The sequence below is a fragment of the Prevotella sp. MA2016 genome (assembly GCF_000619825.1).
Lineage (GTDB): Bacteria > Bacteroidota > Bacteroidia > Bacteroidales > Bacteroidaceae > Prevotella.
The window spans coordinates 115,343-230,685 of sequence record NZ_JHUW01000009.1 but is presented as its reverse complement, the minus strand read 5'-3'; the positions used below and the strand labels follow the sequence as shown (position 1 = coordinate 230,685).

At 47.2% G+C, this 115,343-nt stretch carries 97 protein-coding genes, 10 tRNA genes, 1 pseudogene and 1 riboswitch (2 of these 109 running past the window's edge); of the genes and pseudogenes, 39 read left to right on the top strand and 69 right to left on the bottom strand.

The annotated features are described in order from the left end of the window. Window positions 1–283, top strand: partial view of a DMT family transporter gene (locus T360_RS0107040; protein WP_028912152.1) — the end only. It extends 641 nt beyond the left edge of the window; the window shows 283 of its 924 coding nt (coding positions 642–924); the start codon falls outside the window, past its left edge; its stop codon occupies window positions 281–283. Here T360_RS0107040 and T360_RS0107035 read toward each other — a convergent pair. From T360_RS0107035 to T360_RS0106995, 9 genes are all read right to left on the bottom strand, one after another. Beyond that, window positions 280–909, bottom strand: a complete 630-nt coding sequence (locus tag T360_RS0107035; protein WP_028912151.1) for a ribonuclease HII — start codon at window positions 907–909, stop codon at window positions 280–282. The genes T360_RS0107040 and T360_RS0107035 overlap by 4 nt on opposite strands. A gap of 5 nt (window positions 910–914) precedes the next feature. Further along, on the bottom strand, window positions 915–2,135 hold the full coding sequence (locus tag T360_RS0107030) for an aminotransferase class V-fold PLP-dependent enzyme (RefSeq protein ID WP_028912150.1): 1,221 nt from the start codon (window positions 2,133–2,135) through the stop codon (window positions 915–917). A gap of 31 nt (window positions 2,136–2,166) precedes the next feature. Continuing rightward, entirely contained in the window at window positions 2,167–3,528 is a 1,362-nt protein-coding gene (gene sufD / locus T360_RS0107025) for a Fe-S cluster assembly protein SufD (protein ID WP_028912149.1), read from the bottom strand. A gap of 41 nt (window positions 3,529–3,569) precedes the next feature. Further along, window positions 3,570–4,325: a Fe-S cluster assembly ATPase SufC gene (gene sufC, locus T360_RS0107020; RefSeq protein WP_028912148.1), complete on the bottom strand. Its 756-nt coding sequence runs from the start codon at window positions 4,323–4,325 to the stop codon at window positions 3,570–3,572. A 6-nt stretch (window positions 4,326–4,331) separates the two neighbouring features. After that, window positions 4,332–5,780 (bottom strand): Fe-S cluster assembly protein SufB, encoded by a 1,449-nt coding sequence (gene sufB / locus T360_RS0107015; protein WP_028912147.1) that lies wholly within the window; start codon window positions 5,778–5,780, stop codon window positions 4,332–4,334. 2 nt (window positions 5,781–5,782) lie between these two features. Then, window positions 5,783–8,638, bottom strand: a complete 2,856-nt coding sequence (gene infB, locus T360_RS0107010) for a translation initiation factor IF-2 (RefSeq protein WP_028912146.1) — start codon at window positions 8,636–8,638, stop codon at window positions 5,783–5,785. Window positions 8,639–8,676: 38 nt separating this feature from the next. Then, window positions 8,677–9,936, bottom strand: a complete 1,260-nt coding sequence (gene nusA, locus T360_RS0107005; protein ID WP_028912145.1) for a transcription termination factor NusA — start codon at window positions 9,934–9,936, stop codon at window positions 8,677–8,679. Window positions 9,937–10,019: 83 nt separating this feature from the next. After that, window positions 10,020–10,487 carry a ribosome assembly cofactor RimP gene (gene rimP / locus T360_RS0107000; RefSeq protein ID WP_028912144.1) on the bottom strand — a complete coding sequence of 156 codons (468 nt, stop codon included), beginning with the start codon at window positions 10,485–10,487 and terminating at the stop codon, window positions 10,020–10,022. A 110-nt stretch (window positions 10,488–10,597) separates the two neighbouring features. Beyond that, on the bottom strand, window positions 10,598–12,358 hold the full coding sequence (locus T360_RS0106995; protein WP_036929067.1) for a S41 family peptidase: 1,761 nt from the start codon (window positions 12,356–12,358) through the stop codon (window positions 10,598–10,600). A gap of 178 nt (window positions 12,359–12,536) precedes the next feature. Between T360_RS0106995 and T360_RS0106990 the strand changes: the two genes are divergently transcribed. From T360_RS0106990 to T360_RS0106955, 8 genes are all read left to right on the top strand, one after another. Continuing rightward, window positions 12,537–12,610: transfer RNA gene (locus T360_RS0106990), tRNA-Asn, on the top strand. A gap of 311 nt (window positions 12,611–12,921) precedes the next feature. Continuing rightward, window positions 12,922–13,006: transfer RNA gene (locus T360_RS0106985), tRNA-Ser, on the top strand. A gap of 8 nt (window positions 13,007–13,014) precedes the next feature. Beyond that, window positions 13,015–13,102, top strand: a tRNA-Ser gene (locus T360_RS0106980). A 5-nt stretch (window positions 13,103–13,107) separates the two neighbouring features. Next, window positions 13,108–13,180, top strand: a tRNA-Phe gene (locus T360_RS0106975). 11 nt (window positions 13,181–13,191) lie between these two features. Next, window positions 13,192–13,273: transfer RNA gene (locus T360_RS0106970), tRNA-Tyr, on the top strand. Between the two features lie 4 nt (window positions 13,274–13,277). Continuing rightward, a tRNA-Trp gene (locus T360_RS0106965) sits at window positions 13,278–13,350 on the top strand. An 11-nt stretch (window positions 13,351–13,361) separates the two neighbouring features. After that, a tRNA-His gene (locus T360_RS0106960) sits at window positions 13,362–13,434 on the top strand. A gap of 7 nt (window positions 13,435–13,441) precedes the next feature. Then, window positions 13,442–13,515: transfer RNA gene (locus tag T360_RS0106955), tRNA-Cys, on the top strand. A 50-nt stretch (window positions 13,516–13,565) separates the two neighbouring features. On the opposite strand, the gene T360_RS16510 is transcribed toward T360_RS0106955, so the two are convergent. The 6 genes from T360_RS16510 to T360_RS14825 all read right to left on the bottom strand — a co-directional run bounded on the left by T360_RS16510 (window position 13,566) and on the right by T360_RS14825 (window position 17,645). Beyond that, complete coding sequence (locus T360_RS16510) at window positions 13,566–13,805, bottom strand: hypothetical protein (protein ID WP_231488123.1); 240 nt, start codon at window positions 13,803–13,805, stop codon at window positions 13,566–13,568. A 207-nt stretch (window positions 13,806–14,012) separates the two neighbouring features. Next, window positions 14,013–14,303, bottom strand: coding sequence for a helix-turn-helix domain-containing protein (locus tag T360_RS0106945; protein WP_028912141.1), 291 nt, complete (start codon window positions 14,301–14,303; stop codon window positions 14,013–14,015). Then, the gene (locus T360_RS0106940; RefSeq protein ID WP_028902989.1) at window positions 14,300–15,070 is read right to left on the bottom strand and encodes a metallophosphoesterase; all 771 of its coding nucleotides are present in this window, start codon (window positions 15,068–15,070) and stop codon (window positions 14,300–14,302) included. The genes T360_RS0106945 and T360_RS0106940 overlap by 4 nt, the downstream gene beginning before the upstream one ends. A 51-nt stretch (window positions 15,071–15,121) precedes the next feature. Continuing rightward, window positions 15,122–15,823, bottom strand: a complete 702-nt coding sequence (locus T360_RS0106935; protein WP_028912140.1) for a hypothetical protein — start codon at window positions 15,821–15,823, stop codon at window positions 15,122–15,124. 34 nt (window positions 15,824–15,857) lie between these two features. Then, window positions 15,858–16,487 (bottom strand): metallophosphoesterase, encoded by a 630-nt coding sequence (locus tag T360_RS15735; RefSeq protein WP_051523452.1) that lies wholly within the window; start codon window positions 16,485–16,487, stop codon window positions 15,858–15,860. Between the two features lie 120 nt (window positions 16,488–16,607). After that, on the bottom strand, window positions 16,608–17,645 hold the full coding sequence (locus T360_RS14825; RefSeq protein WP_036929064.1) for an RNA ligase, Rnl2 family: 1,038 nt from the start codon (window positions 17,643–17,645) through the stop codon (window positions 16,608–16,610). Window positions 17,646–18,158: 513 nt separating this feature from the next. Further along, a riboswitch (SAM-I-IV-variant riboswitch) is annotated at window positions 18,159–18,273 on the top strand. On the opposite strand from T360_RS14825, the gene T360_RS0106920 reads away from it, so the two are divergent. After that, window positions 18,273–18,530, top strand: a complete 258-nt coding sequence (locus tag T360_RS0106920; protein WP_028912139.1) for a hypothetical protein — start codon at window positions 18,273–18,275, stop codon at window positions 18,528–18,530. (Overlaps the previous riboswitch by 1 nt.) A 298-nt stretch (window positions 18,531–18,828) precedes the next feature. Here T360_RS0106920 and T360_RS0106915 read toward each other — a convergent pair. From T360_RS0106915 to T360_RS0106900, 4 genes and pseudogenes are all read right to left on the bottom strand, one after another. Further along, window positions 18,829–19,083, bottom strand: a pseudogene (locus T360_RS0106915) (hypothetical protein); the annotation flags it as partial. After that, a complete protein-coding gene (locus T360_RS14820; RefSeq protein ID WP_051523451.1) occupies window positions 19,080–19,349 on the bottom strand; it encodes a helix-turn-helix transcriptional regulator in 270 nt (89 codons plus the stop codon). The gene T360_RS14820 and the pseudogene T360_RS0106915, both read right to left, overlap by 4 nt. A gap of 28 nt (window positions 19,350–19,377) precedes the next feature. Beyond that, window positions 19,378–20,034 (bottom strand): hypothetical protein, encoded by a 657-nt coding sequence (locus T360_RS0106905; protein WP_028912137.1) that lies wholly within the window; start codon window positions 20,032–20,034, stop codon window positions 19,378–19,380. Window positions 20,035–20,094: 60 nt separating this feature from the next. Further along, complete coding sequence (locus T360_RS0106900; RefSeq protein ID WP_028912136.1) at window positions 20,095–21,411, bottom strand: ATP-binding protein; 1,317 nt, start codon at window positions 21,409–21,411, stop codon at window positions 20,095–20,097. A gap of 521 nt (window positions 21,412–21,932) precedes the next feature. Here T360_RS0106900 and T360_RS0106890 point away from each other — a divergent pair. From T360_RS0106890 to T360_RS0106850, 9 genes are all read left to right on the top strand, one after another. Then, window positions 21,933–22,226 (top strand): hypothetical protein, encoded by a 294-nt coding sequence (locus T360_RS0106890; RefSeq protein ID WP_028912135.1) that lies wholly within the window; start codon window positions 21,933–21,935, stop codon window positions 22,224–22,226. A gap of 124 nt (window positions 22,227–22,350) precedes the next feature. Then, a complete protein-coding gene (locus T360_RS0106885; protein ID WP_155949410.1) occupies window positions 22,351–22,551 on the top strand; it encodes a hypothetical protein in 201 nt (66 codons plus the stop codon). Window positions 22,552–22,648: 97 nt separating this feature from the next. Then, window positions 22,649–23,983 (top strand): anaerobic C4-dicarboxylate transporter family protein, encoded by a 1,335-nt coding sequence (locus tag T360_RS0106880; RefSeq protein ID WP_028912133.1) that lies wholly within the window; start codon window positions 22,649–22,651, stop codon window positions 23,981–23,983. 246 nt (window positions 23,984–24,229) lie between these two features. Then, window positions 24,230–25,627, top strand: coding sequence for a fibronectin type III domain-containing protein (locus tag T360_RS0106875; protein ID WP_028912132.1), 1,398 nt, complete (start codon window positions 24,230–24,232; stop codon window positions 25,625–25,627). A 536-nt stretch (window positions 25,628–26,163) separates the two neighbouring features. After that, on the top strand, window positions 26,164–29,331 hold the full coding sequence (locus T360_RS0106870; RefSeq protein WP_197019281.1) for a CUB domain-containing protein: 3,168 nt from the start codon (window positions 26,164–26,166) through the stop codon (window positions 29,329–29,331). 38 nt (window positions 29,332–29,369) lie between these two features. Next, window positions 29,370–29,516, top strand: a complete 147-nt coding sequence (locus T360_RS16155) for a hypothetical protein (protein ID WP_155949406.1) — start codon at window positions 29,370–29,372, stop codon at window positions 29,514–29,516. A 194-nt stretch (window positions 29,517–29,710) separates the two neighbouring features. Then, the gene (gpmI, locus tag T360_RS0106860; protein ID WP_028912130.1) at window positions 29,711–31,237 is read left to right on the top strand and encodes a 2,3-bisphosphoglycerate-independent phosphoglycerate mutase; all 1,527 of its coding nucleotides are present in this window, start codon (window positions 29,711–29,713) and stop codon (window positions 31,235–31,237) included. Continuing rightward, on the top strand, window positions 31,237–31,902 hold the full coding sequence (locus tag T360_RS0106855) for a uracil-DNA glycosylase (RefSeq protein ID WP_028912129.1): 666 nt from the start codon (window positions 31,237–31,239) through the stop codon (window positions 31,900–31,902). The genes gpmI and T360_RS0106855 overlap by 1 nt, the downstream gene beginning before the upstream one ends. A 45-nt stretch (window positions 31,903–31,947) precedes the next feature. Further along, window positions 31,948–32,580 (top strand): DUF3109 family protein, encoded by a 633-nt coding sequence (locus T360_RS0106850; RefSeq protein WP_028912128.1) that lies wholly within the window; start codon window positions 31,948–31,950, stop codon window positions 32,578–32,580. Here the strand turns inward: T360_RS0106850 and T360_RS0106845 are convergent. Both T360_RS0106845 and T360_RS0106840 read right to left on the bottom strand, forming a co-directional pair. Next, entirely contained in the window at window positions 32,575–33,459 is an 885-nt protein-coding gene (locus tag T360_RS0106845) for a helix-turn-helix domain-containing protein (RefSeq protein ID WP_028912127.1), read from the bottom strand. The two genes, T360_RS0106850 and T360_RS0106845, sit on opposite strands and share 6 nt — an antisense overlap. Beyond that, window positions 33,453–35,843, bottom strand: coding sequence for a glycoside hydrolase N-terminal domain-containing protein (locus T360_RS0106840; RefSeq protein ID WP_028912126.1), 2,391 nt, complete (start codon window positions 35,841–35,843; stop codon window positions 33,453–33,455). The genes T360_RS0106845 and T360_RS0106840 overlap by 7 nt, the downstream gene beginning before the upstream one ends. 84 nt (window positions 35,844–35,927) lie before the next feature. Between T360_RS0106840 and T360_RS0106835 the strand changes: the two genes are divergently transcribed. The 7 genes from T360_RS0106835 to T360_RS0106805 all read left to right on the top strand — a co-directional run bounded on the left by T360_RS0106835 (window position 35,928) and on the right by T360_RS0106805 (window position 45,095). Beyond that, on the top strand, window positions 35,928–36,764 hold the full coding sequence (locus T360_RS0106835) for a phosphate acyltransferase (protein ID WP_028912125.1): 837 nt from the start codon (window positions 35,928–35,930) through the stop codon (window positions 36,762–36,764). Then, window positions 36,764–37,834, top strand: coding sequence for a butyrate kinase (gene buk / locus T360_RS0106830; RefSeq protein ID WP_036929059.1), 1,071 nt, complete (start codon window positions 36,764–36,766; stop codon window positions 37,832–37,834). Before T360_RS0106835 ends, buk begins: the two co-directional genes overlap by 1 nt. Before the next feature lie 13 nt (window positions 37,835–37,847). Further along, window positions 37,848–39,200 (top strand): cache domain-containing protein, encoded by a 1,353-nt coding sequence (locus T360_RS0106825; protein WP_197019280.1) that lies wholly within the window; start codon window positions 37,848–37,850, stop codon window positions 39,198–39,200. Continuing rightward, window positions 39,193–41,103: an ATP-binding protein gene (locus T360_RS0106820; RefSeq protein ID WP_028912122.1), complete on the top strand. Its 1,911-nt coding sequence runs from the start codon at window positions 39,193–39,195 to the stop codon at window positions 41,101–41,103. The genes T360_RS0106825 and T360_RS0106820 overlap by 8 nt, the downstream gene beginning before the upstream one ends. A gap of 6 nt (window positions 41,104–41,109) precedes the next feature. Then, window positions 41,110–42,702 (top strand): hypothetical protein, encoded by a 1,593-nt coding sequence (locus T360_RS0106815; RefSeq protein WP_155949404.1) that lies wholly within the window; start codon window positions 41,110–41,112, stop codon window positions 42,700–42,702. A 93-nt stretch (window positions 42,703–42,795) separates the two neighbouring features. After that, window positions 42,796–44,109, top strand: coding sequence for a TlpA disulfide reductase family protein (locus T360_RS0106810; protein WP_028912120.1), 1,314 nt, complete (start codon window positions 42,796–42,798; stop codon window positions 44,107–44,109). Next, complete coding sequence (locus T360_RS0106805) at window positions 44,106–45,095, top strand: lipopolysaccharide assembly protein LapB (protein WP_028912119.1); 990 nt, start codon at window positions 44,106–44,108, stop codon at window positions 45,093–45,095. Before T360_RS0106810 ends, T360_RS0106805 begins: the two co-directional genes overlap by 4 nt. A gap of 145 nt (window positions 45,096–45,240) precedes the next feature. On the opposite strand, the gene gyrB is transcribed toward T360_RS0106805, so the two are convergent. The 3 genes from gyrB to T360_RS16150 all read right to left on the bottom strand — a co-directional run bounded on the left by gyrB (window position 45,241) and on the right by T360_RS16150 (window position 47,894). Continuing rightward, window positions 45,241–47,247, bottom strand: coding sequence for a DNA topoisomerase (ATP-hydrolyzing) subunit B (gyrB, locus tag T360_RS0106800; protein WP_051523450.1), 2,007 nt, complete (start codon window positions 47,245–47,247; stop codon window positions 45,241–45,243). A gap of 137 nt (window positions 47,248–47,384) precedes the next feature. Further along, window positions 47,385–47,639 carry a 30S ribosomal protein S20 gene (gene rpsT / locus T360_RS0106795; RefSeq protein ID WP_028912117.1) on the bottom strand — a complete coding sequence of 85 codons (255 nt, stop codon included), beginning with the start codon at window positions 47,637–47,639 and terminating at the stop codon, window positions 47,385–47,387. Window positions 47,640–47,822: 183 nt separating this feature from the next. Further along, window positions 47,823–47,894: transfer RNA gene (locus tag T360_RS16150), tRNA-Glu, on the bottom strand. Between the two features lie 104 nt (window positions 47,895–47,998). On the opposite strand from T360_RS16150, the gene recO reads away from it, so the two are divergent. Then, window positions 47,999–48,724: a DNA repair protein RecO gene (recO, locus tag T360_RS0106790; protein WP_028912116.1), complete on the top strand. Its 726-nt coding sequence runs from the start codon at window positions 47,999–48,001 to the stop codon at window positions 48,722–48,724. A 7-nt stretch (window positions 48,725–48,731) separates the two neighbouring features. Here recO and ftsZ read toward each other — a convergent pair whose 3' ends face one another. From ftsZ to mraZ, 13 genes are read right to left on the bottom strand one after another with little or no spacing between them, the layout of a single operon-like run. Beyond that, window positions 48,732–50,060, bottom strand: a complete 1,329-nt coding sequence (gene ftsZ, locus T360_RS0106785; RefSeq protein ID WP_369793497.1) for a cell division protein FtsZ — start codon at window positions 50,058–50,060, stop codon at window positions 48,732–48,734. Window positions 50,061–50,085: 25 nt separating this feature from the next. Continuing rightward, a complete protein-coding gene (gene ftsA, locus T360_RS0106780) occupies window positions 50,086–51,540 on the bottom strand; it encodes a cell division protein FtsA (RefSeq protein WP_028912114.1) in 1,455 nt (484 codons plus the stop codon). A 15-nt stretch (window positions 51,541–51,555) separates the two neighbouring features. Next, window positions 51,556–52,308 (bottom strand): cell division protein FtsQ/DivIB, encoded by a 753-nt coding sequence (locus T360_RS0106775; RefSeq protein WP_028912113.1) that lies wholly within the window; start codon window positions 52,306–52,308, stop codon window positions 51,556–51,558. A gap of 9 nt (window positions 52,309–52,317) precedes the next feature. Further along, window positions 52,318–53,694 (bottom strand): UDP-N-acetylmuramate--L-alanine ligase, encoded by a 1,377-nt coding sequence (gene murC / locus T360_RS0106770; RefSeq protein WP_028912112.1) that lies wholly within the window; start codon window positions 53,692–53,694, stop codon window positions 52,318–52,320. Window positions 53,695–53,701: 7 nt separating this feature from the next. Beyond that, a complete protein-coding gene (murG, locus tag T360_RS0106765) occupies window positions 53,702–54,808 on the bottom strand; it encodes an undecaprenyldiphospho-muramoylpentapeptide beta-N-acetylglucosaminyltransferase (RefSeq protein WP_028912111.1) in 1,107 nt (368 codons plus the stop codon). A gap of 41 nt (window positions 54,809–54,849) precedes the next feature. Next, window positions 54,850–56,088, bottom strand: coding sequence for an FtsW/RodA/SpoVE family cell cycle protein (locus T360_RS0106760; RefSeq protein WP_028912110.1), 1,239 nt, complete (start codon window positions 56,086–56,088; stop codon window positions 54,850–54,852). Between the two features lie 31 nt (window positions 56,089–56,119). Continuing rightward, the gene (murD, locus tag T360_RS0106755) at window positions 56,120–57,451 is read right to left on the bottom strand and encodes a UDP-N-acetylmuramoyl-L-alanine--D-glutamate ligase (RefSeq protein ID WP_028912109.1); all 1,332 of its coding nucleotides are present in this window, start codon (window positions 57,449–57,451) and stop codon (window positions 56,120–56,122) included. An 8-nt stretch (window positions 57,452–57,459) separates the two neighbouring features. Beyond that, window positions 57,460–58,731 carry a phospho-N-acetylmuramoyl-pentapeptide-transferase gene (locus tag T360_RS0106750; protein ID WP_028912108.1) on the bottom strand — a complete coding sequence of 424 codons (1,272 nt, stop codon included), beginning with the start codon at window positions 58,729–58,731 and terminating at the stop codon, window positions 57,460–57,462. Window positions 58,732–58,742: 11 nt separating this feature from the next. Next, window positions 58,743–60,194 carry a UDP-N-acetylmuramoyl-L-alanyl-D-glutamate--2,6-diaminopimelate ligase gene (locus T360_RS0106745; protein ID WP_028912107.1) on the bottom strand — a complete coding sequence of 484 codons (1,452 nt, stop codon included), beginning with the start codon at window positions 60,192–60,194 and terminating at the stop codon, window positions 58,743–58,745. Between the two features lie 23 nt (window positions 60,195–60,217). Next, on the bottom strand, window positions 60,218–62,341 hold the full coding sequence (locus T360_RS0106740) for a penicillin-binding protein (protein ID WP_028912106.1): 2,124 nt from the start codon (window positions 62,339–62,341) through the stop codon (window positions 60,218–60,220). A gap of 8 nt (window positions 62,342–62,349) precedes the next feature. Then, window positions 62,350–62,793, bottom strand: a complete 444-nt coding sequence (locus T360_RS0106735) for an FtsL-like putative cell division protein (protein WP_231488121.1) — start codon at window positions 62,791–62,793, stop codon at window positions 62,350–62,352. Window positions 62,794–62,800: 7 nt separating this feature from the next. Further along, window positions 62,801–63,715, bottom strand: coding sequence for a 16S rRNA (cytosine(1402)-N(4))-methyltransferase RsmH (gene rsmH / locus T360_RS0106730; RefSeq protein WP_028912104.1), 915 nt, complete (start codon window positions 63,713–63,715; stop codon window positions 62,801–62,803). Next, on the bottom strand, window positions 63,712–64,167 hold the full coding sequence (mraZ, locus tag T360_RS0106725; protein ID WP_028912103.1) for a division/cell wall cluster transcriptional repressor MraZ: 456 nt from the start codon (window positions 64,165–64,167) through the stop codon (window positions 63,712–63,714). The genes rsmH and mraZ overlap by 4 nt, the downstream gene beginning before the upstream one ends. A 213-nt stretch (window positions 64,168–64,380) precedes the next feature. On the opposite strand from mraZ, the gene T360_RS0106720 reads away from it, so the two are divergent. The 3 genes from T360_RS0106720 (at window position 64,381) to T360_RS0106710 (ending at window position 67,118) form a co-directional block, all read left to right on the top strand. Then, window positions 64,381–65,205, top strand: a complete 825-nt coding sequence (locus T360_RS0106720) for a glycerol acyltransferase (protein WP_028912102.1) — start codon at window positions 64,381–64,383, stop codon at window positions 65,203–65,205. 21 nt (window positions 65,206–65,226) lie between these two features. Beyond that, complete coding sequence (locus T360_RS0106715; protein ID WP_028912101.1) at window positions 65,227–66,216, top strand: GNAT family N-acetyltransferase; 990 nt, start codon at window positions 65,227–65,229, stop codon at window positions 66,214–66,216. Between the two features lie 95 nt (window positions 66,217–66,311). After that, the gene (locus T360_RS0106710; protein WP_028912100.1) at window positions 66,312–67,118 is read left to right on the top strand and encodes a hypothetical protein; all 807 of its coding nucleotides are present in this window, start codon (window positions 66,312–66,314) and stop codon (window positions 67,116–67,118) included. On the opposite strand, the gene T360_RS0106705 is transcribed toward T360_RS0106710, so the two are convergent. The 6 genes from T360_RS0106705 to T360_RS0106680 all read right to left on the bottom strand — a co-directional run bounded on the left by T360_RS0106705 (window position 67,115) and on the right by T360_RS0106680 (window position 75,316). Beyond that, on the bottom strand, window positions 67,115–67,816 hold the full coding sequence (locus T360_RS0106705; protein WP_028912099.1) for a response regulator transcription factor: 702 nt from the start codon (window positions 67,814–67,816) through the stop codon (window positions 67,115–67,117). The genes T360_RS0106710 and T360_RS0106705 overlap by 4 nt on opposite strands. After that, the gene (locus T360_RS0106700) at window positions 67,813–69,108 is read right to left on the bottom strand and encodes a sensor histidine kinase KdpD (RefSeq protein ID WP_028912098.1); all 1,296 of its coding nucleotides are present in this window, start codon (window positions 69,106–69,108) and stop codon (window positions 67,813–67,815) included. Before T360_RS0106700 ends, T360_RS0106705 begins: the two co-directional genes overlap by 4 nt. A 42-nt stretch (window positions 69,109–69,150) precedes the next feature. After that, window positions 69,151–70,398: a hypothetical protein gene (locus T360_RS0106695; protein WP_028912097.1), complete on the bottom strand. Its 1,248-nt coding sequence runs from the start codon at window positions 70,396–70,398 to the stop codon at window positions 69,151–69,153. Between the two features lie 19 nt (window positions 70,399–70,417). Continuing rightward, complete coding sequence (locus tag T360_RS0106690) at window positions 70,418–71,632, bottom strand: DUF4249 domain-containing protein (protein WP_081772726.1); 1,215 nt, start codon at window positions 71,630–71,632, stop codon at window positions 70,418–70,420. Between the two features lies 1 nt (window position 71,633). Then, window positions 71,634–74,561, bottom strand: coding sequence for a TonB-dependent siderophore receptor (locus T360_RS14815; protein ID WP_051523447.1), 2,928 nt, complete (start codon window positions 74,559–74,561; stop codon window positions 71,634–71,636). Window positions 74,562–74,746: 185 nt separating this feature from the next. Then, window positions 74,747–75,316, bottom strand: a complete 570-nt coding sequence (locus T360_RS0106680) for a hypothetical protein (RefSeq protein WP_036929053.1) — start codon at window positions 75,314–75,316, stop codon at window positions 74,747–74,749. A 172-nt stretch (window positions 75,317–75,488) separates the two neighbouring features. On the opposite strand from T360_RS0106680, the gene T360_RS0106675 reads away from it, so the two are divergent. From T360_RS0106675 to T360_RS0106650, 6 genes are all read left to right on the top strand, one after another. Beyond that, window positions 75,489–77,426, top strand: coding sequence for a glycoside hydrolase family 97 protein (locus tag T360_RS0106675; protein ID WP_028912094.1), 1,938 nt, complete (start codon window positions 75,489–75,491; stop codon window positions 77,424–77,426). 8 nt (window positions 77,427–77,434) lie between these two features. Continuing rightward, on the top strand, window positions 77,435–79,249 hold the full coding sequence (locus tag T360_RS0106670; RefSeq protein WP_028912093.1) for a glycoside hydrolase family 2 protein: 1,815 nt from the start codon (window positions 77,435–77,437) through the stop codon (window positions 79,247–79,249). A gap of 21 nt (window positions 79,250–79,270) precedes the next feature. Beyond that, entirely contained in the window at window positions 79,271–81,610 is a 2,340-nt protein-coding gene (locus tag T360_RS0106665) for a glycoside hydrolase family 3 C-terminal domain-containing protein (RefSeq protein WP_028912092.1), read from the top strand. Window positions 81,611–81,705: 95 nt separating this feature from the next. Further along, a complete protein-coding gene (locus T360_RS0106660; RefSeq protein ID WP_028912091.1) occupies window positions 81,706–82,191 on the top strand; it encodes a DUF3836 domain-containing protein in 486 nt (161 codons plus the stop codon). A gap of 116 nt (window positions 82,192–82,307) precedes the next feature. Beyond that, complete coding sequence (locus T360_RS0106655) at window positions 82,308–83,153, top strand: DUF3737 family protein (RefSeq protein WP_028912090.1); 846 nt, start codon at window positions 82,308–82,310, stop codon at window positions 83,151–83,153. Beyond that, the gene (locus tag T360_RS0106650; protein WP_028912089.1) at window positions 83,150–84,349 is read left to right on the top strand and encodes a MalY/PatB family protein; all 1,200 of its coding nucleotides are present in this window, start codon (window positions 83,150–83,152) and stop codon (window positions 84,347–84,349) included. The genes T360_RS0106655 and T360_RS0106650 overlap by 4 nt, the downstream gene beginning before the upstream one ends. 84 nt (window positions 84,350–84,433) lie before the next feature. Here T360_RS0106650 and T360_RS0106645 read toward each other — a convergent pair whose 3' ends face one another. Then, complete coding sequence (locus T360_RS0106645) at window positions 84,434–86,467, bottom strand: hypothetical protein (protein ID WP_028912088.1); 2,034 nt, start codon at window positions 86,465–86,467, stop codon at window positions 84,434–84,436. Between the two features lie 102 nt (window positions 86,468–86,569). On the opposite strand from T360_RS0106645, the gene T360_RS15965 reads away from it, so the two are divergent. Continuing rightward, a complete protein-coding gene (locus tag T360_RS15965; protein WP_081772725.1) occupies window positions 86,570–89,380 on the top strand; it encodes a family 43 glycosylhydrolase in 2,811 nt (936 codons plus the stop codon). A gap of 180 nt (window positions 89,381–89,560) precedes the next feature. Here T360_RS15965 and secDF read toward each other — a convergent pair whose 3' ends face one another. The 3 genes from secDF to T360_RS0106625 all read right to left on the bottom strand — a co-directional run bounded on the left by secDF (window position 89,561) and on the right by T360_RS0106625 (window position 94,740). Next, on the bottom strand, window positions 89,561–92,590 hold the full coding sequence (secDF, locus tag T360_RS0106635) for a protein translocase subunit SecDF (protein ID WP_028912087.1): 3,030 nt from the start codon (window positions 92,588–92,590) through the stop codon (window positions 89,561–89,563). Window positions 92,591–92,698: 108 nt separating this feature from the next. Continuing rightward, window positions 92,699–93,799 carry an endonuclease/exonuclease/phosphatase family protein gene (locus T360_RS0106630; protein WP_028912086.1) on the bottom strand — a complete coding sequence of 367 codons (1,101 nt, stop codon included), beginning with the start codon at window positions 93,797–93,799 and terminating at the stop codon, window positions 92,699–92,701. After that, window positions 93,796–94,740, bottom strand: coding sequence for a rhomboid family intramembrane serine protease (locus T360_RS0106625; RefSeq protein ID WP_028912085.1), 945 nt, complete (start codon window positions 94,738–94,740; stop codon window positions 93,796–93,798). The genes T360_RS0106630 and T360_RS0106625 overlap by 4 nt, the downstream gene beginning before the upstream one ends. 250 nt (window positions 94,741–94,990) lie before the next feature. Here T360_RS0106625 and T360_RS0106620 point away from each other — a divergent pair, with 250 nt between their 5' ends. Beyond that, window positions 94,991–95,263: an HU family DNA-binding protein gene (locus tag T360_RS0106620; RefSeq protein WP_028912084.1), complete on the top strand. Its 273-nt coding sequence runs from the start codon at window positions 94,991–94,993 to the stop codon at window positions 95,261–95,263. Between the two features lie 71 nt (window positions 95,264–95,334). Here the strand turns inward: T360_RS0106620 and T360_RS0106615 are convergent, their stop codons facing one another. The 13 genes from T360_RS0106615 to aroQ all read right to left on the bottom strand — a co-directional run bounded on the left by T360_RS0106615 (window position 95,335) and on the right by aroQ (window position 106,897). Next, window positions 95,335–96,138: a gluconate 5-dehydrogenase gene (locus tag T360_RS0106615; RefSeq protein WP_028912083.1), complete on the bottom strand. Its 804-nt coding sequence runs from the start codon at window positions 96,136–96,138 to the stop codon at window positions 95,335–95,337. A gap of 33 nt (window positions 96,139–96,171) precedes the next feature. Next, window positions 96,172–96,242 (bottom strand) — tRNA-Gln (locus T360_RS0106610). A gap of 62 nt (window positions 96,243–96,304) precedes the next feature. Continuing rightward, complete coding sequence (tyrS, locus tag T360_RS0106605; RefSeq protein ID WP_028912082.1) at window positions 96,305–97,600, bottom strand: tyrosine--tRNA ligase; 1,296 nt, start codon at window positions 97,598–97,600, stop codon at window positions 96,305–96,307. Between the two features lie 103 nt (window positions 97,601–97,703). Then, a complete protein-coding gene (gene yidD, locus T360_RS15960) occupies window positions 97,704–97,934 on the bottom strand; it encodes a membrane protein insertion efficiency factor YidD (RefSeq protein WP_081772724.1) in 231 nt (76 codons plus the stop codon). Continuing rightward, a complete protein-coding gene (locus tag T360_RS0106600) occupies window positions 97,931–98,323 on the bottom strand; it encodes a ribonuclease P protein component (RefSeq protein WP_028912081.1) in 393 nt (130 codons plus the stop codon). Before T360_RS0106600 ends, yidD begins: the two co-directional genes overlap by 4 nt. 6 nt (window positions 98,324–98,329) lie before the next feature. Continuing rightward, window positions 98,330–99,079 (bottom strand): uroporphyrinogen-III synthase, encoded by a 750-nt coding sequence (locus T360_RS0106595; protein WP_028912080.1) that lies wholly within the window; start codon window positions 99,077–99,079, stop codon window positions 98,330–98,332. Between the two features lie 7 nt (window positions 99,080–99,086). Continuing rightward, window positions 99,087–100,106 (bottom strand): DUF4271 domain-containing protein, encoded by a 1,020-nt coding sequence (locus T360_RS0106590; protein WP_028912079.1) that lies wholly within the window; start codon window positions 100,104–100,106, stop codon window positions 99,087–99,089. Between the two features lie 6 nt (window positions 100,107–100,112). After that, on the bottom strand, window positions 100,113–101,369 hold the full coding sequence (gene metK / locus T360_RS0106585; RefSeq protein ID WP_028912078.1) for a methionine adenosyltransferase: 1,257 nt from the start codon (window positions 101,367–101,369) through the stop codon (window positions 100,113–100,115). A 26-nt stretch (window positions 101,370–101,395) separates the two neighbouring features. Next, window positions 101,396–104,224 (bottom strand): pitrilysin family protein, encoded by a 2,829-nt coding sequence (locus T360_RS0106580; RefSeq protein ID WP_028912077.1) that lies wholly within the window; start codon window positions 104,222–104,224, stop codon window positions 101,396–101,398. Window positions 104,225–104,257: 33 nt separating this feature from the next. Beyond that, a complete protein-coding gene (locus T360_RS0106575) occupies window positions 104,258–105,487 on the bottom strand; it encodes an FtsX-like permease family protein (protein WP_028912076.1) in 1,230 nt (409 codons plus the stop codon). Window positions 105,488–105,492: 5 nt separating this feature from the next. After that, a complete protein-coding gene (gene rbfA / locus T360_RS0106570) occupies window positions 105,493–105,828 on the bottom strand; it encodes a 30S ribosome-binding factor RbfA (protein WP_028912075.1) in 336 nt (111 codons plus the stop codon). Window positions 105,829–105,851: 23 nt separating this feature from the next. Continuing rightward, a complete protein-coding gene (locus T360_RS0106565) occupies window positions 105,852–106,484 on the bottom strand; it encodes an O-methyltransferase (RefSeq protein WP_028912074.1) in 633 nt (210 codons plus the stop codon). Then, entirely contained in the window at window positions 106,481–106,897 is a 417-nt protein-coding gene (aroQ, locus tag T360_RS0106560; RefSeq protein WP_028912073.1) for a type II 3-dehydroquinate dehydratase, read from the bottom strand. Before aroQ ends, T360_RS0106565 begins: the two co-directional genes overlap by 4 nt. A 95-nt stretch (window positions 106,898–106,992) precedes the next feature. Here aroQ and xerA point away from each other — a divergent pair, with 95 nt between their 5' ends. Next, window positions 106,993–107,898: a site-specific tyrosine recombinase/integron integrase gene (gene xerA / locus T360_RS0106555; RefSeq protein ID WP_028912072.1), complete on the top strand. Its 906-nt coding sequence runs from the start codon at window positions 106,993–106,995 to the stop codon at window positions 107,896–107,898. A gap of 11 nt (window positions 107,899–107,909) precedes the next feature. Here the strand turns inward: xerA and T360_RS0106550 are convergent, their stop codons facing one another. The 9 genes from T360_RS0106550 to T360_RS0106510 form a co-directional block, all read right to left on the bottom strand. Then, window positions 107,910–109,037 carry an ATP-binding protein gene (locus T360_RS0106550; protein ID WP_028912071.1) on the bottom strand — a complete coding sequence of 376 codons (1,128 nt, stop codon included), beginning with the start codon at window positions 109,035–109,037 and terminating at the stop codon, window positions 107,910–107,912. Window positions 109,038–109,255: 218 nt separating this feature from the next. After that, entirely contained in the window at window positions 109,256–109,834 is a 579-nt protein-coding gene (locus T360_RS15730) for a porin family protein (RefSeq protein WP_051523445.1), read from the bottom strand. Between the two features lie 89 nt (window positions 109,835–109,923). Beyond that, window positions 109,924–110,856, bottom strand: coding sequence for a hypothetical protein (locus T360_RS14800; protein ID WP_051523443.1), 933 nt, complete (start codon window positions 110,854–110,856; stop codon window positions 109,924–109,926). A 17-nt stretch (window positions 110,857–110,873) separates the two neighbouring features. Further along, the gene (locus T360_RS0106535) at window positions 110,874–111,827 is read right to left on the bottom strand and encodes a DUF6175 family protein (RefSeq protein ID WP_051523442.1); all 954 of its coding nucleotides are present in this window, start codon (window positions 111,825–111,827) and stop codon (window positions 110,874–110,876) included. Between the two features lie 13 nt (window positions 111,828–111,840). Beyond that, on the bottom strand, window positions 111,841–112,308 hold the full coding sequence (locus T360_RS0106530) for a hypothetical protein (protein ID WP_028912069.1): 468 nt from the start codon (window positions 112,306–112,308) through the stop codon (window positions 111,841–111,843). Between the two features lie 18 nt (window positions 112,309–112,326). Then, window positions 112,327–112,899, bottom strand: coding sequence for a hypothetical protein (locus T360_RS0106525; protein ID WP_028912068.1), 573 nt, complete (start codon window positions 112,897–112,899; stop codon window positions 112,327–112,329). A gap of 17 nt (window positions 112,900–112,916) precedes the next feature. Continuing rightward, the gene (locus T360_RS0106520) at window positions 112,917–113,384 is read right to left on the bottom strand and encodes a hypothetical protein (protein WP_155949402.1); all 468 of its coding nucleotides are present in this window, start codon (window positions 113,382–113,384) and stop codon (window positions 112,917–112,919) included. Window positions 113,385–113,412: 28 nt separating this feature from the next. After that, a complete protein-coding gene (locus tag T360_RS0106515; RefSeq protein WP_028912066.1) occupies window positions 113,413–114,636 on the bottom strand; it encodes a hypothetical protein in 1,224 nt (407 codons plus the stop codon). A gap of 18 nt (window positions 114,637–114,654) precedes the next feature. Beyond that, window positions 114,655–115,343, bottom strand: the 3' portion of a protein-coding gene (locus T360_RS0106510; protein ID WP_081772722.1) for a WG repeat-containing protein. 1,075 nt of this gene lie beyond the right edge of the window; only the last 689 of its 1,764 coding nucleotides appear in the window; the start codon falls outside the window, past its right edge — the gene reads right to left on this strand; the stop codon is at window positions 114,655–114,657.

Genomic DNA, 115,343 nt, shown 5'->3' with positions numbered 1-115,343 from the left:
ATACTTCCGCAAAGGTTTAGAGCCTCTGCGCGAGGCAATGCACGATCGTAAGGGATTGGCAGTTGCCACCGCTACCACCATGTTTGGCCCATTTGTTGGTGTAGGCTTCTCGCTGATGGCTGTACAATATACCGCAGCAGGCATTGCCAGCACCCTCATGGCGATGACACCTATTATTATCTTGCTGCCGTCGTATTGGTTGTTTAAGCAGAAGATAACCCTGCGTGCCGTTGTGGGTGCTGTTATTTCTGTAGTAGGTGTTAGCCTGTTCTTCTTAGGCTAAAACTCCCCGAAATCAATACTGAGTTGGCCATCGCCAAGCAGGTTATAGCTGCGGCGATGGTAGGGTGTGATGCCAAATTGCTTGATGGCTTCGCGATGCTTCTTGGTGGGATAGCCCTTGTTCGAGAGCCAGTCGTATTGAGGGTATTCCTCAGCCAACTGGTTCATATAGTCGTCACGATACGTCTTGGCCAGAATGCTAGCAGCTGCTATGGCGAGATATTTACCGTCACCCTTGACTATGGTAGTGTGGGGGAGTGTTTCGCCGTTAGCAGGCTCTTTATAGGCCTTAAAACGGTTGCCATCTACGATAACAGCCTCTGGGCGCACCTTGAGTTGGTCGAGTGCCCGGTGCATTGCTAAGATAGAGGCATTCAGAATATTGATTTTGTCTATCTCTTCAGGTGTCACAATGCCAACAGCCCAGGCTACTGCATCACGTTCTATCATCTCGCGCAACTGATAGCGCTTCTTTTCCGACAGTTGTTTGGAGTCGTTGAGCAACTCGTTCTGATAAGCTTCTGGCAGTATGACAGCGGCAGCATACACACTACCTGCCAGACAACCACGCCCAGCCTCGTCGCAACCTGCTTCTATTTTACCTTCGTAATAATGACTTAACAGCATCTTTATTAGAACATCTGACTGACGCGACGGATACCCGCTACAAGGGCATCAATCTCTTCTTTTGTGTTATAGAGTGCGAATGAAGCACGAACTGTACCATTGATACCCAAACGGTCCATGAGTGGCTGTGCACAATGATGTCCGGTGCGTACTGCAATACCTAAGCGGTCGAGTAGGGTACCCAAATCCAGATGATGGATATCGCCTACGTTGAAGCTTACTACGGCATCTTTTTTCGAAGCATCCTGCGGACCATAAATCTTCATGCCATCGATGGTCATCAACTGTTCCATGCAGTAGCGGGTAAGAGCTTGCTCATGCTGCTGGATAGCATCAAAACCGATGGCTTCGATATATTCGATGGCTTTAGCCAGTCCGTGAGTAGCTACATAGTCGGGCGTTCCGGCCTCAAACTTAAATGGCAGGCGCTCGAAAGTGGTCTTTTCCCAAGTCACCTTGTCGATCATCTCGCCACCACCCTGATAAGGAGGCAGTTTTTCGAGCCACTCCTCTTTACCATAGAGCACGCCGATGCCGGTAGGACCATACATCTTGTGGCCACTGAAAGCAAAAAAGTCGCAATCCATCGCCTGTACATCCACCTTGAAGTGGGGAGTGCTCTGTGCGCCGTCCACCAATACAGGGATGCCGTGGGCATGGGCCGTCTTGATAATCTGTTCTACCGGATTGATTGTTCCCAGCACGTTGCTTACGTGGGCCACGCTAACCATCTTGGTGCGTGGTGTGATGAGATGTTCCAACTGGTCGATACACAGGATGCCATCGTCGGTGATGGGGATATGCTTCACCACGATACCGCGTTTCATGGCTTGCAACTGCCATGAAACGATGTTTGAGTGGTGCTCCATCTCGGTCACAATCACCTCGTCGCCTTCCTTCATCTGACTTTCGCAGAACGAGCTGGCTACCAGGTTGATGGCCTCGGTGGTGCCGCGAGTAAAGATAATCTCCTCTATTTTGCTGGCATTGATGAAACCACGCACCGCCTCACGAGCCGCCTCGTGCAGGTCGGTGGCCTGCTGACTCAGGTAGTGCACACCACGATGCACGTTGGCATTCACGTTGAGATACTCATCCCTCATGGCATCAAGTACCATGAGTGGCTTCTGAGTGGTAGCAGCATTGTCTAGATAGACCAATGGCTTCTTATATACTTCACGTCCCAGAATGGGGAAATCTTCGCGTACCTTATTTATATTGAACATTGAAGATTGAAGATTGAAAATTGAACATTCATTATTTACAGAGTTTGCAACCGGCGCATTTGTTCAGTTCGCCACGGAAGCGTTTCTCTACCAGATAATGTAAACGGTCGCGCAGTGGTTCCAACTGCATCTTGTCGATAACCTCGTTGATGAATGCATTCTGCAGCAGTACCTTGGCCTCCTTCAGCGAGATACCACGCTGGCGCATATAGAAGAGTGCAGCATCGTTGAGCTGCCCCACGGTAGAACCATGGGCACACTTCACGTCGTCGGCGTAAATCTCCAGCATGGGTTGGGTGTACATACGCGCCTCTTTGGTGGTTGTCAGGTTCTGATTCGTCATCTGCGAGGTGGTCTTCTGAGCGCCATGCTCTACCAGCACACGACCGGCAAAAGCGCCTGTAGCCTTTTCATCGAGCACATATTTATATAACTCCTGACTGTTGCAATGAGGCACTTTATGTGTGATAAGCGTGTTGTTATCCACATGCTGTTGTTTGTCGGCAATCACGCATCCGTAGCACTGGCATTCAGCGCCCTCGCCGCTGAAGGTGAGGTCGAGACGGTTGCGAGTGATACCGTTGTGCAGGGTAATCACATTGTGGTTTACTCGACTGTTAGCCTGCTGGTCGATATACACATTGCTTAGGCGGATGTTCTTATGGTGCGTCTCCTCCATGCAATACAGGTCGAGCGATGCGTTCTCACCCACATAGGCCTCGATAATCTGTGTAGCCAAGAAGCCACGATCGTCGGCAGCATGATCACAGAACAGCATTTTTATCTCTGCACCCTCTTCAAGGATGATAAGCACACGGCGGTTCACCATCAGGTCGGGCACCACGCGCTGAGCGTTCTTTGGGGTTGCCTTGAGGATGTTTATCACCTGGATGGCACGATCCACCTTTACGTTCTTTGGCACATAAACCAGCATACCATCCTGCGCAAGCATGGTGTTCAGGGCAGTGATGGCATCTCCATCGGTCTTTGCCAGCTGAGCGTAGTATTTAGCCACGAGCTCAGGATAGTCGCGCATAGAACCGATGATAACACCTTCGGGGAGATGCCCCTTGGGCTTCTCATCGTGATAGAACATATCGTTCACCACGAAATAGAGGCTTGTGCTCAGATTGGGCACATCGCAATGAAAGGCCTCATAGGGATCTACCGGTATCTGCAGGCGGTTGATGTTGACGCCATAGTCGGGCTCAAAGAGCTTCTGCACATCAGTATATTTGTAGCGCTCCACCTTTTTGGTGGGGAATCCCTGATTGCGGAAATCCTCAAAAGCCTGATCGCGAACGGCGTTCATCGCCTCAGGCGCATGATCCATGATCATCTGCCTGGCCTGCTCATAGAGGTCTATATATTGTTTCTCACTGGAAGTAATCATAATTATCAATTATCAATTGTCAATTATCAATTTAATTACAATCACTCTTCTCCAATTTCTTCCTTGATCCAATCGTAACCGTGCTCCTGAATCTGCACAGCAAGCTCTGGGCCGCCAGTCTTTACGATGCGTCCTTTGTAGAGCACATGTACAAACTGAGGCTTAATCATCTCGAGCAGACGGTCGTAGTGGGTGATGACGATGCACGATGTCTCGGGCGTCTGGAGTTTGTTCACACCCTCAGCCACGATGCGCATGGCATCCACATCCAAACCAGAGTCGGTCTCGTCGAGGATGCTCAGCTTGGGCTCCAGCATAGCCATCTGGAATATCTCGTTACGCTTCTTCTCACCACCACTGAAACCTTCGTTTACCGAGCGGTTGGCCAACTTAGAGTCGAGCTCCACAATCTTACGCTTCTCGCGCTGCAGCTTCAGGAATTCGGCAGCGTTCATAGGCTCCAGTCCCTGATACTTACGCTTCTCGTTGATAGCGGCCTTCATGAAGTTGGTCATCGATACACCAGGAATCTCTACGGGATACTGGAACGACAGGAACAGGCCCTCGTGGGCACGGTCCTCAGGCTTCATCTCCAATAGGTTTTTACCATTGAACCAAGCCTCGCCCTCGGTCACTTCATAGAGAGGGTTGCCTACGAGTACGGCGCTTAGTGTGCTCTTACCAGAGCCGTTAGGACCCATGATGGCGTGGGTTTCGCCATCGCGAATCACCAGGTCGATGCCCTTTAATATCTCTTTTTCGCCAATCTTGGCGTGTAAGTTCTTTACTTCTAACATAATTTTTTATCCTACAGTTCCTTCTAATGATACTGATAATAGTTTCTGTGCCTCCACGGCAAACTCCATAGGCAGCTTCTGCAGCACCTCCTTGGCATAGCCGTTGACGATGAGTCCTACAGCCTGCTCAGTGGGGATACCGCGCTGATTGCAATAGAACAGCTGATCTTCCGAGATCTTCGAGGTGGTAGCCTCGTGCTCGAAGATAGCCGTGTCGTTGTGTACATCCATATAAGGGAAGGTGTGCGCACCGCAGTCTGATCCCAGTAGCAGCGAGTCGCAGCTAGAGTAGTTGCGGGCGTTGTCGGCTGTTGAGGCTGCACGTACCAGTCCGCGATAAGAGTTCTGCGAATGTCCGGCCGAGATACCCTTTGAGATGATGGTGCTCTTGGTGTTCTTACCAATATGAATCATCTTGGTGCCGGTGTCGGCCTCTTGGTAGTTGTTGGTCACAGCCACGCTGTAGAACTCAGCCACGCTGTTGTCGCCACGCAGGATGCATGATGGGTATTTCCAAGTGATGGCCGAACCCGTCTCCACCTGTGTCCATGACAGTTTTGAGTCAACACCGCGCAAGTCGCCGCGCTTGGTCACCAGATTCAGCACACCGCCCTTACCATTCTCATCGCCAGGATACCAGTTCTGTACCGTAGAGTATTTCACCTCAGCACGGTCCATCACGATAATCTCTACGATGGCGGCGTGCAATTGGTTCTCATCGCGCATAGGCGCTGTACAGCCTTCCAGATAGCTCACATAGCTGTCGTCGTCGGCAATGATCAGAGTGCGCTCAAACTGTCCGGTATTTCTGGCGTTGATGCGGAAATACGAGCTGAGCTCCATAGGGCAGCGAACGCCTTTGGGGATATACACAAATGAACCATCGCTGAATACGGCTGAGTTAAGGGCTGCAAAGAAGTTATCCTTGTAAGGAACCACGGTGCCCAGATACTGGCGCACCAGATCGCTATGCTCTTTGATGGCCTCACCGATAGAGCAGAAGATAACCCCCTTCTCGCGGAGCTTCTCCTTGAAGGTGGTCTTCACGCTTACTGAGTCCATGATGGCATCCACGGCGGTGTTGCCGCTCAGCGCCAGTCGCTCCTCCAGAGGGATACCCAGTTTGTCGAAGGTCTTCTCAAGCTCTGGGTCGATCTTACCATCCCCCTCAGGCTTCTTGGCCAGCGGATCGGCATAATAGCTAATGGCCTGATAATCAATCTCAGGCACATGCACATGACCCCATTTAGGTTCCTGCTGCTCTTTCCAGTAGCGGAACGCTTTGAGGCGGAACTCGAGCATCCACTCAGGCTCCCCTTTCTTAGCCGAGATGAGCCGAACGATATCCTCGTTCAGCCCCTTCTCAATTATCTCAGTATGTACGTCGGTGGTGAAGCCAAATTCATACTTCTGCTCAGCCACCTGACGTACAAATTCATTCTTTTGTTCTGACATTTTTAAAGTTTCTGTTCTACCTCAATCTCTGTGAAGGTCTCGATGATATCACCTACCTGGATATCGTTGAAGTTAACCAGTGAGATACCACACTCCAGTCCGGTTGCCACTTCCTTGGCGTCGTCCTTGTAACGCTTCAGTGCGTCGATAGGAGCGGTGTGGATCACGATACCATCGCGGATAACGCGGGCCTTGTCCTTGTTGTGAACCTTACCATCAGTAACCAGACCACCGGCAACGGTACCAACCTTAGAGATCTTGAATACCTGCTTAACCTCGATTTCACCAGAGATGATCTCTTTCTTCACCTTGTCGAGCATACCCTGCATGGTGCTCTTCACATCGTCGATAGCATCGTAGATGATAGAGTAGGTGTTGATTTCTACACCCTCGCGGTCGGCAGCACGACGGGCATCGGCAGAAGGACGAACCTGGAATCCGATGATGATGGCCTCAGAAGCAGATGCTAGCATGACGTCGTTCTCAGAAATCTGACCCACAGCCTTGTTGATGACGTTCACCTGAACCTTCTCGGTAGAGAGCTTGATGAACGAGTCAGACAGTGCCTCGATAGATCCGTCGGTATCACCCTTCACGATGATGTTCAACTCGTGGAACTCACCCAGAGCGATACGGTGCGACAGCTCGTCGAGACCAAGCTTGGTAGTGGTACGCAAGCTCTGCTCACGCTGCAGCTGGATACGCTTGTTAGCGATTTCGCGGGCCTCCTGCTCACTCTCCATCACGTGGAATGAGTCACCAGCAGTAGGAGCACCGTTCAGACCCAGGATGATAGCTGGCTCGGCAGGACCGGCCTTCTCAATGCGCTGGTTACGCTCATTGAACATGGCCTTCACCTTACCCCAGGCAGTACCTGCGATAACTACGTCGCCTACCTTCAGTGTACCATTAGAAACGAGTACGGTAGAAACATATCCACGACCCTTGTCGAGCGAACTCTCGATGATGCTACCAGTAGCCTTACGGTTAGGATTAGCCTTCAGGTCGAGCATCTCAGCCTCGAGCAGCACTTTCTCAAGCAGCTCGTCTACGCCGATACCCTTCTTGGCACTAATCTCCTGGCACTGGTACTTACCGCCCCACTCCTCAACGAGCAGGTTCATATTGGCCAGGTCCTCACGAATCTTATCGGGGTTAGCGCCTGGCTTATCAATCTTGTTGATAGCGAATACCATTGGTACGTTAGCAGCCTGAGCGTGAGCGATGGCCTCCTTGGTGGTAGGCATCACCGAGTCGTCGGCAGCTACGATGATGATGGCGATATCCGTCACCTGAGCACCACGAGCACGCATGGCGGTAAATGCCTCGTGACCTGGGGTGTCGAGGAAAGTAATCTGTCGACCATCCTTCAGTTTCACGTTGTAGGCACCAATGTGCTGTGTGATACCACCGGCCTCGCCGGCAATCACGTTGGTGTTGCGGATGTGGTCGAGCAGTGATGTCTTACCATGGTCAACGTGTCCCATCACGGTTACGATTGGAGCGCGACTGATCAGATCGTTCTCATCATCCTCCTCCTCTGTGATAGCGTTCTGTACCTCGGCAGATACATATTCTGTGGTGAATCCGAACTCTTCGGCCACGATGTTGATGGTCTCAGCATCCAGACGCTGGTTGATAGACACCATGATACCGATGCTCATGCAGGTACCGATAACCTGGTTCACACCAACATTCATCATGGTGGCCAGCTCAGAAACGGTTACAAACTCGGTCAGCTTCAGTACCTTGCTCTGTGCTGCCTCTGCTGCCATCTCCTCGTTCATGCGCTCAGCCACAGCGTCACGCTTCTCACGACGATATTTGGCACCTTTCTTATTCTGGTTCTTTGAGGTGAGTCGGGCCAGCGTCTCTTTTACCTGGCGTGCTACAGCCTCGTCGTCAACCTCCAGTGGCTTCTGGATGGGGCGATTCTTCTTGTTTCTCTTTCCGCCGCCATTGTTGCCGTCCTGAAAATTCTGGTTGCCGCCCTTGTTCTTGCGGTTATTATTGTTCTGGTTGCCGCCGTTCTTGTTCTCCTTAGCAGCAGCCTCAATATCTACACGCTCTTTTCCTCCGTGAATGCGCTCGCGCTTCTTCTTCTCGCCGTTTCCGTGCATCTGAGCCTGTTTCTCCTCACGCTCTTTGCGGCGCTCTTCCTTTGATTTCTTTTTAGGACGAGTGCTCTGGTTCAGCGAGTCGAGGTCGATCTTACCAACCACATTGAAGTTTGGCGCCATCTTCTTTTCGCTCTTCAGTGTGAAGATGCTCTTCTGCTCAGTAGCAGCAGGTGCCTCCTTTGCGGGATCGGGCTTCACTTCTGGCTTCACTTCGGCTTTCACCTCAGGCTTTGGTTCAGCTTTCACCTCGGGCTTTACCTCAGGCTTTGGCTCGGGTTTGGGCTCGGGCTTTGGCTCTGGCTTTGGCTCGGCTTTGGGCTCGGGCTTCACTTCAGGCTTGGGCTGAGGCTTTGGCTCTGGTTTGGGTTCTGCCTTAGGCGCAGCTGGTGCCTGTGCCTTCTTTTCCTCCTGATGCTTGGCAGGTTTGCCAACATTGTTCAGGTCAATCTTTCCTAATGGAGTGAAGGTCTGCTTGATTTCCTCCTTAACCTCGATGGTCTCAGATTTTGTGTCAGGCTTTCCTTTTTTCTCCTTTTTGGGGAATATCATAGCAGCCTGATTCTTGACATCTTTGTCGCCCTTGAATTCCTTGACAAGCGCGTTATACTGCTCGTCGGTGATCTTAGTGTTCATAGTGGCGTCGCTGATTTCGCCCAGGTTCTTTTTCTTCAGATAGTCAACGGCTGTCTGAAGTCCGATATTCAATTCTGTTAATACTTTATTTAATCTTACACCCATCTAATTCAAATTGATAATTGATGATTTACAATTGATAATTACTCAAACTCCGCACGGAGCACATCCAGAAGCTGGTCAACGGTCTCTTCCTCGAGATCGGCCTTTTCAATCAACATCTCACGTGGTGCATTGAGCACAGCCTTGGCAGTATCCAGACCGATAGCCTTGATAGCATCGATAACCCACTGGTCGATCTCGTCAGAGAACTCATCCAGATAGATATCTTCATCGGCCTCGCCTTCGTTCAGCACACGGAATACGTCGATAGTATATTCAGTGAGCATAGATGCCAGCTTGATGTTCATACCGCCACGACCGATAGCCAGTGATACCTCCTCTGGCTGCAGGTAAACCTCAGCCTTGTGGTTCTCCTCATCCAGATTGATGCTTGAGATCTTGGCTGGGCTCAGGGCGCGCTGGATAAACAGCTGAGTGTTGGCCGAGTAGTTGATGACGTCGATGTTCTCGTTGCAAAGCTCATGAACGATACCGTGTACACGGCTACCCTTCACACCTACGCAGGCTCCTACTGGGTCGATACGGTCGTCGTAGCTCTCAACAGCCACCTTGGCACGGTCGCCAGGGATGCGAGCCACGCGCTTGATAGTGATCAGACCGTCCTGGATCTCAGGCACCTCGGCTTCGAGCAGACGCTCCAGGAAGACGGGGCTTGTACGTGAGAGGATGATGCGAGGATTATTGTTCTCGTTCTGTACCTCTTTCACAACGGCACGTACGGTCTCACCCTTACGGTAGTTGTCGGCAGGAATCTGCTCCTGCTTTGGCAGATGAAGCTCGTTGCCCTCATCGTCGATCAGCAGCACCTCACGCTTCCAGATCTGGTAAACCTCACCGCTAACCACCTGATGCACCTTGTCCTTATACTTCTGATAGAGTGAGTCGTGCTCCAGCTCCAGAATCTTCGAAGCCAGTGTCTGACGCAGGTTCAGGATGGCGCGACGGCCGAACTTGGCAAACTGTACCTCTTCTGATACCTCCTCGCCAACTTCGTAGTCAGGCTCAATCTTCTGAGCCTCGCTCAGTTCGATTTCCTTGTTCTCATCTACCACCTCGCCGTCGGGTACTACCACGCGGTTGCGGTGAATCTCAAAGTCGCCCTTGTCGGGGTTAACGATTACGTCAAAATTCTCATCAGAACCAAAGATCTTAGCGATAACGTTGCGGAAGCTTTCTTCCAGCACGCTTACCAGTGTGGTACGATCGATGTTCTTGGTTTCCTTGAATTCCTGGAAGGTCTCAATCATTGAGGGGCCCTTCTCTTCTTTTTTTACTGCCATTATCTTAATTTTTTAATTTCTTTCTAATCTTCAATTCTTGAATTTTTTAATTTTCAATTCTTGAATTTTTTAATTTTTAAATTCTACTTAAAGGCCAGCAGGTACTTGGCGTATTTCACCTCGTCCATCTGGTAGGTCTTGTCGATATCAACCAGTACGGGGCGCTTCTTGCCTTCCTGCTTTTGCTTTTCCTGTGTGGTGATGGTGAAGCTGGTGCCTTCTACAGATTTCAGCACGCCCTGCACCTTTTTGCCGTCGGCCTGCAGCACCTCGAGGGTGTCGCCAATGTGATTCTGGTATTGCTGTGGCACCTTGAAAGGCTGTCCGAGTCCGGCGCTGCCCACTTCCAATTCGTATTCTCCGAGTTCCTCACCCAGGCGCTCCTGGAGGAATCGGCTCAATTCAGCACAATCTTCGATCCATACGCCATCGGCGTGGTCGATTTCAATCACGATGCGGTCATCAGCCGCAAAGTTTACGTCTACCAGGAAGTACTCGTTGCCCTGCAACCACTCTTCCGTCAATGTTGTAATAATCTCTTTATTTATCATCTATCAGTTATTAAAATGTGAAATGAGAGACTCTTTCGAGCCTCTCATTCCGCTGAACGGGTGCAAATTTACGAATAATTCTGCAATCCTCCAAATTTTTTACTGCTTTTTTATGCCAATTCACTAAAAATCATGGGTTTAGGGGTGTTTTTGGTGATGCTGATAGGCGTTTTTGGTTGCAGTTTTATCACCTGGGCAGTCTCCTTCGGTTTCTTGGGTTCCAGCAATTTCTTATATTCATCAACCGACTTCAAAAGTCTGATGGCCTCTTTCACCTGTTTGTCGTAGTTCATGCCGGCTTCGATGGTGCCTCGCTGATAGTGGTAGGCGGCAATGATGTCTTGCTCCAGCACCTGGCGCAGCACCTTCTCGTGCTTGTCCAGGTCGGTGGCCACGTTGTGGTTCAGCTGCTTCTCCAGCTCGTCGAAGGTGCCTTTGGCATCATCGTAATAGCCCTCAAACTTAGCTGTCTTTACCAACTCGGCCAACTGCTTCTTGCTCACTGGGTCGTAGGTGAATCCGCTCTTAATCACGCGAGATTTAAACTCCTGCCAGTCGGCATCGCTGATGTGGAACTCGGCAGCGGGTGCTATCTGTGGGTGCTTAGCCACGTATTCCACCACATAGTCGAACATCACCTCGGTAGAGTCCTGGCCACTGGCTGAGAGGTAGAAAGCGATATTTGGAATGGTGTCGCCTTTTATCTCCACGTCGGGCATGATGCCACCGCCATCGCGCACCTCACGCCCGTTGCGGGTGTAGAACACCTTTGTCAGCGAGTCGGGGATATGCTCCTGATAGCCCATGCCGCGCTTGTAGTTGTAAGCCTGGATGCAGCGACCGCTGGGGATGTAGTATTTCGAGGTTGTCACCTTCATGTTGGTGTTGTAGGGTAGGTCGATAGGTATCTGCACCAATCCCTTTCCGTATGTGCGCGTACCTAATATAATAGCGCGGTCCAAATCCTGCAGGGCACCGCTGGTGATCTCGCTTGCCGACGCCGTTTCGCTGTTCACCAGCACCACCAGTGGCATCAGCGTGTCAACGGGTTCCATACGTGTCTCGTAAGCCTTGTTGGCCTGACTTATCTTGCCGCGGTTCTCTACCACCTTCAGTCCTTTTGGCAACCAGATGTTCAGGATGTCAACAGCCTCTTGCTCTGATCCGCCACCATTGCTGCGCAGGTCGAAGATGAGCGATGTGGCTCCCTGTTTCTTCAGGTCAACAAATGCTCGGCGCACGTCCTTGGCGCAGCCCTCAGTAAACTGGTTCAGGTTGATATATCCCACACCGTCTTTCACACCGTAGTAGGGCAGCTCAGGCAGTTTGATGTTGCGGCGTGTAATCTTAAAGTTCATCAGCTTGCCGGTAGATGGGCGCATGGCTTTCAGCAGGAAGCTGGTGCCAGGCTCGCCGCGCAGATGACTGCTCACGTAGTCCACCTCCTTGTCGGTCATCGTCTCGTTGTCTATACTCAGTATTACGTCGCCCTTCTTTAGTCCGGCCTCTGCGGCAGGCATGTTCTCATAGGGTTCATCGATCACCACGCGGTTCAGTTTCTGGTGCTTGCGAACGATGGCGCCAATGCCCGCATACTTTCCTGTCAGCATCTGTCGCAGGTTCTTGGTGTCCTCCTGAGCATAGTACTCGGTATAGGGGTCCAGACTGCGCAGCATAGCGTTGATGGCTGTGCCCACGGTGGTCTTAGGGTTCAGCGTGTCCACATACAGCAAGTCGAGGTTCTTATACACGTGGTTCAGTATGTCCAGCTGCTTGGCCACCTCAAAGTTATGATCGCTCTGTTTCTGTGCCATTGCCGTACCGGCAGTCATGGCTATTGTGCAAAGAGCTATGATGAACTGTTTCTTCATAATCCTTATTATTATAGTTTGATGGTGCAAATTTACATGATTCTTGTTGAAAAACGTGCTTTTTTGGTCGAAAAATGCAAAAATTTAAGGTTTCTATTAATTTTTTCGCCAAAAAGTTTGGTGGTTTCAAAAAATCTCCGTACTTTTGCACCCGCAAATCAGAAATGACGCGCAAACTGCTTCAGTAGCTCAGTTGGTTAGAGCACCTGACTGTTAATCAGGGGGTCGTTGGTTCAAGCCCATCCTGAAGCGCCTTAGAAAGAGTCCTGTAAGTCAATGACTTACGGGATTTTTCTTTTTTATACATTTCAAAATTGTAGCCAATTTGTAGCCAATTTTGTTTTGTTGTAGCCAATTTGTGTTTCTCCTTTGCAGAATTAACAATCCAAGATCCTGCAAAGAATAATAATTGCGAACCGTTGTCAAGTTCTAACGTTGACAAGTTGAAAATCATTAGGGTATTTCAACTGTCAACAACCTTTTTTGATGATTTCTTGCAAAATAATTCTTGCTACGCAGAAAGGCTGCATAGGGCTATTGTACCTTTGCACCCGAAATCCAACGGAAGTATGGGTGAGCGGTTGATACCAGCACATTGCTAACGTGCCGAGCCGCAAGGCTCCGAAGGTTCGAATCCTTCTGCTTCCGCACAAATTGGAGGTTTGGCAGAGTTGGTCTATTGCACTAGTCTTGAAAACTAGAGGGCGGTCAAACGTCCCAAGGGTTCGAATCCCTTAGCCTCCTCTGATGGAACTTTGGCAGACTTGGTGTATGCGCAGGACTGAAAATCCTGAGAACGTGGTTCGACTCCACGAGGTTCCACAAGAATATAATGAGGTGTTCTCCAGCGGCAACGAGAGCAGACTGTAAATCTGCCGCCATTCGGCTTCGTGGGTTCGAGTCCCGCCACCTCAACGATGGGAGCATAGTTCAGTTGGTAGAATGTCGGTCTCCAAAACCGAAGGTCGGAGGTTCGAGCCCTTCTGCTTCTGCTAAATAAATGGAGTTTGTAGCTCAGTAGGTAGAGCACCAGATTGTGGCTCTGGTGGTCACAGGTTCGAAACCTGTCAAACTCCCTACAATGTGAGGATGCCCGAGTGGTTTAAGGGGGCGGTCTGCAAAACCGTCATTCATCGGTTCGAATCCGATTCCTCACTCAATCATTAAAGACTCCGATTTCCCCAAACAGGAAACCGGAGTCCTTCCTTTATCCATAGTTCAGAATGGCTGTTAGCCTTTTCTTAACTCTCGCAAGTACTCTACCCATCTGCTGAAGTTCAGGTTTCCCCTCTGTCTTTCCTAACATCTTTACTGCCTTCGTGATAAGTTTGAAATCATCAGCTGTCAGAGGCAGTTCAGTGATAGAGTAGTCAGGATCAGCGTACCTGTAGTACTTCTGATCGTAAACCTCTATGGGCGCATTGTATCCGAGTTTGTCAGAACGCATAATCTGAATATCGTTCTGAACTGTTCTAAGAGAGATCCCTTTGCGAATCCCTTCCATATCGTACAGCGCATCAGATACTTCATCAACCAGGTCCTCTATCGTCCATCTTCTGTACCTGTTGCGCAGGCTTCTGTCTATTATCTTGTAACGCAATAATGCGTTTTTGTTTACTGGCATGTTTGTATTTATAATCTAAAAAGTCCATAATCAATTTTTATCGCTATTAAATGGTTCATAATGAAAACTGTGCAGAAAACAATCTACATCTTTCTGCGTATACCAATACTTGTCGCCCTCCCTTGAAAAGCCAAGGTAGCCGTTATCTCTCAACTTCTTGAGATATTTATCCTTAACTCCCAATAATTCCATGATTTCCTTATTGTTGTATATCCTCAAAGGATTTGGAACTATCATTTCTAGAGTCTTTTTCTGTTCAGTTAGGGTCTGCAGAATTTCTTCCAAGATTTCCCTTTCGCTTTGCTTCTTGTTATTGTTCATTCTATTACAATTGTTTTGTTTGGTTCAAATCCGTTTGTCAGATGTTCATTGTAGTATATATATCCCATCTGGTTACATATTATTTTTGTATTGCCTATCATGGTGTCAATGTTGGTATGCGAGTGCCCATAAATCCAGGCATCAATGCGACTGTCGGCAATATAGTTTCCCAGTTCTGTAGCAAAGGCTCCGTTTAGAACGGAACCCATGTGCTGGGCTGCCACCACTGATAATGTCGGAAGATGATGTGTAACCACAACGATATGCTTGGCGGTACTTTCCTTTACTGCTTGTTTCAAGAAAGTCAGGCATTTCTCATGCTCCAGATTGAAATCATCAGGTGTGAAGCGTCTGCCATCATACATTATCTGGCGGAAGTCGTTCATGCCACGCTGAACATGGAACATATCCTGCTCTGGTATTCTCGACCACAGCGTAGTCAGAATGAAGTCCGTATCGTCTATGCGCACCACCTTATTATAATAATAGCCCACATTCTCACGTATCATCCATTGCCAACTGTCGCCACGTGCTGTTACGTCGCCATTGCTGTAGAACTCGTGATTACCAGGTACTAATAGCACTTGCTGGAAGTTCTTTGATGCCCAGTTCCAAAATCGCTTCTGAGGGGCAATGATGTCCCGCAGGTAAAACGTGTCACCTGCGAGGACCAGAACATCGCCTACAACTTCAAACTCATTCGCCTTTATATACCGCGAATTGTCATATAACTCCATATGGAGATCACTCATGTATTGTATTCTCATTGCTCTTAAATATATGTTGTTCATATCAAATCAGTTAATTATTCGTATGGCCTAACTGGCATAAAATACGAGTCGGATAGAATCCTCTGAGCACCATTCATCAGTCAAAAACTCATGGATGAGGGCGATGCCTGCAGCAAATTCCTTCAACCAGATGATTTCGTTCAGTTCTTCCCCCAAGTAATACTCTAGCATTTCTCCCTGGTCAATGTAGTCGTCCTCGTCTTCCTGCTGCTTCTTTTTAGTTTCAATCTTTTTCCCATTGACAGCCGCAAGAATCGTATCGAGTTTCTCTGAGATGCCATAAGAGAGTTGTTTGGAGTGCTCCGTCAGTATAGCCGACTTACATTTCTCCAACTGCTCATCCAAATATGACTGCAGTTCTGTCAAGTAGCACCACGACTTGCCCCATCGCCAGTCTCCGCCAAATACGCCGACATCCTTCTTCGAATCTATTCTTTCCTGAACCTTGTCAAACATCTCTTTCAACTCAGGGCTCAAGTCGTTTGGAAAGCCCCTGTCATTGAATGGCGCATCGTGACCAACCAACAGGTCTCTAACGCATCCTTGGCGTACAAGAGTAAACATACAACCCATCTTCACTCCGCCAATCTCTATGGGGTGATTATCGTCGGGAGAGGGGCCTTCGCCAAAAAATCTCCATTCTTTATAATCGAGGGGCACAATTCCTTCAAGCAAATGCCACTGATCCTTTTTCTTGAATTCGATAAAAATACTGCTATAAGTTCCCATATTGTTTGTTTTTTGTTAATTCATTACCATTTGTTTACCTCACTTCACTACGATAGTTGTTCTGTGCATACTCCATGAAGGTGTTGCAATCGTACTGCTTAATCTTCTCTATGGCTACGTTATAGATATCCTCCAATGTCAGGAAGTGCAGATTGGCGAGAGAGCCGTCTATACCAACATCAAAGCGTAGGTCCATCGACAGTGCATTATAGTCGTCGAGTTTGCCATGACTATGACCATGAAGCATTATAGATCCTCGTGGCTTTTGGTTCCATGTCACCATAGGATAGTGGCACATCACCACACAGAGATCCTCTTTCAAGAACGGTGCCACAGATGGTTTGAAACGCATCTCCTTGATCTGATAGACCTCCTTGAAATAGTTCTTGTAAGCCCGAATCGAGCCATCGTGGTTCCCCTCAATCAGGAACTTCTGCCCAGGCAGTTTCTCCAACAGATGGCGGGCATTCTCACTCTTCAGGAATGTCAGATCGCCCAGAATATATACCGTATCACGCTTGTCAACCGTGCTCTTCCAAAGGTCAAGCAACCATTCGTCGTGTGCCACGATATCCACCGTATCCGAAAACGGGCGCTTAGGTGAATGCTTCAATATGTTCGAATGGCCGAAATGCAAGTCGGCCGTAAAATAAATATTGTTCATTGTTCTATTCTATTTAAAATTTCTACCTATAAGTAGGGATAAATATGAAATGTTACATTGCAGAAGAGAATAAAACTCTTATTAAGTCTCCCCCAGCCTTTTGCTGGGAGAGACGAATGACTATTCCATGATATAAGCCTGGCTCATATAGACCTGCTTCACAAGGGCAGTACTGAATTTGTTGAGTTCCTTGTTCAATAGTTTCTGCTCGCTCTTTTCAAGTGCAGTATACAAATTGCCATGCTCCTTGAGAAAGTCTTCGAGCACATCCTTGAAGAACAAGCCCATCACTTTGCCGAAGTCCTTGGGGAAATGCACTTCACCGATATGGCTCACAACGTTTGCCAGACGGTTCTCGGTGACGTAGGTTTCACCCTCGACAATCAGTGCCTTCAACTCCTCGCTATAAGGCACAGGCTCGACAAAGAGTTTGGTGCGGCGCTTTGCGCTTTTCCGCTCTGCGAACCGCTCGTTCTTACTCTTGATAAGCACTCGAGAGCCGTTCCTCAGATACATTGGAGTGACAGGACGGATAACGATACCCTCGCAGATGTTGTCCTCGATAGCTGGCAGGCCTAACCATTCAGCAATCTTGCTCTGGAAAGCGTTGGGCTGCTTCAGGCACTCAGTCAAAGTCCCTCTGAAGAGAGTCTTGGCATAAAAGAAACTATAGGTCTCGAAGAGCTCGTTGACTTCATCAACAGGGAGGAATCTTCCACCCTCCTCAGTGAAGAGGTAGATGTCGAAGCCATAAAACTCATGGTCAGGAGTATAACAGACACCTCTTTGGATTAGGCCGACTTTCTGCCTTGCCTTGACACCATCATGAGGATACAGACCACCAAACATCTCGCCGAACACGGAGATGTGAGTTACCTCTGGATACTTAGCCTTGATGCCACCGAATAGCTTCAGCACTCTGTCCCGGTATCTTTCGAGCAACTCAGGATAGTCATAGAACTGCTCTCCGTCCTCCAGCATTGACGTACGCTTGGCGAACCTCACGATCTCACCATCGCAGAGGAAGCTGGTATTGGCACCATGTACCTTCTCCTGCACCACATATTCCAAATCCTGTGGCATCTCTGCCACCACGTGCTCCATGAACTCACGGCTAAAGGAGTTTTCGATAGAGCTGTACTTCTTGAATTCTAACATTTTCTTTTTCTTCTTTTGTGCGCATCGCTGCGCGGTTAATACTTTTTTTGATGTTTAGGTTGTGCCCAGCTGCTAAGGCCGCGGAGAAGTACGGGAAATGGACACACAGATAACGAAAAACCGTTGGAAAGTTTGGTAAGCTCTTTCCAACGGTCTCGTTTTCTTCTATACTCTGATGGTCGGCTGCATCTATGCCGTCCGGTCAGACTCTCTATCTGATGATGTTCGTTGGAAAGTATTCGTGTACCAGTCACGTGCTGCAATACTCATCGAGTTTGTCGTATGAACATAGCAGAAGCCTCCAAAGCATTCTTTGCCCTGGAGTGGTAACAGTGTTGATATGTTCATTCTTTGTTGCAGCATTGCTTTTAATTTACATAAATTTGAAAAACGGCGGCAAAATTATACATATTTTCACAAACCACCAAACATTTTCGTATCTTTTTTGTATTTTCAGCCAATATTTGCCTTCTTTCGATTTGCTATCTCACGAATTCTTTGTAATTTTGCACCCGAAAGCATCAAGAGCAGTAGCCTTTTGAGGTTAACTCGCCAACCGAGTTTTGGAAACCACGGTGGTCAGTACGATGCGGAAGCAATATTATTCACTTCAAAAAATTCCAAGTTATGCAACAGCACATTTATTACATCAAGTTTGCTCTGCGTTTCGTAGACATGCAGATTCCCGAGTTAATAACCGTTTTCAACGCCCAGGTGCAGAACAGAGGCTGGTCCTCTATGCGAGCCTATCACGACCAAGCACTCCTTGACGAGTTCCAGCGTCGCGGCATTGATACTTCTGCCGTATATGATGGCAGGGCCATATCATTTGCTTATCCTGTCAGGTACGACATGACCGGCAATCGACTTATAGCCAACGGCTGAACATCCTCCCATCATACAATACTCCGCCCTTGGCAGTCTGCTCTTTGCCAACGGCGGGGTATTATATTCTTGAAAAAAATGCAATGCAATATTAGGGGATTTATAGTTAGTCATACGGGGCTCAATGCACACTACTCTTTCGCATTCAGATCTTTCAACCTTACGAAATAGAAGGGCATTTGGGGTGTCCCCCAAACGATGGCAGGTGTGTTCTTCAAATCAAACACCTTTTGATTCGTCAGTACCATCTTCTTTACGTATGCGCAACATATAATAGAAAGGATTGCCTGGCTTTGGATATCTGCTGATATCCAGCCTTACCTGTTGCCTTGCTGTACCATCTTCTGGCAAAAACATCTTCACGACCTTTGAATAAGCTTCGAAACAAATTCACTTTCTCCTGAAGTGACAGTGTTTGCATAGCTGTTGGCACTTGCACTACAGGAATAATGTCTTCACCAAGCCGTTTCTTTAACTCAGTATTCTCTGCCTCAAGCTCCTTGATCCGGTTAAGAAGCCGTTGTCGCTCTACAGCCCAGTCTTGAAAATTCATAAGACCCATTTCACAAACTCCTTTAAGTCCATATAATGACTGCCAGAAAGAATCTTACTCACAAACTGAGGGCTAACTCCAAGTTCCTCTGCAACGTCGTTACGTGTTTTGTGGTTATCCTGCATATAATCCATAATGGCATAGGATATCCTATGGGACAATTTAAGCCACGCTGCATTATCACGCCTCCACTTGGCATCATCAACAAGCGTGGAGCGATCACCTGACTGATTGGCTTCAAGGAATTGAATAGCTTTTGATTTCATTTGTTACACGAATAATGCATAAAAATTATCACGGTCTTAATTTTCCTGCCTTTCGTATCTCCAACAGATAGTCATAGAGTATCTGTTGGGCTTTGGCTCTATAGGGAAGATGATTGTAGTTTCGACTCGAATGGCCAAATGATGCAACAGCTCCATAAGTTCGATTGTCCTCGCTATGAAGTTCGAAAACGTTATATCCAATGAAAGTATAAGCCCCAAAGTGAAAAAGAACTGTTGGATGATGTGCTATATCAATGACTTCAAAAAGCGGGACGGGCACTTCTGCATTTTTCTGATTTAACTCCTCGCAGACTTTGTTGAGCTCGGTTTGAAAGTGAATGATGTCAGTATAGTTGCTCACACCATCGTGAAATTCATATAGAATCTCGTAGCCGTCTTCGGTTTTTACATATACAGCGATTAGGTCATCAGGGTATTTCTGATTGAATTTCTCAGAGATGCGTTCCATGTCATGATCAAAACTATACCATGAACATCCAATTTCTGGGTCATAATTGGCATCGCTTATACACAGTATGTTGAGAGGTTCCCCATCGTACTGATAGACGGTTTCCTCTCTCAACTCAAAAGACAGTTTCTCTTCTTCAATAAGGGATTGAAGGTATAAAAGTTTCTGTTTGTCGTTATCGTATAGAAAAATGGAATGTCGTGAATAGTAGGCCATGTAATTCGTTTAACTGTTTGTTTTCTTCCAATGAAACTCGATAGTTCATGTCTTTTGTCCTTACATATCTTCAAGAGACAATGACCCGATATGAATCGTCATCTTACGAAGTTCGGGTGTCTGTTCCAAAACCTTGTCAACCTTTTCGCGGAAGGCATCTTCTTTGTAGCGGTAGCCTTGTTTTTTTAATTCATAGATCCACGCCTCTTTCTCGATGATGTCAACGACTATGAGGTCGATTTCGTTATCGCCTTTCCTGTCCCACCATTTTCCGACGATATAGCGGCCTTCTTCCTGGAATTTCTTCGTGAAGTAACGCTCCATCATCAGGCCTGACACTCCGCTGTAGTCGCGCTTGATAATATCGCCAAGTGCCTTCAGAGCCTTGTTCTCAACCAATGCCTGATACTTGTAGAAGAAGCGGAACCAGAATATCAGGAAGCAGTCGTTCAGCACATATCGTACCTTCTTACTGTTCTCCTTGGCAAAGATGGGCAGCGACTTGGTGATTACCTTATAATATTCCTCCAGCTTCACCAAATAGGAACCAATGTTGTTATTCTGAAGCTCGTTCTCTATCTCCGCCCGGGTTTTCATACCGCTGGCTATACAAGTCAGAATAGAGAAATAAGTGACATAATCTGTGCCGAACTCCTCGATGAGGATATTTCTTCCCTCATTGATAAAGGGTGAGTTTTCCTCAGTCAGTGCTGCCAGCATTTTGTTTTTGGTGGTCTTGTCCTTGTCAAGCAGCAGCGTGACATACCAGGGTACACCGCCTGTAATGCTATACAAAGCCAACAAGTCCTCCGGCGTATATTTCGGATTGAAGTCTGCCAGAATCTGCTTCAGCACATCGGTAGTAAACGGCTCAAGGGTCATCTTCTCGTCGGCACGTCCGAACAATGGTTCTTCCTTGTCTTCGAAGATCTTCGTCATCAGCGTGAATACCGAGCCGCTGATGATTAGGTTTAGGTGACTGGTGCGTTTGTGTAAGTCCCAGTCACGCTGAATGTCGCTGAAGATGGCAGGGTTTATCTTTAGGAAGTTCTGGAATTCGTCGATAACGAGTGTGAACGGACGACTCTCTGACAACTGGAGTACGAAGCGAAATATCTCAGAAAAAGTACTTGGTGTGCCAAGAATTGGTGCATCCAGCTTCTCGCGTATCTCACGTACATAGTCCTGGCACAGTAGCGTTTCAGCCTTCTTTCCCACAAAGAAATAAAGTACGGTGTCGTCACCGCATCGCTGTGAGAGCTCTGTCTTTCCAATACGTCTGCGTCCCATCAGCACCGTCATTCGTGCTTCGTGTCGGCTCTGCTGCAAAACCTCGTCAAGCACATGCCGTTCGTTTTCCCTATCGTAGAACTTCATATCTTAAAATAGTATTTGTTGTTACTGTAACCGTCATTACTTTTGCAAAGGTACAAAAATTATTCATACCAACAAGCAAAATGGGATAAAAACTTTCATTTTGTGTCCTTTTCTGTCTTTTGTAGATTCTGAAGGTGCTGGCAGTGTCGTTGTTGACAGTTGAAAGCCCTTAGAGATTTCTACTTGTCAACCTGTTTTTTCATTGCTTCTCTTGCAGCCTTAATTTTGTCACCGACTCTTTGGGCCTGCTCAGATATACCTATGCGTATGTATCTTGTTCCGTTCCCAAAGAGGAGAACCATTGCGCAACTTAGCAACCCTATCCAGTTTGTGGAACCATTTGCGTTCGTTTTCCGTGAACTTGATGCTATCCTTTTTCTTCTTCAGCAGCCTTTCATAAGTTTGTTCACCTCAAGGTTGGGACTTTTTTGTATTTAACAAAAAAATAACGTTCGGTTAACCCTTTTTGCCATCGAAAGTAGTTATCTTTGCACCGTCAATCAATAAATAAGAGATATAAAATGATGAAAGCAACGGATAAACAATCGATTATTATTGCATGCGTATTCCTTAGTGTGCCATTCCTCAACATGCTTCGTAACCTCCAGTTTATGGGGTGGGGCTATATGGTAGGCAGCGCATTCTATGTAGCATTGTTGTTCACCATGGCAGTTGTCTTAATTCAGTATGCCGCATCCAACGAGCAGATGCATTTTTCGACCGCATTGCTAAAGTGCGCCAGTAAATATTGGGCTTTCGCCTTTTCCTTCATGATGCTGATACTGGTGTTTATCAAATATGTTATAATGAGTTAGAAGCGAGAGGACCGGCATTCGTTGTGAATGTCGGTCCTCTTGTGGTTGGGGCTAAACCATCCTTACATGCTCTGACGAAGAAAGGATGTGGAATATGGCCGTAAACCATCTTGACGATGTGGAAATGCGGTCGAGAATCGTGGAGTTCTCCAAGTTTGCCGACTTGGGTATTGAGGATATAGAGAAAAGTGACAATCATATCCTTAGCCGACATCTGCAGTATGACACAAATGGAGCGGAAAAAGGTGAAACCAGCTTCCCATTCCTAAGCATGGAATCAGAAGGAACCATCAAGTATTTCTCTATGGTCTACATAGTTATTTAGTTTCTTACAATTTCCAAAGGTTTCAAAAAACCTACAAAATATTTGGAGTTTTCCTGTAAACGACGTATCTTTGCAGAGGAAATATATTAACCTGATTATGGCAACGCTTTTGATTCTTGCACAATTGGCTGTGGTGCTGGCGATGATTTTCGTCGGTGCTAAGGTAGGATCTATCGGTCTGGGTATCTATGGCATGGTGGGAGTGTTCATACTCGTGTTTTTCTTCGGGCTGGAGCCTGGTGTGATTCCTGTGGATGTGATGCTGATTATTGTAAGCGTTATCACGGCATCATCGGCGTTGCAGGCTGCTGGCGGACTGGATTATATGGTTAACGTGGCCGCTAAGTTCCTGAAGCGTCATCCTAGTCGTATCACCTTCTTTGCGCCGTTCGTAACGTGGCTGTTCTGTTTCTTAGCCGGAACGGCACATACCTGCTACGCGCTGCTGCCGATTATCTCTGAGATAGCATATAAGGAGAAGGTGCGCCCCGAACGGCCGCTGAGTGTGGCTACGGTGGCAGCCTCGCTGGGTATTACGAGTTCGCCGGTGTCGGCAGCTACGGCAGCCATCCTGTCGCAGTCGCTGCTCGGCGGTGCAGGCATCGGCATCCGCGAGATTATGCTTATCACGGTGCCCTCGTCGCTCATTGCCATCTTCGTGGCCGCTTTCGTGCAGAACTTTGTAGGTAAACCGATGGAGGAAGACCCTGAGTACCAGCGTCGCGTGCGTGAGGGCCTGATGGATATAGACCATCATGAGGATGACCCCGCCTCAGACTGCGAACATGAGAAGCGGAGCCGATGGGCTGTGCTTGCTTTTCTGTTTGGTGTGCTGCTGGTGGTGCTATTCGGCTCTATCCCTTCGTTCCGTCCGCACTTCCACGGCGAAGCTATGAGTATGAGCTATATCATTGAGATTGTGATGATGGGCATCGCTGCGCTGATCCTGCTGGTGGGCAAGGCCGAAGTGAGCGTGGCCGTTAAGGGTAATGTGTTTGCCTCGGGCATGAATGCCATGGTGGCTATTTTCGGTGTGGCATGGATGGGCAGCACGTTCTTCCTAGGCAATCACGAGGCTATCATGGGTTCGGTGAAGGGGCTCTTTACGTCTTATCCTGTCCTGTTCGGTATTCCGCTGTTTGTGTTCAGTATCATGCTGTTCTCGCAGGCGGCTACGGTCAAGACCCTCTATCCGGTGGGCTTGGCGCTGGGTGTGCCGCCACAGGTGCTGCTGGCCCTCTTCCCTGCTGTCAACGGCTATTTCTTCCTGCCCAACTACCCGACTGAGGTTGCGGCTATCGGTTTCGACCGTACCGGCACCACTTCTGTTGGCAAATACGTCATCAATCACTCCTTCCAGTTATCCGGTTTTATCACCACCTTTGTCTCTATCGGAGTCGGCTATCTGCTCTGTTGCTGCCTGCTCGGTTGAGGTCTGTAGGTTAATTCCTGCTGGCTGATTTTATTTTAAAGTGCTAAAAAATTCAAAAAGTGTCACTTTTTGCCGTAACAAGTTTAAAACCAATAATATAAGTAGGGTGATGGATGTTTCAAAAGTATCACTCTTAACAACAAAACAAATTGTTTTGTTGTGAGAGATATGGCAATTCCTGTGCAGATTTATCGGATATTATTTGGTGATTCGTGATTTTATGCTTATTTTTGTGGCCAAAATAATATGATGATGAACTTAAAAAACAATTATTTCTCAACAGCGCTGAGCACCATGTGCCTCTTTGCAGCCTTGCTGCTTGGTGTAACTACATCTTGTAAGAACGATCATGATGATGACCCGAACTTCGGTAAATATATTGTGACCAACAGTCCTAAGACCGTAGGTGCTACTTATGCTGAGCTGAGCGGTGAGTTCTATCCCGACAGGGTGCCCGCCTATCTCAACACGCATGGCTACGAGATGCGTCCTGGTATCGAACTCTCGCTCTCAGAGAACTTCGCCAAGGACCAATCGATGGCTACCTATATCAATGAGATGGAAAATAGTCATCTGGTGGCCACAGCCTATGGTTTGCTGCCCGCTACGCAGTACTATTACCGCATGTTTGTAGAGGTGGGCGAGATGCGCTATTATGCTGACAAGCAGTCGTTCACTACCCTGTCGGTAGAGTTGCCTTGCACCGTTGGCGATGTGACTGAGATCGATTTCGATTCGGCCGAGGTGCCTGTGAAGTTCACGCAGCAGCCTCCCACGTCGGCGATGGAGTTCATCAGCTATGGTGTGGCTTGCAGCACCGATAAGGATATCTTTGCCAAGACGCAAAGCATGGTGGATGCAAATGGTGAGTCTGTGAAGGGCATCCAGTTTGTATCAGTGCCCTTTAGCTTCCAGGATATGACCGCTCATGTTGGCAATCTTCAGTCTAACACCACCTATTATTATTGTGCCTATATCTCGGTGGGTAATGCCTATGCCTGCCAGTTCGGACCTGTCAAGAGTTTCGCTACCGGCAATCGCGATGGATTGATGACTGTGGATGAGGTGAATCCGAAGTTTGTTTGGGCCGAGGTGACTGGTACATCCAAGATTGCTGCATCTAAGCCCGGACTGCGATATGTTCTGATGTATGAGCGAATGATTGAAAACTGGCCGTTAAGGGATAAGGTAGATATGACACTCAGTGGCGACAAACTGTCGGCGCTGCTTCAGAACCTGTATCCCAACACACCTTACAAATGTTGGATTGTGGCCATGCAGGGTGATAAGACTGTGGCCGAAAGCGAAGTGAAGGAGTTCTCGACACGCAATCCTGCCGATGACATCAAGTTGGGCGATGCCACTGACGTCACCTCTACCACAGCTACCTTGAGTTGCGTGCTCGAAGGCGAGGGCTATGCCGCCGAGCAGTGGTGCACTATCAACTATGGTGAGGACAAAAACAACCTGCTGTTTAGTGCCAGTGCTTTCAAAAAGCAGGATGGTGATAAGATGGTTGTCACCCTAGAGAAGCTGAAGCCCAACACCACTTATTATTATCGAGGTTCAGCCATCTGTATTCTCAAAGAAGGGTGGGGCGAATGGTATAAATCAGAAATCAAGAGCTTCACAACGCTGCCATAAAGTGATCATGTTAAGATGTTTGAAAAGTCAGTAACTATACCCCTCAGAAACCGTGAGTTAACTCAAAACTCTCATTGAGTTAACTCAATACCCTTTCTGAGTTAACTCATCGCTAAAAATGAGCTTATACAAGAAAATCGCAACAGTATAGGATTGTTGCGATTTTTTATTTTGATGAATTTAGGTTGAATCTGAGTCCCAACTGCAGGTCCTGCTTTTTAGTGATCACGAGAACCGACCCCCTGATCAATCCGGATACGAAAATCCAAATAAAATGCGATTTAGATATAGTTTGTTAACAAATTTTTTGAGCACAATAACACCTTGTTTTGTTAAAAACATACCTAAAATGTGGTATTTTTTAAAAAAATGGGGGCCCTGCCAACCTTTTTAGGGGCCCTGCCAACCTCTAATTTGATATTTTTTTATAGATTTGCGCTCGGATTGTTCATTAGTATGTGTTTAAGTTTTATTTTTTTAACAAATATCACTATATGTATCACTTTACTCAACTATTTCAAAATTCATTCCGGGCAATGACGCACCTTGCAAAAATTGCCCCACCCACCGCCCATATAGGGCGATTGTTATTAACCCTGCTCTTGATGCTACTCACTACCTCTACGGCGTGGGCCGACAACGTGACGCTGACATCATCCACCACGTCGTGGACGGGCGGCAACACTTACGTGACCAACGGCGACGTGAACATCGCAGATCGTATTACCGTCACGGGCAATGTGACGCTCAAACTCACCGACGGCTACACCCTCACTGCACCGAATGGCATCGAGGTGAGAAAAGGTAACTCTCTGACCATCGAAGGTGGCACTAACGGCACTGGCACGCTGACCATTGAAGGAGGAACAAGAGCCGGTATCGGAGGTGGCTATAAAAAGTCAACCTATTCAGTTACATATCTAACCCAATACGGCGATATCACCATCAACGGCGGTATTGTCAACGTTCAGGGCGCTAATCAGTGCGCTGGTATCGGTGGTGATTTTAATAGCGAACTCACCGACAACGGCACCATCACCATCAACGGCGGCGTCGTCAACGCCACGGGTGGTACCGGGGCTGCTGGTATTGGTGGTGGCTGTGGCTCTAAGACTGGTGCCTATGGCGGCTGTGGTGCCATCGTTATCAATGGTGGACAGGTGACTGCTACCGGTGGCGGCGATGGTCCTGGTATAGGTCCGGGCAAAGACGTAGACGATAACACCAGCGGCTCGCTGGTCCTTGGCTGGACCAACACTTCGGATATCATCCAGGTCACAGGCGTGAAGTCCAACGTAACAGCTTATGGCTTCAGCCACCGTCTTAAAAGCATCAGCATCGCCGATGGCAAAAAGTTCAATCTTTCAGGTGGTGATGAGGAGGCTACCACCGATAATATCAAGAACAAGGTGAGCTTAAAACTCATTCCTAAGGGCAGTGAACAATACCAGCTTTCTGTTGCCACCATTTCGGGCATCAGCGCCTCGTACAATTTGACGGGCAGCGACCTCTACATCTCCTTTAGCGTGAGTGATGCCAAAAAAAATACGCTCACACTGGGCACTGACTATACTGCCACGCTCGGTACGACATCGCAGGAATCGACCACCATCCATATCACCGAAGGGGGCAAATACACGCTGACCATCAATGGCAAGGGCTCGTACACAGGTTCGAAGTCCATCGACTTCGAGGTTATTTCCATCGGCTTCAAGAAAGATGCCAATGGTGTTGACTACATCAACATGCCAAAGAACGGCATAAAAAATGCTACCATCCCCTCGGGCGTAAGCTCGTTTAAAGTGTATGATGATGGCGGCGCTAAGGCCAAATATAGCAACTCTTGTAATGGCGGTCTCGTTCTGATTGCTCCCGATAACCACGTCCTGCAGCTCACCGGCACGGTGACGGCGGAAGTGGTGGAAAATAAACTATATGACTACTTGATGGTGTATGATGGCGGCTCTACCTCTGCACAAAAGATTGGCGACAAGTATGGTAGTGAGTCAGGAGAGAACATCGGCACGCTCATCAGCAGCGGCACGCAGATGACACTCACCTTCCATAGTGACAACAACGGACCAAAAGATGGCCTCGACCTGACGGCTACGCTGAAGAGAGACATCAGAAGTTGTGACATCGCTAATATAGATGACCAGCCTTATACAGGTTCTGCATTCGAGCCTGCTGTGGTGATTACGTATGAGGGATCGGCACTTGTGAAGGATGTGGATTATGAGGTGACTTACAGCGCCAATACGATAGTTGGTACAGCAACCATCACTATTACCGGTAAGGGGAATTATGCTAAAACGACATCAAAAACATTCAATATCGTAAAAGCTACGCCCACAGTCTCAGCTCCGGCGGCTGTTGAAAACCTTGTATATGATGGCTCGGCACTGGCGCTTGTAAATGCTGGCACAACCGACTTCGGCACATTGCTTTACAGCACCGACGGCAATAATTATTCAAAGGACATCCCAACAGCAACGAATGCTGGAACTTATACCGTATATTATAAGGTGGCAGGCGATGCCAATCATAACGATGTTTCTGGTTCTATCGAGGTGACCATCGCCCAGAAGGCCGTGACTAGTGATGACATCACCATTACCATTCCATCGCAGACCTATACGGGCGGCGAGATATCCTTTGATGGAACAGCTGTTGTCGTAAAGGATGGCGAGACCGAGCTCACTGAGAATACCGACTACACCGTGACTGCTCCGAGTGGCCCAATCCAGGATTCTGGCAACTATACCTATACCATCACCGGTCAGGGCAATTATGCTGGCTCAAGAGAAGCGATGTTTACCATCACACCCCGCTTAGCAAGACAATATGGTGCAGTATATCTTTATGAAGACCAGAACGGACAAACGGCGTTATTAGACGGCACATCGGTAGATCCAGTCGATATTCCTTCTGATGATTACATAACCGTGAATCACGTGACCAGCAACCGCACATTCACTCCTGGCAAGGCATCTACGGTGATGCTGCCATTCAACTATACCTGCAATGGCGAAGAGGGTGGCACGTTCTATAAGTTTGTAGACGTAAAGAAAGTAAACAATCAGTGGGTTGCTACGATGCAGGAGACAGGCAATGACGCAAATAAAGAGGGCAAGCTGATTGCGAATACACCGTATCTGTTTATGCCTATAGCAACAGAAATGACGTTCCCCAATATCCCTTCCAAAGGTGTGACGCTCTGCACAGAAGAGGGCGGCAAATGTGAGACAGCTGATGAGGGCTGCCACTGGACCTTCAAGGGAACGTATGAATATAAGGAATGGATATCCGGCGGTGCAAACGCTGAGGAGATAGGCCGTGCCTACGGCTTTGCGGGTGTGGCGAAAGATGACATTGATGTAGGCGACTTCGTAAGAGTGGCTAGCGGTGCTAAGATTCTCCCGATGAGAGCATATCTGATATGGAACGGCAAGTCGAATTCGAACCGAGCCTTCACCCGTGGCGCAGCTGACACGGATGAGGAACTGCCAAAGAGCATCACCGTGCGCTTGGTAGGCTCAGTAGGTGGCGATGACGAGCAGACCACAGCTATCGGCACGCTCGACACCGAAACAGGTGAGATAGACTTTAGCGGCTGGTACGACATGAGCGGCCATAAGCTCAGCGGCAAGCCCACTAAGAAGGGTATCTATATCAATAATGGACGCAAAGTCGTAGTGAAGTAAATGTAAAAATGTAAAAATGAGAAAATGTAAATAAAGCAATGAAAAAGAAAGTATATAAGAAGCCAGAGATGCAAGTAGTTATTCTGCAGCATCAGGCAAACCTATTGGTAGGCAGTAGTAAAGGTGGTAATGCCGATCCCACCGATGATAAATATATATCGGATTACAATGACGTCCTCGGATAATTATTGTGAAAGGGCAAAACTCATATGGGTTTTGCCCTTACTATTCTATTTATGAAAAACATCTCATACTCAATGATTTGATTAATTATTGGCGACAAAGGTAAAATTTAATATGAATATGAAATATGAATTGCAAATTTTTTTGTAACTTTGCACGCGATTTATAGAACGTACGTTTAAAAAGTAATATGATTATGGCAAAGAAAGCACTTTTGATGATTCTCGATGGATGGGGAATCGGTAAGCATGGTAAGGGTGACGTGATCTACAATACACCTACTCCTTACCTCGATTTGTTGACAGCTACATCAGCTCACTCTCAGCTCCAGGCTTCTGGTGAGGACGTTGGTCTGCCCGACGGACAGATGGGTAACTCTGAGGTGGGTCACCTGAACATCGGTGCCGGTCGCATCGTGTATCAGGACCTCGTAAAGATCAACCGCGCCTGCAAGGACGGTTCTATCGTTGAGAATCCTCAGGTAAAGGCTGCTTATACCTATGCCAAGGAAAATAATAAGAAACTGCACCTGATGGGTCTTTGCTCTGACGGTGGTGTGCACTCTAGCCTCGACCACCTGTTCAAACTCATCGAGGTGGGTAAGCACTACGGTCTGAAGAACCAGACCTTCGTTCACTGCTTCATGGACGGTCGTGATACCGACCCCAAGAGCGGTAAGGGCTTCATCGAGCAGGTGACAAAGGTTTGTGCCGACAACGACGCTGCCATCGCCAGCATCGTAGGTCGTTTCTACGCTATGGACCGCGACAAGCGCTGGGAGCGCGTGAAGGAGGGCTATGACCTGATCGTGAACGGTACTGGTAAGCAGGCTACTGATATGGTGAAGGCCGTAGAGGAGAGCTATGCCGACGGCGTGACCGACGAGTTTATCAAGCCAATCCACAACAGCAGCGTGAACGGCTGCATCGAGGAGGGCGACGTGGTGATCTTCATCAACTTCCGTAACGACCGTGCCAAGGAGCTCACCATCGTGCTCACACAGCAGGATATGCCAGAGCAGGGCATGAAGACTATCCCCGGTCTGCAGTACTACTGCATGACTCCATACGACGCTAGCTTCACTGGCGTGAACATTCTCTTCCCTAAGGAGAACGTAGAGAACACCCTGGGTGAGTATCTCTCACAGCAGGGTAAGAAGCAGTTGCACACTGCCGAGACTGAGAAGTATGCGCACGTAACCTTCTTCTTCAACGGTGGTCGCGAGCAGCCTTACGAGGGTGAGGACCGCATCCTGGTGCCAAGTCCAAAGGTGGCTACCTACGACCTGAAGCCTGAGATGAGCGCCTTCGAGGTGAAGGATAAGCTGGTGGCTGCTATCAACGAGGCTAAGTACGACTTCATCGTGGTGAACTTCGCTAACGGTGATATGGTGGGCCACACTGGTATCTACAACGCTATTGCCAAGGCCGTTTGGGCTGTTGACAACTGCGTGAAGGACGTGATCGAGGCTGCTAAGGCCAACGACTACGAGGCTATCATCATTGCCGACCACGGTAATGCCGACAACGCTATCAATGCCGATGGTACTCCAAACACCGCTCACTCACTGAACCCCGTGCCTTTCATCTACGTAACCAACAACAACTCGGCTACTGTTAAGGACGGTCGTCTGGCCGACGTGGCTCCTTCAATCCTGCATATCATGGGTCTGGAGCAGCCTGCCGACATGACTGGTGAGAACCTGATCTGCGACAATAAATAATGAATGTTCAGATAGAACCAAGCTGGAAGCAGTATTTACTTGGTGAGTTCGACAAAGACTATTTTGTCGGGCTCACCAATTCTGTTCGTGCAGAGTATCAGCAATATACCTGCTATCCGCCGGGCAAACTGATTTTTAATGCCTTCAACCTGTGTCCGTTCGACCAGGTGAAAGTGGTGATTATCGGTCAGGACCCTTATCATGAGCCAGGACAGGCCCACGGACTGAGTTTCTCGGTGCAGGACGGCATTCCCTTTCCGCCATCGCTGCAGAATATCTTTAAGGAGATTCAGGCCGACCTGGGTACGCCTATCCCTACATCGGGCAATCTTTCCCGCTGGGCCGAGCAAGGTGTGCTACTGCTGAATGCGTCGCTGACGGTGCGAGCCCATCAGGCTAACAGTCACTCGCAGCTGGGTTGGCAGAAGTTTACCGATGCCGCTATACAGGTGTTGGCTCAGAACCGCCAGCATCTGGTGTATATGCTGTGGGGCGGTTATGCCCGCAGTAAGGCGTATATGATAGACAAGCAGAACAATCTGGTGCTGGAGAGTGTGCACCCATCGCCCCTGAGCGCCAATCGTGGTGGCTGGTTCGGTCAGCATCAGTTCTCCCGCTGCAATGCCTATCTCGAACAAAACGGTATGACTCCCATAACCTGGTAATCATACCTCTCAGTTCTCAGTTCTCAATATTTAACTCTTAATAAATTGAATACTCTTCCTCCAATCATACAAGTAGGCGACGTATTGCTCTCGTCAGAGATCCTGACGGAGAAGTTCTGTTGCGACCTGAGCGTTTGCAAAGGTGAATGCTGTGTAGAGGGCGACGCTGGCGCCCCTGTAACGATGGATGAGATTGCTGCCATCGAAACATGTGTAGATACCGTTTGGGACGACCTCTCGGCATCGGCCCAAGCTGTGATAGATAAACAAGGTGTGGCCTATACCGATCAAGAGGGTGACCTGGTGACGAGTATCGTAGGCGGTAAAGACTGTGTGTTTACTTACTATGGCGATATAGAGGACTGGAATACCCATCTGCCCATTAAGAACTGCTGCCTGTGTGCATTAGAAAAGGCTTACAGAGCTGGGCGTACCCAATTCTGCAAGCCTATCAGTTGTGCGCTCTATCCCATCCGCGAAAAGAAGCTGGGCGGCGGTCTCGTGGGTCTGAACTACAACCGCTGGAACGTGTGCAAGATGGCCATTGCCAAAGGCATCCAGGAGAATCTGCTGCTCTATCAGTTTCTGCGCGATCCACTCATTCGTCGGTTTGGTGAGGCGTGGTATCAGGAGTTGCTGGATACCGTGAGCCAGCTGAAAGAGCAGGGCTACCTATAATTTGCGATAGGCCGAGGGCGTCATGCCCACATGCTCTTTAAAGTATTTACCTAAGAAACTCTGATTGGGGAAGTTCATCTCCTCGGTGATTTCCTTGATGGTTTTGCTCGTGTTCTTTAGCATCACGCGCAGCTCCATCGTAACGTAGTCTTCTATCCACTCTACAGCTGTGCGGTCGCTGATGCGCTTCACAGCCTGTGACAGGTATTTGGGTGTGATGCACTGTTGCTGAGCATACCAGCTGACGCGGCGCTCACGCTTACAATTCTCTTCCACCATCTTCAGGAACTTGGTGAACACCTTTTCCGAGCGTAGCAGCGACTCGTCGAAGTCCTTCACGCGATATATCACATTGCCCACATCGTAGAACATGGCTAGCATCAGCGTGCGAATCAGGTCCTTGCGGAAGTGGTTGTGGTTGTCGTTAATCTTCTGTTTGATAACCTGAAAATACTCCTTAAAGGTGGTAATCTCATCCTTATTAAGTTTCATCACGGGTTGCATGCGGGCAAACACAAACAGCGAAGTCACGTCGTGTACACTCTTGATTATCTCGTGAAAGAAGTCGACGCTCATCATGATGCATAGTCCTTCCATATCGGGCGAAGGTTGATACTCATCGATGATGTGGCGCTCGCTGGCCACCAGCATCTCGCCTGCATGCACAATCAGCTCTTTGGTGTCCATGGTGTATCTGATAGTGCCCTTGGTGCAAAGGCCTATCAGGATGAAGTTCATCTTTCTGGGTTCACTGGGCATCGGCGCCAAGTGTATCTGATCAGACAACAGCAGGTCGTTGTCGAGTGTTACCGACCCTTCCCAGCGCTTGGCCTTCTCCCAGTCGGTACTTTGAATTTCTGGCTTTTGTTTCTTTACCATGTCTTGATGTTTTGGGTCTGACCGGCTTTGATCTTCACCGTCTTTTGCTGACCATTATACAATAGGCTGATGGTGCCTGTTTTCTTGGCTGTGATGCTGCATGAGCGCACCTTGCGGCCCTTCCACTCAAACGATACTTCAAAACCGCCACGGGCGCAAAGACCGCTGACGGCACCTTCGCTCCACTGTTCAGGACAGGCGGGCAGCAGCTCGATAGTGGCTTTGTTGCCGTTCAGTGTAGATTGCATCAGCATCTCGCACACGCCTGCTGTGCCACCAAAGTTACCATCAATCTGGAAAGGTGGGTGGGCATCAAACAGGTTGGGGTAGGTGCCACCGCCTTTGTGCCATTCCTTCCAGTCGGTCTTCTTCGATCCGCGTGGGGCAATAGGCGTGAGCAGCTTCTGATAGATATGGTAGGCCTGCTCAGCATTATGCAGACGGGCCCAGAGGTTGATGCGCCAGCCGGTGCTCCAGCCTGTGGTCTTGTCGCCCTTAATCTCCAGCGAACGCTCGCAAGCCTTTAGTAATTCAACTGTAAACTGTCCACTGACAATGTGGTTACCAGGATACAGCCCGATGAGGTGGCTCTGGTGGCGGTGCTGGAAGTCCCAATCATCCCAGTCGTAATACCACTCGTTCAGGTCGCCCATATGACCGATGGTGTAGGGATGCAGCTTGGCTAGGGCCTGCTCCATCTCCTTGTTCTTCAGTCCGAGCACCTTACCGGCAGCGATGGTGTTGATAAACAGCTCGCGGATGATGGCCAGATCGGCAGTACCGCCATAGCAGGTGGTGCCGTGATAGCCCTTGTCATTCTTATACTCGTTCTCAGGCGATGTGCTGGGGGCTGTAATCAGCTCGCCTGGCTGCTTGGGATTCTCGATGAGCCAGTTCAGACAGAAGTCGGCAGCGCCTTTCATCAGCGGATAGGCAATATTCTTCAGGTAGGTCTTATCCTGTGTGAACTGATAGCGCTCCCAGAGGGTGTTCACCAGCCAAGCACCGCCCAGGTTCCAGTTGCTCCATTCGGGGCTCTCGTTCTTTTCGCCTACGGGGTTGGTCATAGCCCAGATATCGCTGTTGTGGCTCGAGCACCAACCTTTACCTATGTTGTAATAGTTCTTGGCGGTGTAGGCTCCATTGGCAGCCAGACCAGCTATAAAACCATCCAGCGGCTCTGCCATCTCGGCCATATTAGCCACAAAGGCAGGCCAGTAGTTCTCTTCGAGATTGATGTTCACCGTATAATTGCCACGCCAAGGCGACCACAGCTGTGGTGCCCAGAGTCCCTGCAGATTAGCAGGCACATTCTTAGTGCGCGAGCAGGAAATCAGCAGATAGCGACCGAACTGGAAGTAGAGTTCCTCGAGATAGGGTGTCGGCTCGTTGCCATTGGTATAGGCCAGCAGCAGCTCGTCGGTAGTGCGGCGCTCTTTGGCGCCAGGCAGGTCATTGGGGTTGCGGCGGTCCTTGTTCAGACAGATTTTCACGCGGTCGTAGATAGCTTTGTAGTCAGCCAGATGGCGGGCGTAGAACTCATCGTAGCTCAGGTTCTGCGTGTGCCAGAGGTCGTTGGCTGCCATCTCCAGATAGTTGGCTCCCTCGCGAACAGGATGCTTGTCGAAACCGTTAAAACTGGTCTCGTTGACGATATAGATGATAGCCTCTTTGGCCTTGGTGATGGTGAGCGATGAGTCGCTGGCTGCCATCTCGCCATCGGTCTGCACGCGCAGCATGGTGCAGAAATGGGTGCTCTCCTGAGGGTCGCCTGTGGCATGACCTGTCATCGTGAGCTGTCCCAGCGTGCTCTTCACCTTATGAGGCACTTGGGCGGTGAGCGCTATCTGACAGTTGATGTCGCCGCGCAGGCGGATAGCCATCAGTTTGTCGGGGTTCGAGGCGAAATATTCGCGGGTGATGAGGCGCCCATCGCGCTTGTAGCTATCGCGAACGATGGCCGAGTCGATATTCAGCGTGCGCTGGTAATCCTTGATCTCGCCCAAACCTAAGTCCTTGATATGCAGTGTGCCCAAAGGCTGGTAGTACTGCGAGTTGGGACCCTGAACGTGCAGTTGCAGCGAGTCGGCTAGGGCATAGTTCTCGTTAAACAGCGCCTTGCGAATCTCTGGTATCCACTTGTGGGCATCGGCATCCAGGTTGCGATTCACAGGCTTGCCCGTCCATAGCGTGATGTCGTTCAGATAGATCACGTTGTCATCGCTGCCGCCATAGATGAGTGCGCCCATCTTTCCGTTACCGATAGGTAGCGACTCTTCGAAGAAGGTGGCGGGTTTGTTGTACTGCAGCACCATCGGCGCTTGTTCCTGAGCCATACTTGTCAGGCAGGAAAATGCCGACAATATCAGATATTTTTTATTCATTTTCTTGTTTTTATTCGATTCTGTTTGCAAAGATACAAAAAAGTTCGTATATTTGCAGCATTAAAGCAATAAAATAATAAACCTATGCAGGCTATAAGAACCCTAAACGATATGATTGTTTTCCTCCAGCAGCGAGGTGATAAGAAGCGTGTGGCAGTAGTATGCGCCAGCGACGCCAGTACCCGTTATGCTGTAGAGAAAGGTAAGGAGATGGGATTTATAGAGCCCATCTATGTGGATGGTGACGATAAGGAAGAATGTGCGCGCAGGGCGGTTGCTATGTGCAAGAATGGCGAGGCCGACATCCTGATGAAAGGTCTTGTGAATACCGATGTATTGTTGAAGGCTATCCTTGATAAGGAGAACGGCATTCTGCGCCCAGGGCATGTGCTCACTCATGTGGCGATGGCAGAGATCCCTAAATATGAGAAGTTGCTGTTCTTTACCGATGCGGCTGTGATACCTGTGCCCACCGAGGCCCAGCGCCGCCAGCAGATACACTATATGAACTATGTGTGCCACGCCTTAGGTATCGAGGAGCCCCGCATCTCGCTCATCCACTGTGCTGAGAAGGTGAGTGCCAAGGTGTTCCCTTATACAGTGGATTATCTGGAGATTATTGCCGAGGCTCAGACGGGTAAGTTCGGGCGTTGCATCATAGATGGTCCGCTCGACCTGAAGACATCGCTCGATTCCGTCAGTCTGCGCGAAAAGGGTATCCACTCTGTTATCGATGGTCAGGCCGATGCCTTGATCTTCCCGGATATCGTGGCTGGTAATGTGTTCTATAAAGCTATCACCCTGTTTGGCTATGCCAAGACGGCGGGTGTGCTGCAGGGCACACAGTGCTGTTGCGTGCTCCCATCGCGTGCCGACAGTCCTGATTCTAAGTATTACTCATTGGCTTTAGCAGCAATTTGATGAAGATATTAGTAATTAATCCTGGTTCAACATCTACTAAGATAGCCGTCTTCGACGACGAATCGCCTATACTGGTCCGCACCATCGCTCATAGTGCCGATGAACTGGCCCGTTTCGACGATGTTATCGAGCAGCAGGATTTCCGTAAGCAGTTGGTGCTCGACGAGTTGCGCCAGGCCGATATTCCTGTAGAGTTTGATGCTGTGATAGGTCGAGGCGGACTGGTTAAACCACTCGAAGGTGGTGTTTACGAGATTAATGATCTGATGATACAGGATACACATAGCGGTATAGCTCTGCATAACCACGCCTGCAACTTAGGTTGCCTGATAGCGCACGAGATAGCATCTGCTATTCCTCATTGTCGCTCGTTTATTGCCGACCCTGGTGTGGTGGATGAGTTGAACGATTATGCCCGTATCTCTGGTTCGCCACTGATGAACCGTATCTGTATCTGGCATGCGCTTAACCAGCGCGCCATTGCCCGCAGATATGCATCTGAGATAGGTAAGGAATATGAGGATCTGAATCTGATTATCTGCCACATGGGTGGTGGCATTTCTATAGCAGCTCATGAGAAAGGTCGTGCGGTTGATGCTAACAACGCCCTGGATGGCGAGGGCCCATTCTCGCCCGAACGGGCAGGATCGCTGCCGGCGTCAGACTTGATTCGTCTCTGTTTCAGTGGAAAATATAACGAGAAGCAGCTGCTGAAGCGCATTGCCGGCAAGGCCGGACTGAATGCGCATCTTGGTACCAACGACGTGCGTGAAATCCTGCGCCGTATCGAAGACTATGGTGATCAACATGCCAAACTGATTCTTGATGCGATGATCTATCATGTGGCCAAGAATATCGCCTCAGAATCGGCTGTACTCTGTGGAAAGATAGATGCGATACTGCTGACAGGAGGTCTGGCCCGAAGTGAGTATATCGTGAATCGTCTGCGCGAGCGTGTTGGCTTTTTGGCGCCTGTACATTGTTTCCCAGGCGAAGACGAAATGGAAGCGCTGGCTCTGAATGCGCTGGCAGTATTGCGCGGCAAACGTAAAGCAAAGGAATATAAATAAAAAAAAGGTAGGTATGACTAGACTTGTGAGGTCTATAAAAGGACGGTTGTCGGTCAAGATTAGTCTGATGGCTGTCTTGGCTATGGCTGTTCTGCTCATAGTCTCATTGGTCGTTATGCTTGAATACTCACGAAAAAAAGTGAAGGAGGAAACGCTGGCACGTGTTGACTTGACGCTCGATGCCACTATGAAGAATATCGATAATATTCTGCTGAGTGTTGAGCAAATGGCCGGTAATGTTTATTATAGTATGGTGCCTCACCTTGGCGACCCTAAGGCTATCGACTATTATCGACGTAAGCTGATAAAGAGTAATCCTTACGTAGCCGATTGTACTATCCTGTTTAGCGATAGTGCATATATGGAGCCCAAATGGTCAGTGAAAACTGATGAATCTGATAAGGACTCGCTCATCTGCTTCAGTATCCCTATCGAAGATGGGGCAGGTAAGCATATCGGTGCTATCTGTGTGGATGTGTCGATGAGGCAGCTCTCACGCATTGTGGCTCAAGCCAAGCCATCTGCCAATTCGTTCTGTGTGCTGATAGACAGCTTGGGCTCGTTTATCGTGCATCCTTATAGTGAACGCCTGATGCAGCAGTCGGCTTTCGAGTTGTCTGAAAACATAGCCAGTCCTGATATGAGTGAGGCCTTAGAGGCCATGATAGCCGGACAAGCAAGCTATCGCTCCTTCGAATTGTGGGGTAACGACTATTATGTGTTCTTTAAGCCTTTCAATCGCGACAGCTTGCGAAGTCGTACTACGTGGCATCTCGGATGGAGTGCTGGCATCGTTTATCCTGAGGACGATATCTTTGGCGACTACAACGACTTGCTATACTATGTGCTAGCCATTGCTATAGTGGGCTTGCTGGTGATGTTTCTGCTTAGTTATGTGGTTATCAAGAGTCGCCTGAAACCATTGCTAATGCTTACCACTAAAGCACAGCATATAGCGGCAGGACATTTCAATGAAGCTATTCCCGATAGTAAGCATATAGATGAGGTGGGACGATTGCAGGATAATTTCCAGATCATGCAGCGCTCACTGGCCACCAAGATTGATGAACTGGAGAAGCTCAAGACAACGCTGTATGAACGCTGTGATGAGTTGCGCGTGACCTATGATAAGGCTAAGAAGGCCGACCGCATGAAGACGGCTTTCCTGCACAATATGACCAACCAGATGATGGCCCCTGCTGCTGCCATCGAGGAGGATGTGAACCAGTTATGTGAAAAATCGACACAGGATGCACCCGTGCTGATTGCTGATATCCAGAAGAATGGTAAGGCTATTACCGAACTGCTGAAGAATCTGATTTCGATGTCGGACGATGATATAAGAAAGGAGGCCGGCCATGATTAATATCCGCAAATCATTCTCTACCAAGCTCACTGTGGCGCTGCTCATACTGGCTGCCCCTATCTTTATGGTATCGCTGGGCGTGCTCTTCACGCAGTCGCGACATATCATCCGCAATGAGGCTATCGGCCATGCCAGCAGTGCGCTGAATTTGGCCATGCAGCAACTCTCGCGCCATCTGCTCTTTATCGAGACGGCTACTAATGCCTATAGCTGGCAGGTGGAGCAGGGCTTTTATCCCGACACGCTGATGCAATTCACCAATCGTATCGTATCGCTTAATCCGCATATCGATGGCTGTTCCATCAGTGCCGAGCCGTATGCCTTCTCTGCCTATGGTCGCAATTTCTCTGCCTACTCCGTCAGAGAGGGTAGTACTGATTCGGTGACTACCGTGATAGAGGAGCCTTACGATTACTTCCATAAACGCTGGTATAAGGCGCCATACGAGAAGCACGGACCATGCTGGGTGGCCTACTATGATGAGGCCGACTCGCTGGAGCTTACCATCGATGGTATGGTGGCCTCATATGGTAAACCACTTTATAATGCCGATAGCACCTTTGTAGGCATCATCTCTACCGATTTGTCGCTCTTACGACTATCTAAGGATATGCTGGAGCTGAAACCCTATCCCAACTCTTATTTCATGATGATTGATGAGGATGGGCGTTACTTCGTACATCCTGATTCAACCATGCTCTTCAAGCAGACCATCTTCACTGGTGCTGATACCCGCGAGATGGCCGACCAGATAGTGTTGGGGCATGAGATGATTAATGGCAAACAGGGAAGTAAGTTGATGAATATCGGTGGTACCAACAGTATCGTATGCTACAAGCCAGTGCCTGGCACATCATGGAGCCTGGCTATCGTTTGCCCGGATAGCGACGTGATGGCTGGCTATCATAAGCTGATCTATCTGGTGTTGTCGTTGCTCGTCTTGGGCTTATTGGTCATTATCCTCTTGTGTTACAGGATGATGTCGCATACTATCAGGCCATTAGACCAGTTGCTGCTCAAGGTGCAAAGTGTGGCTGCCGGAAACATGGAAGTATCCATACCGCATAGTGAGCGCATAGATGTGATAGGGCGCTTGCAGAACAGTTTTGCCACGATGCTTGAGTCGCTCAATAAGCACATGAAGAGTGTACGTTTTATAAGCGATCAGACCAGGCAGCGCAACGAGGAACTGCTACAAGCTGCACTCTTAGCTAAGGAGGCTGATCAGCAGAAGACAACTTTCATTCAGAATGTGACTCACCAGATCCGTACACCGCTCAATATTATCATGGGCTTTGCTCAGGTGCTGAGCGATGCCGGCGGAAGCAGTCTTCCGGAAGATGATATGAAGAACGTGGCCGACACGATGAATTATAATGCTACCCAACTGAAGCGTATGGTTCTGATGCTTTTTGATAGCTCTGATTCAGGTCTCTCTGAAGAGTTGAACAGTCATAAGAACGATATCGTTTATTGTAACCAGTTGGCGCGCGATTCTGTGGCTGTAGTGCTACAACGCAATTCTGGTGTTGGGATTCGTGTTGAGACAGAGTTGGCTGATGACTTCCGTGTGAATACCAACCGTATCTATTTTATGCACAGCTTACTTGAGTTGCTTTTCAATGCAGTTAAGTATTCAGATGGGCAGCATGTTGTAGTGCGTATATCAGCCACCGACGCTTTTGTGACTTATATTATAGAGGACCAGGGCAAAGGTATCTCAGAAGATGAGATAGAGCACATGTTTAAGTTTTTCACCAAAGTCGACGACCTCTCCGAGGGTCTCGGATTGGGCCTCCCTCTGGCCAAGCGCCACGCCCAGAACCTAGGCGGCGATGTCGTTCTCGACACCACCTACCACTCTGGCTGTCGCTTCATCCTCACCATCCCAAATACAAATTAAAGAATAGTGAAAAAGATATGTTTTCAAGGATTGATGGTAATGTTTGCCATCACGCTCTTATCGGGTTGCCATTATACCGGCAACAAATATTATTACCACGAGCTCGACAAGATTGATCATCGGCATAATCGCGACTTAGCTCGAAAAGAACTGGCCCAACTGAAGGGACAGACGGATAATTGTGCCGATTATGTGAAGCATTATTATATGCTGTTGGCACTTGAGATGAACAACGAGCTGTCGCCCGAACGCAACTTCAAGGCAGCTGACGAAATAGTGGATTATTACGAGGAGGTAGGCGATAAGAAAAAACTGATACGTAGTTATATCATAGCTGGTTCAATAGCAGCTAACTGCAGCGATGGTCCTAAGGCAATCGCCTATTATCATAAGGCCGAAGAGCTGTTGCCAACCGAAATCACGCCTCAGCATATCGATTTATACGAAAGGATGGTGAAACTGCTGCTGCGCCAGAATATGCCCGATGTGGCCAATCGCTATGCTAATTACATTCTGCACTATGCCGAAAATCAGGGCGACACGCTTAACATGATACAGGCTATGCGCTATATCAGTCAGTCGTTCAAGGTGCAACGTGTGCCACGAGGAATGCTGTCGAATCTGAACGATGCCTACGTGTTGGCTACAAAAGCAGGACTGATTAACGAGCAGGACGAGCTGAGGCTCGACATGGCTACCTATTACTGCGAAAGCGGACAGTATAGTGCTGCTAAGGGATTGGCTCTGCCCCTGAAGGATAAGCATATGCAAGGCGGGCGTCATAAGGTTGATGCCTTGTTAGCAAGCGTATATTACCACACTGGCAGGATTGATTCTGCACTCTATTTTGGTCAGCGAGTGATGGAAGAGGGCAACTCGGTAAGTAAGCGTGATGTGCATGAGATTCTAGCTCATATCGCTATCCAACAAGGCAAAGCTGCCGAGGCCGAGGATCATTTCACACGTTACAAGGATTTGAACGATGAGCTGAACTTTATTGCCAACAACGAGGCCATCGCCCAAGCCGACGCTTTCTACAACAATCAGAAACAGGCCGAAGAAAACGTGCAGCTGAAAGCCGACAACAACTTTAAACTGTCTATTATTATAATAGGTATTGCTGTGGTGGTGATTATCGTAGTGCTCTTTGCTACCTATATCCAGCGCCATCGCCGCCGCCAGGAACTGATGGAGATGCGTATCCAGCACCTGCAACAGTTGAAAAAGAACTATGCCAAGACCGACGTTGAAGAGATAAAACGAGCTGAACAAACGATAGAGAGTACTGAGATATGGCAACGCCTGACAACGCTGCCTGATAGTGAGCACCCAACAGATGAGGATTGGATAAATCTGTCGGAGGCCATCGATGAGGTATATGATGGATTCACAGGCAGGTTGATGCATCTGTGTCATCCATCTACCCACGAGCTGCACGTCAGTCTGCTACTCAAAGCAGGTTTCGAACCTGTTAGAATTGCCACGCTCACCCTCCGCAGCAAGGCTGCCATCTCAACCGTTCGCAGTCGTCTATACGAAAAGACATTTGGCAAAAAAGCTAGTGCAAAAGACTGGGACGAAGTAATTCGCACCCTCTAAACTCCAAATGCAAACTATTTGCAAACTCCGGTAGCATCAGGCTATCGGAGTTTTTATATACCTTTGCCACCGATAAACCAAAATCATGTTAGAATGAAAAAGTTTGTATTAGTGACATTGATGGCATTTGAGGCCATAGGCGTTTCGGCCCAGAAGTGGGTGGGAGTGCCTGAGAATAGGTTTGCGGTAACGGTGAAGATTGATTCGGCCATCGCCAGCGAACCACAAAAAATGTATATGTACTCGATGATTGAACGCGAGATGCAACTGCACGACTCTATCAGTTTCGACTCGTTGCATCGCGAGGGCACCATGCACGGCTATGTGCCTTATGAGTATAACGTAAACCTGATGCTTCAACGGCGCGGGCCGCAGTGTGTGCCTATCGTTGTAAAGGGTGGCGATAGTCTGAGTATTCGCATTGGTGATGAAGATGATGGATTTGGTCTTCGCTATATCGATAAGGTGCAGGGTTCGCCATCAACACTCGAAATGGTACATTATCAATGTAGGTACGATAGTCTTCGTCAGGTATATCTCAATCAGAATAACATGTCGCAGCTCTATAACCTTTCCGACGCCCAGTGTGATTCTATCCGCGCCATAGCCAAACAGGAGAAAAATAAGCTTGAACGCTATATCCTGGATTATGCCTGTACTGGTAAAAGTCCGTATAGTGTGATTGAGGCTGCAGGTGATGTGTTCTACTCTTTCCGCAGGAATCCAACGCTTTATCCTTATACCGAGAAGGAGGTTGACGATATGATGAACTCGCTGTTAGTGCGATTCCCTGATTATCCACCTATGAAAGCCTTTGTAAACGATAGCACGATGGGGACATATATGTCGGCACAGAGTTTTGAGATATGGGCTGGTATGCAACTACGAACGTATAGTGAGCGATTCCAGAAAGAAGAAGAAAAAGTAAAAGTAAGGCCTTTGAAGGTTGGCGACTACATGAACTTGCGCCTTTATAACGGGGCGAAGCCTAACGTTAATGAATTTCGTGGGAAATACGTTTTGGTAGATTTCTGGGCATCGTGGTGCCAGCCTTGTATGGCTCAGATGCCCAATATCCGCTATGCTGCACAGGAGTTTAGCGATGACTTGGCTGTGTGCCTGATAGGTATAGACGAGAATCGCAAACAGTGGTGGAGCACCGTAAAGGAGAAAGATCTGCGCAACAAAGATGCCACCCAAACCGATCGCCCCTACAAGATTTACAATTATTATGCCTACGATGATAAGAAGAGAGCAATGTATCCCGAGTATCAGGCTCTTGATATCCAAACCATTCCCCATAACTATCTCGTTGACCGCTCTGGTCGCATCATCGCTAAGAATATCAGCATCACGCTGGCTATCGATAAACTTAAAACATTATTAGAAAAGGAGAAACAACAATGAAAAGATTCGTTATAGCATTATTCACTATCCTCTGTTCGCTATCCACCATCTCAGCACAAACAGCCGACGAGTTACGCACTAATGCCGTACGCTTGGCATCGCGTGGGTACTTTAACAAGAGTATCAATTGTCTGCGACAGATTCCTACTGATAGCCTAAACGCAGATGATATGCACCTTTACTACAGCAATTTTGCTCAGCTTGGTCAGAACGATTCCTTGGCCTATTGGGCTGACGAGATGCTGAAGAGCAATCCTTACGATGCACAGTTGATTGTAGATTATACGCCTAGACTGAACAATGGTTGGCAGGGCGATATGGGACGTAAAACTTTCCCAAAGAAGGTTATCGACATCTGCAAGAAGTACGTTGAACGCGATTCAACTCACATCCTGATTAACCGTCAGCTGGCCGAGGCCTATTATAATATAGGTAATTATGACCTTGCCCTACAGGAGCTGAAAAAACTCGAGGCTGTTGGCGATACCTGTTTTGGTACGCTCTATACCTTAGGCTTAACTTATCAGCGCATGGGCGATAACTCTACAGCCTACGATTATCTGTATCGTGCCTATGATAAGAACGACCATCATCCCTATTGCCTTTTTATATTAGGAATTGTCAGCAACAGGGTAGGCCTTGGTGCTGAGGCTTTGTCGTATCTCGATGAGGCTAAGAAACTACTTATGCCCGATCGTCAGACCCTATTCCGTTTGCATAAGGAATTGGCTGAGGCTTTTAAACTAAAGTCAGAGCCCGATTTCCGTTTGGAGGAGTTACAGGAGTGTATGCGTTATGCCGAGGAGAAAGATGTAAACGAGCTCACCTACCTGATGGGACAGTGTTACTTCCAACTAAAGCAACGCGACAAGGCTAAAGACTATTTCAACCGATTCCTGGAAGCTACCGAAAACAAAGAGTATAACGATAAGATAAAGGATATGCGCTCCGCTGCCCAGCGCAACCTTCGCATGATGATGTGGTAGAATACGTAAAGTATCACTTCTAATATGATACATGTATAAAAACAAAACAACTTGTTTTGCTTTGTAAGAGATAGCTTCTTGAATAGAAAAAGACTATCTTTTACGCTACAAAACAAGTTGTTTTGCTATTGTGTCTGACGTATTTTTATGCGTCGATATTGGCGTATGTGGCGTTCTTCTCGATGAACTCACGGCGTGGTTCTACGTCGTCGCCCATCAGCATTGAGAAGATCTCGTCGGCCTCGGCTGCATTCTCGATGGTAACCTGCTTGAGCAAGCGATTCTCTGGGTTCATAGTAGTCTCCCAAAGTTGCTCTGGGTTCATCTCACCAAGACCTTTGTAACGCTGGGTGTGCAGGGCCTTGTCGTCGCCATTACCAGCTACATACTTATCGATAAAGGCTTGGCGCTGCTGCTCGGTGTAGCAGTACTCAGAGGTCTTCTTATAAGTACATTTGTAGAGTGGTGGAGTAGCGATATAGAGGTGACCTCCCTGAATAACCTGTGGCATAAAGCGATAGAAGAGTGTCATGATCAGTGTGTCGATGTGAGAACCATCGACATCGGCGTCGGTCATGATGATAATCTTATCGTAACGCAACTTGTCGATATTGGCATCCTTTGAGTCTTCGCCGTCAACACCGAAGCGTACGCCGATACTCTGAATGATGTTCATGACTGACTCTGCTTCGAATACGCGGTGCCACTGAACCTTCTCTACGTTCAGAATCTTACCACGCAGAGGCAGGATGGCCTGGAAGTGACGGTCGCGACCCTGCTTGGCGGAACCACCGGCCGAGTCTCCCTCGACGAGGAAAATCTCACACTCCTTAGGATCTTTGTTGGAACAGTCGGCCAACTTACCGGGCAGGCCACCACCGCTCATAGGATTCTTGCGCTGAACACTCTCGCGAGCCTTGCGGGCAGCGATGCGTGCTGTAGCAGCCAAGATAACCTTCTCACAGATGGTGTGAGCCTCTTTTGGATGCTCCTCCAGGTAGTTGTTCATAGCCTCACCAACAGCCTTCTGTACAGCACCATTTACCTCGCTGTTACCAAGCTTAGTCTTGGTCTGACCCTCGAACTGAGGCTCAGCAACTTTTACTGAGATGATGGCGGTAAGACCCTCGCGGAAGTCGTCCTGAGCAACCTCAATCTTGGCCTTTTCAATCTGCTTGCGCAACTGATCGTCTTCGTCAGCATACTTCTTCAAGGCACGAGCCAAGGCAATGCGGAAACCTGTGAGGTGGGTACCACCCTCGATGGTGTTGATATTGTTAACGTAAGAGTGGATGTTCTCTGAATAGTCGCTGTTGTAAAGCAATGCAACCTCGATGGGTACGCCATCCTTCTCGGTCTTCAGACAGATGGGATCACCGATGATAGATGTGCGGTGACGATCCACGTAGCGCACAAACTCCTTCAAGCCTTCTTTGGCGTGGAATACCTCGGGCTGACGGATGTTACCCTCGTCGTCAGGACGCAAGTCGCTCAGTGTGATGGTGATACCGGCATTGAGGTAAGCCAACTCACGCATACGCTTAGCGATGATGTCATACTTGTATTCGGTAGTAGTAAAGATACTGCCATCGGGCCAGAACTGCTGGCGTGTTCCTGTCTTGTCGGTGTCGCCTACAATCTTTACATCGTAAAGAGGCTTACCCTTTTCGTATTCCTGCTGATAGATGTGACCATTGCGGAATACCTGAGACATCATATGGGTAGAGAGGGCGTTAACACAACTGACACCTACACCATGCAGACCGCCTGAAACCTTATAAGAGCCTTTGTCGAACTTACCGCCGGCATGAAGCACTGTCATAACTACTTCAAGTGCGCTCTTGTGCATCTTCTCATGCTCATCTACAGGGATACCACGTCCATTATCTTGAACGGTGATAGAGTTATCTTCATTGATTGTTACTTCGATGTGGGTGCAATAGCCTGCCATCGCCTCGTCGATAGAGTTATCAACGGTTTCGTTTACAAGATGGTGGAGACCCTTTTCACTGATGTCGCCGATGTACATAGCAGGGCGCTTACGTACAGCTTCCAGACCCTCGAGTACCTGAATGTTACTCGCCGAGTAGTTGCTTTCCCCTTCAGCCTGCGACTGAAGGTTCTGTTCTTGATTCAGTTGTTCTTCTGTCATTTTGTTATTAATTGCATAATTTTGGGCAAAGGTACAAAAAAAACTTCAGATAAACGTAGTTTATCTGCTAAAAAACTGAAAAAAGAAAGCCGCAACCCCAGAGGGGCTACGGCTTGTTCTTATTGTTGGGTGTTTTATTATCCCAGCTTGTTTACGTGCAGTGCAAGGCTTGACTTCAAGTTGGCTGCCTTGTTCTTGTGGATAATGTTGGTCTTAGCCAACTTGTCCAGCATCTTCTGAACTTTTGGGAACAGAGCTACTGCCTCTTCCTTGTTTGTGGTAGCACGGAGCTTGCGAACTGCGTTACGCATTGTCTTTGCGTAGTAGTGGTTGTGAAGGGCTCTTTTCTTCTCCTGACGGATTCTCTTCACTGATGACTTGTGATTTGCCATGTTTTTGAATGTTTTTTAATTGTTAATTATAAAGCTTATGGGTCTTACGTCATATAGGCTGCCCTAGGCGGGCTCTTCAGTTTTTGAATCTTTCAATTCTTTAATTTTCCAAGCCCTCCGCCACCTTATCCCATCCGGAAGGCTGGTAGCACATGGCTGTGCAGATGACAGATTTAAATTTTGTAGTCCCTAGGAGAGTCGAACTCCTCTTTAGAGAATGAAAATCTCTCGTCCTAACCGATAGACGAAGGGACCATCGCGTAAAATGCGGGTGCAAAAGTACTATTATTTTTTTATTCTACCAAATCTTTTTAGTAAAAAATAACATTTTTCGAATATTTTATGTACCTTTGCACCAAATGTTGACGAAATCGCAGGCAATTGTGTTGCATGCTATCAAGTATGGCGAGACCAGATTGATAGTAGATATGTTTACCAGAGTGTTTGGTAGGCAGTCTTTTATTGTCAGCATTCCTAAGTCGCCAAATGGCAGAATGAAGAAGCAGTTCTTTCAGCCTCTCACCCTCCTGGAGATTGAAACTGATATCCGGCCGAGATTGCAATTGCAGAAACTGCATGATGTGAGATTGATGAGCCCGTTTACATCCATCCCTTTTGAGGCAGATAAGTTGGCTATCTCGTTGTTTGTGGCCGAGTTTCTGTACTATGCGCTCCGTTCGGAACAGCATAATGAATTGCTCTACGACTATCTGGAGAATAGTATCCTGTGGCTAGACGGTCAGCAAGATAGATTTGCTAATTTCCATCTGGTGTTTTTGTTGCGACTGACGCGATTCCTGGGCTTTTATCCGAATCTTGATGACTACAAGGATGGTGATTATTTTGATTTGCGTGAGAGTGTTTTTGTAGGGCACCCTCCTGTGCATCGTGATTTCCTTTTCCCCGACGAATCGCGAAAAGTGCAGTTGATGATGCGCATGGACTTTCCTACCATGCATCTGTTCCGCATGTCGCACCAGGAGCGCAACCGCTTGTTGGAAGTGTCGCTAAAATATTATCGACTCCATCTGCCGGATTTCCCAGAGATGAAGTCGATAGAAGTATTGCAAGCCTTATATCAATAGGCGTTTCTTACATAAATTTGATGGTGCCTTGGATGGGCTCCTGTGAATCCTGAGCGGGCTCATCGAAGGTTGTTACTTCGCTGATATTGCTGGCCTGAGAGTTGATGCTGTCAAGGATCTCTCGTGTACGCTTGTAGGTAGGAGTCTGCTCTACTGCTGAGATGACATCATCGTTGTCCAGATCTTCCGGACGGAACAGGTAGATGTTGGGGCGGCGCTTGTAGCGTCTTGTGGCTCCCTCGCCGCCATAATAGCGGTTGCGGCGGTCTTGGCGCTCGGCAGCTTTCTCCTGTTCGGCAGCGATACGGTTGATGTCCTCCTGACTGTGCTTCTTCAAGTGTCCGTTCATACCATCTACATTCTCGATGCCGAAACCTGTTGCCAAGATGGTTACCTTTACCTTCTTGCCCAGTTCGAGGTCGGTGGCAAGTCCCCACTTGATTTCAAAGTCGTTGCCAAACTTAGCCATGAAGTCGTTTACATCGTTCATCTCTTCCATCATCAGTGATGACTGTCCGTCCTTAGAGCCTGCAAACGAGATAGAAAGCAGAATCTTCTTAGAGTTGAAGATATCGTTGTCGTTGAGCAGTGGTGAGTTCAGGGCATCTTCGATGGCTTTCTTGACACGGCCTTCGCCTTCGCCATAACCTGTTGACATGATGGCTACACCACCATCCTTCAGTACGGTCTTCACGTCGTTGAAGTCGAGGTTGATCAAACCATGTACAGTGATGATCTCTGCAATTGACTTGGCTGCCACACTCAGGGTGTCATCGGCTTTGCCGAATGCATCGAGAACAGAGAGCTCGGGGTATATCTCACGCAGGCGTTCATTATTGATCACCAGCAGGGCGTCAACATGTTTTGACATCTCTTCAACACCGTCGAGCGCTTGGTCGATCTTACGGTCGCCCTCAAAGCGGAAGGGGATGGTGACAATACCTACGGTAAGTATGCCCAACTCCTTAGATACACGAGCGATGACAGGGGCAGCTCCAGTTCCTGTGCCGCCACCCATACCTGCAGTAATGAATGCCATACGAGTGCCGTCGTTCAGCATGGCGCGTATATCTTCAATACTCTCCTCGGCTGCCTGACGGGCCTTCTCCGGCTTGTTGCCTGCACCTAATCCTTCCTTACCCAACTGGAGATGTACGGGTACGGGTGAGTCGTTAAGTGCCTGGTTGTCGGTGTTGCAAAGTACGAATGTAACGTCGTGAATACCCTCACGGTACATGTGGTTTACTGCATTGCCGCCGCCACCGCCAACACCAATCACTTTGATAATGCTGTGCTCCTTCTCCGGTGATCCGAAGTCCAGAATATCCATATTCATATTGTTCTCCATAATGCTCTTCTAATTAATCTTCTTCTTCAACGATTTGTTTTCCAAACTTCTTGATACCCTTCAGGGCTTTGTTCCAGAAGCTGTTCTCCTTACGGATGCGTGCCTGCTCCTCCTGCTGGCGGCGCTCCTCTTCCAGGCGTGCACGCTCTTCCTCCTCTTGCTGGCGGCGGCGCTCCTCCTCGGCCTTCTGCTTCTCGGCTTCGGTGCGGATCACACCGGCAGGGATGTCGGTAGCTTGGCGTGCTGGGCGCTGGTCGTTAGTAGGATGACTGGGCTGAGGTCTCTGACTGGCGAACAGATCGCCGTTAGGATCAAAGGCATCGCCGGCGCAGTTAATATCGCCTTTGGCCAACAGACCTAATACGGTGTTCATCATGCCGTTGCGGGCCTTGATATCCTCGTTGGTGGTCTGTATGGTCTGGGTTACGAACTTGGCAATGCGAATCTTATCAACGTGGGTGTGGTTGATGAAGGCTTTCTCAATATTCTTCATGTTAGAGCCACCACCAGTCAGGATGATACCGCCAAGTAACTTGTCGTAGTAATCAGAAGGAATCTGATACCATACATTCTCAATGATTTCTTCCATACGACCTTCAACAATCTCTATAAACTTCCGGCTCTCTATCTGGCGTTCTGGGTCGATAGAGTATTTAAGTTCATTGTCGATGTCGTTATTGTCGGTATAAGCCGAGCCGTATTTCAATTTCATCTTTTCGGCATCACTCTCCTCCATCTGGAGGGTGGCAATATCCTTAGTGATATTGTTGCTTCCAAGAGGAATGACAGCGAGATGGCGAAGGATGTTCTTAGAATAAACAGATACTGTCGTGGTGTCGGAACCGATATCAACGAGTGCACAGCCAGAACGTTTCTCAACTTCTGTCAGTACGCTATCGGCCAGCGCTAAAGGTGCCAGATACATCTCGGCAACGTTGATGCCTGCTGTCTCGAAGCACACATTCAGGTTGCGATAGAAGGCCTTGCGCTCTAAGATGTTAAGGAAGTGACCCTCGAGGTGGGTGGACTGAATACCAACAGGGTCGAGCTGGAACTGAGTGCCCACCTTGTATTCCTGTACGGCAGCGTCGAGAATCTCTTGGTCTTGGTAGGTCATATTGCGGTTGGCATCCATCAACTCTATCACCATGTCTTGTGTGATGATGGTTTCGCCGGGAAGATCCTTAGTTACAACGTTTCTGACGCTACGGATTGACTGTCCGCCAACGCCAACATAGACCTGAGTGATTTGCGTCTTGAGCTGATTCTCCAGTTTCTTGATGATACTGGTAAGGCACTGTGCGGTCTTGTCGATGTTGTAAACCACACCTTTGCGGATGAATGACGAAGAATTCTCTTTGACTACTGCAAGCACGTTGATGCTGCCGTCGAGATTCTTCTGTCCCGCGATTCCGGTTACTTTGGATGAACCGAGTTCAATTGCTACAATAAAATCCTTTGCTGCCATCTCTTATTTAATCATTTATCTGTTATTCCTTTTACATATAATCTGGTTGTTGAACTCCATATTGATATAGTTATACTTGTTCCAACCGGCCTTGTTCAAACCATAGATGTAGAACTTGCGTAGGCGTTCAAGCTTGTTGTCGATATGTGTCGGTGAACCAAGAAAGACGATATGCTCGCCAACACGCGGTACCATCTCAAGGGTGCCGTTGGGCAGTACGTTCAACTGCACGGTCTGATTGCGCCAGAAACTGCTGCCGACAATGTGGTTGGCTACCTTTGACAAGGTGTTCTGAGCGTATTTCTTGGAGATATGACCCGTTGCTATCAGAATGTCGGTAGCATAGCCTGCCTGTGGCATGATGTTGCCATGATTGTCGAGATAGTAGCTGTCGCCATTATCCGCCATCACACGGATGACAGGTATGCGCTGCTTGATACCGATGCATACATGTCCACTCAATGTCTTGTAGCATTCTGCCTTCTCGATGAAAGGACTTTTCATTAAGTTCTCCTCCATCTTTCTTGGCGAAATGGTGCTCATAGGCTGGGAGAGTGGGTATAACTTATGCTGAGAGAGTAACTTTTTGACTTCGCCTGGATTCAAGAATCCCTCCATCGACTCTTTTTCGATGTCGATTTTCACCTCGGTGCACTCCTTGGCCATGGCTTCGTCGGGGCTATTGAAAGCTGTGACGGCCAATACCAGGTAGATGCCAACGAGAATGTTGCAAACTACGATGAGGATCTGTTTCCAATTGAAGGACATTGAGTTATGTTATAATTTGCTATTTAATATAGTGGTTATCTGAGGCACCTGATTGTCAAGGTCGCCAGCTCCAAGTACAATCAGCACTTCGAAGTCGTGGCTCTTGATATAGTCGAGCACCTCTGCCTTCTGAATCATCTCTTTTTTGACACCTGGTTTCAGGTTGTCATAGATGAGTTTTGAGGTTACACCCTCGATAGGTAGTTCGCGGGCGGGGTATATCTCTGTGAGTATCACCTCGTCGAGCTGACTAAGGGCGTCGGCAAAATCCTTATAGAAATCGCGCGTACGGGTATAGAGGTGTGGCTGGAAGATGGCTGTGATGTGCTTATCTTTATACAGCTCACGAATGCTCTTCGCACTTTGGTAGATTTCTTTTGGATGGTGGGCATAGTCGCTCAAGAAAACCATTTTGTTGTTCTTGATCTTAAAGTCGAAGCGACGGTCAACACCACCGTATGTCTGCATGCCGTATTTGAGCTCCTCGGCGGTGCAACCATTCAGTTGCGCCATGGCCATAGCGGCAATACCATTCTCGATGTTGATGGGCACAGGCTGTCCCAGTTGTACGCCTTTAATGCTCTCGATAGGCGAAATGAAATCGAAGATTATCTCGCCATTCTCAATGCAGATGTTCTCTGCGTGAAAGTCTCCTTCTGTCAGACTGTAGTCGTAACGGCGTACGTCAGCCTGTATGTTTTCCTGCATCTCCAATCCGCGATGGATGATGAGTGCGCCACCTGGTTGGATAAGTTCTGTATAATGACGGAAACTCTCTAAGTAGGCCTCTTTGGTGCCATAGATATCCAAGTGGTCTGGGTCGGTGGCAGTGATGACTGTCATCCAAGGGCGAAGCCAATGGAATGAGCGGTCGAATTCGTCAGCCTCAATGACTACATAGTCTGAATCAGACAAGATATAGTTGGTGCCATAGTTCTTGGAGATACCACCTAAGAAGGCATTGCAGTCCAGGTGGCTCTGGTGCATGATATGAGCGCACATCGTAGAAGTGGTGGTCTTGCCATGAGTTCCTGCAACACAGAGACCTTTGTGGCTCTCGGTAAGTGTACCGAGTACCTGAGCGCGCTTCTGAATCTCGAAACCATTCTCGCGGAAGAACTTCAGCTCTTGATGCTCAGCGGGAATCGCTGGTGTGTAGATAACCAGGCACGACTCCTTTTTCTTGCACTCGTGGGGGATGTCGTCTATACTTTCATGGTAATGAATCAGCATTCCTTCTGATTCAAGATGCTTAGTGAGGTCGGATGGGGTCTTGTCGTAGCCGGCTACCACAAGTCCCTTCTTAATAAAGTAGCGAGCGATGGCGCTCATACCGATGCCACCGGCTCCTACAAAATATACTGCTTTTATATCTTTTAAATCCATAATCTGTTTATTTCTTTTCTGCCAGTTTGATGACTTCTTTTGCAATAATATCGGCTGAATCTGGTAGGGCAAGTTTCAGAACATTCTCGCTGAGCGACTTGAGCTTCTGCTCGTCGGCAACGGTCTTGATAGCCAGCTCTAGCAGCATTGCTGGTGCTTCGGCATCCTTCACGTATATGGCGGCATCGCGATTTGCCAGTGCCAATGCATTCTTGGTCTGATGGTCTTCGGCCACGTTCGGACTTGGTACCAGGATGACTGGTTTTCCAATCAGGCAGAACTCAGAGATGCTGCTGGCACCAGCACGGCTGATAACCAGGTCAGCAGCTTTGTAGGCTGCACCCATGTCGGTGATAAAGTCGGTTACCACCAGGTTGGGGATATGCTCACCTTTCAGGCGTTCTGCAATTTCGGCACTATAGTACTTGCCTGTCTGCCAGATAAACTGCGCATCGGCGGCTTTTATCAGGTCGAGATGCTGAAGTACGCTCTCGTTGATGGTGCGTGCACCCAGACTTCCGCCTACCAGCAGAATGGTCTTCTTGGCTGGATCCAAGTTGAACGCTTTGATGGCATCTTCGTGCGAAATCTGAGTGTCGAGGAGTGCCTGACGTACTGGGTTGCCAGTCAGGATAATCTTCTCGCTTGGGAAGAAACGCTCCATGCCTTCATAAGCCACGCAGATCTTCTCGGCTTTCTTTGCCAGCAGCTTGTTGGTGACACCAGCATAGGAGTTCTGCTCCTGAATCAGGCAGGGAATACCCATGGCAGCGGCCTGGTTCAGTGTAGGGCCACTGGCATAACCACCAACACCTACAGCTGCCTGAGGCTTGAAGTCCTTGATAATCTTCTTGGCCATGCGCTGACTCTTCCATATCTTGTAAAGAACCTTAAAGTTCTTCAGTAAGTTCTTACGATCAAAACCGCAGATAGGTAAGCCTTTGATTTCATAACCTGCAGCGGGTACACGTTGCATCTCCATGCGACCAAGTGCACCAACAAACAGTATCTTGGCTTCTGGACGAAGTGCTTTTATGGCATTCGCTATTGAAACTGCTGGGAAAATGTGTCCTCCAGTTCCTCCTCCGCTAATGATGACTCTCAGTTCTTCCATATCTTATTTCCTTTTGCGTGCAAAATTACAAATTTAATTTCTTATTCTGCTATTTTTGCTTCCCTTTTTTTCGCAGAACGGCTAACACTTAATATAACTCCGATATAGGCACAGTTAATGATGGTAGAAGTACCACCTTTGCTGATGAGTGGCAGTGGCTGTCCTGTAACAGGAGCGATACCAACGGCTACAAGCATGTTGAATGACGCCTGAATCACCAGCAATAATGCCAGACCCATCGCTAGGAACGCAGGGAAATTGTTCTCACACCTGCTGGCGATACGGGCTGTGCGATAGAGTAAGACAATATAAAGGAACACAACGAATGTAGCGCCTATGATGCCTAACTCCTCGATGACAATGGCAAAGATGAAGTCAGAGAATGCCTGTGACAGGAAATCACGCTCTACCGACTGGCCAGGGCCCTTGCCGATAATGTTGCTCGACACAATAGCGATGTTGGCATGTGCCACCTGGGCATCTTTATCAAGGTCGTACTGATCGGGGGTTATCTCTTGCTTGTTTGTAAACTTCTTGATACGCGATTTCCAAGTGTCGGCACGGTGTAGCAACTTTTCAATCTTGTTTTTCTCCTTGGGGGCGCTAGCCACTTGTTCGGTTGTTGCCTTGTCAACGGTGACGTTGTTGTCGTTACCTATAGCCATGATGAAGAGCAAGCCCACCAGACCAAGACCAGCCACCACGCCAGCCAATTTGGCTAGTTGTATGGCAGGTACGCGTCCGATAATCATCATCAGATATACAACCGAGCACAGCAATGCTGCTGTTGAGAGGTTCTCAATCATGATGAGGAACGCAATAGGAACCACGATAAAAAGGATGTATTTGAAAGCCTTCTTATCGGCTCCGTTCTCTCGTTGCATGGCACTGAGAATCTGTGCCGTTGCCAATACAATGGTGCCTTTGGCGATTTCAGAAGGTTGGAAGGTCAGTCCGAAGATGTTGATCCAACGACTGGCATCGCCTGTCCTCTCACCTGCTGCCAGTACCCATAGTAGCAGCACGATGGTGATAATCAGTAAGAAAGGCGTCATCAACTTGAAGTATCGGCATGGGATATTTAGTGTTACTACCGCTACTACTGCACCAAGGATGATGGTGACAGTATGGAAGACGATAGGACCCATATAGTTCTGACTCTTGTATGTCAGATTGCTCGAAGCAGAGAATACCTCGACAATACTGATCATACAGAGAAAGAAGAATACCATCCAGATGACCTTGTCTCCTTTGAAGATGTTGCCTATTTTCTTATTCATTTTTTTCTGGTACTTCTAGTGTTTTAGCCTTTTAGAGACTTCTTGCTATGGCCTTAAACTGCTCACCGCGATCCTCCATGTTCTTAAAGAGGTCGAACGAAGCGCAGCAAGGGCTCAATAGTACGGTCTCGCCGGGCTGTGCCATCTCATAGCAAGCTTCCATACACTCCTTCATAGAGTGGGTGTCGCGTACGGGAATGCCCAGATTGTCAAAGTTGTCGTGCAACTTCTGGTTGTCGGCACCTAAGTACACGATACCAGAGCATTTCTCTTTTACCAATGACTTGATAGGTTCGTAATCGTTGCCTTTATCCTTACCACCAATAATCAAGACTACCTTGGTCTTCATGGCTTCGAGTGCATACCAGCAGGCGTCCACATTTGTGGCTTTTGAGTCGTTGATATACTGTACACCACGCACAGTACATACTTTCTCCAGACGGTGCTCCACGCCAGGGAAGTCGCTCAAGCTCTTTCTGATTTCTTCTTTCTTGATACCAGCGATGTCGGCGGCGATACCTGCTGCGAGAGAGTTGTAGATATTATGCTTGCCTGTAAGACTGAGACTCTCCTGCTCCATGTTGAATGGTTCGGGCTTCTCAATCTTATACTGTCCTTCTTCGATGTAACCAATCACTCCTCTCTCTTTCAGTTCAGAGAAGGGATATTGGATAGAGTGGATGTCGTATTTCTCCAGTTCGCGCTTAATGATGGGGTCGTCGGCCCAATAGATAAAGGCATCCTTGGGTGTCTGATTCTGTATGATACGCATCTTGGCATCCACGTAGTTCTGCATCTCGAAGTTGTAACGATCCAGATGGTCGGGGGTGATATTCAGCAGAATAGCTATATCAGCGCGGAAATCGTACATGTTGTCGAGCTGGAATGAACTGAGCTCAATGATGTAGTATTCGTGTGGATCCTCTGCTACTTGAAGTGCCAGTGAGTTTCCGATATTTCCTGCCAATCCAGCATCATAGCCTGCCTCTTTGAAAATATGATAAATCAGCGAGGTGGTGGTGGTCTTACCGTTAGAACCGGTAATGCAGATCATCTTAGAGTTGGTGTAACGTCCAGCGAACTCTATCTCGCTGATGATGTGGATACCCTTAGCGATGACCTTCTGTATCATTGGGGCATTGTCAGGAATGCCTGGACTCTTGATAATCTCGTCGGCATTCAGAATCTTCTCTTCTGTATGCTGCCCCTCCTCCCATTCTATCTGATGGTCGTCCAATAACTTCTTATACTTGTCTGCAATCTTCGACATGTCTGAAACAAACACATCGAAACCTTCTTTCTTGGCGAGTACAGCGGCTCCTGCGCCACTTTCTCCTGCTCCTAATATAACGATTCTTTTCATATCTTTGTTTAACGCATCTTTAATGTTATGATTGTGAGTGCAGCCAGAATGATCGTGGTAATCCAGAATCGGATTGTGATCTTTGACTCATGGAATGGACGATGAGGCCAACCTTTCAGAATATATTTACTTGTAGCATCGAGCTGTGAGTCGAGCTTGCGGAAATTGTCGTGGATTGGTGTGGCGCGAAATACGCGAACACGCTTACCCTTACGCTTTTGTATCTTGAACCATTGGGTCTGGATAATCACACTCAGACTCTCAACGAAGAAGATGCCGCAGAGGATGGGGAGCAACAGCTCTTTGTGGATGATAATAGCTGCTACGCCGATGATGCCACCGATGGTAAGTGAACCGGTATCGCCCATGAACACCTGAGCGGGATAGGCATTGTACCAAAGGAAACCTATCATTGCACCAATGAAGGCGCAAAGGAATACCACAAGTTCCTCAGAATGAGGAATATACATAATATCGAAATAGGATGCATAGCCAATGTGTGATGACACGTAGGCTAGGATGCCTAATGCCACACCAATGATGGCTGAGTTTCCGGCACACATGCCATCCATACCATCATTCAGGTTTGCACCATTCGATACGGCTGTTACAACTAGAATGGTCATCATGACAAACAGAATCCAACCCGCTGCTACCTTGTATTTACCGCAGAACGACATGATATTCGAGTAGTTCAGGTTGTGGTTCTTGATGAATGGGATAGTGGTGTGAAGTGATTTGACTGCTTGTGCCTTATGCTTCACCACAATTTCCTGGTTCTGCTGCTTGACATTGATGTTCTCGCGAACGACTACATCTGGACTAAGCCACAGGGTCAGACCGACGATGAAGCCAATGCTCACTTGGCCCACAATCTTGTACTTGCCTTTCAAACCCTCTTTATTGCGTTTGAATATCTTGATGTAGTCGTCCAAAAATCCCAAGAAACCTAACCAGAGGGTTGTGACAACCATCAGGATCAGGTAAATATTACGGATGCGACCGAAGAGCAATACGGGGACGAGTATGCTGATGATAATGATGATTCCACCCATCGTGGGGACGCCCTTCTTCTCTACTCCGAATGGGTCGATACTTGGGTCGCGCTCTGTTTCAAAAATACTTCTACGCTTCATCCATTTGATGAACTTCTCACCAAACCATGCTGAAAGGAGCAGAGAGAGGATGAGAGTGAGTAGTGAGCGAAACGAGATGTAGGCCCACATGTGTGATCCTGGTATATCATACTGGTCGAGGAATCTGAACAGATAGTATAACATATGTTTGGGTATTATGAATTAAAAATTTCTTTTACTACTTCCTTGTCGTCGAAATGGTGCTTGACACCCTTGATCTCTTGATAGTCTTCATGGCCTTTGCCAGCAATCAGTATCACGTCGCCCTTCTCTGCCAGCATGCAGGCGGTGCGGATAGCTTCGCGACGGTCAACGATGCTCAGTACTTTCTTCATCTGTTTCTGGTCGAGGCCGGCCAACATATCGTTGATGATATCCTGGGGCTCCTCGAAACGTGGGTTATCAGAGGTGATAATCACTTTGTCGCTCTGCTTGACAGCTTCCTGTGCCATGATGGGGCGCTTACCCTTGTCGCGGTTGCCGCCAGCACCACATACGGTGATAACCTTTCCTTTGCCGTTCAGAACCTCATGAATGGCGTTCAGCACATTCTCAAGGGCATCAGGGGTATGGGCATAGTCAACAATAGCTGTGTAGCCTTCTGGTGAGTGGATTGGTTCCAAACGACCATTTACGCTCTTTAGTGTGCTGAGTATCAGGAGGATATCTTCTGGCTTCTTGCCTAACATGACGGCGGCACCATAAACAGCCAGCAGGTTGCTGACATTAAATTTACCAATGAACTGTACGCCTACTTCCTTGCCGTTGATATCAAGATACATACCCTCGAAATGGCATTCGATAATCTTAGCCTTGAAATCGGCCATGGTGCGGGTAGAGTAGGTCTTGATCTGGGCTTTGCAGTTCTGAACCATCACCATGCCATTCTTGTCGTCGGCATTGGTAATAGCAAAGGCATCCTTATCCAGACCATCGAAGAATGCCTTTTTGGCATCGCGATAGTTCTCGAAAGTCTTATGGTAGTCCAGGTGGTCGCGTGTCAGGTTGGTGAACAATCCTCCAGCAAACTTTAAACCACCGATGCGCTTCTGTGCAATGGCATGACTAGAGCATTCCATGAAGGCATACTCGCATCCTGCTGCTACCATCTGCGCCAACAAACGATTCAGTTCGATGGGGTCGGGGGTTGTGTGGTCGGCAGGTATCGCTTCGTCTTCTATGTAGTTGCACACTGTTGACAGGAGTCCGCATTTGTGACCAAACTTGCGGAACATATTATATAATAAGGTGGCAATAGTGGTCTTACCATTAGTACCTGTTACACCTACCAGTTTAAGCTTTCTCGAAGGGTCGCCATAAAACAGTGTGGCTACCTTTCCTACGGCATCCTCAGTTGAGGCTACCTGAATATATGTTACTCCAGAGGCCTGTTCCTCTGGCATCTTCTCGCATAATACTGCTGCAGCTCCCAGCTCAATAGCTTTGGGGATGAACTTGTGACCATCTGTGACGGTGCCTGGAATGGCAATAAACAGATGACCTTTCTCGATGCGGCGTGAGTCGATATTCACACCAGTAATCTCTGCTTCAGCATCACCGAGGATGTTGAGTACTTCTACATGCTTGAGCAGTTCATTTAATTTCATATCCTTATACCTTATTATATATATTAATCTAAAACGAGTTCGCACACCATGCCATGCTTGACAGCCGATCCGGCGTGGATACTTTGTGATTTAACTTTTCCTCTACCCTTCAGGCGGGCTTTGATGCGGCGACTTTCTAACAGAAAGACAGCATCTTTAGCACCCATTCCTGTGACATCAGGCACTACGTGCTTGCTACTCTCGTGGTAGTTAACGCTACTTGAGGCAGATGCTTTGGTCTTAAGACTGGCCAGTACGAAATTGGCTGCTGTGTTATCGCCTCTCTTGACGCTGGGTGTTAATACTGATCCTGCATCGCGTGCATCATCAACACTGCGCTTCAGGTTTTGGGCCATCACACCTTCGGCAATATGATGGAATACCACACCGCTCATACCACCACCTGAAGCGGGAAGTCCCGACTTCTTTAGGCAGACAATACAGGTGTATCGGGGGTTGTCGGCAGGGAAGAATCCAGCGAAACTCAGCCAATAGCGTGTTACGCCAGTATGATAGCCTCCATATTGGTCGGCTACCTGAGCTGTACCTGTCTTTCCAGCAACCTTAAACGACTTTGAGCCAGCTTTCTTTCCCAGTCCCTGACTCACCACGTGTTCCAAGATGGTCTGCATGGTTTTGATGGCCTGGGGTTTGGCAATGCGTTCTTTCAGCACAACAGGCTCGAATTCCTTGATCACTTCGCCGTTTTTTACCAGTTGCTTGACAAAACGAGGCTGCATCATCTTGCCGTTATTAGCAATAGCATTATAGAAGGCCACGGTATTGATAGGGGCTATCTGGGTTTCGTAACCGATACTCATCCAGGGTAGGGTGGTCTTACTCCAGTATTTCGTTCTGTCGTTAGTCTTGGTGTCAGGCATACGTATTATTGGCGTGTGATAGCCTACCAGTGGCAGCTTCAAATCTTCATGGATACCAACGCGATAGAGTCCCTCCACATATCTTTTTGGGTTGCGACCATAGTACTTGTCAATGAGGTAGCTTACACCGATATTTGAACTTACCTCCAAAGCGCGAGCTACGTTGATGGTGCCATAACCTCCACGGCGCCAGTTGTGGTCCTTCATCGGACGACCATGCATCTCCATGACACCGCAGCCTGTAGGAATAGTCATCGTGGTGTCGATGACGCCATCGTCGAGTGCTACAAGGAACGAGGCTACCTTGAATACCGAACCGGGTTCGCAACGGTAGCTGATGGCATTGTTCACCATCTCATAATAGTTGCCATCCATGCCTCTGGTCATATTAACAATGGCTTTTACATCACCTGTCTTCACTTCCATCAGAATGGCGACACCCATCTCACCATTAATCTCCTTCAGCTCGTCAACGAGTGCGCGCTCAGCAAGGTCTTGCATGCCGACGTCGATAGTTGTTACAACATCCACGCCATCTTCTGGTGAGAGCACAGGGATGTCGAGATACTTGCTCAGGATTTTTCTTCTGTGCATCAAACCGTTCTTACCTCTCAAAAGCGTGTCTAATGACAGCTCCAAACCGTTCTTGGCACTGTCTTTTGCACCATACAACTCACCAATGGTGCGCTGTGCAAGGGTGCCGAAAGGTTTACGGCGCGAGTTGAAGGTCTCCCAGTGAAAACCTCCTTTGTATAGTTTCTCTCTGAAAATAGGCAGGTCGTGAACTTCACAGAATGTGTTGTAATCGATTCTGCGAGGCCAGATGGGCCAATGGCGTGCGCCAACGGTGCCATTTTTCATGACTTTACGCTTACCTTCCAGCAGATGAGCTTTAAATTCAGCTGCTGTTTTCTTCGGGAATATTTGATTCAACCCGTAACAGATAGTGTCAATATTTGCTTCCCATACAGAGTCGCGCTTATGGCGGCCTACAGAATCCTCGGCACCAGCTTGGAAGTCCATGAATACTTTATATTCAGGAATGCTGCTGGCCATGAGTTGACCGTCGCAACTCAGGATGTTTCCACGGTTGGGCTTCACGGTCACGCTGTCGCGCTTCAGTCGTGATGCCACTTGAGTCCAATAATCTTTCTTGGCAGTCATGATATACATGGCTTTGCCCACTACGGCAAAACCAATCAATGTGAGCACTACTGCTATGAAGAAGTAGCGTGGCATGACTTTATCGCTATTGAACCTACTCATCTCTTTTCTTATTCAGGTATGTTAATAATATAAGGTGGCTGGTCCGATATGTGGAGCAGCGAATCTTTGTTTTGTTTTAAGGCTTCCAGTACATGGCTCTCACGGCATTTCTCCGTGAGTGTACTTGAACTTGACAATGCCTTGTATTTGGCATGCAGCAATTCTTTCTCCAACTTGTCAATGGCTATTAGATCTTGTTGGCATTGATATCTTGATGCAACGTAAATGATGGTGAAGATAACCATGAGTACAATCAGCCAGATCTGACGGCGTACCATGTCGGCAGTCAGAAAATCGCCACCAAGAATTGTCCTCAGATTCAAGGATGCGGTAGGTTTGGTATCTTCTTCCTGTACCTTCTCCTTGATCTTTTGGATGGTCTTCTTGGCCTGCTCTTTCATCTCAGAGGCTTCAACCTGGAATTCTGTATCTTCTTTTTTATCCATCTTCATTCTGTTACTATATCTTTTCGGCTATTCGCAGCTTGGCACTTCTGCTACGAGGGTTCTGCTGCTGCTCCTCGTCGCTGGGCACTATCACCTTATTGTTGATCAAACGGAAAGGTGCTTCGATGCGTCCAAAGAAATCTTGTTTTATCTTACCTTCCACATTACCGGCCTTCATCATGTTTTTTACGATGCGGTCTTCTAGTGAGTGGTAGGTGATGACAGATAGGCGTCCGCCTTCACCAAGCAGGTCTTTGGCGCCATTCAGCATCTCCTTCAGTGCGTCCATCTCGTGGTTTACTTCTATGCGGAGCGCTTGGAACATCTTGGCCATCTCTTTTTTCTCGCGTTCGCGTTGAAAAAACTTTTCGGTGGCGTTCATCAGGTCGCCAGTAGTCTCTATTTTCTTGTCATTACGGGTCTTAACAATGACGGATGCTATTTTCCGGGCATTCTTCAGCTCTCCGTAGAGAAAGAAAATGTCGGCCAGTTGCTCTTCGTCGTAACCATTCAGAATCTCTGCAGCAGTAACTCCTGCTCGTTTGTTCATTCGCATGTCCAGCGGTGCGTCAAAGCGGAATGAGAATCCGCGTGTCTCGTCGTCGAAATGATGGCTCGACACGCCTAAGTCGGCCAGCAATCCGTCGATATGATCTACACCATAATAACGCATCCAGTTCTTCAGATATCTGAAATTACTTCTTACAAAAGTAAAACGGTCGTCATTTACGATGTTCTTCTCGGCATCAGGGTCTTGATCAAAACTGTATAAATGTGCCTTTCCATCGAGCCTGCGCAAAATCTCCTTACTGTGGCCACCACCTCCGAAGGTGACATCTACATAGATGCCGCCAGACTTGATGGCAAGTCCGTCGATGCTCTCATGGAGTAGCACAGGTACATGATATGTCTCAGCTGTGGTAATCATAAAGCCTCACAGTTATTCATTATGTTCTCAAATTCAATTCCAAATTCTTCTTCTGTCTTCAATGTTTGCTTCAGACACTCTGGAGCCCAAAGCTCAATGGTGTCGTCCATTCCAATAAACTGGATTTCCTGCTCTATCTCAGCTATCTTCATCAGCCGCTTAGAAATCAGGAATCGGCCGTTGCCATCAAGAGTTACAACTTCTGCCTCTGATACAAACTGACGGAATAGTTGTTGATGAGCGTGTTTCCATGGGTGTAATTGAGACTTCAAAAGGTCGAGACGCTCGTTCCATACGCTTTCAGGATAGAGTACAAGGCAATTCTGAAAGATGTCCTTTCTGAGTACCAACGTTTCTTCGCCAGATGCTTGTAGCACCTTGCGGAAAAACGCTGGAAGGAAAGCTCTTCCTTTAGCGTCGATTTTAGCCTCTATATTTCCTATAAAACGCATGCGTACATATTTAATAATTATTCAGCCGCAAAGATACTCATTTTTCCCCACTCTCCACCACATTTCCCCACTTTTTTTTGATTTTAACCTTTTTTTGTTGATTTTAGGCCCCTTTGTATCCTAAATACTTTTAAAAACAAAGTTTTTTCTTCATTTTTTGCTCATTATTCAAAGAAATGTGCTATTTTTGCAACTTGTTAGTGAATGAGAGAAATGGCAACCGTAACGGAGCATACAATTGATATAGAGAAAATCCTGAAAGGGAAGATGGGTGCGAATGCAAAATTTGTACCCAAGCCATTAATTAATTGGCTGAAGAAGATAGCCCATCAGGAACAGGTAAACGCTTTCCTTTGGGAGAGTCGTGATAAAGTTGGTGTTGAGTGGTTGGAGGAATGTGTGAGATACCTCGACATGACCCTGAACATTGTTGGTAAGGAGAATTTGCCCGATCCTAACGATGGCAAACTTTACACTTTTGTAAGTAATCATCCTTTGGGTGGCGAAGATGGTGTGGCACTGGGTGCTATCATCGGTCGTTTTTACGATGGTCATTTCCGTTATTTGGTTAACGACCTGCTGATGAATCTTCCTGGTTTGGCACCGCTGTGTATCCCTATTAATAAAACGGGTAATCAGAGTCGTAACTTCCCAGCGATGGTTGAGGCTGGTTTTCAGAGTGATCATCACATGCTGATGTTCCCCGCAGGCATATGCTCTCGAAAGCGTCATGGCGTTATTCAGGATTTGCCTTGGAAGAAGACTTTTATCTCAAAGAGCGTGGAATATCAGCGCGACGTAGTGCCTATTCACTTCAGTGGCGAGAACAGCAAGTTCTTCTATCGCTTGGCTAACTTCAGCGATAAGTATCTGCCTTTTAACTTGGCCATGCTGTTTCTTGTTGATGAAATGTATAAAAACGTGCATAAAACATTCGAAGTTAAGATCGGAAAGCCTATCCCCTGGCAAACATTTGATAAGTCAAAAACGCCGATGGAATGGGCAGAATTTGTACGAGAACAAATCTATAAACTATAACTAAAAAGGAAAGAGAAGAGAATGGAACAGGAAATTATCCAGCCAATTGCCAAAGAGGTACTCAAGAGTGAACTAACTCCCGACCGTCAGCTCCGTATGACTAACAAGAGTCACAACGAGATTTATATTATTACAGCACATAATGCGCCTAATGTGATGAAAGAGATTGGGCGTTTGCGTGAGATTGCTTTCCGCGAAGCTGGTGGTGGTACAGGCAAGTCGATGGATATCGATGAATTCGATACCTGTGATAACTGTTACAAGCAGTTGATTGTGTGGAATCCTGAGGCTGAGGAGATTATTGGAGGCTACCGCTATCTGTGTGGAACTGATTGGGATTATGATGATAAGGGGCAGCCAATCTTGGCCACCAGTCACATGTTCCATTTTTCCGACCGCTTTATCAAGGAGTATGCCCCCTGGACTATCGAGCTGGGACGTTCGTTTGTTTCTCTTCCATATCAGAGCTCGCGTATGGGTGCCAAGAGTTTGTTTGCTCTAGACAATCTGTGGGATGGTCTGGGCGCGCTGACGGTTATCAAGCCCAACGTGAAATACTTCTTTGGTAAGATGACGATGTATCCATCTTATATCCGTAAGGGCCGCGATATGATTCTTTATTTTCTGAAGAAGCATTTCGACGATAAGGATAAGCTGATTATACCGATGAAACCGCTTGAATTGGAGACTGATCCCAAGGAATTAGAGGCGCTTTTCTCTGGTCATTCGTTTAAAGAGGATTATAAGATCCTTAACGGTGAAATCCGCAAACTGGGATATAATATCCCTCCATTGGTAAATGCCTATATGAGTCTCTCGCCAACGATGAAGCTGTTTGGTACAGCCATCAATTATGGTTTTGGTGATGTAGAGGAAACTGGTATTCTGATTGCGATGGAAGAAATCTTTGAAGAGAAGCGAGTTCGCCATATCGATTCGTTTATCAAGGAACATCCTGAGGCTCTGAAGATTACTAGTGGTGCCAATAATGTGATTTATAAGGAAAAGTAGGTAGGAAAAGTTTTAACCTAAAGATAACGTACAGTTTTATCTTTCTTTAAGAAATTCATCGTATCTTTGCACTCAGTAAATGAATTGCAAAGACGATGAATAAGGTAGTGATGTATTTGCTATTGGCGCTGGGTATCACTTTAGGAGTGCTATTCGTAGGTGGGGCTATTTGTGGTTTCATCGCAGGTTTTCTCGATGGAATCAATAATTCTTCTATCCAAAATTCTTCTCCCTCACGTATTATAGGCATTGCTGCTGTGGTGTTCGTAGTGCTTTGGACGATAGCTATGCAATGGGCGTTTCTTCGTAATCGCTTTGCGTCGTATTCCCTTGGTTTGATTCCTGTTAGTCGTCTGTGGTCAGTATCTCTGATGTCTTTCTTGTGTTTTCTAGGTATCAATTTGTTGGAGTTGATTTGTTATAATCCCCTGACAGATAAGAATCCTTCAACTCTTGAATTCTGGCAGTGGGTAGCTGATCATCGCGGTATATCAGCAATATTGTATGCATTTCTTGAATTTACAGGCGTATTGGTGATTTATGGGGCTGTGTTTCGTGCCGTCATGGAGTGGAAACCAAATGCTGAGCCTAATTTGTTGCAAGTAACCTTTTCTATTTCCCTGATAATCCCTGTGTTTGTCATTAGTTTCATTTTTGAGGAGGAAATGTTTTTGCGTACAATATTGACTTCCTATATGTCTATCACTGTGTCATGTATGTTATATCAATGTACGCGTAGCGTTTGGCCTATTCTGATTGGTGGCACGCTGGCAGATGTTCTTTACATCGCTTTCTTTGGTGTCGATTTGAATGGCTGGTACTTCCTTCCTGCTTCCGTATTGATGTTTGTGGGGGGCTGGGGCGCCTGGAAGGCAACTGAAGGCTATCGCCCCATCGACTAGCTTTCAACAATCAGTTGTAATCCTATGCCACGAATGGTTTTGAGATTAATCTTAGGTTCGTCGGCTAATACTTTTCTGAGTTTGTTCACGAATACATCGAGTGAGCGGCTGGCGAAGTAGTCGTCTTCGGTATTCCAGAATCGGCTCAGGATAGCTTCTCTGCGCACCACGTTGTTCTTGTTCTCTGCCAGGAGTTGCAGTATCTGCGCCTCTCGCTGGGTGATAGTCTGAGAAACACCGGTTTCATCGTTACGAAGTGTGGCATGATTGGCATCCAGCGTATATTTGCCTAGTTTGTAATGACTAGTCTCATTCTGAGTCTTGGCGCCACCGCGCATCTTCATGAGTGCCTGGATGTGGGCGTCCAACTCTTCTGGCACAAATGGCTTCTTGACGTAGTTATTGATGCCTAACCGATAGCCGGCCTTTACATCGTTAGGCGAGGTGAGGGCTGAAGTAAAAATGATAATCACGTCGCCATCAGTCTCGCGGATACGTTCTACCATCTCAAAGCCGTTCATGACAGGCATGTCGATATCTGAGATGATGACGTCAGGGTGGGTTTCTTCCCATGCCTTCACACCTTCTTTACCATTCTTGGCTGTCGATACCTCGTAGCCGCCAATAATGTCTTCCAGACCTGTTTTCTCGATGTATGCGAGCGATTCGTCGTCTTCAACTAACAATAACTTAATCATACGTTCTTTGGAATATAAAGTGTAAACTCTGAATATTTATCTTTCTCACTTGATACCGTCACTTTTCCGCCATGGGCTTGCATCACCTGATCGACGTAGTTCAGTCCTAAGCCGAAGCCAGACACACCGCCCTTGCGGTTTTTCTCGTGGATGGCTGCACGACCGAACTTGTCGAAGATAATCTGTTGCTCTTCCTTGGTGATGCCGATGCCGTTGTCGCGTACCTTTAAGAGTACATTTTTGTCGGTATCTATCGTTGAAATCTTGATTTTTATCTCGTCTTTCGAGTATTTGATAGCGTTGTCAAGCAAGTTGGCTATCGCTTCAGTCAGGTACTGCTCGTCGGCCAGAACGTTTCTTATTTTCAGGTCGGTGACAATCTCAAGTGGCTTGTCGGCTTTGGCCTTCATTTTCTCGATTAAATCGGTAATTATTGGCTCGATGTCTATGTCCCACTTGTTCAGGATAAGCTTCTTGTTTTCGAGTTTTGAGATGGTGAGCAGTTTGTTGACGAGTGCCAGCAAGTGTTCAGCCTCTTCTTCTATGATAGTATAGTATTTCTCTTTAATCTGTGGCTTATCGTCCACCTTGCCGCTATGCAGGAAATGAGCACCCATAATGATCGATGAAAGCGGCGATTTCATGTCGTGAACCATGGCGTAAGAGAAGTCGTTGCGCAGTTCGGCCATCTGTTCTTGCTCAGTAATAAACTTCAACAGCTGAACAATGATAATGGCAAAGAAACCAAGGATAAAGGCACTCAGCAGGAAGAGTGGACTCAGTTTCTGTACCAACTCGGGATAGGGATTGTTGAGTGCTAACTGTATGGCTCTCGATTGGTCTCTGCGGATGCTGACGGGCCGTGTGAGCAGCGACCATGAGGTGTTATGTTCATTGTTGCTCCTGAGTACATTTCTGTTGGAGTCAATTTCCAGAATGGTTACGTTGCGGTTGATGTCTGCTACATTCAGCAGTGAATCTACAAAGATGGCAATGGTATCGAGTGATGCCTCTGAATGGAAGTTCTTGCTGAGTGCATCGTTCATGCCTTCTACCGACGAAGCCAGCGATAGGTTACCGCGAGATTGGGGCAGGTGCAGTGTGTCGCCTTTTGTAACGATGTCTGCACGTGTATAGCTTTCATAAAACATGGCCCAGGTGAGCTGGTTTTCAGCCCTTTCCGTCAGGTCCTTGGTAGCCGAGTGATAGGTCATCCACATATAAAGTGTCAGCAACAGTAAAACTGCTACAGCACTTACTATCGATACGTATTTATACCTATTCTTATGCATAACTGCCTGCAAAGGTAGTGTAAAATACGTGAACTGCCAAATTTATTTTGGAAATTCGTACACCAGATATTGCGTGTTAGGCTCTGTAGGATAGTTTGTGAGGCGACCAGAGCGTGTGATAAATGACAGAATGCCGTTATAAACCGAATTACCAAAAGTGTACATGCTACTGTAGATATTAATATGGTGGATGCGGCGGGCATCATATTTCAGCAGGCGTTCTATGTCGATGACGGGCATGCCGTCTATTAGCACCATTGCTGGCCATGCATGATTATATTGCTCATCTCCGCGAACAAACAGCTGTGGCACGCCATTTACCTTTCTACTACTGGCGCATTGCACGTATTCAGTCAGCACCTCTTTAATAGTGAGGAATTGTCGGTATTCGTCCAGATTGTAACTGAGGTAAGGTTTGGTGCCAAGCACGGTGTCGTCATAGTCCATGGGTACGCCGTCTTCTGCTGTCTCGTCAGAATAGTCGCCCAACTGCAGTTCGCGCTTGGCAGGAGCAATGGCCTTCTGATGTTGCTGCATGGCCAGTGAACGGGCTTCTACCTCACTGCGTTTGTAATGGAATACGAGATGTGGCAATTCCTTGGGCAGTAGCGTCGCAAACGGACTGATCATCTCTATGGGCAGACTCGTGCCTGTGAGCGATGCGGCAGAGAGTACTAGTGGCTGCTTGCCGTAAATGTCATATGTGTAGAATACGGCTGTGGAGTCGTTCTCCATCTGTCCCTCAAAATAGTGTATCTGTTTGCCAACGATACTTAGTGATGGACGTATCTGCTGACCATTGAAGATGCTACCATTATAGGCGTTTTTGATTCGGGCTCGGATGATGTGACCTTCAGTTTCGCGGACGTCGCTGCCTTTTCTGCTTGTCAGTTTCGCCTTGCCATTTGCCTCTACCCAGCAACTGTCGCTAGCTATCCACTCGATATCATCGGCTTTGCTTTTGTGGAGCGGATTAATGATGGCCACCAATTGGTTGGATACTTGAGCGCTGTGGCGGGTATAAACTGATAATACGTAAAAACCGCTATGTAGGTTGGCAGGCAGTTCGATGATGCCCGTACCTTTTTGTTGATTGATGCTGATGCTGGTGCCGGCAGCCAGTCCCTGTGTATCGCATAGTTCGGCGTAAGCTATCCGGGCATCGGGAGCTGTTACGTTTATCGTCATAGCTTCGCCAGCTAGATACCAGGCCTGATCGGCTTTGAAGTCGGTAGCAAAAGCGCTGCGCGACAGTAGGATAACTGCTATGAATGATATGATCCTTTTCATATTTCTTGATGTGTAATGATTAATCGAAAGGTGGCATGTAATATGGCTTCTCAGTTGTAGCGCCATTCAAGCGTACGTCGAAGTCCTCAGGATAACCCCAATATGTGGTCAGCGTTCCTTGTGTGAGTCGCGAGTCTTCCCAGATATAAAGTACCATTCCTCGATACACCATTTTTTCGCAATCTGCTTCGATGCAATCGGTTAATTTTGTATACCCTCCTGGTCTGGGTAGTTCTCTGTATATCTTAGTGCCATCAATGTAGAGGCGCTTACTTACCACATTCTGTGCGCAACCGATGTACCCTAAAGCTCTTTTCTTGGAAGTGGTGCAGTGGATATTGCTAGGTAGGGCCGATGGTTGAGGCGTAAATAAGCCACCCATCTCCCATCCAGCCTGGAGGCAGGCTTTGTTGTATTCGTATTCGCCTTTGCTGATGGCGCGTTGGGTTAACTCATTACAATAGTTCCACGACACGCGTTCGCTGATATATGGAATGTCAAGTATCTGGTATTTAGTAAACTGCCCGTCAGCATAATGGGCCGTAGATTCTGTCAGGATGGTTGTGTTTTTCTGAGTTTTCCATCCGCGTTCAGGATACTGTCTAGATAAGGGTATGGGCATTGATTTCTTTGCTTCTACATCGTAGTATATCTCAGTATGGCGGGTGGGTCTCACTTCCCAGGTCTCGGTATAATTCCAGGTGTAGTAAGTGGTCTTGCTGGGATCGTCGGGTTCGGCTGTCGACAGCAGTATCTCGATGTTTGCCCCGTCGCCCTTCTGATAGTACTCCAGTTCCTTGATGTCAGGTGTGCGGATGGGTTTCTCTGGTTTCGACTCATAGACGTCGCCTTCGCATTCTATCCTTATATAATAAGATACGTCAGTGTTCAGCGATGGGGTAGTGTAAGAATAATTCCCATTTTGGTATCTGCATTCGTATTCCGTTCCGTCTGTGCCGCAGATGGTTACCTTGGCATTATATACGATATTTGGCCTATATGTGTGATTGGAACCATACGTATGGTAATCTTCATAACCTGATTCCTTGAGTGGAACAGACCTTGTGATAAAGAATTCGCTCTTTCCGTTAGAAAGGATGGTGCCGCTCACCACCAGCAAGTTTGTCTCGCCCTCAGGCAGATCGGCGTTGTACTCCTCTATGCATCCTGTCAGCATAAAGGTGCAAAGTGCGATGAAATGGGCCTTTTTTATAAATGATGCTATTCTTTTCATATTAGTTGAAGCGTATGTTAAGTGAGATATAAGGGATAGCTGTGCCGAATACCGACAGCTTGTAGCCTTTGATGTTTTCGCCTTCGGCTACGTAATAGATGTTGTAGGCATTTTTGCGGGCAAGGGCATTATACACACCGATTGAGAACGAGGTGTGGAAAAAGGCTGTTAGCTTGTGGGTAGGCTCGATGTTGAATGCAAGGTCCAGACGGGTGTAGTCGGGAATGCGATAGTTGTTGCGATCGGTATAGTATGGCAGGTAGTAACCTAGATAGGGGTTGAAGTATTTACCTGCAGGAACCGTAGTGGGCCTACCTGTGGCATAATTGAAGTTGCTCGAGAAACTGTATCGCTCTGTAATCTTGTAGTTTAATACGGCTTTCACCTCATGTGGTCTGTCGTATTCCGATGGATACCAGTTGCCGTTATTCAAGGGTGCTGCTACACGTTTATCATCCTGTCGTAGCTGTGAGCGCGAGTAAGTGTAACTTACCCATCCGTTCAGCTTTCCATAAGGTTTCTTGGCTTGCAGTTCCACACCGTAAGCCCTTCCCTTGGTGGAAATCACATCGGTTTCAAGATGAGGATTCATCAGTAATACAGCCGAACTACGGTAGTTCAGATAATCGCTAATGTGCTTGTAGTAAGTCTCAGCCGAGAACTCGTAGTTCTTGTCGGGTGTCTCGTAATAGATGCCTGCAGCTATCTGCCAACCACTTTGGGGTTTGATGTTCAGGTCTGACAGCTTCCACATATCGGTAGGCGACATGATGGATGTGTTAGATACCTTATGGATATACTGGTGCATGGTGTTGAGACCAGCTTTCAGCGATAGGTTGTCTTGCAAGGAATAGCGTGCTGATACACGGAGCTCAGGTGCCTGATAGGTCTTGATGATGCCCGTTTTATGTTGTGTCTCCAACAGCGTTTCTTCTGATGGCAGCTCGTTGTCGATATAGATATTCACATCGCGAGGCCCCAAAGCATTGAACATCGAGTAGCGTAAGCCTGCCGAAACTGATAGTTTTTCGGTCAGTGTATGCTCATAGTCGATATAGGCAGCGCTTTCAAGTGCTTTTTCTTTTTGCAACTCTTGGGAATCAACCCACGATTCGTCACTTAAAGGCTCATATTTGCCTGCTTGTATGTTATAATGCTGGACTGAGAGACCGTATGACAGGCTCTGCTTTTCTGTCAAACGGTGGCGGATGTGCAGTTTGGCCCATGCCTGGTCGATGCCGAAACTCAGTCGGGCTGCCATCGCTCGTCGAGTATTTTCGTCGTTGAAATAGTCGTAATGGTCTAATCCGGCTGTGAGAGTGGCAGTGATCTTTTCGTTTAGGATTGATCGCCATTCGGCTGAGAAGTTGCGGTTCTGATAGCCGTAATTGTCGTCGGTGCTAAACGAGAACTTATCATTGCTCAAATAGCCAAAGAGCTTCAGGCGGTGCATGTTGTTAATCTTCCAGGTGAGCACGCCGTTAAAGTCGTAGAAGTTGGCCTTACCATCCTTATAGCCGCTGTCTTCTGACAAGTGGTGCAGCATCCAGTCGCTGTACGTGGTGCGGGCGTTCAGTAATAACGATAGATGATCCTTCACGATAGGTATCTCCAGGTTGGCCTTGCTGGTAAGTGCGCCGATACTGGCTGAGCCTGTAAACTTCTGCATGTTGGCCTCCTTCGAGTTCACCTTCAGCACGCTACTGATTCTGCCGCCATATTCTGCAGGGATGCTCGATTTGAACAGTTCCACATCCTCTACAGCTTCTGAATTGAATGATGTGAACAGACCGAACAGATGGGTGGGGTTGTAAACGGTACCGCCATTAAACACGATCAGATTCTGGTCGGTAGCACCGCCTCGCACGTTGTAGCCGCTCGACGCCTCGCCTACGGTTGTCACACCAGGTAGCGTCAGCACTACCTTCATGATGTCCGATTCGCCAAAGGCCGATGGGATGTTCTTCAGCAGTTGAGGCTTAAACTTCTCGGCTCCCATCGTGGTGCTTTGAACTACCGACTGTCTTCCTGCCACAACCACAATCTCGGCCAGCTCCTGATCGTCGGCAAGGCTTGCTCTTGCTTTCTTGGCACCCGGTATGATATAGGTTCGGGTATTTGCTGAGCCTGCTGTTATCGAGATGGTGTCGCTATCCAGCACAGGGATGCCAGCGATGAGCGAATCCACTGGGATGCCTTCTATTGATGTTGGTGTGTGGAAGGCGATATGTGAGATGCCTGTTGCTGAGATGTCCTCATTTCTGTCAGCACTCTCGACTCTTCTTTCTCCTGTCACAGTTGCCACTACTTGTGCCAGACTCTGTTCACGTTTATGTTTCGAGAATGATAGATGCTGCTGCCTGGCAAACTGCTTGATTCGCTTTTTCTGTTCAGGAAACAATGCTGCCACATCTTTGGCGCGTTTTACATGATATGTTTTTCCATCCGACGTGATGAGCGTATAGTGTTCGTAATCACTAAGGCTCTTCAGTAGTTTTCTTTCTCCGAAGGTTCTCTCGCCATTGTAGGTCTTCCACATGCTATGATAAAGCTGCACGCCATTGGTGCTTCCGTCGCAGAGTTGGGCTGCATAGCGTGTGCTGTCCTCCGGGTCGTGAACAAACCGGTAGCCATCCATCTCAAACCAGTCGATATGCTGCTGGTCGGACAGACAGCAGATGCCTGCCTGGGGCGACAGCACGGCCACATGCTGTTTCATGAGGTCGAAACGTAACTCTACATGGTCGTAAACCACACCATAATAGCTTATCCGACCTTTATACATATTCATATTGCCTTTATAAAATGGCAGGTTGTACCACTTTGATAGTTGGTACTGTGGTTCTACTGGCCCAACATACAGGCGTGCGTAGTCGGAAGCAGTAGCGAAATAGTCCTGAGCTTCGGTGTGCTGTGCAACCAAAGTCATACAGGCCAATAGTAATAAACTTTTTTTCACGTCTTATGGGTACACTTATAATTGTTAGGTTGGATCTATTCAGAACTCAGTTCTATTTATTAAATGTATTAAAGCATCAAATGTTTTATGACACCCCCTTGATTTTAACTAACTTTAATAATAGACGGCTAGTTGACAACTTTTTATTATATAAGTTAATAGTACACTACGGCTTCTTTGAATTTAACAAACCCGTTGACAAGTATTGGCATGCCTTTACTGTCTGTGTTGAATTTTAATCCATCCAGTTTGAGGGTTATGGATAATTTATTGTCATCGTCAGTGTATTTGTCGATAACCGTAATCTTTCCGTCATTAGCCTCTAAGTATTCGAACTCCGGATTCCGCCAATCCCCTTGTCGAAATTGGGGCGTTAATAAGCAGTCAAATTGATCCGTTTTGAATGTGTCGCCAACTTTAAGATCATCAATGCTATACCTTATTACAGATGGTTGAGCCAATAAAATGATATGTAGCCCCGAAAAGTCGGTACAGTCTTCAAATAGGCAGGTGAATACAGGATTTCCTGCATAAGAATAAATAGAACCGCTTGTATAACAGAATGGATCATATGCTTTACAAGTGGTTTTTCTGCTGCCATATACAATTTGAAGTTTATCTACCTTATCCAAATAATAGCCATAGCCATCCCCGCTGCTACAACTGCTCAGAGCTACAGATAGGAAAAGTAGTGGGCATACCCACAAAATAAGGCTCTTTTTCATTTTATTATTCAAGTGATGGTTAGTCAATGACGTTTTTCTCTTAAAACGCAAAACAGGTCAAAATCTTGTATGGTGAAGTGTGCTTTTTACAATTTGTTAACGTTAGGGAGCTTTTGGCGTTGGTAGATAATTCGTATCTTTGCAACCAAAATATCAACTTTTCTAACGAACTATGATCAGAAATGTGTTTTTGATGGCAGCATTGCTGTCGGTAAGCCTCTGCCGTGCAGAGGAGGTAACGGTGAAATCACCAAGTGGAAATCTGGAAGTTGCTGTGAGCGATGAGGGTGGCAAGGCCACGTATCAGGTGCTGCTCGATGGTAAGCAGATGGTAAGCAAGTCGAACTTAGGCTTGAATACGAGTATCGGTGATTTGACCCAAGGTTTAAAAATTGTTGCCAACAAGACCGAGGCTGTGGAAAAGCAGTACGATATCCGTACCGTTAAGGCTTCGCACATCAACTATAAAGCCAATAAGCTCACGCTGACGCTTGAGAACGCACAGAAGCTGCAGATGACCGTTACCTTTATGGTAGCCGACAATGATGTGGCTTTTAAATATGGTATTGCCAAAGCCCCACGTGGCATGCAGCGCACGCTGATATTTGGCGAGGCCACCAGTTTTAACTTCCCTGATGGTACGACCACCTTTATTTCGCCACAGATTGGTCCCAAGACAGGTTGGTCGCAAACCAAACCCAGTTACGAGGAGGGTTACAGTGTTGACGGACAACTGAATGAGAAGTCGCAGTATGGTCACGGCTATACCTTCCCCTGCTTGTTCCACTTGCAGGATGGTTGGGCGCTGGTGAGCGAGACAGGTACTACCGGTGCTTACTGCGGTACCCATATTTCTGATTATCAGCCAGGTGTAGGCTATACTATTGCCTTCCCCGATAAGGGCGAGAATGGTGGCTTCGGTTCCGAGTTTGTAGCGCAGTCGCTGCCAGCCGAGACCCCTTGGCGCACCATCACCGTGGGTTCAACCCTGAAGCCAATTGTTGAGACGACCGTCAGCTACGATGTGGTTGATCCGCTCTATGAGCCAGCCTATGATTATAAGGAAGGACGTTACACCTGGAGCTGGCTTATCTGGCAGGATGGGGCTACCAACTATGCTGATCAGGTGAAGCTGATCGACTTGGCATCGACCATGGGTTATGAGTACTGCTTGGTAGATGCCCTTTGGGATACCCAGATAGGACGCGAAAAGATGGTAGAGCTGTCGCAGTATGCCCAGTCGAAGGGGGTGAGTCTGATGCTGTGGTACAACTCTAATGGTTATTGGAACGATGCCCCTCAAGGACCGCGTAACTGTCTGAACACCTCGCTGGCACGCAATCGCGAGTTCAAGTGGTTGCAGCAGATTGGTGTCAAGGGCATCAAGGTAGATTTCTTTGGTGGCGACAAGCAGGAAACACTGCAGCTCTATGAGGATATCATGGTGGATGCCAACCGTTACGGCATTCAGGTCATCTTCCACGGTTGCACCCTGCCTCGCGGTTGGGAGCGCATGTTCCCCAACTTTGTGGCTTCCGAGGCTGTGCTGGCCAGCGAGAACGTATTCTTCGGCGAGGGTGCTGCCATCCACGAGCCCTTCGACCTCACCCTGCATCCCTTCTGTCGTAATGCTGTAGCCTCGATGGACTGGGGGGGTGTGATCATGAATAAGTATCTGAGTCGCGACAACAAGAGTCGTCACTCTCGTAAAACCACCGATATCTTCGAGATAGCTTCGGGCATCACCAACCAGACATCTATCCAGTGTGTGGCCATGTATCCCAACAACCTGCAGGAACTGCCACAGTTCGAGCTCGATTTCCTGAAGGCGTTGCCTACCACATGGGATGAGACACACTTTATTGATGGTTATCCTGGCAAGTATGTTGTGCTGGCCCGTCGCCATGGTGCCGACTGGTATATCGCAGGCTTGAATGCCCAGAAAGAGCCCATCAAGCTCACACTCGATCTCAGCATGCTAGCTGGCAAGACATCAACCATCTATGTGGATAACCAGAAAGGCGAGCCCACCATGGGCATCTTGAAGGTGGATAAGAAAGGTAAGGCTAAGGTTACCATCCAGCCTAACGGAGGACTAATCATCAAATAATAAGTGATATGAAGAAATTACTAACTACTATGTTGCTGGCTGTGAGCGGTGTGTTCACAGCTGTCGCTGCAGAGTTGGCATTGCCATTAATCCAGAATGTGAATGCCTACGAGACTTGTTCGCTCAACGGCGATTGGAACTATATTGTTGATGTGCAGGAAGAGGGTTACTACGACTATCGTATGAACCCCATGCGCAACGGATTCTTTATCAATGCCAAACCCCAGAAGCCTGAGGATTTGATAGAGTACGACTTCGATAAATCACCCACGATGAAGATTCCTTCTGACTGGAACACGCAGGACGAGCGCCTGTTCTTCTACGAGGGAACGGTGTGGTTTAAGAAGAGTTTCCAGGCTGTGCCTATGAACGAGTGCCGCACCCTGCTGTATTTTGGTGCTGTCAACTACGACTGTCATGTGTGGGTGAACGGCAAGAAAGCTGGTCATCATGTGGGTGGCTTCACCGCTTTCAACTTCGATATCAGTAACCTGTTGAAGCAGGGTGAGAACACTGTCATCGTCAAGGTAGATAACAAGCGCCATGCCGAGGATGTGCCCACACAGATCTTCGACTGGTGGAACTATGGTGGCATCACCCGCGATGTGAAGCTGGTCAAAGTGCCTATGAACTATCTGGAGAATTACGATCTGCAGCTGAAAAAGGCCGCCGACAAGGCTAAGGTGAGAGAGCTCGCTTTCTCTGCTCAGATGAATACCAAGGAGGCTGGTCATCAGGTAGAGTTGTATATCCCTGAACTGAAATTGAAGCAGCAGTTCACTACCGATGCCGAAGGTTGTGTAAGCGGTATCGTGAAAGTGGCTGCTAAGAAACTGCAGCTCTGGTGCCCAGAGAACCCTAAGCGCTATGACGTGCAGATCACACTCGATACAGGCATGACAGCTGATTCTATTGGTTTCCGTACCATCGAGACCCGCGACAAGCAGATCTTGCTCAATGGTAAACCCATCTTCCTGAAGGGTATCTCTATTCATAACGAGAAACCCAATGGCGGCGGACGTGCCAACAGTGTTGAGGATGCTCATACATTGCTGTCGTGGGCCAAGGAATTGGGCTGTAACTTTGTGCGTCTGGCCCACTATCCTCACCACGAGGAAATGGTGCGCGAGGCTGAGCGAATGGGTATTCTGGTGTGGAGCGAGATTCCTGTCTATTGGACCATCGCATGGACCAATCAGGCTACCTTCGAGAATGCTAAGCAGCAGCTTACCGATATGATTGCTCGCGACCATAATCGCGCCAACGTCATTATCTGGAGTATTGCCAATGAGACCCCACACTCTGCTGAACGTGATAAGTTCTTAGGTGGCTTGGCTAAGTATGCCCGCACACTCGACAACACCCGTCTTATCTCGATGGCTATGGAGGTGACAGGTGCTTCGAACTATGTGAACCGCCTGAACGATAATATGAACGAGTATGTGGATGTGGTGAGCTTCAACCAGTATATCGGTTGGTATCGCGACGTGAATGATGCGCCTAAGATGAAATGGGAGATTCCCTATAATAAACCAGTGATTATCAGTGAGTTCGGCGGTGGCGCCCGTTACGGCTATCATGGTGCCAAGAACCAGCGCTGGACCGAGGAGTTCCAGGAGAACCTCTATAAGGAGAATACTGCTATGCTTGATAAGATTGACGGACTGGCAGGTACCACTCCTTGGATTCTGAAGGACTTCCGTTCGCCTCGTCGTGTGCTGCCTGGGGTGCAGGACTACTACAACCGCAAGGGCTTGCTGAGCGATAAGGGCGAGAAGAAACTGGCCTTCTATGTGCTCAAAAAGTGGTACGAATCAAAGTAATATTATATAAGGTATAAACCAATGAAAAAGAATCTAAAGACTATAGGCAGTGGCGTTTTGATGACATGCGCTGCAATTATTTCAAGTTGTAACACCACACCTGATATGGAACAGCAAATAGATGAACTCTACCAGAAGATGCCTCAGGAGGAGCGCATCGCTCAGCTCAAGAGTATGTATATGGACGAACTCTTTGATGCTGATGGCAAGTTAGATACAGTCAAGTGCAAGCAGCTGATACCTTATGGCATCGGTCATTTCTCGCAGTTCTGCATGCAGCAGCCTCGCGATCCAAATGAATTGCGTGATCGCGCTGTGGCCATTCAGGACTGGCTGATGCACCATACGCCCAACGGTATCCCAGCCCTCTTGCACGAAGAGGTGCTCTCGGGTATCAATACCTTAGGTTCTACCATCTATCCCCAGCAGATAGGTCAGGCAGGCTCGTTCAACCCCGAGTTGGCTGCGCTGAAAACTCGTCAGACCAGTACCCAATTGCGCAAGATGGGTGGTATCTTTGCCCTCTCGCCCATGGTGGATGTGTGTCGCACACCCAGTTTTAATCGTTTGGAAGAGTCGTATGGCGAGGATGGTTATCTGTCGGCTGTGATGGGTACCGCCTTTGTCGACGGTCTGCAGCAAGGCGATCTGAAGAAAGGTGTGGGTGCCTGCTCTAAACACTATCTGGGTTATGGCGGTGGTGGCGATGCCGAAGAAAAGGAGATGATGGAAGAGATTCTGTTGCCTCACGAGACCATGATCCGATTGGCTGGTAGTGTGGCTGTGATGCCCGGCTATCACGAGGTGCATGGCACCAAGTGCGTGGCTAACAGCGAGATACTGCAGGATATCCTGCGTGGCTACGTGGGTTTTGATGGTATGGTGGTGAGCGACTATACCGCTATCGACCAGATTCCGAATATCGACAGCGCCGTAGAGAAGGCAGCCGCTGCCATCAACGGTGGTAACGATGTCGATTTCCCCTTTGGTGCCAACTATCAGCTTCTGCAGGAGGCTATCGATAAGGGGCTGGTGAAGCCCGAGGTGCTGGAGCGCGCCGTCAAGAATGTGCTGCGCACCAAGTTCCGTATGGGACTTTTTGATAAGGATGCTTACCTCTATTCGAAAGAGAACATCAAGCTTGACACCCCCGAGGAACGACAGACAGCCTACGATATCGCAGCTCAGAGTGTAGTACTGCTCGAAAACAATGGTGTGCTGCCATTGAAGGATGTGAAGAACGTACTCCTGACTGGTCCTAACGCCAACTCTATCTGGGCCATGTGTGGCGACTATACCTATCCTGCCATGTCGTACTTCTGGAAGAAGGTGGATTATAAGTCGGAGAATCCCCATATCGTCACCCTCTTAGAAGGTATGAAACGCTCTCAACTAAATGTGATGTACTCGCGTGGTTGCGACTGGACGGAGGAGATTGAAACCAAATACGGCGAACTGGGCGATGCACGTGCCTGGGAGTACGAGTTGCTGCACCGTAAGGTTGACTCAGGTGAAAAGGCAGATAAAGCCGAAGCCCTGAAGATGGCCAAGGATGCTGATGTGATCATTGCAGCCGTAGGCGAGAATGTGATGCTTTGTGGTGAGAACCGCGATCGTCAAGGGTTGCGCCTGCCAGGGCAGCAAGAGCAGTTTGTAGAGGAGCTGATCCAGACAGGCAAACCTATCGTGCTGGTGATGTTTGGCGGACGTGCCCAGGTGATTTCTGGCCTGGCCGAGAAGTGTGCTGCCATTATCCAGGCCTGGTATCCCGGCGAGGAGGGCGGTAACGCTGTAGCCGATATCCTTTGCGGCAAAGTGTCGCCATCGGCTAAGCTGTCTGTCAGCTATCCTAACGTAGAGATCAATGAGCCTATCTGCTATAATTATTCGGCTGAGAAGGATCCTCGTATCCAGTGGCCTTTCGGCTATGGCTTGAGCTATACCACCTTTGAGTATGCTAACTTAGAGGCTACTACAGAGGTGACAACCAAGGATGAAAACTTTACTGTGACCTTTGATGTGAAGAATACAGGAAAGATGGCTGCCGATGAGGTGGCACAGATCTACCTCTCGCCAACTGATAAGAGTCAGCAGATTCGTCCTATTCAGTTGCAGGGCTTTGCCCGTGTGTCGCTCAAACCTGGTGAAACCAAGAAAATCAGCGTGAAGATGTACACCGAGCAGTTAGGTTATTATAGTAATGATGGCCAGCGCCAGTGGAACATCCAGCCTGGTAAGTATCTCATTAAGGTAGGTGCTTCGTCGCAGGATATCAAGCTGCAGCAGGAGATAAACGTGAGTGGTGAGCTCGTTAAAAAGCCTCTGAGAAAGTACTATTTTTCGGAGGCCAAACAGATTTAACCTAATGATAACATTCAAATAACTTAATGCTCGTGTAGTTTTTCGTACCTTTGCAACGTCAAACAGATAAAATAACAATTTAAACTGTAAACGGTATGGAAGCAATCATCACAGCAGCAACGGTACTCACCATGTACTTCAACGCTATCAACAGCAACGATGCTAACTATCTGTATAATGCAGATATGGAGGATGGCGTAGTGAACAAGATTGAGGTCTACGAGCAGAACGCTGAGCACCCAATGGCTCAGAAAATGGAATATCGTTATGAATACGATGAAAAGGGTCGACTTGCCAACAAGGAGATGCTGAGCTGGGATGAAGCCAAGAAAACGTGGCAGAAGAGTTCACGCTTGACTTATAAGTACTATAAGAATGGCTATAACGTTGAGGTTAGCCAGTGGAATGCCAAGAAGCAAGCCTACGACCTGCCCTCAGAAGTAACACTCTATCGTTCTCAGGCTCCAAATCTTACAACGGTTAAGACCTATAAGATGAATGAGACCCGCGACAATATGTACCTCACCAGTCGTATGGTTGTGATGGAGCCTTTAGACACCAATTTGCTTGCAATTAAGTAAATTCTCTCTCTTAAAATTATAAAAACCCTTAAAGGGTGACAGAATCCGTGATCGCGAGATGCTGATTACGGATTTTTTTTGTAACTTTGCACACGGTTTTTAATGATACAAAAACAATGGAACTGATTAAAGGTAAGGAATTTGGAGGCGAGAGGCCTCTGTTTGCCACTCATGATTTGAGATTAGAAGAGATTACAATTGTAGATGGAGAGTCTGGTATCAAACAATGCCAGAACATGGAATGTTTCGACAGTAAATTTTATGGTAAGTATCCTTGGTGGCATGTTGATGGCGCCAAGATTGAACGTTGCTATTTCGCACCAGGTTCACGTTCGGCCATCTGGTACACCAACGATCTGGTGATGAAGGATTGTACTATCGATGGTCCTAAGTTCTTCCGCGAGATGAAGAACGTAGAACTGGAGAACGTGGTGATTAACGATGCCGATGAGACCTTCTGGAAGGTGGATGGCTTGAAACTGAAGAATGTGAAGCTGCACGAGGGAACCTATCCCTTCATGTTCTCTAAGAATATCTATGTAGATGGCTTGGAGAGTGATGCAAAATACGTATTCCAATACTGTGAGAATGTAGAGATTCACAACGCTAAGATCCTGACAAAGGATTCGTTCTGGGAGTGCGAGAATATCACTGTCTATGATTCTACACTTGATGGCGAGTATCTGGCTTGGCACTCTAAGAATGTGCGCTTGGTTAACTGTCACTTGGCTGGCGAGCAGCTGCTGTGCTATGCTAAGAACCTGGTGCTCGAGAACTGTACTTTCGATGCCGCTTGCGACCGTGTGTTTGAGTATTCTGAGGTTGAGGCTGATATCAAGGGACATATTGAGAACATCAAGAACCCAACCAGCGGACATATCGTTGCAGATTCGATTGGTTCTATCACCATCGATGAGAACGTGCGCCAGCCTAATAACTGTGTGATTGAGACTAGAAAATGAAATACAACTTCGATGAATTGATAGAACGACGTGGCACCGGCTGCGTGAAGTGGGATGAAAGGCCACAGGTAGGCGAGCAGAGCGCGGGAATGACAACTCTTTCTGATGTCATCCCCCTTTGGGTGGCCGATATGGACTTCAAGGCCGCTCCTGCCATTCAGGAAGCCGTTCGTAAGCGTGCCGAGCATGGCGTGTTTGGCTATACGGTGGTAGAGGACGACTACTACGAGGCTGTTATCTCTTGGTTCCAGCGTCGCCACGACTGGACCATACAGCGCGAGGAGATCCTCTATACTACAGGTGTGGTGCCTGCCATGTCGGTAGCTATCAAGGCGCTTGCTATGCCTGGTGAGAAGGTGCTGATTCTCTCGCCCGACTACAACTGCTTCTTCTCATCTGTTAAGAATAACGGATGCGAGGTGCTGGAATCAGGACTGAAGCGCGTAGGTGATACCTTCGAGGTGGATTGGGAGGATTTCGAGGCGAAATGTGCCGACGAGAAGACCACAGTATTTCTGCTGTGCAATCCTCACAACCCCACAGGACGTGTGTGGAGCAAGACCGAGCTGATGCAGATGAACGATATCTGTCTGAAATATGGTGTGAAGGTGGTGAGCGATGAGATCCATTGCGAACTGATGATGCCTGGTTATAAGTTCCAGCCGTTTGCCGCTGTGAGCGAGGCTTGTCGCCAGAATAGCGTTGTTCTTAACTCACCTTCAAAGTCGTTTAATATCGCAGGCTTGCAGGCTGCCAACATCATCTGTTCACAGCCTTCATGGCGCCGCAGATTGGATCGCGCTATCAATATCAACGAGGTATGCGACCTGAATCCCTTTGGTCCTGTAGCTCTGAAAGCGGCTTACAACGAGAGCGAAGACTGGATAGATGAGCTGAACCAGTATCTCTGGGGAAACTATCAGCTGCTTTGCGAGTTTGTTGAGGCTAACATCCCCCAGTGGAAGGTTTGTAAACTCGAGGGCACCTATCTGCCTTGGGTAGATATCTCGGCCATGAACATCACGTCGCAGGCACTCTGTGATAAGCTGCTTACTGAAGCTAAAGTATGGTTGAATCCAGGTACGATGTATGGCCCTCAGACGGGCGAAGGCTATGTGCGATTCAACATTGCTACGCAGCGTTCGCGTCTGAAAGAAGCTCTGGAAAGAATCAAGTGCTTTCTGGATGAAAAGTAAATTCAGTGAAATCGCAAAACAAATTCACTGAATTTGATGACCAAATTCAGTGAATTTGCTATTAAAGATATTAGCTTAATGCGATTAGTTAATCAGGAATACCTTGGTAAGACCATTGTAGGTTGCCTTGATGGTAGCACGGCCTTCTACAATTTTGCTTAATTCAAACTTTACTTCAGGTACATCAGATGTGGCTACAATCTTTGAGTTGTCGCTCACTTTGCCATATACCTGGTAGCGGGTCTGGTCGGTATAGCCGTTCAGATTAGTAAAGCGGATGGGCGTTGTGGGCATGACTAACTTTTCGCCATCAACCTCAATGTTAATCTGAGGCACAACAGGCGCTTCAAACTTTTCGCCAGCCTTTGAGAAACCAATACCGTGTAGGTCGAATAACCCCTGTGGGCGCTGAGGTCTGCGAGGACCCCACTGTGGGCGCGTTGGAGCAGCTATCTCAGCACCCTCGGCTACCAGATAGATAGCATGCTTACCCTGCAATCCTTCTACGGCAGGAGCGTTTACAGAGTAGATACGTGCTGCGCGTGGTGCATCGGCAGGAATATCCAAAACGGCAATATCTTCACCTTCCCATGGATTATCCAGACGTACATGAATCTTAAAGGCACCATGTCCGCCAGGTGTCAGGTTTAGGTTCAGTGTGGCGCCATCACCTTTGCTGATGCCCTTAAAGGCCTTGATACCCTTGGTATCGGTAGTTAATCCACCAAAGCCAAAGTACTTAAAGCCTACGATGCCGGTGTTGGTGATACCTGCCAAATCCATCGAGTTGTTCCAGATATCGTGGTTGTCCTGCATCCACTCGTTGCTATTGGTGCCGCCAGTCATGAAGCAGGCGATACCAGCCGAATAGTACTGATAAGGAGGCAAACCGAAAATCTGGAAACCTTCAGAGGTGACCTCGGCACCTGTATATTCTGTACCATCGGTAGCTTTGGCTGTCCAGCTGTTGTCTGTGGCGTATGGGTCGTAGCCTGTAATCTTTACAGTACCACCTTTGGCTACAGGTTTCTTGTCCCAAGTGATTTTTACAGGTGCAACCATTGCCTGACGGGCATAGCCAAAGCCGCGTGGTGGACGGTGATAGAACACGTACCACTGACCATTGATCTCCTGAATAGAACCATGCGTGTTGTGGGCTGCATTGGTGGTGATGAGTTTGCCACCATCCTGACCTGCTACAATGCCGCGAGAGTCAACCAGCACACCACCTGAGCGCCAAGGACCGAGAGGCGAATCACCAAAGGCATAGCGCAGAGCCGAGTTGGTGTTGCTCTGTCCGTATTCCTTGCCGCTATAGCCCGAGAACACCATCACGTATTTGTTGCCAACCTGACGGATGCTTGAAGCTTCAAAGAAGTTGAAGTCGAGTGGATCTTGACCTTCATAAAGTGCCTTGTATTCAGAGCCTGGCTTGTCGAGTAGTTTTCCTCCAGCGCTGCTGGCGGGGATAAAGGGATCGATAAGTTCGGTTCCCTCGCGCTGAGAGTACATTGTGTTCTGATCCAACTCGCAGGCAGTAGAGTGCTGGAAACCATAGAATACGTAGGCACGGAACCCCTTATTGTAGTCCTTGTCTTTCTTGTTGGTGATGTTCTCAATAAACACGCTGGGGTCGAAGTCGATGAGCGAGCCAGGTAGGCATTTTCTGCCATCCTCTGTGAGGTTGATAGGTGTGAACGGACCGTTAGGACGGTCGCCCTTACAAACCATAGCCACGCGCTGCCAACCGCGAGAGTGGGGATACAGATAGTAGGTCTTCTTGCCTGTAGCCTTGTCTTTTACCTCTACCAAATCGGGTGCAAACATAGTGTCCCATTGGCCATCTACGTAATGGGTAAAGATAGGGCCTTCGTCGCGCCATTGACTTAAGTCTTCAACGGGGGCCGACCACATGCGAATATCGCTACCGCAGTAGGCTGTGTAGTTGGTGTCGTGCGAACCAATAATGTAAGCACGGTACTTGCCGGGGCGGTCGGGGTCTTCAAAGACACGGGGTTCGCCATCAGGCAGATGTTCCCAAAGCGGGAGGTAGGGATTCTGTGCCTTTGCCGACAGTACGGCTAGCAACAGAAGGGGTAACATTAAAAGTCTTTTCATTTGAATATGAGTTGAGTTTAGTGATAACTTGCTTGCAAAATTAGCAAATAATCTAATTCGATAACGTTATTTTTGAAAGAATTATTTATCTTTGCAACATATATGAAAGTAATTGTAACTTTTGCAGCGTTTTTGTGTGTATTGCCAATGCGCTCAGCCGACTTTAACATTAAAAGTTATGGTGCCAAAAACGACACCACAGTACTCTCTACACATGCTTTACAACAGGCCATTGATGCTTGTGCTGATGCTGGTGGTGGGCGTGTGGTGGTGCCTGCCGGTATATATAAGATAGGTACGATACAGCTAAAGAGTCATGTTCACCTTTATCTCGAACAAGGTGCTACGCTCTATGGCAGTACGCGTTTAGAGGATTATATACCGATGAAATCAGACTATTTGTCGCTTCGTACTCAAACTACCACCATTCAACTTATCTATGCTGATGGTGTGCAGGATGTGTCGATAGATGGTTTGGGTACGATAGACGGACGAGGGCGCGCCTTTAAAAAACTGTCATGGAATGATGAGGGTATCACCCGTCCGCATCTGCTTCGGTTTATCCAGAGCCAGGATATCTTTGTGCGTGGCATCACTTTACGCAATTCGGGCTGCTGGATGCAGCACTATCTGGCTTGCGACCGTTTGACTATCGATGGGATCAAGGTTTTTAATCGCAACAACTATAATAACGATGCACTGGATATTGATGGTTGTCATGAGGTGATTGTGCGTGGTATGATGGCCGATAGCGACGATGATGGTATAACGCTGAAGAGTACCTCGCCTCGTCTTTGCGAGAATATACGCATCAGCGATTGTGTGGTGTCGAGCCATTGTAATGCCGTTAAACTTGGAACTGAGACGAATGGCGGCTTCCGCAATATCAATATCAGTGGCATCGTGGTTAAACCCAGCTACGACCAGCAGGAGAAGTTCTTCGGACAGTGGATTGGCTCGTCGGCTATCTCGCTTGAGATCGTTGATGGTGGTGTACTGGAGAATGTAATGATAGCCGATTTCACCGTCGATGGAACTGAATCGCCTATCTTTGTACGCTTAGGTCATCGCGGACGTGGTTATAAAGCCGGGCAGCATATCAGTCATGTAGGCTCCATAGATGGGGTGCATATCAATAATATCCAGATTCGCAATGCCGGTTCTATGGGCTGCTCTATAACCGGACTGCCTGGTCATCCTGTTCGCCATGTGTATCTATCCAATATCTCTTTGCATCATAAAGGTGGGGTGAAGGCGGAACAGTTAACCGAAATTGCTGATTCTATTGCTGATGAAAAGGCTGCTAGCTATCCTGAAGCAACGATGTGGGGAAATCTGCCAGCCAAAGGTTTCTTTGTACGTCATGCTCGTGGTGTGCAGTTCTCAAATGTACATGTGTCAACAATAGAAGAGGACGCACGTCCGGATTTCGTGGAAGTTGATACCGAAGGTTGGGGCGACCAGGGCGATGGTACATATCGTAACCCAGTATTGAATGCCGATTTCTCCGATCCTGATGTGATTCGCGTGGGTAATAAGTTCTATATGGTGGCTTCTGATTTCCATTTTATGGGTATGCAGGTGCTGGAGAGTGATGATATGGTTAACTGGCACTATGTTAGTCAGATTTATCGCCGTCTTGATGAGCCCGGTTGGGATGCCAATCAGCACTATGCCGGTGGCTCCTGGGCGCCCAGCATCCGTTATCATAACGGCCTGTTCTACGTTTATTTCTGCACCCCCGATGAAGGCCTCTATATGTCGACAGCCAGCAATCCTCATGGTCCCTGGGCACCGCTGCACCTTGTAAAGCGTGTGGCAAAATGGGAAGACCCATGTCCGTTTTGGGACGAAGATGGTCTGGCTTATCTGGGGCGTAGTCAGCATGGTGCAGGTCCCATCATTGTGCATCGTATGTCGGCCGACGGCAGGACGCTGCTCGATGAAGGTAAAACGGTATATGAAGGACCTGTAGCTGAAGGTACTAAATTTATGAAGCGTCATGGCTGGTACTATCTCATTATCCCTGAGGGTGGAGTAGGAACAGGCTGGCAAACGGTGTTGCGATCACGTAACATCTATGGTCCTTACGAGCGCCGTGTGGTGTTAGAACAAGGTTCAACCAACATCAACGGTCCTCACCAAGGTGCTTTAGTTGATGCACCTGACGGTTCGTGGTGGTTCTATCACTTTCAGGAGACGCCAGTGTTAGGACGCGTCGTTCATCTGCAACCGGCCCGTTGGGAGGCCGACTGGCCTGTGATGGGTGTCGATTATGACAAGAATGGAGTAGGCGAGCCTGTGGTTGCATGGAAAAAGCCTATTTCATCCACATCAGTAGTCAGTTTCCCTGCCTGTGACGATTTCTCTGGTCCTTTAGGATTGCAATGGCAATGGAATCATAATCCGGTGGATACGCATTGGAATCTCACTGAACGCAAAGGTTGGCTCACACTCAAGGCGATGCCAGCAGACAGTCTGAAGCAGGTGCGCAATATGCTTACGCAGAAAGTGATTGGCTATCAGAGCGAGAGTGTAACCAAAGTCAGCATCACAGGTAACAGCTATGCTGGTCTTTTCTGTTCTGGTAAACGGTTCTGTGGCGTGGGCCTCTGTAAGGATGGCGTGTTTACCGAGTTCGGTGGTCAGCGTGAACTTGTAGCCAAGGGTAGCTTTCGAGAGGTTTGGCTTAAGGTCATCAACGATTGTCAACAGAATCGCCACCTATTTTATTATAGTATAGATGGGCAGCATTATCAGCCCGCAGGTAGGCCATTTGCTATGCAAGGGGGCTATTGGAAAGGTATCCGTGTGGGGCTGTTTGACTATATTCCTACAGGCAAGATAAAGGTAAAGAGTCAGATATCATCGTGTGCCCAATTCGACTATTTCAATCAAAAATACGCTCAATAGTTTGGTTGATTGCTAAAAATCTCGTACCTTTGCACACGAAAGAACACGCGCCCTGATAGTTAAATGGATATAACAAGGTCCTCCTAAGACTTAGTTCCGCGTTCGATTCGCGGTCGGGGTACGAAAAAAGAGCTGCATTCCATAGCGGAACGCAGCTCTTTTTGTTATACGAGTGTATGATTACTTCTTCTCAGCAACCTCTACGTCGTCCTCCTTGATAGTACGGCCCATCCAAAGGAAGGCTGTAGGAGCAGCGATGAAGAGTGAACTCAGAGTACCGAATACAACACCCAGGATCATAGCCAGAGAGAACGAGCGGATGCTATCACCACCAAGGATGAAGATAGCCAACAGCACGATCAGAGTGGTTACAGAGGTGTTGATGGTACGAGCCAGTGTCTGGTTCAGCGAGTCGTTGAACAACTGCTGACGGTCACGCTTGCCATACAGACCGATGTTCTCACGGATACGGTCGAATACAACCACCTTATCGTTGATAGAGTAACCGATAACGGTCAGGATAGCACCGATAAATACCTGGTCGATCTCGAGCGACATTGGAACCCAACCCCAGCACAGTGAGTAAACACCGATTACGAGCAGGGCATCGAGAGCCAGAGCTACAACAGCACCTACAGAGAATGCCAGGTTGCGGAAACGCAGCAGGATGTAGAGGAAGATAGCAATCAGAGCGATACATACGCTGATGATAGCACCATGAGTGATATCCTTAGCTACAGAAGGACCTACCTTTGCAGAGCTGATGATTGAACCACCCTCACGAACATCAGGATTCTTGAATGCCTCAACGCTCTCCTGACTTACGAGACCAGCTTTCTTCAGAGCACCGAACAGGATGTTCTCAGCCTTGTCGTCAACCTCAGGATTGTTTGACTCGATATCCCAGTTGGTAGAGATACGAACGGTCTTACCATCAGTACCCAGAGCGATAACAGAGGTGTTAGCCTCCTGGTTTGCCTTCTCACCGATAGTGTTGATGAAGGCACCTGTCATAGCCTTACGAACCTCCTCAACAGGAGTCTGCTTATCGAGAGTTACAACATAGTTGCGACCACCAGTGAAGTCGATGCTCTGGCTCAGACCACGAACGAAGAATGAACCAATGCAAACTACAGCGAATACAGCCCAGATAGCGTAGGTCTTCTTGTAAGATCCCATGAAGTTGAACTTGGCATTCTGCATCAGGTTCTTTGAGTAACCTGTTACGAAGGTCAGGTTAGTCCACTTATCCTTGCTCAGCATAGCATCGTAAACCACACGAGTGAGGTAAACGGCTGTGAAGAATGAGATAACGATACCAATGATCCAAGTGGTAGCGAAGCCCTTTACAGGACCAGTACCGAAGTAGAGCAGAATGATACCTGTAATCAGCGAAGTGAAGTTAGAGTCGAAGATAGCGCTGAAAGCGTTAGAGTAACCCTTGTTAAGTGCTTCTTTCACACCCAGACCTTTCTTCAGCTCCTCCTTGATACGCTCGTAGATAAGCACGTTGGCATCCACAGCAGTACCCAGAGTCAGTACGATACCGGCGATACCAGGCATTGTCAGAGCTGCCTGGAACGATGTCAGGATACCCAGTGTGAAGAACAGGTTGAACAGCAGAGCAATATCTGAGAGCAATCCTGGTACGAAACCGTAAAGCATAATCATGTAGATCATCAGGAGCACGAAGGCTACGATGAATGAGATGATACCCTGCTGGATAGACTGAGCACCCAGTGAAGGACCAACAACCTCTTCCTGTACGATGCGGGTTGGAGCAGGCATCTTACCTGAGTTCAGTGTGTTAGCCAGGTCCTTAGTATCCTCGATGGTGAAGTTACCAGTGATCTGAGAGTTACCGCCGTCGATCTGAGTGAGGATACGTGGAGCAGAATAAACTGCGTCGTCGAGTACGATAGCTACAGCCTTACCAATGTTCTGCTTGGTGATCTGGCTCCAACGACGAGCACCGTCAGAGTTCATCTGCATAGATACTGATGGGTGACCCATCTGGTCGAAGTCGTCCTTAGAGCTGGTGATCACATCACCTTCCAGTGGAGCACGACCTGAAGGCTCAGTAATCTTCAGAGCGTAGAGCTCAAAGATGTCACCCTTGGTGTTCTGACCACCGAAGTCCTCGGCTTTAGCACCCCAACGGAGTTTCAGCTCGGCAGGGAAGATGCGGCTTGCCAGATCAGAGTAGATCATCTTGTTGATCTCTGCGGTATCACGAGCATTAGCATAACCAACTACAGCGAGGGTGTTACCCTGAGTAGGCTGGAAGATAGAGAACAATGGGTTCTGCTTCTTAGCCATCTCAATAGCCTTGTTATCCTTGGTGTTGTCCTTCTTAGCCAGCTTGGCAGCCAGGTCGCCAGTAGCAGCCTTAGCGCTATCTGCAGCAGCAGTAGCTACGCTGTCAACAGCTGTTGTGTCGGCAGCCTCGGCACCCTGAGCACCCCAGCGCTGATTCAGCTGAGCCAGCAGAGGAGTGATCTCCTGTGAGTTGTAGGTCTCCCAGAACTCGAGGTTGGCTGAACCCTGAAGCAGCTTACGAACACGCTCAGGCTCCTTGATACCAGGCATCTCTACCATGATACGACCGCTCTGGCCTTCGAGCTTCTGGATGTTGGGCTGAACAACGCCGAACTTATCGATACGGTTACGAACTACGTTGAATGAGTTGTCAACGGCACTCTGTACCTCTACACGCAGTGCGTTCTCAACTTCTGAGTCGCTTGACTGTGTGCTAACCTTGCCCTTCATCTGCTGAGTAGCAAAAATGGCAGCAAGTGGACGACCGTTGCCCTCCTGTTTCCAATACTTAATGAACAGTGAGATAAAGTCGTTCTGACTGGTCTCCTCTTCTTTCTTGGCAAGCTCCATTGCCTTCTTGTAGGCAGCATCAGTCTTGTGGTCAGCAAGTACGTCAACCACATCAGGTACTGATACCTCAAGAATAACGTTCATACCGCCCTTCAGGTCAAGACCCAGGCCAATCTCCATCTCACGGCACTGCTTCAGAGAATAGATGCCCATGTACACTTTCTCGTTGTTGATTGAATCGAGGTACTCCGCACCAGCCTCTTCGCCCATGGCAGCAGCCTTACTTTCGTAATGGCGTGTTACGAACGAGAAGGAAAGGTAGAAGCAGCACACGAGAATCAAAAGCACTGCGATAAATTTTACAATTCCTTTGTTTTGCATTTTGTTTTAAATTATTATATATTTATATTATTTTCTTTTCGCGTATAAAATAGCGTGCAAATATAGGCATTTTTTTACACAAGGAAAAATTTATTGGCATATTTTCACTCATTTTTGTGTATTACCTTCCATTTTTAAGGTGCAGATGATGGGATTATGGTCACTTGCATCCATTTTATCATCCACATAGCAGTTGTATGGCACAAACTGCTCTGATGCCAGTATATGGTCTATTCGTACGAAAAATCCTTTCTGATTATATGACAAACCGATGCCTTTTCCTGTCTCTTGATAGCAGTCTGTCAGTCCCTGGGCAATCGTGCGTCGAGAGTAGGAAATGGGGTTGTCATTGAAGTCACCGCAAACAATAATCGGGTATTGTCTGTGCGCTTCGATATAATCGTGTACAGCCTCTGCCTCAGGGGCTCGTTTAGCGGCATATTTGCCCAATTTCTCTATCAGGAACAGCGTCTCTGCCTTAGCAGTATCTTGCTCCATTTTGCCGCTTATCATCTGTTTGTATTTGTTGCGGTCTTCGGTCGATAGATGCGTGCCTTCTAAATGGTTGTTGATGACCAGTACAGTGTCAGCATCCACCTTGAGATAATAAGCCACAGAGCCATTGCCGGCCGACTCGTATTGTATGCGCTCTTTCTTGATAATGGGGAACTTAGTGTGAATGCCAACACCATTGATGCTGGCATCTTGAGGATTAAAGATAGTGGTGTCGTTATAGGGGTATATCTTCTCGTACCATTGCTTCACGTATCGGCGCCATGTATCTACATCTTCTTGCAGACAGACAATGTCGGCATTCTGTTCCTTCAGATATTCATATACCTTCTCAAAACCTTGCTCATATTTGTAGTTGCCACCATACTGGCATACGTTGTAAGATATCAGTTTGATGGTTCCTTCTGGTGGCGTCTGCGAGGTGTGCAGTGGCATATATAGCGTGATGGGGCCATATACTATTGCGAAGCCGAGAATGGGTATCCAAGCCTTGCGCCATTTAAACGTCAACCAAAAGAACAGGAAAAGAAGGTTGGCAATCAAGAATCCAGGGAAGGTCATGCCCATACAAGATAGTAGAGGGTGCTCTACTGGGTTAATACGGTCGGAGTAGCCCGACAATATTAACAGTAGTACAGTGGCCATATTGGCTCCTGCAATCAGGTTGACTGTGATGGCCTTGAGTTGCTTTATCATGACTGGTTGCTAGCATCGAAGAGTTTTTTCTTCTCTTCTTTAGTCAGACTATCATAACCACTCTTGCGAATCTTGTCAAGAATGGCATCTATCTCTTCTTGGTTCTGGCGTTTACGGGCATTGTAATCCATATCAGCATCCTTTGAGTTGGTGCCTCTGTTCACATGCATATTGGGATTGTTGTATCCGCTGCCTTGACGATGCTGGCGCTGCTCAAAGTTGCGTTTCAGGTTGTCGAAGAACTGCATGCCCCGTCCGCGATCGAAACCAGAGTTGGGGTGACGGTTCCAATAACGTATCATCAAGAAACCGAAAAGCATACCACCTAAGTGGGCCGTATGTGCCACACCATCACCACTTGTTCCCAACGCAGAGAAGAACTCAATGGCCACATAACCCAAAACAAACCACTTGGCCTTGATGGGGAAGGGGAAAGGGATGATGAACAGGCGCTCGTTAGGAAATGTCATACCGAAAGCTAGGATGACGGCATAGACAGCACCAGAGGCTCCAATTGTTGTCCAGGCATTCAGCTGCCAACTGAGTTGCTGTCCGATAGCAAATATCTCACCGAAAGTAACCGTTGGATCTTGGGCATGAATGGTCATGTAGAACTGTCCTAACTGTGCTATTTCCTGCAATAATCCGGCTCCGATACCACAAGTAATGTAATAAAAAAGGAACTTCTTGGGTCCCCATACGTTTTCTATGACGCAACCAAACATCCACAAGCCAAACATATTACTTAGAATATGCATGAAATTGGCATGCAAGAAAAGGTATGTTATGAGTTGATAAAGATGGAAGTCGTTGGCCATGAAAAAATGCAGGCCACCGATATCGGATAGGTCAAAACCGTGTAGCAGTAAGACCTTTGTTGCTAAGAACGCTATCAAGTTAATGATGAGCAAATTCTTTGTAATAGGGGGGATACGGAACATCATATCGTTTGTTATTTATCTATTTTACATTTTTCTAAGTGTTGCCTCTAGGCATCTTTCGACTGCAAAAATACTAAAATTATCTCTTTTTTAGCTCAAAATGACCGTGATAACAACTATTTTTTATTAAAAAGTGAATTTTTTCTGTTTTTTTGTTGTTTCTTTAAATACTTTCCCTTATATTTGCCAAAGAATTCGGCTATACATACAGTTATTACTATTAAATATTTTATTTTAAAATTTTAAGATTATGAACAAAACAGAATTGGTAGAGAAGATTGCAGCAAATGCTGGCATCTCTAAGGTTGACGCTAAGAAGGCTCTCGATGCAGCTGTAGTAGCTATTAAGGACGCTCTCGTAAAGGGTGACAAGGTTGCTCTCGTTGGTTTCGGTACATTCAGCGTAAACGAGCGCCCTGCTCGTGAGGGTATCAATCCTCTGACAAAGCAGAAGATTACTATTGCTGCTAAGAAGGTTGCTAAGTTCAAGGCTGGTGCTGAGCTTGCTGACGCTATCAAGTAATTTTAGTGTAAATAAAAAATCAATGGGGGCCTTTTTGAGGTCCCCATTATTATTTTATATGCGTGATGTGCTTATTTGGGCTGTTTGCCAATGTAGGCCAGGATACCGCCATCAACATAGAGCACATGTCCATTTACAGCATCTGAAGCATGAGAAGCCAAGAACACTGCAGGACCACCTAACTCAGAAGGATCGAGCCAGCGACCGGCAGGGGTCTTTGCGCAGATGAATGAATCGAATGGATGACGACTTCCGTCGGCCTGACGCTCACGCAATGGGGCTGTCTGTGGGGTTGCAATATAACCTGGGCCAATACCATTACACTGGATGTTATACTCGCCATACTCAGAGCAGATGTTGCGTGTAAGCATCTTCAAGCCACCCTTGGCAGCTGCGTAGGCTGATACAGTCTCACGACCCAGCTCTGACATCATAGAGCAGATATTGATAATCTTACCCTCGCGGCGCTCCATCATTTCTGGGATAACGGCTGAAGAACAGATGAATGGACCTACCAAGTCGATATCGATCACCTGCTGGAACTCGGCACGCTTCATTTCATGCATTGGGATACGCTTGATGATACCTGCATTGTTTACCAGAATATCAATCTGACCAACTTCTGCATGAATCTTTTCAACGAGTGCTTTTACAGCGTTCTCGTCAGTCACGTCACACACATAACCCTTCACGTTCTCGATACCTGCCTCTTTGTAGTTGTCAAGACCGCGCTGCAGAGCTGCTTCGTTAATGTCGTTGAAGATGATGGTCTTGATGCCAGCAGCAACAAATGCCTTGGCAATGTTAAAACCAATTCCGTAAGATGCACCTGTAATCCAAGCGTTCTTACCCTCTAATGAAAAAAGATTTGCCATAATTCGTTTGTTTTAGAAGTTATTCTTTAGTAGTTGGACGACTCGGATTCGAACCGGGAATGACAGAACCAAAACCTGTAGTGTTACCATTACACCATCGTCCAAGAGGATTTGGCTGCAAAGGTACAAAGTTTTTTTCTAAGTACCAAATTTTGCAGCCAAATTATTACTTTACAATCAGCAAGTAATAGTTCTTTTTACCCTTTTGAGCCAAAAGATACTTGCCGTCAATCAGGTCGTCGGCTGTGATAGCACGGTTCTGATCGGTAATCTTCTCTTTGTTCAAAGACACGCCGCCACCCTGAACCATCTTGCGCATTTCGCCCTTTGATGGGAATACGGGTGCTACAGTTGTGAGCAGCTCGATAGCGGGCTGGCCAAGCTGATCTTTTGAAATCTCGAACTGAGGAACGCCGTCGAATACGTCGAGCAGTGTCTGCTCATCAAGCTTCTCCAGGCCTTCCTTGGTTGACTTACCAAACAGGATGTTAGAAGCCTCGATAGCTGTATCGAGTGCCTCCTGTGAGTGTACCATGACGGTTACCTCCTCGGCCAAGCGCTTCTGCAGCACACGGCGACCAGGATCCTGCTTGTGCTCCTCAACAAGTGCATCAATCACATCCTTTTCGAGTGATGTGAAGATCTTGATGTAGCGCTCTGCATCATCGTCGCTGACGTTCAACCAGAACTGGTAGAACTTATATGGTGTAGTGCGGACTGGATCGAGCCAGATGTTGCCGCTTTCGGTCTTACCGAATTTCTTGCCATCGCTCTTTGTGATCAGAGGGCATGTAAGAGCGAAGGTCTCAACCTCATTGCCCAATGTACGGCGGATAAGCTCTGTACCTGTAGTCATGTTACCCCACTGGTCGTTACCGCCTAACTGCAGTTTTACGCCATAGTGCTGATAGAGATACAGGAAGTCGTAGCCCTGAAGCAACTGGTATGTGAATTCTGTGAATGAAAGACCATCGCGAGCAGTACCGTTCAAGCGCTGCTGAACACTCTCTTTGGCCATCATGTAGTTTACTGTGATATGCTTACCAACCTCGCGTGCAAAATCAAGGAAGGTGAAGTTCTTCATCCAATCATAGTTGTTTACCATGAGAGCTGCATTTGGCTCTTTCGAATCGAAGTCGAGGAACTTAGCCACCTGTTTCTTGATGCACTCCTGGTTATGACGGAGTGTCTCGTCGTTCAGCAAGTTGCGCTCCTGGCTCTTGCCTGAAGGGTCGCCAATCATACCTGTGGCGCCACCTACCAAGATGATAGGGCGGTGGCCGCAACGCTGAAGGTGGCGGAGCATCATGATACCGCAGAGGTGTCCGATATGCAGTGAGTCGGCTGTAGGATCGGTACCGAGGTAAGCAGTTACCATTTCTTTCTGGAGCAGTTCTTCTGTACCTGGCATCATCTGTGCCAGCATACCGCGCCATTTCAGTTCTTCTACAAAGTTTTTCATTTTTTTATTTGTTATTTTTTGTTTTCTAGTATTGCTAGTATCCCTAGTATTTCTAGTATGGCTAGTATTACTAGCTCTCCTAGATTATCTAGGCTGAAAAAAACTAGGGTACTGGGTCATATCCGCTGCCGCCCCATGGGTTGCATCTTAGTATTCGCCAAATGGCCAGCCCCAGGCCTTTGATAGGGCCGTGTTTCATGATGGCCTGTTTCGCATATTCGCTACAAGTAGGGGTGAATCGGCAGGAGGGCCCTAAAAGCGGTGAGATACCTATCTGATAGAATCTGATAGGGAGTATCAGCAACCATGAGATGAACTTTGTCAGCCTTTTCATGATTTGTCTTTGGCTATCTGTTTCAGCAGGCTTATTACCTTCTTCTCTACATCGGCCGTAGCGAAATGCCTGTCTGTCAACCAGATGATAGCTATCAGCAGCATTTTGCCATCTTCCACCGTACTGGCTAGTAACGATTTGTTTTTGCGATATGCTTCGCGAATCTGGCGTTTTACTCTGTTCCTGTCAACAGCATGCTTGAATCGTTTTTTGGGCACACTGATAAGCAGTTGTACAGGTGCTGAACCCTCATGGCGTTCTGTTTTAAGAAAAACAGCCCTTAGAGGATAAGCAGTCACTGAGTGACTATTGCTTTTCTCAAAGAGCGTTTCTATCAGCTGATTGCTGACGATGCGCTCCTCTTTGCTGAAGGTAGGCGCTGTCGTCATCAATTCTTAATCTTGTATTTCAAACAGGTAATGTTGCAAGGCACCTGTCATAGATGGATATTTCTCATTGGGTGCCTCGATGTCCAAACGCAAACCTGCCTCCTTGGCAGCCTTTGCGGTAGCTGGACCAAAGGTTGCTATAGCAATATTGTCCTGCTTGAAGTTGGGGAAGTTCTTGGTCAGCGACTCGATACCTGCGGGGCTGAAGAAAATCAGCATATCGTAGTCGAAGTTCTTAACCTCTTCTTCTGTAAAGTCGTTACTTACAGTCTTGTACATCACACACTCAGTGTGCTGCAACTTCTTTGAGTCGAGCAGGTTGGCCAGACTGTCGGTATGTACATCGCTCAGTGGAACGAGGTACTTCTCTGTCTTATGCTTTACCATTGTTGGGATCAAGTCGTCAATACGACCAGTCTCTCCAAAGAAGATCTTGCGTTTTCTGTACTGCACATATTTTTGGATATACAATGCAATCGTCTCGGTAACACAGAAATACTTCATGTCCTCAGGAATATTGATTCTGAGTTCTTTGGCCATGTTGAAGAAATGGTCAATAGCATGGCGTGAGGTGAATACAATCGCTGTATGATCCAGGATGTTCACTTTCTGTGCACGGAAATCTTTCGAACTGATTGCTTCGACCTTGATGAATGGGCGAAAGACCAATTCAACACCAAACTTGTTCGCAATATCGAAATATGGCGATTTCTCACTTGTTGGCTTGGGTTGTGAAACCAAAATCTTTTTGATCATATGTGTCCTAAATATTTATTTTCAAATTCTCAGTTATAACCAGCAATCCGCTCCAAAGCGAAATTAAAGGTATCATTTCGAGGGCACAAAAGTACAAAATATTTTGCAAAAAACCTCCTTTTTGACTAAAAAAGATAGTATAAGACTTATAAAATGTGAGAATTTTGGCCAAAAATACTATAGTTGCGGTATAAAAAATTGCATTTTGCACCGAAAATTGAAAATAAGCCAGTAGTAAAACCAATGGAAATAATACCACCCCTTCGAGGGATGTTATAAGGAGTAATGCTCCTTGAAATTGTAAATTATTTCTCTTTGTGAAGAATACGCTGTTTACTATCCAATAAAGGCCCATTCTACCTATCATCGATGCGAAGATAGTTATGCCGTAGATAAATAGTAGTATGTATTCTGACGAAAAAACGAACGTATTGGCTACGAAGTGATTCGTATAGAAATAGTATAGTAAGGCATAGAGCAGACAGGTGATGCCTACGAATAGGAACTGGAATTTGATTTCACTACCAGTCTCGTCTAGTATCTGTTTGCTCTTTGTTGGTGAGAAGAAATGCTTGGCCTGTCGAATAATGAAATCTGATATGCGTGAAAGCGTGAAGGTGATGAGCAAGAAACAAAGAATCAGCATGCCTGTGGCAAAACTGTCGTTCTGAATGGTGTAGGGTATAGGAGCCCCCGAAACACCGATGCGCTCTATGTTCAGCTCAGGATGATACATGGTGTTGTTCGAGAAGAAGTTCTCACGATAATAGTGTGGCAGGTTCACTTCCTTCAGGTCGCGAGGAATCTCCTGACCTGGAAGGTGCAGTGTGTCGGGCCGACTACTATAGTGTATCTCCTTAGGTTCGAACCACTCTTGTATGGCTGAGTCTTGTTGTGCAGGCGTAGCATCTTTAGGCAATAACCGCAGCACCTGATAGGGTGTCTGCGGTTTTGCCGAATGTATGATGGCTGTATCTCTTGTTACAGCTGTTGTTATGGGAGTAGGGATGCTATCGTTATTGAGCATATCAGATTATAGTCCGAACTCTTTGCGGATATCATCTACACGGTCTAGTTTCTCCCATGTAAACAGTTCTACTTCCATTGTTTTAGTTTCGTGATAATGACTGGTGAAAGTCTTTGTCACGACCTCGCACTTGCGTCCCATGTGTCCGTAGGCTGCTGTTTCGCTGTACATAGGCTGGCGAAGCTTCAGGGTACGTTCGATAGCTTTTGGGCGCAGGTCGAACAGCTTCTCAATCTTCTGTGCGATTTCACTGTCGCTCATCTGTACATTGCTGCGACCATAGGTGTTCACGTAGATGTTCATGGGTTTAGCCACGCCAATAGCGTAACTAATCTGTACCAGCATCTCATCTGCAACGCCTGCGGCTACCATGTTCTTGGCAATGTGGCGTGCGGCATAAGCTGCACTGCGGTCAACCTTCGACGAGTCTTTACCTGAGAAAGCTCCACCTCCATGGGCGCCCTTGCCGCCATAGGTGTCAACGATGATCTTACGTCCTGTCAGACCAGTATCTCCGTGAGGACCACCGATCACGAACTTACCTGTTGGGTTTACGTAGTACTTGATGTCGAGACCAAACAGGTCGAGCACTTTCTGTGAGTGGATTTGCTTCTTTACTCGTGGTATGAGGATGTTGATGACGTCATCTTTAATCTTGGCCAGCATCTTCTCGTCCTCGTCAAACTCATCGTGCTGAGTTGATACGACGATGGTATCGATACGCTCGGGGATGCCTTCGTCTGAGTACTGTACTGTCACCTGACTCTTTGAGTCTGGGCGCAGGTAGGTCATCTCCTTGCCTTCCTTACGGATGTCGGCAAGTGTACGCATGATGAGGTGTGCCAAGTCAAGACTTACGGGCATGTAGCTCTCTGTCTCGTTGGTGGCATAGCCGAACATCATACCCTGGTCGCCTGCTCCTTGTTCGTCTTCGTTGCCGTTGTCAACACCACGGTTGATGTCGGCACTCTGCTCGTGAATGGCGCTTAGGATTCCGCATGAATCGCCGTCGAATTGATACTCTGCCTTGGTATAACCAATGCGCTTAATTGTCTTGCGGGCCATTGTCTGCAGGTCGATGTACACATCACTGCGGACCTCACCCATGATTACTACCTGACCAGTGGTAACAAACGACTCGATGGCGCAGCGTGCCTTTGGGTCGTATGCCAGGAACTGGTCGAGTATTGCATCAGAAATCTGATCGGCTACCTTGTCGGGATGGCCCTCAGAAACTGATTCTGACGAAAATAAATAACTCATTCTTTACTATTTTTATTTTTTACTTTTTATTTTTCTTCTGCTGGCAGCATAATCACTTCGGCAGTATTGCCTGCTTTCAGGATTTCCTGCACGAATGTACTGATACTCTCAGGTGTCTGTGCATTTACCAGCTTCTCATAGTCGGTATCAAAATCCAGACCATACTGGCGCCAGATGCTGATACGGTTCAGCCAATAGTTGTTCTGTTTCTTCTGGTCGGCCAGACTCTTCAGGATATACTCCTTAACCTTCTGCAGGTTGTCTGCGTTGCAGGTCTTGGTAAGGTTATTCACCTCTTCGCGCAAAATCTGAAGGGCAATGTCGGCCTTTTCAGGTTTCATGGGGCATTCTGCTGTGATGAATGTCTGTGTGCGGAAGTCATCACGGCTGATGCCGCCGTTTGCGCTCACGGTGTAGGCAGCACTGGCATCCTCACGTATCTTCTTCAGATATTCCATCATGAGGAGCTGACCAACCATGTTTGCCTTGATGTTGTTCTCAAGCGTATAGGGAACATCATTGCTATACCAATACATGTTGGCAATGGCTTTAGGTGTTTCTGCCTTATGCTTGAAGTTGTTGACAACCTTTCCGGTGAAGTCGGTAGATACATCCTTGCCTTTCACAATTTTCTTCTGTGCAGGCAGCGAGGCAATATACTGCTCGATAAGCGGACGAATGGTAGTCTCGTCGAAGTTGCCAATGATAGTGAAGGTATAAGCGGCAGCATTTGCTGTACGCTCCTTGGCTATCTGTAGGATACGATCGTAGCTTACGTCCTTCAGTTCCTCTACTGTTGGTGCTTTCTCACGTGCGTTATGACAGTTGAGAGTGGCGTTCAGAGAGTCGCTGAATACAGCCTCTGGCTGCAGCAGTCGATTCTTCAGAACTGTCTCCACGATGCTCATAATGTTGTCGTACGACTTCTGGTCCTTGCTGATATTGGTGAAGTTGAGGTATACCAATTGCAGCATGGTCTCAACATCCTTGGGGGTAGAGCTTCCGTTAATGTATTGACGGTTGTCGCCCATCGAGAACGATGCACTGGCAATCTTGCCAGCGAGTGCCTTCTCCAACTCTGTGTGAGAGAAATTGCCAAGTCCGCTGATGTTGACGATGTCGTTAAACAGTTTGATGTTTGTAAGGTCTTTCTCGCCATACAGCGAAGAACCGCCAAATCCTTCTGCACTGAGTATCACCTGATCCTTTTTCAGATCGGTCTTCTTCAATATAACTTTCACGCCGTTCGAGAGCTCAAGCTCGGTATATCCGAACTTGTCGTTCTTGGTCTCCTTCTTGATAGAACCCTTCTTAGGCAGTGTGGTCATCAGTGGCTCGTTCTTTGTATTGTCCACATAAGCCTCAATCTGTGCGGCACGTGCAGCAGCAACGGCCTTCTTGATTCCCTCTTCGGTAGGATAAGTAGCGCCTTCCTTCTCACTGTTTAAACTCAGGACTACCAGATTCTCGTCTTTCTCTGAAACCAATTGCTTGATGACACCATTGATGGCATCGAGGGGGATGACAGGTACTACCTGTTTCATCGTCTCGTAAGTGTATTCGATGTTGGGGATAGGCTCGTTGGCCAGGAAGTTCTGTACATACTGATTGACAAACTGGCGATTGAAACGCTTATCCTTGTTAGAATACTGTTTGTCGAGACTGCTCAGATAGTCGGCTTTGAAGCGGCTGTACTCTGTTGGAGTGAAACCGAACTCAGCGGCTCTGCGAGCCTCGGTCAACACGGCAGTAAGGGCTGCTTCGCCCTGTCCTTCTTTAGGCAGGAATGATGACTGGAAGGTATTGATAGCTCTTGTGAGCGTAAGATAATTTCCGTCGTTTACAAATGCCTGAAGGAATGGGCATTCTGGCTTCTGGCTGTATTCCTTCAGTCGATCATTCAGCATAGAGAGGGCTGCATTTTTGATGTAGTCGGTTATTAGATAAGCCATTGTGCCTTTCAGTGAGTCGGGGAACGCTTCATGTTTCATCATCACTTGAATGATGTTGAACTGCTGCTCCTTGTCTTTGTCGATGACGATAATAGGCTCAGCATTGTCGGGGATGGGATACTGCGTCACCTTCTCTGCATTCTCTGGCATTTTGATGGTAGAGAACTGTTCTTTGATTTTCTGTTCTACCTTATCCACATCTATATCGCCAACCACGATGATACCCTGGTTGTCTGGGCGATACCACTTCTCATAGTAAGCCTGCAGGAAAGGACGCTCAAAATTGTCGATAATCTCCATCAAACCGATAGGCATGCGGTAGCCGTATTTTGAGTTGGGGAAGAGTTTGGGCAGGTTGCGCTCCAGAATACGCTGCTGGGCACTGCTGCTCAGGCGCCATTCCTCATGGATAACACCACGCTCTTTCTCTATCTCCTCCTGCTCTAACAGCAGTCCGTCGGCCCAGTCATAGAGAATGAGCAGACAAGAATCTACGATACTCTCGCGTGTGGTGGGTACATTGCTGATGTTATATACAGTCTCTTCGACAGAGGTATAGGCATTGAGATCAGTACCAAACTTCACACCGATACTTTCGCACCAGCGCAGCAGTTCGTTCCCTTTAAAATGTTTCGAGCCATTGAATGCCATGTGCTCTAGGAAGTGAGCCAGACCACGCTGGTCGTCGTTTTCCTGAATAGAGCCAACTTTCTGGGCGATATAGAACTCAGCACGGTTCTCTGGCCAGTTGTTGTGACGGATATAATAGGTCAGGCCGTTGTCCAGTTTGCCAATGCGCACATCAGGATCAACGGGGATAGATGGCATTTGTGCTTGTGCCATCATCATTACTGTGCCGGCAAAAGCCAGCAGAATGGTTGAAAGAATCTTTCTCATTTTTATCTAAAGATTTGGTTGCTTTTATAATGTAAACTGTCACACTAATAGTCGCTTTGCAAAATAGCGAACTGGATACCATACTGAGAGGAAGCCAACGATGAGTACCGTACAGAACACCAATACGATGTCTTCCGGATGTACACTCACTGGGTAGGCGTTGATCACAAATGTGCCGCTCGACGAGCCTAAAGCCACTATGCCATAGCGTTGCTGCAGCCAGCACAGGGTCAGACCTATTAGGATGCCAAGAATGGCGCCTATGGCCGAAATCATACGTCCTTCAAAGAGGAAGATGCGCACAATCTGCTTGTCGCTCGCACCTAAGTTACGCAGGGTTACCACGTCGTCCTTCTTATCGATGATGAGCATCGAAAGCGAACCTATGATATTGAAGCAGGCCACCATCAGGATGAATGTCAAGAAGATGTAAGCTATCAGCTTTTCTATCTTCATAATCTTGAAGGTGTCGTCCTGTTGTTCAAATCGGTCTTTTACTACAAACTTCTTGCCGCACACCTTCTGTATTTTACTTTTCGTGCTTTCAAAGTTACTGCCTGGCTTCAGTCGTAACTCGAGCGACGACAGCATGCCTTGTTGTCCGAAGATGCGGCGTGCGAAACTGATGCTGGTCAGGATGTAGTTCTTGTCGTAGCGTGCCTGTTTGACACTGAACAGTACGCCTGGTGAGTAGAGTTCGTCCTCTTCGAAAGCATCGTCGGGGTTGGTCATGTCTAATTGTCCTTCCCGTTTGGGCGCATAGATATGTATCGGTTCCTCGTAGGTATAGCCAGTGCCGAGTGTTTCAGCTAGTCTGATTCCTAATGTGCCGTAGTCCATTTCTGCGGCGTGCAGACTAAAGTCGCCGTCGCCCACCAGAATCTCATTGATATGCGTTAGCTCGCTAAAGTTGTCGTCCACACCTTTTATCACGACCATAGCCTGTCGACCTCGGTATATGGCCAATGCCATATCTTCCACACTTTCTGTTGCTACTTCTATCTCTGGCAGCGCTTTTATCTCTGTCAGTATAGGGTCGTCAGCAGCTACCGTTTTGCCTTCTACAGGCATGACTTTGAGCTGCGGGTCGAAGCTGGTGAAGAACGATGCCACCAGGTCGTGAAACCCATTGAACACCGATAGTGTTACTACCAGTGCCATCGTGGCTACAGCTACCCCCACGACCGAAATACCACTGATGACGTTGATGGCATGAGTGGATTTCTTCGAGAACAGATACCTACGAGCTATGAAGAAGGGGAAATTCACCTTTTTTACTTTTTCAAAAGTTCGTCGATACGCTCAATGTAATCGAGTGAGTCGTCGATAAAGAATCGCAGCTCAGGGATGATGCGCATCTGGTTTCTCACACGTGTGCCCAGTTCGTAGCGTATCTGCTTGGCGTTGGCATTGATGTTGGCCAGGATCTCCTCGCCCTTCTCGCTGGGGAATACGCTCAGATAAGCTGTACAGATACTCAGGTCGGGTGATATCTTGGTACGCGTTACCGATATCATCACGCCGTGAGTGGCGCGTGTCTGCTGTTGGAATATCAGCGAGAGCTCCTTCTGCAGCAATCTCGCAATCTTGTTTTGTCTTGTTTCTTGCATCTCTTAATTGTCAATTATCAATTTCAATCATCAATTCTTCTTATCAGTGTCAGACCGTCTCTAAGTGGCAGTATCACCTGCTCTACGCGGGGGTCTCGGGCTATGTAGTCATTAAATGTCTCGATGCCCTGAGTCTGTCGGTCCTTGTCGTAGGCATGGTCCACCACATGTCCGTCCCATAATGTATTGTCGGCCAGGATAAACCCTCCTGGCTTCATCAGCTTCATCACCATCTCATAGCAATCGCGATAGGTGCGCTTGTCGCCATCCATAAACGCCAGATCGAATGCGATGCCTAATTTGGGCGCCTCTTCTAATGCGTCGCCGATGATGAACTCTATCTTGTCGGCCACTGGCGAACCTTCTATCCAGGGGCGAGTAAAGTCCTCCATCTCGTCGTTAATCTCAAAGGTGTAAAGCTTTCCACCTTCATTCAGCCCCTCAGCCATTGAGATGGCACTATATCCACTGAATGTGCCTATCTCCAGGATGTTCTTGGGACGTATCATTCTGACCAGCATTTTGAGCAGCCTGCCTTGCAGATGACCACTTGCCATACGCCCATGAATGGTGTGTATGTTGGTGGCTCGCCACAGCTGGTACAGATAGTCGGGCTCTGGCTCCGTGTGCTGCAGGATGTATTCGTCGAGCGTCATCCTTTCAGCGCTTCAATGGCCAGTCGGTACGAGTCGAGACCGAAGCCGAGAATCACGCCTTTGCAGGCACATGAAATCATCGACTTGTGACGGAATTCCTCGCGCTGGTGCACATTCGAAATGTGAACCTCGATTACAGGTGCCTTCAGTGAGCGTATGCAGTCCTGCAGGGCAATCGAGGTGTGGGTGTAGGCACCGGCGTTCAGCACGATACCATCATAGCTGAAGCCCACCTCCTGCATCTTGTCTATCAGCGCTCCTTCGATGTTGCTCTGAAAATACTCGATGTCGATGTCGGCAAAACGCTTGCGCAACTCTGGCAGGTACGTGTCAAAAGACGACGAACCATAGATACCAGGTTCTCTCTGGCCCAACAGGTTCAAGTTCGGACCATTGATAATCAGAATCTTCATTTTTCTTTTATAAAATGTATTAATACGGCTGCAAAGGTACAAATTTTTTCTGAAATATAGAAAAAATGCATTAACTTTGCACCAAAAATATACAAATGGTAGTCCAAAAGGACATTGTAAAGGCTTATGTGCGGTATTTGAAGCTGCAACGAAATATGTCGGGTAATACGCTCGATGCTTATCAGCGTGACCTGCGAAAGCTGCTCGACTACCTTGAGCGGGAGCAGCTTGGTGTGGCAGATGTAACCCTGGCAGATTTGGAACATTTCTCTGCCGGTTTGCATGACATCGGTATCCATCCACGTTCGCAATGCCGCATACTTAGTGGCATTCGAAGCTTTTTTAAGTTTGTGCAATTGGATGGCTATCGTGATGATGATCCTACCGAACTCTTGGAGTCGCCTCAGATTGGCGACCACCTGCCAGAAGTGCTCTCTACTGCCGAGGTGGACCGACTGGAAGCTAGCATCGACCTATCCAAGTGGGAGGGGCATCGCAATCGCGCTATCATCGAGGTGCTCTTCTCGTGTGGATTGCGTGTGAGCGAACTTGTAAACCTCAAACTGTCAGATCTTTATCTCGAAGAGGAATATGTGCGGGTGTTAGGTAAAGGCTCCAAGGAACGGTTGGTGCCGATATCACCCAGAGCTATCCAAGAACTGCATTATTGGTTTGATGATCGCCAACTGATGAATATCAAACCAGGCGAGGAGGATTATGTGTTTCTGAATCGCCGTGGAGCTCATCTTACGCGTACTATGATTCTGATTATGATTAAAGCTCAGGCTAAGGAGGCTGGCATACAGAAGACTATCTCGCCTCACACACTTCGCCACTCTTTTGCTACTGCTCTGCTTGAGGGTGGTGCCGACTTGCGTTTTATTCAAGCCCTTTTAGGACATGAGAATATTGGCACCACAGAAATCTATACCCATATAGATACCTCAACCCTGCGCCAAGAAATCTTGGAGCACCACCCGAGGAATTTGAAACGGTCGTAGAGTGAATGTCTTTATTTCCTTAGCCAAAGATACATCAGTTGGTCAGCTATAAAGTATTCGCTTGATGATGTTGAAACGAGTCCAAGTGCGAGCAATTTCTTAATAGCTTGCTGGACACTACTGGTAGAGCTGAGCTGATGCTTGCGGATGAATGCACCTGATGTAATTTTCTGTGCTCGGCCTTCGTTAGCAATGGCATATAGCAGTTCTTTTTGTGGGAGAGAGAGTCTTGAGAGTTTCTCGCTATAAAGATGGTCTGCTTCTTTAATCATTAGGTTGATGCTGTTATCAACTGTCTCCAGTGAACAAGTTTCGCCTTGAGCGGTTTGCGCAAACGCCTCTCTGAATGTTTTCTGATTATAATAGGTGTTGCCCTCAAAGAGGTGATAAACATGGCTGATGGTATCGTTTGCAATCTTCTTGTCATTCTTATTAAAATGATATTGTACAAACTCACTATATTTCTCCTCAGCAATAATGTCAATACTCTGTATGTCTGCACTATTATAAAAAGGTCTGCTTGATTCTAAGAACATTTCTTCAAGTAGCTGTCGCTCACTACCTGCAAAAATAAATACTGAGTTACTTAGTTCTTGTATATGCGTACGCAGAATAGCCTCGATATTTTTCTCTGGGTAGTTAGTTATCTGTTGGAACTCATCGATTGCGACAATACATTTCTTGCCTGCCAGTTCGAGTGTGCGGAATATTTCCTCTAACGAATAGGCTGGGTTTTGTATATTTCCTATGGCAAGTCCGAATGTAGGTAGCATGGTAGCTGGATCGATGGTGATGTTACCCATCAACGATTTCATGGTAGCGATAGCCAGTTTCTGCATCTTTTGCCCCTTTGTGGCGAGAGTGTTGAATACAGCTTTACCAAATTCATAGGTAAACTCCTGGAATGATGATGTTCGGAGTATATCCACAAATATGGTAATATAGTGGTCTTTTATCTCAGGTTTATCAAAACAGTGGTATATGAGCTGTGTTTTACCAACTCGTCGTGGCGACATTAATACAACGTTGGCACCATTAGTTAAACTTTGGATGAGGCGTTTCGACTCGTCCTTCCTGTCGCAAAAAAGCTCTGCAGGAATCTTGCCCGACGCGATAAATGGATTTGTAACTATGCTCATAACTCGTTTATTTTTCGGCAAAGATAGGTTATTTCCATGAAACCACCAACAAATTATTTGAAATTAATTATTCATTTTGAATAATTTAACTTAAATAATCCGCTTTGAATAATTGTGTGATAAATAATATGCGCACATCGTTCTCATTACTCTAAAAAACAAGAACTTCCACTTAGGTTTAGTAACCAAGTGGAAGTCCTTTATCGGAATCCTATCAATTAGAACTTATATCCAAAGACGACGCCAAAAGCTTGGTTAAATTGGCTAAAGTTCGAATCTAATTTCTTGAGCCCGCGGCTATACTCTAAACCAATATTGAACTGTTCAAATTCTAGTGATAAGCCTGCAATAGCACCAACATCAAAACGGTCATATCCACCGTCTTTGTCGAAAACCTTTGTCTTGCCACCGCCGTACCATTCAATCTCACTGCCGAAAAGACCGTAAGCAACGTATGGACCAGCCTTAATGGCGAGTTTCATGCCGTCAGAAACAGGTATCTTGTATGCTGCAAAAATAGGAACTTCTAGGTATGACATGCTTATTTTGCCGTCAACAGCATCAGACTTGAATCCTTTTGTTACAAACTCAATACCAGGAATAATAGAGAAATTTTCAGAAACACTTAAATCGTAAGCGAAACCTGCTTTGTATGCAAAGTTTAACTTTGTATCTGCATCGCTACCAACAACAGAAGAAAAACCGGCTCCAACTTTTAATGTCAGCTTTGAGTCTTCCTGTGCGCTCATTGTAAAGGTTGTGAGTGCGAGAACAACCATCAGTAATGTTCTTTTCATACAGTTTTTGTTTTTAGATTGCACCAAGTATCCTTTGGTACGTAGTTAATAGATTAGGTCAGGATACGACCATTATTAAGATTCAGTTTTTATCTTAGCCACATTAAATTGGTTGTTGTGGGTTTCTGATTATTACCAAATGCTACGCCTACAGCTTTGGCGGCTTGAATACGGTCTTTCTCCAATTTGATTTGATCATGATACTTCTCGCGCATCTCAAAGTCGATGTCACTACGAACCTGTGCTTTAACTTCTTTCATAAGTTTCCAGGCTTCGTTGTAACAGGCAGCATCTGGGTCAATCTGTGCTAACATAGAACACACTTCGTAGGCCGTTTCTTGATCCTGACCAGCAGCCCATAGCGCTTTTGCTTGATTAAGTAGATAGAGATTCATTCTATCAAGATACTTCGTGTAGAGTTCAAGCCCGTAGCGCGTAGCCTCTTCACCACCTTTCGAACAGAGAGGTATTGCTAATACCATTGTTAGTGCCTCTTCGTATTTCTGAAGACCTACAAGCCTCTTAGCCTCCTTAATGATGTTACGGTACTGTGAATCGTAATAGTTCAACATGTTCTTTTTCCCTCGATTTATGAGATTGATGATCTCACTATTTCGGGTATTAATTCGACGGAATGCGTTGATGTAGCTCTTAACTTCACCTGTGCCTACGCCATCAAGTGTAATATATGCTGTTCCGAATTTCTTCTGGCTATAGGTGTCAGCCATATAAAATGTTACACCAAAATTATACACCGTCTGAATAGGTGGTCCAGGTAAATTACTCTTATCAAGTACATCACAATGTGCTGTTAGCACGAAGGGAGTAGTTGGAGCTTCTGTCGTAAGGCCATTTTCTGTCGCTACACGAAGTAGTGACTGATACAAGATGTTACTTGCTGCGGTTGGAACATTGGAAAAATCTTCATCAAGCTGGATGGAAATGGGCAATACGCAGTCTTGAGCAAAAGTGTTCGCAGAAGCCATAAGGCATATTATTGCCAGAATATTCTTCATTTTCATAATTCAAATCCTCCTTTCTACTTTTCTCCTAAAATTAAAAGACATCGCCCAAGACCGCGATTAACAGTCTTTACTGTGATGTTGTATGGTGATGCGCCTAAGAAACGAGCTAGTTCGCGGGCAAAACCATAAGTGTCTTGAGCTGATCCGTTAGCTTTGTATAGCGGAATGCGTACCTGTTCATATAGTATCATTGATTCAGTGGCATCTGATTTGCTGAATCGATGGTTCACGCAGTTGTCCGATAGCCAATTGTCTATAACTTCACTGAGTTCTAAGTCACCATACATTTTTTCAAAGTCGATTGTCCCGATATCAAATACACGCATATCGAGTACAACTTCACGGCCGTTGGTTAGCAGATCATCGAAATGAGATTGCAAACGTTCAACAAAGCTGTCCATATGGTCTTGAACCGCTTCTTCCAATAATACTGGTATTTCTGCAGAGAAGGAACCCTTTCCTGTTCCTTGTGCACCTGCAACTTGCTTATTACTATATGCATCGATGGCACGCAGATTGTAAGTGATGCTACTCTTTGGTCCTACAGTATTGACCATCCAGTCTATTTCCAGTAAAATGTCAGCTTTTGCTGTACGGCGTAAACGATCTAATGGACTTTCCTGTATGTTTGAACCGCTGGTCTTACTAGTAATCAGTCTATCCTCTGCCGAGAGGTTAGAGATACTTCTCAGATTCTGCTGAAGATCTTTAAGAGGGAATCCTCGATCTGCCATAAGGGTATTAATCTTAGAGATGATTGCATTTAGCTGTTGGTCAGAAGATACTGCAGCTTTGTAATCTGGAATTTCCTCAATCATGCCTTGGTTGTCGAAAGTCTGTTCGTAGCCATGAGCTTTACACCAAGCTTCACTTGGCACTACCATTAGAGTTGGTTTCTTTGCTTGCGCCATTGCTGACAGTGAAAATGCTGTCAGCATCATGATGGATAATAATGTTTTTATTTTCATAATTTGTTCCTTTTTAGTCTATAACATTGTCGGCCTTTAGGCGTGCTTTTAATTCAGCCCTCAGTACGCGAATGGTTAGATCATAAGCATAACCTAATTTGTCTTTAGATCTACCACCTGAGCGTTTCTTGGTATCGCGTAGCAATACATATTTCTGGTATTCGCCATCATCGGCAAAGAAAATGTTAAAGTAGTTCTCGTAGCGTTCTTTTGCATTCACTTCTGTTACGAGTGGACGATTGTTACACCCTTGTACGCCATCGCGTATACCTTCAAAGATGACTGCCCATACCGCGTTTTTCTTTGCCTGCTCCTTTGCATCTGTACGATTTCGGCCGTATCCTTGTACACGGAGAGTTTGCGATCCATCTAACTCTACACCAAGACATCTGATGGAAGTTCGGGCATAGATAGCTTTATTCTGCGCATGGACACACGTCAGCGATATGCTCGCTATTATGATTAATACTAATTTTTTCATATCAGACGATTTTTAGTTTTAGAATTCATATCCTAGTTTTAAACCGAAATAGCTGAAAGTCGTATTCTCTTTCTTGTAATCTTTAAAACGACTGATTGTATAACTAATACCTATCAGGAAGTTGTTACGTAGTCCGCCGAAACTATATCCGATAGTAGGACTGGCAAATACTCCATCATTGACGGCATAGCCGGCATTAATTGACCAGAAAGGAACACCATCGCGATCATAAGCTGAAATAAAATTACCACGCATATTTGCAAATACAGGAAATGCAAATCTGTTTTCAGTATCTCTTACGTCGGCATTGTTGACATAAATACGCGTGCCGAGTCCAACACCCAGACGCAGAAACTCGTTGAAACGATATCCTGTTGTAAATGTCGCACTGGCAAATTGCATGTTCCTGCGTACTGGCATAGCGCTGCTGGCACCCTCTGCTTCAGCGGCAAACCAGAAACCATTGTCCTGTGTCTCGTAATCTCTATAGTTTGTATGCTTGGGTGCTTCGGGAAGTTTTACATCACGGTACTGTGCGTAGCCAGTTGCAGTAAATGTGCAAAGTAATAATGATAATAATACTTTCTTCATGTTTTGTGAATTATGGGTTAGAAACCAGATGATAGAGAACGAACTACACCTGCTTGTTCAAGTGTTTTGCGGAGAGCAGTCTTGTCTATTTGAAGTATAGCACCGCATTTATACCCCTTTTGTGTTTTTACACGATCGTATGATCCTGTAACGATGCTTGCAAAATTCTGACATTGACCATCTTTTGCGAAAAATGCTTCACAGAAAGCGGCATTGTCGATTTCTGCTGTTGGTGATGCCATGGCTGGTTGCCGTGCACCGCTTGCATTACCACTACAGCCCCGGAATACCACTCCATGAACAGCTGCTCGCTTTAGGTCTTCATCTTTTACGCTTTTAGCATAGACGTATACTTTTACGAGAAGAGTTCCTTCTGTACCTGATCCAGCCCCAGTAATATCATATTGAGGCATTTTATCACCTTTCGCTGCTACACCAAGTATCATTGTGAATAGCAGGAATAATAAACTAACAGTTCTTTTCATTGTCATTTCTTTCTTTTCTGTTTTGAAATTATTTGTTTGACATTTCACGTATTAGCATGCCCTTGGCAAAATCTTTGCCACTGACTTTGCGGAAAGTAGTATAGCCAAGTGTGGCGCCTGTGGCCCCCTCTTCAACGGCCATGTAACGATTGTCCCAAATAAGATTATCAATGGGTTCAATAACTCCTACACGATTATATTCATGTTTCCCATTCTCTTTCTCAACAACTTCTAGTACTTCGAATTTGCTCTTCGAACTAACCCCCTCCTTCATTCCAATAAAGGCAGTGAGTGGCTCAACGCTCACTAATGGTGTCTTTGTTCTGAATTCGATGTAATTTCGTTGCAGGTCGACAACATTTTCGTCAATAGCTCGCTGACAAGCTTTGCGTACCATTACAATCGGCTCGTTTTCGTTAATGCCTAAGAATGACGTTGTACCACCACTACTCTCAACTTTGCCAACATACTTCAGCTTGTAGTCTCCTCGCGCAGCCTCAAAGGTAGCCCATTTCTCATGATTTGGTGTGCCAGAGTATTGCTCCTGATAGAATAGGTTAGCAATATCATCCGACCATTCCAGTTGGTAGAGGAAGGTGTTGATTTTTACTTTAAAACCTTTAATAGTTTCAACCATATCTCCGATATTGTCCGTCAAATCGTCGATATTGCTTCCTGTTGCTGCCGCAGCAACTGCTCCTAGAATCTTAATTATCGCAGCTCCTGTTTTTGCACCTTTATTCTTGTCTACGTAACGTATATCGTTCACAATGACAAAAGTGTTACCTATTAGATCTTCACCTGCATCCTGGAGCATAGCAATGCCGCGAGCTGAACGATCTGCCAATTGCTTATCAAACTCTGTCGCGTTATAGAGACCACGCTCTTTTATCAATTCCATGTCGCATTTCCCAGTGAAGAAATCTCTATTGAACCAGCGTCCAACTAGGCGACTTGCAACCTTATTATTATTAAGGAATGAAGTAATCTCAGTATTCTCCTTTTCACTACCAGCTCCAGATAGCTTTTTGTCCATGGTGAGGACTTTGACGCTCAGATTGTGATCGTTAAACTTGTCTGGAACAGGAATCTGCAAGAAAGCTTCTTTGATTTCACCTGCAAACTTTTGGTCTGTGTGATTAACTAAAATTGAATATATCGAACTGCGTCGATAATTTGATTCTGTTTCTTGGGCAAGTGTGTTAGAAACTGTTGCTACTGCAAGTCCTAATATGATATATCGCATCTTCATAACCGTCTTTCTTTGAAGTTAATAATTCCATTCATTTTTACTTAGTGTTGCATTCAAATCGTAAGAACGATTCTCACGTGTGGCCTCTAATAGTATATTCTTCTTCTCCATGGATGTTAAAGCGCGTCCATTACGCTTTTGGATTTCTTTTACTATCAGGTCTTTATATGCTACAGAAACAGGCATATCCATCAGTACTTCATCATTGGTATTTATGAGATAGCCGAATTTATCAATGTTCTTTGCTACATCAACATTGTCGATATCTGTTTTGACTGCATTTGGAAGAAATATTTGTGCGCGATTCAATGGCGTGTTGTCGACTATCATGTCCGTTGGTGCAACATGGGCGATACCTTCTTTGAAGTTGTCAACTCTTTTATAACCAGTGGTAGATATCTGATTAGTTTGCAGATTATAGTGATAGAATAGTGAATCCTCTTTCGTTACCCACATGTGTTTTGTGTTACGCTCCGATGGGAAAACAACGTTTGCGAAAGCTGTAGGGATGAGTTCTGAGTTCTCGGGTGAAACCATTCCCCATTTTCCATCTTTCATAACAGCAATCATGTCGTATATGTTGCCGTAAGCTTTCTCGAATTCGAAAGGAACTCTGATGTCACCAGAGCGAGTGATACAACCATATTTTCCTTCTTTTAAGACAGAAAACACTTGTTGATCTTCTTTGAATCTAGGAAATTCGATTT

Bases quoted from the DNA above. Each gene is read 5' to 3' on its own strand.
- T360_RS0107035 (WP_028912151.1), bottom strand. From the start codon at position 909: ATGCTGTTAAGTCATTATTACGAAGGTAAAATAGAAGCAGGTTGCGAC.
- T360_RS0107030 (WP_028912150.1), bottom strand. From the start codon at position 2,135: ATGTTCAATATAAATAAGGTACGCGAAGATTTCCCCATTCTGGGACGT.
- sufD (WP_028912149.1), bottom strand. From the start codon at position 3,528: ATGATTACTTCCAGTGAGAAACAATATATAGACCTCTATGAGCAGGCC.
- sufC (WP_028912148.1), bottom strand. From the start codon at position 4,325: ATGTTAGAAGTAAAGAACTTACACGCCAAGATTGGCGAAAAAGAGATA.
- sufB (WP_028912147.1), bottom strand. From the start codon at position 5,780: ATGTCAGAACAAAAGAATGAATTTGTACGTCAGGTGGCTGAGCAGAAG.
- infB (WP_028912146.1), bottom strand. From the start codon at position 8,638: ATGGGTGTAAGATTAAATAAAGTATTAACAGAATTGAATATCGGACTT.
- nusA (WP_028912145.1), bottom strand. From the start codon at position 9,936: ATGGCAGTAAAAAAAGAAGAGAAGGGCCCCTCAATGATTGAGACCTTC.
- rimP (WP_028912144.1), bottom strand. From the start codon at position 10,487: ATGATAAATAAAGAGATTATTACAACATTGACGGAAGAGTGGTTGCAG.
- T360_RS0106995 (WP_036929067.1), bottom strand. From the start codon at position 12,358: ATGAAGAAACAGTTCATCATAGCTCTTTGCACAATAGCCATGACTGCC.
- T360_RS16510 (WP_231488123.1), bottom strand. From the start codon at position 13,805: ATGCGTTCTGACAAACTCGGATACAATGCGCCCATAGAGGTTTACGAT.
- T360_RS0106945 (WP_028912141.1), bottom strand. From the start codon at position 14,303: ATGAACAATAACAAGAAGCAAAGCGAAAGGGAAATCTTGGAAGAAATT.
- T360_RS0106940 (WP_028902989.1), bottom strand. From the start codon at position 15,070: ATGAGAATACAATACATGAGTGATCTCCATATGGAGTTATATGACAAT.
- T360_RS0106935 (WP_028912140.1), bottom strand. From the start codon at position 15,823: ATGGGAACTTATAGCAGTATTTTTATCGAATTCAAGAAAAAGGATCAG.
- T360_RS15735 (WP_051523452.1), bottom strand. From the start codon at position 16,487: ATGAACAATATTTATTTTACGGCCGACTTGCATTTCGGCCATTCGAAC.
- T360_RS14825 (WP_036929064.1), bottom strand. From the start codon at position 17,645: ATGTTAGAATTCAAGAAGTACAGCTCTATCGAAAACTCCTTTAGCCGT.
- T360_RS0106920 (WP_028912139.1), top strand. From the start codon at position 18,273: ATGCAACAGCACATTTATTACATCAAGTTTGCTCTGCGTTTCGTAGAC.
- T360_RS14820 (WP_051523451.1), bottom strand. From the start codon at position 19,349: ATGAAATCAAAAGCTATTCAATTCCTTGAAGCCAATCAGTCAGGTGAT.
- T360_RS0106905 (WP_028912137.1), bottom strand. From the start codon at position 20,034: ATGGCCTACTATTCACGACATTCCATTTTTCTATACGATAACGACAAA.
- T360_RS0106900 (WP_028912136.1), bottom strand. From the start codon at position 21,411: ATGAAGTTCTACGATAGGGAAAACGAACGGCATGTGCTTGACGAGGTT.
- T360_RS0106890 (WP_028912135.1), top strand. From the start codon at position 21,933: ATGATGAAAGCAACGGATAAACAATCGATTATTATTGCATGCGTATTC.
- T360_RS0106885 (WP_155949410.1), top strand. From the start codon at position 22,351: ATGCGGTCGAGAATCGTGGAGTTCTCCAAGTTTGCCGACTTGGGTATT.
- T360_RS0106880 (WP_028912133.1), top strand. From the start codon at position 22,649: ATGGCAACGCTTTTGATTCTTGCACAATTGGCTGTGGTGCTGGCGATG.
- T360_RS0106875 (WP_028912132.1), top strand. From the start codon at position 24,230: ATGATGATGAACTTAAAAAACAATTATTTCTCAACAGCGCTGAGCACC.
- T360_RS0106870 (WP_197019281.1), top strand. From the start codon at position 26,164: ATGACGCACCTTGCAAAAATTGCCCCACCCACCGCCCATATAGGGCGA.
- T360_RS16155 (WP_155949406.1), top strand. From the start codon at position 29,370: ATGAAAAAGAAAGTATATAAGAAGCCAGAGATGCAAGTAGTTATTCTG.
- gpmI (WP_028912130.1), top strand. From the start codon at position 29,711: ATGGCAAAGAAAGCACTTTTGATGATTCTCGATGGATGGGGAATCGGT.
- T360_RS0106855 (WP_028912129.1), top strand. From the start codon at position 31,237: ATGAATGTTCAGATAGAACCAAGCTGGAAGCAGTATTTACTTGGTGAG.
- T360_RS0106845 (WP_028912127.1), bottom strand. From the start codon at position 33,459: ATGGTAAAGAAACAAAAGCCAGAAATTCAAAGTACCGACTGGGAGAAG.
- T360_RS0106840 (WP_028912126.1), bottom strand. From the start codon at position 35,843: ATGAATAAAAAATATCTGATATTGTCGGCATTTTCCTGCCTGACAAGT.
- T360_RS0106835 (WP_028912125.1), top strand. From the start codon at position 35,928: ATGCAGGCTATAAGAACCCTAAACGATATGATTGTTTTCCTCCAGCAG.
- buk (WP_036929059.1), top strand. From the start codon at position 36,764: ATGAAGATATTAGTAATTAATCCTGGTTCAACATCTACTAAGATAGCC.
- T360_RS0106825 (WP_197019280.1), top strand. From the start codon at position 37,848: ATGACTAGACTTGTGAGGTCTATAAAAGGACGGTTGTCGGTCAAGATT.
- T360_RS0106820 (WP_028912122.1), top strand. From the start codon at position 39,193: ATGATTAATATCCGCAAATCATTCTCTACCAAGCTCACTGTGGCGCTG.
- T360_RS0106810 (WP_028912120.1), top strand. From the start codon at position 42,796: ATGAAAAAGTTTGTATTAGTGACATTGATGGCATTTGAGGCCATAGGC.
- T360_RS0106805 (WP_028912119.1), top strand. From the start codon at position 44,106: ATGAAAAGATTCGTTATAGCATTATTCACTATCCTCTGTTCGCTATCC.
- gyrB (WP_051523450.1), bottom strand. From the start codon at position 47,247: ATGACAGAAGAACAACTGAATCAAGAACAGAACCTTCAGTCGCAGGCT.
- rpsT (WP_028912117.1), bottom strand. From the start codon at position 47,639: ATGGCAAATCACAAGTCATCAGTGAAGAGAATCCGTCAGGAGAAGAAA.
- recO (WP_028912116.1), top strand. From the start codon at position 47,999: ATGTTGACGAAATCGCAGGCAATTGTGTTGCATGCTATCAAGTATGGC.
- ftsZ (WP_369793497.1), bottom strand. From the start codon at position 50,060: ATGAATATGGATATTCTGGACTTCGGATCACCGGAGAAGGAGCACAGC.
- ftsA (WP_028912114.1), bottom strand. From the start codon at position 51,540: ATGGCAGCAAAGGATTTTATTGTAGCAATTGAACTCGGTTCATCCAAA.
- T360_RS0106775 (WP_028912113.1), bottom strand. From the start codon at position 52,308: ATGTCCTTCAATTGGAAACAGATCCTCATCGTAGTTTGCAACATTCTC.
- murC (WP_028912112.1), bottom strand. From the start codon at position 53,694: ATGGATTTAAAAGATATAAAAGCAGTATATTTTGTAGGAGCCGGTGGC.
- murG (WP_028912111.1), bottom strand. From the start codon at position 54,808: ATGGAAGAACTGAGAGTCATCATTAGCGGAGGAGGAACTGGAGGACAC.
- T360_RS0106760 (WP_028912110.1), bottom strand. From the start codon at position 56,088: ATGAATAAGAAAATAGGCAACATCTTCAAAGGAGACAAGGTCATCTGG.
- murD (WP_028912109.1), bottom strand. From the start codon at position 57,451: ATGAAAAGAATCGTTATATTAGGAGCAGGAGAAAGTGGCGCAGGAGCC.
- T360_RS0106750 (WP_028912108.1), bottom strand. From the start codon at position 58,731: ATGTTATACTATCTGTTCAGATTCCTCGACCAGTATGATATACCAGGA.
- T360_RS0106745 (WP_028912107.1), bottom strand. From the start codon at position 60,194: ATGAAATTAAATGAACTGCTCAAGCATGTAGAAGTACTCAACATCCTC.
- T360_RS0106740 (WP_028912106.1), bottom strand. From the start codon at position 62,341: ATGAGTAGGTTCAATAGCGATAAAGTCATGCCACGCTACTTCTTCATA.
- T360_RS0106735 (WP_231488121.1), bottom strand. From the start codon at position 62,793: ATGAAGATGGATAAAAAAGAAGATACAGAATTCCAGGTTGAAGCCTCT.
- rsmH (WP_028912104.1), bottom strand. From the start codon at position 63,715: ATGATTACCACAGCTGAGACATATCATGTACCTGTGCTACTCCATGAG.
- mraZ (WP_028912103.1), bottom strand. From the start codon at position 64,167: ATGCGTTTTATAGGAAATATAGAGGCTAAAATCGACGCTAAAGGAAGA.
- T360_RS0106720 (WP_028912102.1), top strand. From the start codon at position 64,381: ATGGCAACCGTAACGGAGCATACAATTGATATAGAGAAAATCCTGAAA.
- T360_RS0106715 (WP_028912101.1), top strand. From the start codon at position 65,227: ATGGAACAGGAAATTATCCAGCCAATTGCCAAAGAGGTACTCAAGAGT.
- T360_RS0106710 (WP_028912100.1), top strand. From the start codon at position 66,312: ATGAATAAGGTAGTGATGTATTTGCTATTGGCGCTGGGTATCACTTTA.
- T360_RS0106705 (WP_028912099.1), bottom strand. From the start codon at position 67,816: ATGATTAAGTTATTGTTAGTTGAAGACGACGAATCGCTCGCATACATC.
- T360_RS0106700 (WP_028912098.1), bottom strand. From the start codon at position 69,108: ATGCATAAGAATAGGTATAAATACGTATCGATAGTAAGTGCTGTAGCA.
- T360_RS0106695 (WP_028912097.1), bottom strand. From the start codon at position 70,398: ATGAAAAGGATCATATCATTCATAGCAGTTATCCTACTGTCGCGCAGC.
- T360_RS0106690 (WP_081772726.1), bottom strand. From the start codon at position 71,632: ATGAAAAGAATAGCATCATTTATAAAAAAGGCCCATTTCATCGCACTT.
- T360_RS14815 (WP_051523447.1), bottom strand. From the start codon at position 74,561: ATGACTTTGGTTGCACAGCACACCGAAGCTCAGGACTATTTCGCTACT.
- T360_RS0106680 (WP_036929053.1), bottom strand. From the start codon at position 75,316: ATGAAAAAGAGCCTTATTTTGTGGGTATGCCCACTACTTTTCCTATCT.
- T360_RS0106675 (WP_028912094.1), top strand. From the start codon at position 75,489: ATGATCAGAAATGTGTTTTTGATGGCAGCATTGCTGTCGGTAAGCCTC.
- T360_RS0106670 (WP_028912093.1), top strand. From the start codon at position 77,435: ATGAAGAAATTACTAACTACTATGTTGCTGGCTGTGAGCGGTGTGTTC.
- T360_RS0106665 (WP_028912092.1), top strand. From the start codon at position 79,271: ATGAAAAAGAATCTAAAGACTATAGGCAGTGGCGTTTTGATGACATGC.
- T360_RS0106660 (WP_028912091.1), top strand. From the start codon at position 81,706: ATGGAAGCAATCATCACAGCAGCAACGGTACTCACCATGTACTTCAAC.
- T360_RS0106655 (WP_028912090.1), top strand. From the start codon at position 82,308: ATGGAACTGATTAAAGGTAAGGAATTTGGAGGCGAGAGGCCTCTGTTT.
- T360_RS0106650 (WP_028912089.1), top strand. From the start codon at position 83,150: ATGAAATACAACTTCGATGAATTGATAGAACGACGTGGCACCGGCTGC.
- T360_RS0106645 (WP_028912088.1), bottom strand. From the start codon at position 86,467: ATGAAAAGACTTTTAATGTTACCCCTTCTGTTGCTAGCCGTACTGTCG.
- T360_RS15965 (WP_081772725.1), top strand. From the start codon at position 86,570: ATGAAAGTAATTGTAACTTTTGCAGCGTTTTTGTGTGTATTGCCAATG.
- secDF (WP_028912087.1), bottom strand. From the start codon at position 92,590: ATGCAAAACAAAGGAATTGTAAAATTTATCGCAGTGCTTTTGATTCTC.
- T360_RS0106630 (WP_028912086.1), bottom strand. From the start codon at position 93,799: ATGATAAAGCAACTCAAGGCCATCACAGTCAACCTGATTGCAGGAGCC.
- T360_RS0106625 (WP_028912085.1), bottom strand. From the start codon at position 94,740: ATGTTCCGTATCCCCCCTATTACAAAGAATTTGCTCATCATTAACTTG.
- T360_RS0106620 (WP_028912084.1), top strand. From the start codon at position 94,991: ATGAACAAAACAGAATTGGTAGAGAAGATTGCAGCAAATGCTGGCATC.
- T360_RS0106615 (WP_028912083.1), bottom strand. From the start codon at position 96,138: ATGGCAAATCTTTTTTCATTAGAGGGTAAGAACGCTTGGATTACAGGT.
- tyrS (WP_028912082.1), bottom strand. From the start codon at position 97,600: ATGAAAAACTTTGTAGAAGAACTGAAATGGCGCGGTATGCTGGCACAG.
- yidD (WP_081772724.1), bottom strand. From the start codon at position 97,934: ATGAAAAGGCTGACAAAGTTCATCTCATGGTTGCTGATACTCCCTATC.
- T360_RS0106600 (WP_028912081.1), bottom strand. From the start codon at position 98,323: ATGACGACAGCGCCTACCTTCAGCAAAGAGGAGCGCATCGTCAGCAAT.
- T360_RS0106595 (WP_028912080.1), bottom strand. From the start codon at position 99,079: ATGATCAAAAAGATTTTGGTTTCACAACCCAAGCCAACAAGTGAGAAA.
- T360_RS0106590 (WP_028912079.1), bottom strand. From the start codon at position 100,106: ATGCTCAATAACGATAGCATCCCTACTCCCATAACAACAGCTGTAACA.
- metK (WP_028912078.1), bottom strand. From the start codon at position 101,369: ATGAGTTATTTATTTTCGTCAGAATCAGTTTCTGAGGGCCATCCCGAC.
- rbfA (WP_028912075.1), bottom strand. From the start codon at position 105,828: ATGCAAGAAACAAGACAAAACAAGATTGCGAGATTGCTGCAGAAGGAG.
- T360_RS0106565 (WP_028912074.1), bottom strand. From the start codon at position 106,484: ATGACGCTCGACGAATACATCCTGCAGCACACGGAGCCAGAGCCCGAC.
- aroQ (WP_028912073.1), bottom strand. From the start codon at position 106,897: ATGAAGATTCTGATTATCAATGGTCCGAACTTGAACCTGTTGGGCCAG.
- xerA (WP_028912072.1), top strand. From the start codon at position 106,993: ATGGTAGTCCAAAAGGACATTGTAAAGGCTTATGTGCGGTATTTGAAG.
- T360_RS0106550 (WP_028912071.1), bottom strand. From the start codon at position 109,037: ATGAGCATAGTTACAAATCCATTTATCGCGTCGGGCAAGATTCCTGCA.
- T360_RS15730 (WP_051523445.1), bottom strand. From the start codon at position 109,834: ATGAAAAGAACATTACTGATGGTTGTTCTCGCACTCACAACCTTTACA.
- T360_RS14800 (WP_051523443.1), bottom strand. From the start codon at position 110,856: ATGAAAATGAAGAATATTCTGGCAATAATATGCCTTATGGCTTCTGCG.
- T360_RS0106535 (WP_051523442.1), bottom strand. From the start codon at position 111,827: ATGAAAATAAAAACATTATTATCCATCATGATGCTGACAGCATTTTCA.
- T360_RS0106530 (WP_028912069.1), bottom strand. From the start codon at position 112,308: ATGAAAAAATTAGTATTAATCATAATAGCGAGCATATCGCTGACGTGT.
- T360_RS0106525 (WP_028912068.1), bottom strand. From the start codon at position 112,899: ATGAAGAAAGTATTATTATCATTATTACTTTGCACATTTACTGCAACT.
- T360_RS0106520 (WP_155949402.1), bottom strand. From the start codon at position 113,384: ATGAAAAGAACTGTTAGTTTATTATTCCTGCTATTCACAATGATACTT.
- T360_RS0106515 (WP_028912066.1), bottom strand. From the start codon at position 114,636: ATGAAGATGCGATATATCATATTAGGACTTGCAGTAGCAACAGTTTCT.